Origin of the sequence: Streptomyces sp. H27-C3, assembly GCF_030063415.1 — a bacterium.
Taxonomy (GTDB): domain Bacteria; phylum Actinomycetota; class Actinomycetes; order Streptomycetales; family Streptomycetaceae; genus Streptomyces.
This window is the reverse complement of record NZ_JASITA010000029.1, coordinates 1-98,208: the sequence shown is the minus strand read 5'-3', so window position 1 is coordinate 98,208 and position 98,208 is coordinate 1. Positions and strand designations below refer to the sequence as shown.

Below are 98,208 nucleotides of genomic sequence, written 5' to 3'. Positions count from 1 at the left end.
ATTTCACTTACCAGGTGCCCTCTTGCTCGGGTCTGATGGAAGCGTAAGAACTCCCATCATCCCAGGCCAGCGGGCACCTCTTCTGATTTCTCCATCCACAGCCCGACCACTACGCGGTGGATCGAGGCTGAGAGCGGCGTACGAGAACCTGGGTATCGCGGTCGGACTTGCCTACCCCGGCCGGGGTGAGGAGTCGAATCGGGCGATGCTCGACGGAATCCTCGAAACCGGACTCACCCCAACAGTGACGACGGACTACGCGCGCTGGAAGCCGCTGCACTGGGTGCTGGCCGTGCCGGACGTGATGGAACGAGGCGGCTTCGACGCAATTGTTGGAAACCCGCCCTTTCGCGGTTCGACCTACTTGTCTGGGGATCTGGGCGCGAATTTCCGCGATTGGCTTGTCAACGTCTTGGCTGCGGGGCAAAGCGGCAGTGCAGATATCGTCGCTTACTTCTTCCTGCGGGCTCATTTGCTGTTGACTCAGGAAGGGGGCCTCGGCCTGATCGCAACAAATACAGTTGCTCAGGGGGTTACGCGCAAAGTTGGGCTGGAGCAGATCGCAAAAGGCGGATTTACGATCACCCGATCGATTCAGAGTCGTCCTTGGCCGGCGACAAGTGCGAATCTGGAGTTTGCGGCCTGCTGGGGTAGTCGGGGGGTAATTAGCTCTAAAGTGTCACGAGTGTCAGACGGTATTCCAGTGGAACGAATTTCGACCCTACTAGAGCCGGGTGGTCGTGTTGAAGGTGAGCCCGTTGGTTTGGTCGAGAACGTCAAAGTTGCTTTCCAAGGTTGCAACGTATTGGGTAAGGGTTTTGTTTTGGACCCGGTTGAAGCCGCGGATTGGATCGGAGTCGACTCCTGTAACAAGGAAGTGCTATATCCTTATCCGGATGGCAAGAAGGATATCTATGGAAGTCCGAACCTCGAGGCCAGTCGCTGGGTGATTGATTTCAATGATCGGACGGAGTTTGAATCTAGTAACTATCATCTGCCCTACCAGCGCGTTCTGGAGGCAGTGAAGCCAGAGCGTGCGCGTAATAAGAACCGCCAGCGCAGGGAGCTTTGGTGGCGTTTCACTCGGAATGCACCTGCGATGCGGGAAGCTATTGCGCCACTTGACGAAGTGATCATTATCATTCAGACGAGTGCGACTCAAATTCCAGTGGTGATTCCCGCAAGGCAAGTCTTTAGTCACAAAACGGTGGTAATTGCATCGCAGGATCGAGCATTGCTGGCCGTGCTTTCTTCGTCGATTCATAGAATCTGGGCGACATGCTGGGGTTCCACGCGCACCGGGGATCCTGTGTATACGCCAAAAGATGTATTCTTGACTTTCCCTCGTCCGGATCTGGATCGAACGCTGTCGCGGCTTGGAGATGCTCTCGACTCCGAGCGTCGAGAAATCATGATTCGGCGCTCCCTTGGGGTGACTAAGCTCTATAATCTAGTAAATGACCCTGATGTTGAATCATTCGCTGATCGAGATATCGCTCGACTTCGGCAGATTCACACTGAACTTGACTCTGCAGTCATGGAGGCATATGGCTGGGGTGATGTTCTACTCAACCACGGGTTTCACACGTATCGACAAATGGAGCGGTGGACGGTCGACCCGAATGCTCGCGTGAAAATTTTGGATCGCCTACTGCAGGAAAACCACCGCCGCGCTGCCGTGCAAGGTGTGGCTCCACTGCCATCCGAAATTGATGACGAGGAAGAAGACGACGAGTGACCACGCCGCCGCCCCAGAGGTCTCCACAGGATGCGTCCTACCGTCTCGCCCGTGAGCCGGACGGTCGTTCCTGGACCGCTCGCGAAAACCTCGTCGACGTTCTGGAACGTGAGCTCCTCGGCCCAGCCAACGGCCCCGAGGAGATCCTCGACGGTGTGCCCGACACGGCTTACCTGATTGGTCGGATCGCGCCCGTCCGTCTCACCTCAAACCGTCAGGACCCCAGCGAGGAAGGGTCGGATGACCCCGCGACGGACGTCGGAGACGCAGTCGACGCTGACGCGGGCCGTGGTGTGCCGGTGACTGCCGTGGACGACAGCAGTGCGAGCTCGGACGAGGACAGCGTCGACGACGAGCCGCAGAAGCGTGGGCTGATGATCCCCGCGTCGATGGGGTTGCGGTGTCAGATCCCGGACGATCTCGACGTGTTCACGGTGACCGCGACCTGGGGCACCTACGAGCCGATCAACGAGAAGGACGGCCGCGGCAAGGAGGATGGCGACGGAGCCCCGGCTTCGCGGCAGCGCCGCTTCAAGCGGACTCCGGTCGAGATCGCCAAGACGGTCGCCGTTGCCGACCTCTTCTCATCCCGCACAACGACGATTCAGCTCAAGGACAAGGTTGTTCTGCGGATCGACCGCTACGACGACGCCGAGCGCGGCTGCCGTCTGATCGAGGTGGCGCTCTGCAACGACCGGGAGACCCCGCGCAAGATCCCCGTCGAGGCGTGGCTGTACCAGACGAAGATCTCCGTCGAGGCCGGCGGCGAGGCGGTGTTCCTGCCTGTCACCGACGTGATGGGGGACGCCCGGCCCGAGCGGGACGACGAACTGCGGCGCCTGCGTCTCCAGTACCGGGACCGTCTGGAGTTCGCGATCGGGCGTACCTGCTCGGTCGACTGGTCGGTGGCCGAGGGTTCTCGGCGCGCGAATGCGGTCTGGACGACCTGGCTGCCTACGACCCAGACGCCGCAGACGGCCGCCGAGGAGATCGAGTCGGCGCTCCTCGACATGCGTGCGCTGGAGACCGCGTCCCCCGAGCAACTGCGCTCCGGCCTTATGCCCATTGTCGCGAGCTACACCGCCTGGCTCGACGGCGAGCAGGAACGTGCCGAGGCGCTGCCGGAGCACTTGCGCGCGGAGGGGCATGACGCCGTAGCCGAGGCCCGGCGAGTGCAGCGGCAGCTCGCCGACGGGCTGGAGTTCCTGCTCGGCGACGACGAGGCATTGCGGTGCTTCCGGTTCATGAACCTGGTGATGGGCGACCAGCGTGTCCAGTCACAGGTGGCCCAACGCCGGGCGAATCACCCCGAAGAGAGCCTTGAGGAGGCCCGTACGGCGATCCTCGATGACAAGGGTTCCAAGGCACACGCGTGGCGTACGTTCCAGCTCGCGTTCGTGCTGATGCAGCTGCCGCTGCTGTCCGACCCAGCGGCCGAGAAGCGCTCCGGTGACCTTGCCAAGGCGCAGCTTCTGTTCTTCCCCACCGGTGGTGGCAAGACGGAGGCGTACCTCGGCCTCGCGGCGTACACCTTCGCCATCCGTCGGCGTCAGGGCGTCGTGAACGCCTTCGACGGGCCGCTTGATGGTGGGTCCGGCGTAGCCGTGCTGATGCGGTACACACTGCGGCTGTTGACCGCGCAGCAGTTCCAGCGCGCGACAGCTCTGGTCTGTGCCGCGGAGCTCGCGCGGATGCGGGACCCGGCGACGTGGGGCGACGAGCCGTTCCGGATCGGGTTGTGGGTCGGAACGGATGTGAGCCCGAAACGGTTCGACGAGGCCGCGACCCAACTGGAAAAGGTCAATGCGGGGCGGGGCTACCGGCTGACCGTGCTGCAGATCCAGCGCTGCCCGTGGTGCGGCACCCGGATCGAGGCACGCGATGTGCGCGCCGATCCGAGCGTGCGCCGCGTGTACGTCTACTGCGGGGACGAGCTGGCCGAGTGCCCGTTCTCCGAGGGAGCTGAGGTCGCCGACGGGCTGCCCGTGCTCACCGTCGATGAGGAGATCTACCGGCTCGCGCCCGCGTTCGTCATCGCCACGGTCGACAAGTTCGCCCGCCTGGCACGTGAGGGCGAGGCAGCCTCGCTCTTCGGGTACGTGTCCCGGCGCTGCGAGCGCCACGGGTTCGTCCACCCCGACTACCAGCAGTGCGACATCAAAGACGGCAGCAAGCATCCGAAGCGGGAGAGCCTGCCGGCCGCCGCCGTACACCCGGTCACCCGGCTGAGGCCCCCGGACCTGATCATCCAGGACGAGCTGCACCTGATCACCGGCGCGCTCGGCACGACCGTCGGCCTGTTCGAGGTCGCGATCGACGTGATGACGGCAAGGCGCACGAGCGAAGGCACCCCCGCCCGCCCGCTCCTCGTTGCCTCCACTGCAACCGCCCGCAACGCACCTGACCAGGTACGCGCGCTGTACGGCCGGGACGTCACGGTCTTCCCACCGCAGGTCCTCGACGCGGGTCACACGTTCTTCTCCAAGGAACTCCCGGTCTCCGAGAAAGCGCCGGGGCGCGCTTACATCGGGGTCAATACGACCGGTGTCCGTCTGACCACGGCGGAGATCCGCGTCTCCGAGGTCCTCATGGCCGGCGCGCAACTACTGATGAATCGCTCCGGCGACGCGGCCGACCCGTACATGAGCCTCGTCGGCTACTTCAGCGCCACCCGTGAACTGGCGGGTATGGCAAGGTATATGGGTGACGACATCCAGACCGCGTTGGCCAAGCGACGGCCCTGGTCGAAGCTCCCGAGTCGCACAGGAACCAACTACGGGGCACTTCACGTAGCTGAACTGACCTCTCGGGTGGCCAGCGCGGACATCACCTCCACCCTGGACCAGATGGCGGTGCCGTTCGACCCCCGCTTCGACTCAGCCGTCGGCAAGCGCGAGCTGCGGGAACTGCGCGAGGCGAAGAAGCAGGCACCCGAGCGTGAGGTCAATCCGTACGACGTGGTCCTGGCCACCTCGATGCTCCAGGTCGGCGTGGACGTCACCCGGCTCGGTCTGATGCTCGTCGTGGGCCAGCCCAAGAACACCGCCGAGTACATCCAGGCTTCCTCGCGTGTCGGCCGTGACCCCGGGAAGCCTGGTCTGGTCGTCGCGCTCGGCAACTGGGCACGCCCCCGCGACCTCGCCCACTTCGAACAGTTCCGGCACTACCACGAGACGTTCTACGCCCAGGTAGAGGCGCTGTCCGTCACCCCGTTCTCGGTGACGTCACTGGAGCGCGGCCTGGACGGCGTATTGGTCAGCGCGGCCCGCGTGCTCCAGGCCGTACGCACCGACAGCCTTTCCCCCGAGAGCGGCGCGGCACGCATCGAGGCCGAGCAGCACTTCGCCGACGACCTCATCAACGCGCTCGTCAGCCGCATTCGACGGGCATCCGACGAGGACGCCGCCGACCGGGCGCGACTGCGGCTCAATAATCGGCTCGACCACTGGGGCAAGCGTCGCAAGCACCTCGCGGACCTGCGGAAGTCGCTGGTCTACGAGAGGGTCACAGACGACACCCGGCACGACGCGCTCATGATGAGCGCCGAGAACGCCAAGTCCCGCATCGACACCAGCAACGCACCACCCTTCGTGGTGGCCAACTCGATGCGTGAGGTCCAGCCGGAGATCAACCTTCTGGTCAGTCCGATCAAGGAAAACCTGGTGTACATCGCACCCCCCACCGCCCCACGATGGGTGATGCCCGAGGAGAGCTCCTGATGACGACCGATGCGACGCGTTTCGTCTACGACGCCGCGAGCGCCGTCGACCCACTCGGTGACCTGGAGCAGGAGGCTGAGAAGGCTGCCAAGCACAACCGCGCCAAGGTCGGCTCGGGTCGGCCCTCCTCGCTCCTCTACACCTACGGCCCCGGCTCGATCATGGACCTCCCTCAGTTCACGATCATGTCCACCGGCCTTGACGACTGGGACCGCATCTGGCGGCGCCGCGACGCCGCGCCCCCGCAGATCCACGCGCCTCGACTGCGCGAGGTGGTGCGCATGCTGCTTCGCTCGCCCGACGTCCAGCTCCGCCCTCACCCCTGGCAGCCCAAGCGCCTCAGCCTGTCCACCGAGGGCAACGACCTCGGCGTGCCAGCCCGGGTGTTCCCGCAGTGGCTGCGCTGCACCGGGTGCGACACGCTCGGGTTGATCTCACAGTTCGACTACCGCAACACCCATCCCTTCCGAACTGACCTGGCCTGCTTCGAGCACACCAAGTGCACCGGCCGGGCCGGAAAGCGGACCGGCAAAGCTGCCCGCCGCCCTGCAGTCCCCGCCCGCTACCTCCTCGCCTGCGCTGACGGGCACCTCGATGAGTTCCCCTACGAGCTGTGGGTTCACCGCGGGCAGCCGTGCAGCCAGGCCCAGCATCCGGCGCTGAAGATGGTCGACCGGACAGCCGGCAAGGGTGCCTCGGCGGTCATCCACTGCGGGGCCTGCGACATGAAGCGGCCAATGAACGAGGCCCAGGGCGAAGCCGGTAAGACCAAGCTGCCTCGGTGCCGGGGCCGCCACCCCCACCTGGACGCCTTCGAGCCCAAGGGCTGCGGCAACGAGACGCGACTGATGCTCGTCGGCGCCTCCAACCTGTGGTTCCCTGCCACTCAGTCGATCATCGTGATGCCGGAGTCTCAGCAGGAGAAGGCGAGCGACCTCGCCGACCGCATCCGCACCACCCTGGGCGAGAAGCTGGCCAAGTATCGCAACAACCTGGACATGATCCGAGACCTCCTCGACGGCTCTCTGGAGGTTGCACACCTCTCCGACGAAGAACTGGAAGTAGCCGTCGAAGCGGCAGCTGCCCCGACCGTCACCCCGGAGGAGCAGGAAGAGCAGATCCGGGATTGGGACCCGGTCGATCTCTTGGTCCCCGAGTGGCGCTACCTGCTCAAAGACTTCTTCGGCGCCCGCGACGAGGACGAGAAGAGCGGCCTGACCCTCTCCAAGCGTGACCGAGACCACGCCCTCCAGCCCGAGATCACCCGGGTCCTTGCGGTGGAACGCCTCCGCAAGGTCAACGCCCTGGTCGGATTCACCCGCATCGACGACATGGACCGAGTCGGCGACCTACCGCGTCGGCTCGCCCCCCTGACCCGTACGCCACGGCCCGCTTGGACCGTAGCCACCGAGGACCGAGGCGAGGGCATCTTCCTCCAACTCGACGAAACCGGTGTCGCCGCATGGGAGGAGCGAGTCCTGGCCACCGACCTCTGGGAGGCCCACCGCGCGGCCCACGAACGCAACTTCGCGCGCCGCTTCTCCGAGACCGCCGCGAACGTCAAAGCCGACTCCCGTCTGAAGCCGCCGCGCTACTGGCTCATCCACACCTTCGCCCATGTCCTGATCCGTGAGCTCGCCATCACCTGCGGATACTCCGCGGCCAGCCTCAGCGAACGTCTCTACGCGTGGCCGGCCGCCGAAGGCCGGGAGCCCGCAGCCGGACTCCTGATCTGCACTACCGCCTCCGACTCCGACGGCACCCTCGGCGGCCTGGTTCAGCTCAGCGAGCCTGCCCGGCTCCAGCATGTCGTCGCCAACGCCCTCGAAAAGGCGGCGCGCTGCTCCTCCGACCCGGTCTGCTCGATGCGCACTCCCCAGGACCCGGAGGACTTCCTCCACGGTGCCGCCTGCCACTGCTGCGTCATGGCATCAGAGACTTCGTGCGAGAGGGCCAATCGGTTCCTGGAGCGCCGCTTCCTCATCGACCTCCCGGGCAGCGATCTCGGGTTCTTCACCCTCCATGAGTGAGGCAATAGCGGCTGCGGGACGACTCGGTCAATTACTTACCGGCACCGAGGCCAAGGGCATCGCCGATCGCCTCGCCGACGGTGACACCGTGACCACGGCCCTCAAGGTCGTCTCCGTCGGCCGTAGAGCAGAAGTCCGGGGTCTCCTCGATGCCATCGCCCTTGGCGACGACGCGGTCCGGCACCACGTTCCGGTCCTGCGAGCGGTGCAGGGAGCACGCGCACTGCCGACGGCGTTGTCTCCGCTGTGGACGATGCCTGGCCACCTCGCGCAGAGTGGACCGCTCACCACTTCCGTACCCAAGCTCGTGGAAGGCGCCCGCCAGGCGGTCACTTGTTCGACGTTCAACTTCCAGCGCAGTTCGGCCCTTTGGGAGGGCCTCCGCAAGGCAGCCCAACGCGCCGAGGTCGAAGTCCGGGTCTACATGGACACGAAGGCAGCAGACGGAAGCGATCAGCACTGGTCGCCGACGACGTCGGAAGTCGCCACCCACCTGAAGCCCGCAGAAGTGTGGCGAACCAAGAAGTTCGATGGGAAATACGTCCGCAACCATGCCAAGTTCCTAGCCATTGACCATCGGCTCCTCCTGGTCACCAGCGCCAACTTTTCCTGGAGTGCGGAGAACAACAACGTCGAATTCGGCATTCTCATCGACAACCCGAACCTCACTGAAGCCGTCGAGCACGAGCTTCGAGAAGCCGAGAAGGTGCTGTATGAGCAAGTGCAAGCCAGACGGTAGGCACCATGTCGGTTCTCTGTGCGGATGGGACGAGGGCTGGGCGCGCCGCCGCCGGTCCGTACGTCGAGTGGAGGCTTCTGCTGCCCGTCCGTGACGTGCGGGTTGATCCGTACCGGCTACGCCAGGGGGTTTCTCTGGAGTGCTTTGCTGGGAGCGGACTCCCCAGCAGATCCTGTGGGAATCCGACAACGCCGGTGGTGCAGTCCTTGGTCGCCAGCGGAGCCCGCCTCGGTGGCCAGCCGGTGGCCGGACGCCTTTGGACGACGTAATACGAGGCAACGCAGGCCAAACAGCTTCACATGCTCTGATCAGGTGGAACGTCATCGCACAGCACGACTCGGTACCGCACAACATGGATGCTCACGGTCTTGTAATGCGTAGGTCGTCGGTTCGAATCCGACAGGGGGCTCCAGCAACGCCCCGGGACGATCCGAAACGGACCTTCCCGGGGCGTTTGTCGTACCTGTGCTGTACGTTCAGCGCGCGCTGTGGGGGGATGCCCGGCGCAGGCGCGGCACCACAGTGCCGCCTTTCATCGTGGGGAAATCCGTATGCGCAGATTCTCCGACCGGGAGGGCAGGCGTCTCGGCGTCGTGCTCAGCCCTCTGTGCTCTGTGCTCTGTGCTCAGTGGCGGCCCGCCACCCGGTCCGCGATGCGGGCGACGCGGTCCGTCCGGGTGTCGTGTCCGGCGGCCTCGCGACGGTCGGCGCCGCGGTAGGCGGCGTACATGCCCTGGACGCCCAGCCAACGCAACGGCTCCGGCTCCCACTTGCGCACCTTGTGGTCGACCCAGGGCAGCGTGGTGAGGTCGGTCGGGCCGCTCTGGCCCGAGTCCTGCTGGATCAGGTCGCGGAGCGTACGGGCCGCGAGGTTGGTCGTGGCGACGCCACTGCCGACGTAACCGCCCGCCCAGCCGAGGCCGGTGGCGCGGTCGAGGGTGACCGTGGAGCACCAGTCGCGGGGCACGCCGAGCACGCCCGACCAGGCATGGTCGATGTGGATCCCGGCCGTGGTGGGGAAGAAGCGGACCAGGATCTCGCGCAGCGCCTCGATGGTCGCGGGCTGGGTGCGGCCGTCGTTGTCCGTCTTCGAGCCGAAGCGGTACGGGACGCCCCGCCCGCCCAGGGCGATGCGGTCGTCGGCGGTGCGCTGCGCGTACATGTACGCGTGGGCCATGTCGCCGAGGTTCTCGCGGCCCTCCCAGCCGATGGTGTCCCAGACGGACGGCGGAAGCGGCTCGGTGACGATCATGGAGGAGTTCATCGGGAGCCAGGAGCGCTTCTGGCCCTTGATGTTCGCGGTGAAGCCCTCGGTGCAGCGCAGGATGTACGGGGCGCGGACCGTGCCGTACGCGGTGATGGCGTGCTTGGGCTTGATCTCGGTGACCGGCGTCGACTCGTGGATCGTGACGCCCAACGCCTCGACGGCCGCCGAGAGCCCCTTGAGGAGCTTCACGGGGTGCAGCCGTGCGCCGTGCGGGGTCCAGGCCGAGCCCACCGCGCCGGTGACCCGGACCCGCTCGGCGGTGTCGCGGGCGCCGAGCAGCAGGCGGTCCTTCTCGCCGAAGGCCGTCTCCACCGAGTGGAAGTCCTTGAGGCGGGTCAGCTGGGCCGGGGTGTAGGCGACTTCGAGTACGCCCCCCTGGTGGATGTCGGCCTCGATGCCCTCTTCGGCGGCCACCCGTACGACCTCGTCGACGGTGTCGTTCATGGCCTGCTGGAGGCGTACGGCCGCGTCGTGGCCGTGCAGCTTCGCGTAGCGGTCGCGGCCCGCGATGCCGTTGTACAGCCAGCCGCCGTTGCGCCCGGAGGCGCCGTAGCCGCAGAACTTGGCTTCCAGGAGGGTGATGTTGAGGAAGGGGACAGCCTTCTTGAGGTAGTACGCCGTCCACAGCCCTGTGTATCCGCCGCCGACGATGCAGACGTCGGCCGTCGCGTCTCCGGGCAGCGGCTCGCGTGGGGCGGGTATGCCCTCGTTCGCGTACCAGTAGGAGATGCCGCCGTTGACGGTGCTCATGATGTCCCTGCGTTCGGTTTTTGCTCAGCTGCTGATCAGCGGTGGTGCCGGGACGCTAGCGGGCGGAGGCGGGGTGCGGCAATGGCGGGGTGGTCATCAGGTGGGGTGGGCACGGTGGGTGGGCAGGTGGGGTGGGCGCGGGTGTTCAACCGTGGTGGGTGCGGGCGCGCAGCCAGGTGGCCGGGTTCCAGGTGGCCTCCCGGTCGCCGCCGCGGGTGAGCGGACAGCAGGCGAGACCGATCAGCACGGATGTGAAGTGTCCGAGGTCGGTGAAGGTCCTGCCGGTGATCAGCGGTGTGCCGTACACGACCAGCACGACCACCAGGTAGGCGTACCGCCAGGGCGGCGCGATCCGGTGGGTGAGGACGGCGACGACGCCCGCCAGCGCGTACTCACCCCTACATCAAGCGCGTTGGCCGACGACTGCGGTGCGAGGTCGTGGCGGATCGCCCACAGCGGCACGCTCTGGCTGATGAGGGTCGCCCCGGTGTGCGCGCCGGCGGCGACGGCCAGCCAGCGCAGGGTCCCGAGCCGGCGTTCCGCCTGGGCGTGGAAGACCGTGTACAGCGCGGCGTACGGAAGCCACCTGCCGCCGTCGATCCACAGCGCGCTGGAGAAGAGGACGCGGCGCGGATTCTCCGCCGGCTCGTGCAGATTCGTCGAGCGCTGCCGCTGGAACTCCTCCTCGAAGGCCGGCGACATCCGGTGCGTGGCGAAGGCGGTGACGAAGAGGATCGCGAGCCAGATGTAGGTGCCGGGGGCGCTCCGGACATAGGCCCAGACATGGGCCCGGGCGCGGGTCAGGGCCGTCACGGAAATACGCATGTGCAGATTGACGCACGTCCGTAGGATCTGCCGCGTGATCGACATTACCGATGTTCCGGACGAGCTGGCACAGTCCCAGGCCGACGCGAACGGGGCTGCCGGGCGCGACTGGATCGCGGGACTCCCCGAGCAGGCCAACGCGTACGTGGAGCAGTGGCGGCTGCGGCGCACCGGCCCCTCGATGCACGGCATGACCGCGCTCGTCCTCCCGGTGGAACGGGCCGACGGGACGCCTGCCGCCCTCAAGCTCCAGCTCCTCGACGAGGAGAGCGCGGGCGAACCGGTCGCGCTGAAGCTGTGGGGCGGCGACGGCGCCGTACGGGTTCTGGAGCACGACGAGGCGAGTGGCGCGCTGCTCCTTGAGCGGCTGGACGCGAGCCGGCATCTGTCGGCGCTGCCCGACCCCATGGAGGCCGTGCGGATCATCGCGGAGCTGCTGGCGAGGCTGACCGCCGTACCCGCCCCGGAGGGAATGCGAAGCCTCGGTGACATCGCGGGCGCGATGCTCGACGACGTACCGCACGCACTGCGGGGGCTGGTGGACCAGGCGGAACGACGGCTGCTTGAGCGGTGCGCGGGCGCGGTGCGGGAAGTGGCGGGGGAGCCCGGCGACCGGCTGCTCCACTGGGACCTGCACGAGGACAACGTGCTTGCCCCGTTGCCGGGCTCCGGACGCGAGCCGTGGATCGCCATCGACCCGAAGCCCCTCGCGGGCGACCCGGGCTTCGACCTGTGGCCCGCGCTCGACAACCGGTTCGACGCCGCGCAGGTGCTGCCGCGCTTCGATCTGATGACAGAGGTGCTGGGGCTCGACCGGGAGCGGGCGCGGGCCTGGACGCTCGGGCGGCTGCTGCAGAACGGGTTGTGGGACGTGGAGGACGGCGAGAGCAGGCTTCAGGAGGAGCAGGTGGTGATCGGGAAGAGGCTGCTCGGGGCCACTCCCTGAGTTCCCTTAGGGTGCGGTCATGATCCGTACTGCCACAGCCACCGATGTCCCCGTCATTCACGAGATGGTCCGCGAACTCGCCGACTACGAGAAGGCGCTGCACGAGGTGCGCGCCACCGAGGCCCAGCTGACCGAGGCGCTCTTCGGCGAGCGCCCGGCCGCGTACGCGCACATCGCGGAGACGGAGTCGGGTGAGGTCGCGGGCTTCGCGCTGTGGTTCCTCAACTTCTCGACGTGGCGCGGGGTGCACGGCATCTACCTGGAGGACCTGTACGTACGCCCTGAGGTGCGGGGCGGCGGCCATGGGAAGGCGCTGCTGACCGAGCTGGCGCGGATCTGCGTCGAGCGGGGTTACGAGCGCCTGGAGTGGTCCGTCCTGAACTGGAACCAGCCGTCGATCGACTTCTACCGCGCGCTGGGCGCGCAGCCGCAGGACGAGTGGACGGTCTACCGGCTCACGGACGGGGCCCTGGCCGAGCTCGGGGGCTAGTGCCGCGGCAGGCAACGTTTGCCCGTCAAGGAGCGGCGTCCGGTGCGTGCTCCTGGTGCGCCGGCCGGAAGTCCGCGTACTGGACGTACTCGGGCTTTCGGCCGGTGCGGCGGGAGTGCGTGCTGGGCGTCGCGACGGGGCGAACGTTGCCTGTTGCGGCACTAGTGCCCTGTGTTGTCCCGATCGCGGCGTTCGGTGCTCTCGGCGTGCCGATCGCCGCGTCCAGTAGGACCGTGGCCGCCGCGCGGGCCTGCCGGGACGGCTCCGCGGAGCCGGTGATGCCCGCGGTGGCCATCGCGCCGTTGGCCAGGATGGCCAGCTGGGCGGCGAGCGGGGCGGCCTGTCCCGGCGCGGCGCCGGCCGCCGTGACCAGGTCGGTGAAGTGGTCAAGGAGTGACTGCTTGTTGGCGCGGACGACCTTGGCGACGCCCTCGGACACCCCGCCCATCTCGCCGTACGCGTTGATGAACACGCACCCCCTGAAGGTGGGCTCGGCGAACCACGCGTCGAGGTAGTCGAAGACCGAGAGCACCCGCTCGCGCGGGGTCCCGGCGGCGGCCGTGAGCTGCTCGATCTCGCTGCGTACGGTGTCGTCGCGGCGGCGCAGAACCGCCTCCAGCAGGTCGTCCTTGGACGGGAACAGCTGGTAGAGGCGCTTGAGCGAGACCCCGGACGCGGCACGGATCGCGTCCATGCCGATGGCCTGCACGCCCCGCTCGTTGAAGAGCCTCGCGGCGGCTTCCAGCAGCCTGGCCTCGGCCGTCTCGGCGTCCATTCCCTCAGCACCCCTTGCGTAGAGAACCATCGTTCTCGTACTCTACATCGCAACGAGAGAACGAGCGTTCTCTTCGGTTCTCGTTCTCGTTCCCGTTCCCGTGCTGCCCGGAGGTAGCCATGAGTGTGTTTGATGCCCGATACCGGACCGCCGTCGTCGACGGACTCGAGGTCTTCTACCGCGAGGCGGGCGACCCTACGCGACCCACCCTCGTGCTGCTGCACGGCTTCCCGAGCAGCTCGCACATGTACCGCGTGCTGATCGCCGAGCTCGCCGACGAGTTCCACCTGATCGCGCCCGACCACATCGGCTTCGGCCGCTCCGCCGCCCCGAAGGTGGATGAATTCACCTACAGCTTCGAGAAGTTGACCGAGATCACGCTGGGTCTTCTCGACCGGATCGGGGTCGACCGCTTCGCGATCTACATCCAGGACTACGGCGCACCGATCGGACTGCGGATCGCCAGTTGCCACCCGGAGCGGGTGACCGCGGTGATCAGCCAGAGCGGCAACGCGTACACGGATGGCTTCACGCCGTTCTGGGACCTGCTGTTCGCGCACGCCAAGGATCGCGAGGCGAACGAGCAGGCGGTGCGCGGGCAGTTGACCGTCGAGGCGACGCGGTGGCAGTACGAGCACGGCGTGCCCGCCGACCGGCTGGACCGGATCGGTCCAGAGAGCTGGCTGCTCGACCAAGCCGGGCTCGACCGGCCGGGGAACGCGGAGATCCAGCTCCAGCTGTTCTGGGACTACCAGTTCAACCTCGACGCGTACCCGGCCTTCCAGGAGTACTTCCGCACCCACCGGCCGCCGACCCTCATCGCGTGGGGCAGGAACGACGAGATCTTCGGCGCGGCCGGCGCGAATGCGTTCGCGCGCGACCTGCCCGACGCGGAGATCCATCTGCTCGACGCCGGACACTTCGCCCTGGAGACGCACGGCGAGGAAATCGCCGCTCTTGTACGGGAGTTCCTGCGGCGGGTGGGTGAGGGTGGGGACGTTGCTCTGGCTGTGGATGCGGACGCGGATCGCTGAGAGGTGCGGGCTGAGGCGTGGATGTGGCTGTGGATGTGGGCTCGGGCTCGGGGTCCCTACGGGACCAGGACCACCTTGCCCACCTTGCCCACCGTGCCGCGAGTCTCCAGCGCTCGGTGCGCCGCCGTCTCCTCGGCGAGCGGGTGGCGCTGGGCGGCGGGGACCAGACGGCCCGCGGCGGCCTCGGTCAGGGCGCGGGTCTCCAGGGTGCGCAGCGGGTTGTCGCCGCCGGCCTTGCGCATCATCGCCGAGCCGAGCACGCCCTCGGAGACGATGCCGCGCTCGGCCAGCTCCTCGTCGGTGCAGGCGAGCGGGCTGCCGTCGCGCAGGCCCTCCCCGGCCCAGCCGAACACGAGGTGCCTGCCGCCGGGGCCCAGCAGATCCACGGCCGCGCGGCCGGTGTCGCCGCCCACCGCGTCGAAGACGACGGTCGCCCGCAGGCCGCGCTCGTCCAGGAACGCGGGGGCGAGCGGGATCTGGCTCTGGACGAGCTGCTCACCGGCCGGGGCGAGGGTCGGGTCCTGTGCGGTGAACCGTTCGATCCAGCCGGGGGCGTCCAGGTCGGAAATGACGAACGGGTCGTGGTCTGAACGTCGCTGATCCGAACGTCGGTGGTCTGAACGTTGCTGATCCGAACGTCGGTGATCGCTCTTACCGGTGTGACGGGCGGGGCTCGCGGATGTGACATGGATGAGATGGATGAGGTGGTGGACCCGGCTCGGGACCTGGCTCGGGGCGGCTTGTCAGTGCCATGGTCCACAGTGGGTGGATGGCGATGGCACGGAAGACGAGCACCGACAACGCGCGAGCGAAGAGCGGCACGGCGAAAATGGCCCCGGTGGTGCGGCCGGTGCGGCGCGCCGATGTGCGGCTGCCGTCGCTCGCGCCGTTCGAGGACGGCGCGCTGGAATCGGAGGGGGACTACGACGGCCTTGAGTTCCGGGATCTCGACCTGGTGGGCCAGGAGGGCCGGGGCGCCCGCTTCATGGACTGCGGGATGTACGGCGTCGCGCTGGACGAGACCAGGCTGAGCAGGGCCCGCATCATGGACTCGGTGCTCGACGGGGTGCGGGGCGTGGGCACCGATCTGGCGGAGGCGTCACTGCGGGACGTGGAGCTGATCGACGCCAGGCTGGGCGGGGTCCAGTTGCACGCGTCGATGCTGGAGCGGGTGCTGGTGCGCGGCGGGAAGATCGACTACCTGAACCTGCGTACGGCGCGGCTGAAGGACGTCGTATTCGAGAGCTGTGTGCTGGTCGAGCCGGACTTCGGCGGCGCGCGCCTGGAGCGGGTCGAGTTCCGCGACTGCGTGATCCGGCGCGCGGACTTCTCCGCCGCCACCATGGTGGACGTCGACCTGCGTACGGTCGCCGAGCTGGACATCGCCCGGGGCATCGACCGGCTGACGGGCGCGGTGATCAGCCCGTCCCAACTGCTTGACCTCGCACCGGCGTTCGCGGCGCAGATGGGTGTGAAGGTGGCGGGTCCTGGGGCGTAAGAACTCGGGGCCTCAGGAGGGGATGCGGGGGAAGCGGGCCTGGAGGGCCCAGATCGCCGGGTTGTCGCCGAGGCCGTCGTGCAGGTCGGTCAGGTCGGCGATCAGGTCGTGCAGGAAGTCGCGGGCCTCGCGGCGCAGCAGCCGGTGGCCGAAGGTGATCGGGGCCTCGTCGGTCGTCATCCAGTCGGCCGCGATGTCGACCCACCCGAAGCGCCGCTCGAAGAACATGTGGTCCGAGGACTCGGTGAAGTCCAGCTCGGCGAACTGCGGCTTGGCGGAGCGGCTGCCGCGCGGGTCCTGGTCGAGCTGCTCGACGATGTCGCACAGCGCCCACGCGAAGTCGAGTACCGGCACCCATCCCCAGGCTGTGGACACTTCGCGGTCCGCCCTGGTGTCCGCGAGGTACACGTCACCGCAGAACAGGTCGTGCCGCAGGTCACGGACGTCCGCGCGCCGGTAGTCGGTCTGCGGTGGGTCCGGGAAGCGGCGGGAGAGGGAGTAACCGATGTCGAGCACGGTTCGATGGTGTCACGGTGGCCGGGTGGGTCCTGCCATACGCCCCTGAGCTGGGGAAACGTCCCCGCTCAGGACAGCAGTCGCTGCTCCTTCGCCACCGACACCGCGCCCGCCCGTGTGTCGACGCCCAGCTTGTCGTAGATCCGGCCCAGGTGGGTCTTGACCGTGGCCTCGCTGATGAACAGCGCGCGGGCGATCTCCCGGTTGCCAAGCCCGTGCGCGAGCTGCCCCAGGATGTCCAGCTCCCGTTCCGTCAGGGTCGGCGGCCGGGTGCCGCGCATCCGGGCCATCACCCGGCTGGCGACCGGCGCCGAGAGCGTGCTGCGGCCCTGCGCTGCGGAGCGGATCGCGGCGAACAGTTCCTCGGGGCGCTCCGCCTTCAGCAGATAGCCGGTCGCGCCCGCCCCGATGGCGCGGGTGATGTCGGCGTCCGTGTCGTATGTGGTCAGGACCAGGACGTGCGGCCCGCCGGCGGGCATCGCCGCGATGCGGCGGGTCGCCTCCACGCCGTCGATGCCCTCGCCCAGTTGCAGGTCCATCAGGACGACGTCGGGCTTCAGCTTGGCGGCCATGGCGACCGCCTCCTCGCCGTTGCCCGCCTCGCCGACGACCTCGATGTCGGGTTCGCTGCCGAGGAGGGCGAGCAGCCCGGCGCGTACGACCGCGTGGTCGTCGCAGAGCAGGATGCGTACGGGGTGCGTGGGGTTCGCGGGGGGTTCGGACGTCACGGTGTGTCCTCCAGGGGGATCGCGGCGGACAGGACGGCGCCTTCGCCGGGGGCCGATTCGATGGTCAGGGTGCCGCCCAACTGCTGCACGCGGGCGCGCATCGCGGGCAGGCCGTGCCCCCGGACACCGCTGTCGGGGGCGCCGCGCTCCGGTGCGAAACCGCGGCCGTCGTCGGCGATGTCGAGGACGACCTGGTCGCCGAGGTAGGTGAGGGTGAGCGCGGTGGTCTGCGCGCCCGCGTGTTCCCGTACGTTCGCCAGCGCGCCCTGCGCGATCCGCAGCAGCGCCGACTGCACCCGGTCCGGCAGCGCGACCGCCGTCCCGTCGACCAGGAAGGCCGCCGACTCGCGGCCGGCGAGCCTGCGCAGCGCCTCCTCCAGGCCGCCGCCCGCCGCCAGGTCGGCGGGGGCCAGGTCGTGGACGAAGCGGCGGGCCTCGGCGAGGTTGCGCTCCGCGATGCTCTCGGCCGTGCGGACATGGCGGCGGGCGGTGTCCGGGTCGGTGCTCCAGGTGCGGTCCGCCGCCTGGAGCAGCATCTGCTGGCTGGACAGACCCTGCGCGAGGGTGTCGTGGATCTCCATGGACAGCCGCTGCCGCTCGGCGAGGGTGCCCTCGCGCCGCTCGGTGGCGGCCAGTTCGCGCCGGGTGCGGATCAGGTCGTCGATGAGGGTGCGCTGGCGGGCGTCCTGGCGCTGCATATAGAGGAAGACGGCGGTCGCGACGGCGGCCACGGCGGGCGGGGCGAGCAGCAGGTTCGGGTCGAAGCCGCCGCTCGCCAGCTGGAGCTGCGCGGTGACCACGAAGACGGTGAGCAGCGTGACGAGTGCCAGGGCCGCGCGGGGCGGGAGCGTGCGCAGCCCGGTGTAGAACAGCGGAACCGCGCACCAGGCGAAGCTCGGCGCGAGCACCACCAGCACCATCCACACCGCCACCACCGCGGAGAGCCATACGAGGCGCCGCGGCGTGGGACGGGCGGCGCCGGGCGCGGCGGGCCCCAGGGCCGGGCCGAGCACGGGTCCGAGGACGTACAGCAGGGCCAGCGCGATGCTCAGCGCGATGATCCACGGGGTGCGGGCCTCGCCGGGGTGGCGCAGCAGGAACCGGGCGAGCGATGCGCCGAGCAGCAGGAAGAACGCCATGTGCATCACGGGGGCGAGCCAGCGCGCGTCGGGGTCCCGGTGCTCCTGCCGCGTGTGCTGCACCCTCGCCCGCTCCTCGCTCGTGTCCGCGCGCTCGTGTCCGTGCGTGTGTGTACGTGTGCTCGTGCGGGTGCCGCTCGCGCCTGTGCGCTCACGGACGCTCCGGCGAACCCTTGCCGACCTGCGCGTACGTCCCGTTCACGACGCGCCCACGTCCCCATGGTGACCCGGGGGGACCAGCCCCGCATCAACCGATCGGCTGACGGGGACGTCGGCCGTCCCGCACCCGGGTTGCAGCCGGTACGCCGACGGGGCGGGCCCGGCACCGGCCGGAGGATCGATAGCAGAGCAAGACACACCCGCTCGACCGATCCGAGGAGCCACCATGAAGAAGCTTTCGCCGCGTACCCGAGTCCTCACCGGCGCCGTCGCCGCTGCCGCCCTCGGCGCGGGCACCTTCGGCGCCGTGTCCGCGAGCGCCACCGCCCCGGCCGCCGCCCCCGCCGCCGCGGTCAAGGCCGACACCGCCAACCGGAATCTCACCCAGTCCACCCACCTGACCGTGGCCGCCGCGACCAAGGCCGCGCAGGCCTCCCTCGACGCCGCGAAGAAGGAGAACCAGCGCGTCACCGTCGCCGTCGTCGACCGCAACGGCAACACCGTGGTGACGCTGCGCGGCGACGGCGCCGGCCCGCAGTCCTACGAGTCCGCCGAGAAGAAGGCGTACACCGCCGTCTCCTGGAACGCCCCGACGTCCGAGCTGGCCAAGCGCCTGGCCCAGGCGCCGAACCTGAAGGACATACCCGGCACGCTGTTCCTCGCGGGCGGCGCCCCGGTGCAGGCCAAGGGCGCCCCGATCGCGGGTGTCGGTGTCGCGGGTGCGCCCAGCGGTGACCTGGACGAGAAGTTCGCGCAGGCGGGCGTCGCCGCGCTGGGCAAGTGAGGCGGTAACCCGTCCGGCACCGGCCCCTCGACCGGCTCATTCCGCACATAGGATCACCTGTGTGGACCAATGGACGCTTGTACGCCGCACCGCACCCACCGCCGCTGTCGCCCTGCTCCTGCTCACGTCCTGCACAAGCGGTGGCGTCAGCGGTGAGCCGGGCGCCTCGGGCGTACGCGATCCGTATTTCCCCAAGCTCGGCAACGGGGGTTACGACGTCGAGCACTACGGCCTGACCCTCGACTACGACCCGAAGTCCGGCCGTCTCCGGGGCACCGCGGAGATCACTGCCCGCACCACCCGGGACCTCAGCGCCTTCAACCTCGACTTCCACGGCATGCACGTCGACGCCGCGAAGGTCGAGGGTGAGAAGGCGGCCGTCAGCCGGGCCGGTGACGAGCTGACGCTGCGCCCCGGGGCCGAGCTCACCGACGGCGAGACCTTCCGCACGGTCGTCCGCTACTCCGGGGAGCCGGCCACCATCACCGACGACGACGAGTCCGAGGAGGGCTGGCTGCCCACCGAGGACGGCGCGCTCGCGCTCGGCGAGCCGACCGGCTCCATGGCGTGGTTCCCCGGCAACAACCACCCGCTGGACAAGGCGTCGTACGACATCACGGTCACCGTCCCCAAGGGCCTGAAGGCCATCTCCAACGGTGAGCTGAAGAGCGAGCGGACCCGCGGTGACCGCACCACGTTCCACTGGAACTCGGCCGAGCCGATGGCCAGTTACCTCGCGACCGTCGCCATCGGGAAGTACGAAACGAAGACTTCGCGCACCAAGTCGGGCCTGCCGGTCTTCACCGCAATCGACCCGACCGTGGCCAAGGACAGCGCGAAGGCCCTGGCGAGGATTCCCGAGATCATGGACTGGGGCACCGAGAATTTCGGGCCCTACCCCTTCTCCTCCGCCGGTGCGATCGTCGAGCGCGAGGACGACGCCGGGTACGCCCTGGAGACGCAGACCAAGCCGGTCTTCCCCGGCGCGCCCGATGAGGGAACGCTCGTCCACGAGCTGGCCCACCAGTGGTTCGGCAACTCCGTGACGCCCAAGTCCTGGCGGGACATGTGGCTCAACGAGGGCTTCGCTTCGTATGCGGAGTGGCTCTGGGAGGAGGACATGTACGAGGACCGCAGCGCCGACGAGAGCTTCAAGGAGGCCTTCGACGACAAGGCCAACTGGGCTTTCCCGCCCGCCGATCCGCCCACAGCGGCGGACATCTCGTCGGCTCCCGTCTATGGGCGGGGCGCCATGGTGATCCACAAGATCCGTGAAGCGGTGGGCGACGACGCCTTCTACGACATCGTGCGGGGCTGGGTCGCCACCCACCGTCACGGCAATGCGTCCACGGACGACTTCACGGCGTACGTCGAGAAGAATTCCGGCAAGGATCTGACGGGACTGTGGGAGACCTGGCTCTACGGCCAGGACAAGCCCGACTCTCCCTGAAGCGCTGCCGCACCTGACTACTTCACGTTGACGCCCGTCCAGGCGGCGGCGACGGCCTTGGCCTCCGCCCCGGCGACGTCGATCGAGGTGAGGGGCTTGGTGTTGCCCTCGCCGTCGCCGTACGTCATGCGGAAGCAGGAGTCGTCCCAGAAGGCGTTGACGTACGCGTTGACGTACGCGTTGACGTAGTGGACCCGCGAGTAGGCGGCCTTGCCGTCGCCCGCGATGCCGTTGCGCTTGAAGGCTTCCTTGTAGAGCCCGGACGGTGGACCGGGACATGCGGAAGGGCCGCGGCCGAAGCCGGGGCCCTTCGCGACGAGCCTGTGCAACAAGCCCGTTCAGCAAGTCATGCTCAACAAGCCCTGTTCAAGGCCTGTTCAACACCTGCGTGTTGTGCGTCGGAGTCAGAGGTTGACGCCGAAGTCCTGGGCGATGCCCGTCAGGCCGGACGCGTAACCCTGGCCGACCGCACGGAACTTCCACTCCGCGCCGCTGCGGTACAGCTCGCCGAAGACCATGGCGGTCTCGGTGGCGGCGTCCTCGCTGAGGTCGTAGCGGGCGATCTCGGTGCCGCCGGCCTGGTTCAGCACGCGGATGTACGCGTTGCGCACCTGGCCGAAGTTCTGCGAGCGGGCCTCCGCGTCGTAGACCGAGACCGGGAAGACGATCTTGTCGACGTCGGCCGGCAGACCTGCCAGGTTGACGTTGATCGCCTCGTCGTCGCCCGCGCCCTCGCCACTGCGGTTGTCACCGGTGTGGACGATGGTCTGGTCCGGCGTCGACTTGTTGTTGAAGAAGACGAAGTGACCGTCCGAGACGACCTTGCCCGTCGCGTTGACCGCGATGGCGGACGCGTCGAGGTCGAAGTCGGTACCCGTGGTCGTACGGACGTCCCAGCCGAGGCCCACTGTGACGGCGGTCAGGCCCGGGGCTTCCTTGGTGAGCGAGACATTGCCGCCCTTGCTGAGGCTGACTGCCATGGGGAGGTCCCTTTCCTAGTGCTGGAGGTCGTGCGGGCTTCGGATCCGAAGCTACCGTCACCCGTCCTAACGCCAACAGCCCACCGCTGGGTTCCAGGTCTCTTTGCTTTCTTTACCGAACACCCCACCCGACACCGGTGCGCCCCCGGTAAAACGGGTGACGAAAGGCCCCGGAACGCGGGATCATAGGACGCATGTCCGGTCCCCATGTCATCAGCGGCTCCGTCCTCCTGCCGGAGGCCGAGCTCATGTGGCGTTTCTCCCGGTCGTCCGGACCCGGTGGCCAGCACGTCAACACCACCGACTCCCAGGTGGAGCTGCGCTTCGACCTGGCCAGGACCGACGCGCTGCCCCCGGTCTGGAAGGAGCGGGCGCTGGAGCGCCTCGCGCCCCGGCTGGTGGGAGGCGTCGTATCCGTACGCTCGTCCGAGCACCGCTCGCAGTGGCGCAACCGCGAGACCGCGCTGGTGCGGATGGCGGCCCTGCTCGCCGAGGCGACGGCCCCGCCGCCCAAGGCGCGCAAGGCGAAGAAGATCCCCCGCGGCATCAACGAGCGGCGCCTGCGCAACAAGAAGGCCCGCAGCGAGACGAAGCGCGGCCGTACGGGACAGGGTTGGGGCTGAGCCCAAGCGTTCCTTCGGGACCTAGTGCCGCAACAGGCAACGTTCGCCCCGTCGCGACGCCCAGCACGCACTCCCGCCGCACCGGCCGAAAGCCCGAGTACGTCCAGTACGCGGACTTCCGGCCGGCGCACCAGGAGCACGCACCGGACGCCGCTCCTTGACGGGCAAACGTTGCCTGCCGCGGCACTAGCCCAGCTTGCGGTAGTTGCCCTTGAAGTACGTCAGCGGGGCGCCGTCCTCGCTCGGCAGGCCGACCTTCAGCACCCGGCCGATCACCAGCGTGTGGTCCCCGGCCTCCACCCGCTGCTCGGTCCTGCACTCCAGCGTCGCGAGCGCGCCGCCGACCAAAGGTGACCCGGAGACGGCGCCGCGGGTCCAGGGGATCTCCGCGAACAGCAGCCGGTCACTGAGCCGGGCCTTCATCGAGAACCGGCCCGCGATCTGGCGCTGATCCTCCGACAGCAGGGAGACGGCCCACACCGGTTGCTCGGCCAGCAGGTCGTCCATCCGTGAGCCGTTGCGAACGCTCACCATCACCAGCGGCGGGTCCAGCGACACCGACATGAAGGCCGTGGCGGTCATCCCGACATCCTCGCCGCGCGGGCCGCCGTCGGCGTCGTGCGCGGTCACCAGGGTCACACCCGCGGTGAGACGGGACATGGCCGCGCGGAATTTGTCATTGCTCACCCCCTCAGGATGGGGGATCGGCTCGCCGCTCGGGGCGGTGGCTGGGGCCTGGGGGGTGGAGGTTGTCTGTGGCACAGGTCGAACGCTAGTCCCGTGCACTCCGTGCCACATCGGGCCTGGGGACCAACCGGGGACCTCCTGGGTCCTAGGACCCAGGACCGAGGTCTTCCTGGGCGCGGGCGCGGGCGGGGTCGGGGGCGTGTCCGTGAGCGTGTCCGTATTTGCGTTTTTGCGATCAAAAAATACCTGGAGCGCTCCCACGCCCCTCTTCACTCCCTTTCACATCTGATGTGACTTGACTCACAGAGCCCAATATTTGTTGACCCTGTGTACCGGGTGGACAGCTCGCTGTGATTCAGTGGCCGTGATAGTGCAACAAGTGCGGCGATGAGAATCCTGGAGTTGCTGTCGAGGTCTCGGGGAGAGCGAACAATGGAGGCCGAGTCGGAGCCGTACGTGCGTCTGGCGACGCTGCGGCAGCTGCATCAGGTGGTGGCGGACCTCAATACCGCCCGTAGCCTGGCGGACACCCTGCAGGCCGTGGCCGACGGAATCGTCACGGGCCTCGGCTACGAGCTGGGCTGCGTGAATCTCGTACGCCCCGACGGCGACCTGGTGATCGCCGGGTTCGCGGGCAACCCGGCGGCAGAAGCCCTGATCACCGGCCGGGTCGGCTCCCGTTCCTCCTGGGAGCGCAGGCTCTCGATGGGTGAGGCCTGGGGCGCGCTGCGCTTCATACCGCACACCGAGGGCTGGGTCCTCCTGGACGACGATGTACCCCAGTGGCACACCGAGGGCCCCGAGCCCCGCTTCGCCGACGAATGGCATCCGCAGGACCGCCTCTACGCCCCGATGTACGCCTCGGGCGGCGGGCAGGAGCTCCTCGGCGTCATATCCGTCGACCGCCCGCGCAATGGCAGGCACCCCGGCGCATGGGGTCAGGAAGCGCTCCAGATGTACGCGTCCCAGGCGGCGATTGCCATCAGCAACGCCCGGCTGCGCGCAAATATGCAGCGCGCCCTGGTACGTCTCGAACGGGAGCAGCAGGCTCTGCGGTCGAGTGAGGAAAGCTTTCGCCAGGCGTTCGAGTACGCCCCGAGCGGGATGGCCATCGCCGAGATGGGCGGCGACCAGCACGGCCGCCTGCTGCGCACCAACGACGCGCTCTGTCGCCTCCTGGGCCGCCCCGCCTCCGCGATGCGGCGCTACTCCTTCGCCGACCTGGTGCACCCCGAGGACATCGGCACCCTGCTGCGCACCTCCGCCGAGGGCGGCCGCGCCGAGCTGAGGCTGGTCCGCCGCGACGGTACCTACGTCTGGGTCTCCCTGCGCAACTCCGTGGTGGCCGACACCGCCGACGGGCCGCGTTTCCTGCTCACCCACGTCGAGGACGTCGAGGAGCGCAAGCGCCACGAGCTCCAGCTCGCGCACCGCGCCTCGCACGACTCGCTCACCGGTCTGCCCAACAGTGCGGAGCTGCGCGCGCGGCTCAGCGCCCGGCTCTGTCGCCGCCCGCACTCGGTGCGCGCCACGGCGGTGGAGACGCTGGACGCGGCTTTCGAGCCGGCCGCGCCGGGGACGGTCATCCCCGAGCACGGCTTCGACTTCGACCCGCACGTGGACGCGGGCGCCCACGACCACCACGTGCACATGATCGCGCCGCCGGCCGACAGCGGCGCCGCCGACGACGGCACGAAGGGCCTCGCCGTCCTCTTCTGCGACCTGGACGGCTTCAAGTCGATCAACGACCGGTTCGGGCACAACACCGGTGACGCGGTCCTCGTCGAGGTCGCGCGCCGGCTGACGACCTGTGTCCGCGACGGCGATACGGTCGCCCGCCTGGGCGGCGACGAATTCGTCGTCCTGGCCGACGGCCTCGGCAGCGCGGACGCCGCCGACCTCGCCGTACGGTTGCGGAACGCAATCATTCCGCCGATCCGGGTCGACGGCCGGGCGGTCCGGGTCGGGGCCAGCTTCGGCATCGGCTGGGCGAGCTGCGGGATGACCGTCGACGAGGTGCTGAGCTCCGCCGACCAGCGGATGTACATCGAGAAGCGCTCGCGGGCGAAGGCCCACCGCCGGGCGGGCTAGACCCTTCCGGATTCTCTGCGGAACCCCGTGTACTACCGCGCTGTGGTCTGTGCCAAACCCTCGACTTGCCCGTTCGGGGTAGGCTCGCTCGGTCGGCGACGGCTGGCGAACATGGTGAGGAGTGACCAGGGATGACGGCCGGGAACAACGGCACGAACAAGCCTGAGGACGACGATCCGTTCGGCTACCTCTACGAGGACGGCAAGGCGGCAGGCGCCACCCCGCCCGGCTCGGGCGGCGGCTACGGCTACCCGGGTCCCGCCTCGCAGCCCGGGGTGCCCAGAACTTCGTACAACCAGGTGCGGACGGTCGGCGAGCGCCAGTACGGGAAGCAGCAGCCGCAGCAGTACGGCCAGCCGGCCCAGCAGCAGTACGGGCAGCAGGTGCCCCCGCAGCAGCAGTACGGCCAGCAGAACTACAGCCAGCCGAACGCGCACCACGCGGCCCCCCAGCAGGACCTCTCCGGCGCTCCCACCGGCCGGACGCAGGCGCAGGGCGGCGATGGCGGCCGTGGGCCCAACACCAAGGGCCTGCTGGTCGGCGCGGTGGTGGTGGTCGCGGTCGTGGTCATCGGCATCGGCGCGGCGCTGGCATTCGGCGGCAACGACGACAAGGACAAAGCCGAGGGCAACGAGCCGGGTTCCTCGGGTGGCGGCTCCTCGGAGGCCGGCACGGTCAAGCCGAGCAAGGACCCGGCAGACAAGCCGGACGAGCCCCTTGACCTGCCCAAGCAGGACGCGGCTTCGCTGAAGCTCACCGGTGTGTCCACGGACACAGCGATCCCCGGCGCCAAGTCTTCGAGCGGGGCGTACGTCCCGCTGAACACGCCGGGGGCTGCCGTCACGTGGACGGCGAAGGTGCCCAAGGCCGGTGCCTACTCGCTGTCCATCAACTACGGCGTGCCCGGTAAGGACGCCAAGATGTCGCTCACGGTCAACGGCAAGGACTCCGGCCGCAAGCTCAACCTGGGGAACTTCGCAAACGCGGAGGAAGGCGCCTGGGACAAGGGCTGGACCAACACCTACGCGTACGTGAACCTCCCCCAGGGGGAGACCACCTTCGTGATCTCCTGCGGTGACGGCGACTCGTGCGAGGCCAACCTCGACCAGGTCGAGCTGAAGGCCGGCCACATCAAGTGAGCCCCGCCCGCAAGAATTAGCCCCGCACCAGCCCCAAGAAGTGCGCCACCGTCCCGGCCATCGCCTCGCGAGCCGGGACGATGTACTTCCGGGGGTCGACCGCCGTCGGGTTCGCCTCCAGGTGGGCCCGTACCGCTCCGGTGAACGCCGTGTTGAGCGCCGTGCCCACGTTGATCTTGACCATGCCGGCCGCGACCGCCCGGCGGATCTCCTCGTCCGGTACGCCCGATGAGCCGTGCAGGACCAGCGGCACCGGGACCGCGTCGCGCAGGGCGCCGATCAGTTCGTGGTCCAGGGCCGCTGTGCGGTCCGTCATCGCGTGCGAGGAGCCGACCGCGACAGCCAGCGCGTCCACGCCGGTGTCGGCGACGTAGCCCTCCGCCTCCGCCGGGTCCGTGCGGACGCCCGGCGCGTGCGCGTCGAGCGGGGGCTCGCCGTCCTTGCCGCCGACCTTGCCCAGCTCCGCCTCGATCCAGATGCCGCGCTCGTGACCCCAGCGGACGGCTTCCGCGGTGGCCCGCACGTTCTCGTCGTAGGTCAGTTTCGACGCGTCGAACATCGCCGAGCTGAAGCCCGCCGGGTGCGCCGCGTGCAGCAGCTGGACCGACTCGATGTGGTCGAGGTGGAGCGAGAGGGGGGCGGACGACGCGCGGGCGACGGCTGCCGCGGCGGCGGCGATGGGGGCGAGGTCGCCGCCGTGGAACTTCACCGCGTTCTCCGATATCTGGAGGATGGCCGGCGCCCCGGCCCGCTCGGCTCCGGCGGCGATCGCCTCCGCGTGCTCCAGCGTGATGACGTTGAAGGCGGCGACGCCGTGGCGGGCGGTACGGGCCGCGGTGACGAGTTCGCCGGTGCTGACGAGTGGCATGGGATCCCCTGAGGTCGGAGCTGGTGCGGTTATGTCATGTTCGGGTGCGGGGTCACTTCGACCCGCGGCAGCAGGTCTTCGTACGTCTTCGAGTCGAATTCGCCCGCCGCCGGTGCCAGCACGGTCGCCGCCGACAGGGCCACCGCGCGGGCCAGCCGCCGTGGCCACGGGAGCCGCTCGACGAGCCCGGAGAGCAGCCCGGCCACCGCCGAGTCGCCCGCGCCCGTCGGGTTGCCCTTGCCCCTGGCGGGCGGGGCCGCGCGCCACCAGCCGTCAGGGGTGGCCGCGAGCAGGCCCTCCGGGCCCAGCGAGGCCACCACGGAGTGCGCGCCGCGGCGCCGGGCGTCGGCGGTCGCGCGCAGCGGGTCGTGGTCGCCGGTGAGCTGCGCGAGTTCCTCGGCGTTGGGCTTGATCAGGTCGGGGCGGGCGGCGATGCCCCGGCGCAGGGGTTCGCCGCTGGTGTCCAGGAGCGTGGGGACGCCGGCTGCCCTGGCCCGGCGGATCAGTTCGGCGTACGCGCCGACCTGGACACCGGGCGGCAGGCTGCCGCACAGGGCCACCGCTTCGGCTTCGCGCAGCAGCGCGTCGTACGAGGTCAGGAACGCGGCCCACTCGTCGGGCGTGACGACCGGGCCCGGCTCGTTGAGCTGCGTGGTGTCGCCGGTGGCGGCGTCGACGACGGCGATGGTGCGCCGGGTGTTCCCGGCCACGGGCACCAGCGCGTCGACGGGCGCGAATCCGGCAAGGAGTCTGCGTACGTCCGCGCCCGCCGACCCGCCCGCGAAGCCCGTCACGACGCTCTCGTGGCCGAGCGCCGCCAGCACCCTGGCCACGTTGAGGCCCTTGCCGCCGGGGCGCTCCGCGACGTCGGTCACCCGGTGCGAGGCGTGCGGGGTGAGGGTGGGGACGCGGTAGGTGAGGTCGAGCGCGGTGTTCAGCGTGACGGTCAGGATCACCCGAATCGCCTCCGGAGGGCCGATGGGAAGCGCGCACTCTCGGGTCGGCGCCTGTCGTGGCGATCATGCCAAAGAGATGGCGGTCGGCCCATAGCTCGCGGCCGACCGTCGGGTCTCACCTTGGTCTCGCTGGGCTGTGCGACCCGTGGGATCTGAGTGATCCGTGCGATCTGCGCGACCCGTGGGATCAGCCCGTTTTGGGCTCGATCACCCAGGTGCCCTTGTGCATGACGCCCTTGAGCCGGAAATCCGCGTCCAGCACCACCAGGTCCGCGTCCTTGCCGGGCTCCAGCGAGCCGACCCGGTCGTCCACGCCGAGCAGCCGGGCCGGGTTGGCGGAGATCGACCGTACGACGTCGTCGACCGGCAGCCTGTCGACGGTCACCGCGCGCCGGAACGCCGTGTCGAGCGTGAGCGTGGAACCCGCGATCGACCCGCCGTCGACGAGGCGCGCGACCCCGTCCTTGACCTCGACGGCGAGCGGCCCGAGGTCGTACATGCCGTCGCCGAAACCGGCCGCGTCCATCGCGTCCGTGATGAACGCGACCCGGGAAGCGCCCGCGTAGTGGTACGCCAGCTGGAGCGACGCGGGGTGCAGATGCGTGCCGTCGTTGATCAGCTCGACGGTGATCCGCTCGTCCTCGAGGAGCGCGGCGATGGGGCCCGGCGTGCGGTGGCCCAGCGGCGGCATCGCGTTGAAGAGGTGCGTGGCCACGGTGGCGCCCGCGTCGATGGCCTCGACCGTCTGCTCGTACGTCGCGTCCGTGTGGCCGATCGCGGCGATCACGCCGTGCTCGGCGAGCAGCCGCACGGAGTCGATGCCGCCGGGCAGCTCGGTGGCCAGCGTGAACATCTTCGCCGTGCCGTGCGCGGCGTCGATCAGCTTGCGGACCTCCGCCGGGTCGGGATCGCGCAGCAGGTCTTCGCTGTGCGCGCCCTTGCGGCACGGCGAGATGAACGGGCCCTCGAAGTGGATGCCCGCCAGATCGCCCTGCTCGACGAGCTCGGAGAGCAGCGCGGCCTGCTTGGCGAGGACGTACATCTCGCCGGTCACGGTGGACGCGGTGATGGTGGTGGTGCCGTGCTCGCGGTGCGTCTGTACGCCCTTGAGCACGTCGTCGGCGGTGCCGGAGGTGAACGACATACCGCCGCCGCCGTGCACATGCATGTCGACGAAGCCGGGGACGATCCAGTGCCCCGACAGGTCGAGGGACGGTACGTCGTCCGGGGCGGCGCCGACGATGCGGTCGCCCTCGACGATGACCCGGCCGTTCTCGACGGTCCCGGTCGGAAGCACCACCCTGGCGCCGGAGAGAACCTTGCTTGCAGCGCGTCCGGCCATCAGGCGGATACCTCCGTGGATTCCATGGATTGCGAGTCGAGCAGGTCCCAGGCGAGCAGCCCCGCGCCCAGGCATCCGGCGGTGTCCCCGAGGGCAGCCGGCACGATGTGGGGCAGTTTCTGGAACGTGACGCGTTGCGCGACGGCCGCCCGCAGGGGTGTGAACAAGGTTTCCCCCGCCTCGGCCAGTCCGCCACCGATGATCAGGGTGCCGGGGTCGAGCAGGGTGAGGGCGGTGATCAGCCCGTCGGCGAGCGCGTCGACCGCGTTCTGCCAGACCAGACAGGCCGCCGGATCGCCGGACACGACGGCCTTCGCGCAGTCGGCCGCGTCGGCCTCGGGGTCGCCGGACGCGGCGGCCCAGGCGGCGGAGACGGCGGACGCGGAGGCCAGACGCTCCAGGCAGCCGCGCTGGCCGCAGCCGCACGCGGGGCCGTCGGGGCGTACGACGATGTGCCCGATCTCGCCCGCGTTCCCGTGGGCGCCTGCCTCGATCCTGCCGTCGATGCCGATGGCCCCGGCGATTCCGGTGCCGAGCGGCACGAACAGGAACCGGTCGGTGCCCTGGCCCGCGCCGATCCGGCCCTCGGCCAGGCCGCCGGTGCGGACGTCGTGGCCGAGGGCGACGGGGGTGCCGTGCAGCCTGCGGCTGAGGAGCGCGCGCAGCGGTACGTCGCGCCAGCCGAGGTTGGCCGCGTAGACGGCGATGCCGCTCTCGGCGTCTACGATGCCAGGGACGGCCACGCCCGCCGCTGCGGCGCTCTCGCCGAGATGTTCCTCGCCGTACGCGCGCAGCTCGGCGGCGAAACCGACGATCGACTCGACGACGGCCTCGGGCCCCCGCTCCCTGGCGGTGGCCCGGCGCGCCTCGTGGAGCAGCGCGCCGTCGGCTCCGACCAGCGCGGCCTTCATTCCGGTGCCGCCCACATCGAGGGCGATGACGTGTCTCACGAGGGACAGTGTCGCGCGTCGACCGCAGAAAGGTCTAGTCCACTTACGTGTGATGGTTGCGCGGGGCGACGATTTTTTGGCTGGACGGGCTGGGGGCGCGGCACGGAGGGGCCGGGCGGGCCGAAGTCCGGCCCGCCCGGCCCCCGCCAGTTGGCCTAGGCCTCCGTCAGGATCACGCTGCGCGAGAGGTTCTGGGGGCGGTCCGGGTCGTAGCCCTTCGCCTCCGCCAGGACCACCGCGAGGCGCTGCGCGCGGATCAGGTCGGCCATCGGGTCCGCGGACGCGCGGTTGACCACCGTGCCGCCGACCCGGGCCACGTCACCGGCGAGCCCCTCGGGCAGCGTGCCGAAGACCCACGCCACCCGGCCCGGACCGGTGATCGCGATCGGACCGTGCCGGTACTCCATCGAGGGGTACGACTCCGTCCACGCGCCCGCCGCCTCACGCATCTTCAGCCCGGCCTCCTGGGCGAGCCCGTACGTCCAGCCGCGCCCCAGGAACGTCCACTGCTCCGCCGCGACGGCCGCCTCGGGCAGCGGCTCGGTGATCGCGAGTTCCGCGTCCACCGCGGCCTCGGCCACCGTCTTCACCCCGGCGGGCAGCGGGCCCGACGCCTCCAGGCCCGCCCGCAGGAACGCCAGCGCCGTGGTGGCGAAGCGGGTCTGGACGACCGACTCCTCGTCCGCCCAGTCGAGCACCGCGACGGTGTCCGCCGCGTCCATGACCGGCGTCTTGGGATCGGCGGTCAGCGCGAGCGTGGCGACCTTGCCGCGCAGCGCGCCGAGCAGTTCCAGCACCTCGGTCGTGGTGCCCGAGCGGGTGATGGCCACGACCCGGTCGTAGGGCCGGCCCACCGGGAACTCCGACGAGGCGAAGGCGTCCGTCTCGCCCTGCCCCGAAGCCTCCCGCAGCGCCGCGTACGCCATGGCCATGAACCACGACGTCCCACAGCCCGTGACGGCGACCCGCTCGCCCGGCTGCGGCAGTCCGTCGAACGCGGCTGCGGCCTCGGCCGCGCGTCGCCAGCAGGTGGGCTGGGTGGCTATCTCTGTCGCGGTACGGGACATCTGGTGCGGCTCCTCGTGATCGGGCGGTGCGAGATGACGTAGCTGTGCGGCAAGACGTGGCTCTGGGCCAAACAGTCGACGGGACGTGCATAGCAGCCTGGGTGCCTGTTGCGAAAGGTGTTGCAGAAGCGAGACCGGGGTGGTGTAGACCTCATTACCCGCAGTAGGTGAACATTGCAGCTCATACACTTGTCCGACATGCGTGGGGATTGTCTCGGGCAACGAATTCGAGGGTGGGAAAAGGGCTGTGCATCGGCGCTTCTTGGGTCTGACCGCAACAGCGGCAGCACTGGGCATGACAGTGGCGCTGGCCGGGTGCGGAAGCAGCGGCTCCGGCGGTGACGTCACCCTCAAACTCGTCGCCGCGGACTACGACCTCGACGGCGGTGACACCACCAAGCAGTACTGGGACGGTGTCGCCACCGACTTCGAGGCCGCCCACGAGAACATCAAGGTCGACGTCGAGGTCATCAGCTGGACCGACGTCGACCGCAAGGTCGCCGAGATGGTCGCGGCGGGCAAGGCCCCCGACATCGCGCAGATCGGCGCGTACGCCGACTACGCCGACCAGGACAAGCTCTACTCGGTGGACGACCTGCTCTCCATCCCCACCCAGGCCAACTTCCTGGCGCCGCTCGCCGACGCGGGCGAGGTCAGCAGGGTCGCGTACGGCATGCCGTTCGTCGCCAGCACCCGGCTGCTCTTCTACAACGAGACGCTGTTCTCCCAGGCCGGACTGAAGGCCCCCAAGACCTGGGACGACATCGAGAGCTCCGCCAAAACGCTCAAGGCGCGGGGCGTGAAGTTCCCCTTCGCGCTGCCGCTCGGCAGCGAAGAGGCACAGGCCGAGACCATGAACTGGATGCTCAGCGGCGGCGGTGGCTACACCGACTCGGTCGGTTCGTACACCGTCGACTCCGAGCAGAACATCGCGGCGTTCCGCTGGCTGAAGGACAACCTCGTCGGCGCGGGCCTGACCGGCCCCGTCGCGCCCGGCAAGCTCAACCGCAAGGACGCCTTCACCGCGTTCTCCGGCGGCCAGGTCGGCATGCTCAACGGCCACCCCTCGCTCATGCAGCAGGCCAAGGGCAAGGGCGTGAAGTTCGGCATGGTGCCGCTGCCCGGCCCCGACGGCAAGGCCAAGTCGAGCATGGGCGTCGCCGACTGGGTGATGGGCTTCAAGCAGAACGGTCACCGCAAGGAGATCGGCACCTTCCTCGACTTCGCCTACAGCGACGACAACGTCCTCGAATTCGCCGACAAGAACGACATCCTGCCGGTCACCGTCTCCGCCTCCGAGACGATGCTCAAGGACCCCGCGCACAAGGACCTGTGGCAGTTCCTGGAAGCCCTGCCGGACTCGACCCTTCCTCCGGTCGGCAAGACGTCCTGGGCGAAGGTCAGCGAGAGCGTCAAGAGGCAGATCGGTTCGACGGTGCAGCCGGACGGCGACCCGGCCAGCGTGCTGGGGGCGATCGGGCGCGAGGCGGCGGCGACGGAGAACGCGGAGTAGCGCGGCGCTGGAGGGGGTGGCGGGCGCCGACCTAAACTGGCCGTATGCCTGCCCCTCACCCTGACGACGACGATGCGTACGGCCCCGAGCTCCCGGAGCGCGACCGTGCCGTACTCGCCGTCGAGCGGCAGTCCTGGGCCGGGCCCGGCACCAAGGAACGGGCCATGAGGGAGCAGCTCGGCATTTCGCCGACCCGCTACTACCAGCTCCTCAACGCCCTCATCGACGACGCACGCGCGCTCGCGCACGACCCCGTCACGGTCAACCGGCTGCGGCGGGTGCGCGACGCCCGTCGTGAGCGGCGCTGAGCCCGGGCCCCCTGTCGGGGCGGCCCTGCGCCGGTAGGGTCATCTGCATGGGCAGCCAACCGCATTCCCTGCCGACCGACTTCATCCCGGCCACCGCCGGCGGCCGTGACGGCCTCGCCGCGTTGCTGGCCGAGCCCGAACGGGCCGTTGTCGGGCTCGACTTCGACGGCACACTCGCCGAGATCGTCGCCGACCCCGAGCAGGCCCGCGCGCACCCCGGCGCGGTGCCGGCGCTCGCCGCGCTCGCTCCGCGGGTCGGATCGGTCGCCGTGATCACCGGGCGCCCGGCGGGCGTCGCGGTCCGCTACGGGGGCTTCGCCGGGGTCCCCGGCCTGGAGCACCTCGTGGTGCTCGGCCACTACGGGGCGGAGCGCTGGGACGCGGTCTCCGGCACGGTGCACGCCCCCGCCCCGCACCCCGGTGTGCGGGCCGCCCGGGCGGAGCTGCCCGGCTTCCTCGACGGCATCGGCGCGTGGCGGGGCTCCTGGATAGAGGAGAAGGGCCAGGCCGTCGCGGTCCACACCCGGCGTGCGGCCGACCCGCAGGCGGCGTTCGAAGCGCTGCGCGGGCCCCTCGCGGAGCTGGCCGCCCAACACGGCCTCATCGTCGAACCTGGTCGCCTGGTCCTTGAGTTGCGTCCGCCCGGAGTGGACAAGGGGGTGGCGCTGGGCGAGTACGCGCACGAGATGGACGCGTCCTGCGTGCTGTACGCCGGGGACGACCTGGGAGACCTGGCGGCGTTCGCAGCGGTGGAGAAGCTGCGGTCGGAGGGCATCCCGGGCCTGCTGGTGTGCAGCGGCACGGAGGTCCCGGAGCTGGCGGAACGGGCGGACCTGGTGTTGCCGGGGCCTGCGGCGGTGGTGGAGCTGCTGGCGGAGCTGGCCAGGGTGACGGGCTAACGACCTCGGGGCAATGGAGCGTGGATCGGCGAGCGGCGTCCTGCGGCTTCGCGTCCTAGGCGGAGGAGGGAGGCGACGCGGATCGTCGTCGACCGACGACAACGCCGGAGGCGGAGTCGCAGGACGCCGGGAGCCCGCGCTATCGCCCCCGAGGTCGTAAGGAGCCCGGGTGCGGGTTGGCCGCGCAGCGGCTCGCCCGCACCGCACTCCCGCCGGCCCCGCCTCACACACCTTCCCGCAGCGCCTCCAGCTGTTCCAGGAACCACTGCTGCGGCGGGAGCGCCGTCGCCGCCTCGGCCAGCCGCTTCGTTCGTTCCGCCCGCTCTTCCGCCCCCATGGACAGCCCCGCGTGCAACGCGTCCGCCGTTGCCAGCACGTCGTACGGGTTGACCACGAGCGCGTCCTCGCCCAGCTCCTCGAACGCCCCCGCCTCCCGCGAGAGGACCAGCGCGCAGCCCTCGTCCGAGACGACCGGGACCTCCTTCGCGACCAGGTTCATGCCGTCGCGGATCGGGTTGACCAGGGCCACGTCCGCCAGCCGGTACGCCGCCAGGGAGCGGGCGAAGTCGTCCTTGACGTGGAGGATCACTGGCGTCCAACTCTCCGTACCAAACTCGGAGTTGACCGCGTCTGCCGTCCGCTGGACCTCCGCGGTGTACTCGCGGTAGATCGCCAGGTCCTGCCGCGACGGATACGCGAGGGCGACATGCACCACTCTCTCGCGCCACTCGGGCCGGTCCCGCAGCAACTGCCGGTACGCCAGCAGCCCGCGCACGATGTTCTTCGACAGCTCCGTGCGGTCCACCCGCACCACCGCCTTGCGCCCCGCACCGATCTGCTCGCGCAGCGCCGCCATCCGCTCCGCCACGTCCGGCCGGTGCGAGCGCTCCCGCAGGAAGTCCGCGTCGGCCCCCAGGCCGTGCACCCCCAGCTCGGTCGAGGTGAGCGCGTCGGCGCCCAGCAGCTCCGTACAGCAGGCCGCGAACGCGTCCGCCCAGCGCCGGGTCAGGAACGCCGCCCGGTCCGCGCCGAGGATGCCGCGCAGCAGCTGCGCGGCGATGTCGTCGGGCAGCATCCGGAAGTAGTCGACCGGCGCCCACGGCGTGTGCGAGAAGTGGCCGATCCGCAGATCGGGCCGCAGCTCGCGCAGCAGACCGGGGACCAGTGCCAGGTGATAGTCCTGGACCAGCACGGCCGCACCCTCGGCCGCCGACTCGGCCAGCGCCTCCGCGAACGCCGCGTTGTATTTCTCGTACGACGCCCATCGCGCCCGGAACTCCGCACCGAAGACCGGCTCCAGCGGCGTCTGGTACAGCAGATGGTGGACGAACCACAGCGTCGAGTTGGCGATCTCGTTGTACGCGTCGGCGTACACATCCGGGTCGATGCCGAGCATCCGCACCCGCTGCCCGCCGGTCTCCGCCGGGTCGAGCATGCCGCCGGTGCGCCGCACCGCCTCGCGGTCGCCTTCGCCGAGCGCCGCGCACACCCACACGGCGTCCGTGCCGGGGCCGATCGCCGACAGGCCGGAGACCAGACCACCCCCGCCCCGGCTGGCCGTGAGCGAGCCGTCCTCGCCGAGCGCGTACGAAACGGGGCCGCGGTTGGACGCGACGAGAACCTGAGCACCGGGCTGGGAAACCATGTCGCGAACCTAGCCCGTCCTGGATACGCTCAAACGTACGGGCGGTCCCCGGCGCACTGTGCGATCAGGCCGCGCGCCGCTCCTGGTACTCCTCGATCTCCCGCATCGGCGGCCGTTCCTCGGTGTCCACGGCCGTGGTGCGCGCTACGAATCCCTCCGCGCCGCGCTCGAACTGGGTGAGCGCGGGCCGCACCAGGTGCCCCCGGGAAAGCCGCAGCTGGGCCGTCCGGTAGATCGCCGCGGCCATCCGCCCCAGCGCCTGCCCGTCCTGGTGGCGGTGCTTGCGTACCCCCACGTCGACCTGGGCCAGCGCGTCCAGACCCACCGTGTGCAGCGAGTCGACGAGCAGGCCCAGCTCCACTCCGTAACCGACGGGGAACGGCAGCCGCTCCAGGAGCGAGCGCCGCGCCGCGTACTCGCCGCCCAGCGGCTGGACGAACCCGGCCAGCTGCGGCCAGTGCAGATTGAGCAGCGGCCTGGCCACCAGCTCCGTGACCCGCCCGCCCTGGCCTGCGGCCTCGCCGAGCGGGCGGTCGTACATCGCCTTCACGAACTGCACATCGGGATCGATGAGCAGCGGTCCGACGATGCCCGAGACGAATGATGCGGAGAAGTCCCTGAGGTCCGCGTCGATGAAGCAGACGATGTCACCACTGGTCACCAGCAGTGACCGCCACAGCACCTCGCCCTTGCCCGGGACCGCGGGCACGCGCGGCAGTATCTCGTCGCGGTGCACCACCCGCGCGCCCGCCGCCGCGGCCACCTTCGCCGTGGCGTCCGAGGAGCCGGAGTCGATCACCACCAGCTCGTCGACGAGCGGCACGGCCTCCATCAGCTCACGGCGGATCGTGGCGACGATCGCGCCGACCGTGGCCTCCTCGTCGAGGGCCGGCAGGACGACACTGATGGTGGCGCCGCGCCGCGTCTTGGCCGCCATCAGCTGGTCGAGCGGGCGGTCCGCCGCAGACCAGGACCGCCGGGACAGCCAGCGCTCCACCTCTTCCAGCACGTGCGTTCTCCCTGCTGTGTGACTGCCGTGTGATCCATCTCGCGGTGCGGACGACTACCTCAACCCTCCGGGGGTTCGGTTACAGTCTTGAACAACGCGGATGACCGTCGCATGTCGGGGGCCATCACGCGGACAAATGCCCGGACCCCGGTCCGGTGCCATAGCGCTCATCCAGAGGGACTGAGGGAACGGCCCGTTGAAGTCCCGGCAACCACCCAGCCGACCGAGAGGTCACGGCGGGGAAGGTGCCAATTCCGTCTCGTGGCGAAATTCGTCGCGGGGAAGATGAGGAGAAAGGGCCTCGCCATTATGGCTTCGCAGACCGTCGCCGCTGAAGCAAGCACCATCGCTGAAGCGCACACCGTAAAAGCCGCGGTAGACCTCGGACCCGCCACGGCGCTTTCCTGCCGTGAGTGCGGAGAGCGTTTTGAACTCGGCCCGATCTTCGCCTGTTCTTCCTGTTTCGGTCCCCTTGAGATCGCATACGACCTCCCGCTCGGTGACGCGGAATCCCTGCGCAAGCAGATCGAGGCCGGCCCGGAGAACATCTGGCGTTACGCCCCCCTGCTGCCCGTCCCCGCCGACGTGGCGTCGAAGCCCAGCCTGAACCCCGGCTTCACCAAGCTCGTCAAGGCCGACAACCTCGCCCGCGAGCTGGGCGTCACCGGCGGTCTGTACGTCAAGGACGACTCGGGCAACCCGACGCACTCCTTCAAGGACCGGGTCGTCGCCATCGCCGTCGAGGCCGCCCGTGCCTTCGGTTTCACCACCCTCTCCTGCTCCTCCACCGGCAACCTGGCGGGCGCGGTCGGCGCCGCGGCCGCCAAGGCCGGCTTCCGGTCCTGCGTGTTCATCCCGCACGACCTGGAGCAGGGCAAGGTCATCATGGCCTCGGTGTACGGCGGCGACCTGGTCGGCATCGAGGGCAACTACGACGACGTGAACCGGTTCTGCTCCGAGCTCATCGGCGACCCGCTGGGCGAGGGCTGGGGCTTCGTCAACGTCAACCTGCGCCCGTACTACGGCGAGGGCTCCAAGACCCTGGCGTACGAGATCTGCGAGCAGCTCGGCTGGCAGCTGCCCGACCAGATCGTCATCCCGATCGCCTCGGGATCGCAGCTCACGAAGATCGACAAGGGGCTCAAGGAGCTCATCGCGCTCGGTCTGGTCGAGGACAAGCCGTACAAGATCTTCGGCGCCCAGGCCGAGGGCTGCTCGCCGGTGTCGACGGCCTTCAAGGCCGGGCACGACGTCGTACGGCCGCAGAAGCCGAACACCATCGCCAAGTCGCTGGCCATCGGCAACCCGGCGGACGGGCCCTACGTCCTGGACATCGCCCGCCGCACCGGCGGCGCGGTCGAGGACGTCAATGACGAGCAGGTGGTGGACGCCATCAAGCTGCTCGCCCGCACCGAGGGCATCTTCGCGGAGACCGCGGGCGGTGTGACCGTCGGCGTGACGAAGAAGCTGATCGACGCCGGTCTGCTCGACCCGGCCCTCACCACGGTCGTGCTCAACACGGGCGACGGCCTGAAGACCCTTGAAGCGGTGGCCCCGACCACGGGCCAGTCCGCCGTCATCCGTCCCAACCTGGACTCTTTCCGAGAGGCTGGCCTCGTATGAGCGTCAAAGTTCGCATCCCGACCATTCTTCGTCCGTACACCGGCGGCCAGGCCGAGGTCGCAGCCGAGGGCGCGACCCTCTCCGAGGTCATCGCCGACCTGGAGAAGAACCACACGGGCATCGCCGCCCGTGTGCTGGATGACCAGGGCAAGCTACGCCGCTTCGTGAACGTCTACGTGAACGACGACGACGTGCGCTTCGAGAGCGGTCTGGAGACCGCCACGCCGGACGGCGTCGGCGTCTCGATCATCCCTGCGGTCGCAGGCGGCTGATCCACGGTCGGCCCGCGGGTCGGCCGGCCCACCCAGAGTTAACGCGATTGCCCTCTCCGCGACAGAAGCGGAGGGGGCAATTCCCTATGGTTGAGCGCGGTACAGTTGGGGAAGCCCCCTCCGCTGTTTATGCCCGGCGCATATGAGAATGCGATCCCGCGCGACAAGAAACAGCCAAAGTGTTCGAGCGAATTGCCACCGAAGCGCGCTTTGTCCGGCCCGACTTGCCCTGGAATCCAGTGAATTCCCCGCAATCGGGTGTTCGGTCATGCCTGAGATTCTCGTCTGATTGACCTGTTGCAGAGGGCAGTTGGGCGGATACATTCAGCCGCGGTCGACGCGTTCCGGCGCACACCCTCTCCTGCTTCTTTCGAGGGCTGGCTGGGGGTGAGGTCTGACCCGGGTTCCGCGAAGTGCGGGCCTGTGCAAGGGCCAGTAATAGGGGAGTTAGGCATGGCTCAGGGCACCGTCAAGTGGTTCAACGCGGAGAAGGGGTACGGCTTCATCGCGGTCGACGGTGGTGCGGATGTTTTCGTCCACTACAGCGCGATCCAGATGGACGGTTACCGCACCCTTGAAGAAGGTCAGCGAGTTGAGTTCGAGATCTCGCAGGGCCAGAAGGGTCCGCAGGCGGACATGGTCAAGCTCGCCGTCTGATCTCGGCGCGATCGGCCACCGACACAACTCACGCACGAAGGGCCTGTACCCCATACGGGGTACAGGCCCTTCGTGCGTCCGGCGTTCGGCCGGTATGTCGGGGACGGCCTTGCGCCCCCACCCGTCGCCCGACCGCCACCCCTCACCGTCGTCCCTTCGGGACGGCCTTGCACTCAAGGGGGTCGAGTGCTAATCATTGGCGTTAGCACTCTCCTAGTGAGAGTGACAGAAGGACTGGGTCGGCGAGGCCCGCAGGCCTTGTGGGGCAAGGAACCACGAGGCAGGCAGGCCGTCCGTCGCGGGCGCCATTCAGTCCATCGCTCTCCACCCCAGTCCGGGAGGACCACTTCACATGGCTAAGATCATCGCGTTCGACGAGGAGGCACGGCGCGGTCTCGAGCGCGGGATGAACCAGCTCGCCGACGCCGTCAAGGTAACCCTCGGCCCCAAGGGCCGTAACGTCGTCCTCGAGAAGAAGTGGGGCGCCCCCACGATCACCAACGATGGTGTTTCCATCGCCAAGGAGATCGAGCTCGAGGACCCGTACGAGAAGATCGGCGCCGAGCTGGTCAAGGAAGTCGCGAAGAAGACCGACGACGTCGCCGGTGACGGCACGACGACCGCGACTGTCCTCGCCCAGGCTCTGGTCCGCGAGGGCCTGCGCAATGTGGCCGCAGGCGCCAACCCCATGGCCCTCAAGCGTGGCATCGAGAAGGCCGTCGAGGCCGTCTCCGCCGCGCTCCTTGAGCAGGCCAAGGACGTGGAGACCAAGGAGCAGATCGCTTCTACGGCCTCCATCTCCGCCGCCGACACCCAGATCGGCGAGCTCATCGCCGAGGCGATGGACAAGGTCGGCAAGGAAGGCGTCATCACCGTCGAGGAGTCGCAGACCTTCGGGCTCGAGCTTGAGCTCACCGAGGGCATGCGCTTCGACAAGGGCTACATCTCGGCGTACTTCGCCACCGACATGGAGCGCATGGAGTCGTCGCTCGACGACCCGTACATCCTGATCGTCAACTCCAAGATCAGCAACGTGAAGGACCTCCTTCCGCTGCTTGAGAAGGTCATGCAGTCGGGCAAGCCCCTGCTGATCATCGCGGAGGACGTCGAGGGCGAGGCACTGTCCACGCTCGTCGTCAACAAGATCCGTGGCACCTTCAAGTCCGTCGCCGTCAAGGCTCCGGGCTTCGGTGACCGCCGTAAGGCCATGCTCGGCGACATCGCCATCCTCACCGGTGGCACCGTCATCTCCGAGGAGGTCGGCCTCAAGCTTGAGAACGCCGGTCTCGACCTGCTCGGCCGCGCCCGCAAGGTCGTCATCACCAAGGACGAGACCACGATCGTCGACGGCTCCGGTGAGAGCGACCAGGTCCAGGGTCGCGTCAACCAGATCCGCGCCGAGATCGAGAACTCCGACTCGGACTACGACCGCGAGAAGCTCCAGGAGCGCCTGGCGAAGCTCGCGGGCGGCGTGGCCGTCATCAAGGCCGGCGCCGCGACCGAGGTCGAGCTCAAGGAGCGCAAGCACCGCATCGAGGACGCCGTTCGCAACGCGAAGGCGGCCGTCGAAGAGGGCATCGTCGCCGGTGGCGGCGTGGCGCTTCTCCAGGCCTCCGCGGTCTTCGACAAGCTTGAGCTCACGGGTGACGAGGCGACCGGCGCGAACGCCGTGAAGCTCGCCCTGGAGGCCCCGCTCAAGCAGATCGCCGTCAACGGTGGTCTTGAGGGTGGCGTCATCGTCGAGAAGGTGCGCAACCTGCCCATCGGTCACGGCCTGAACGCCGCGACGGGTGAGTACGTCGACATGATCGCCGAGGGCATCATCGACCCGGCGAAGGTCACGCGCTCCGCCCTGCAGAACGCCGCGTCCATCGCTGCGCTCTTCCTCACCACCGAAGCGGTCATCGCCGACAAGCCGGAGAAGTCTTCCGCGCCTGCCGGTGGCGGCATGCCCGGCGGTGACATGGACTTCTGAGCCACGGCTCAGCGGTACATGGCTGTACGGAACCGAGGGCGGCACCTTCCACGCGGAGGTGCCGCCCTCGGGCGTTTCGGGGGTACGGGTGAGCGGTGGCTCGGGCGTGTGCGGCTCTACGTGATGAGTCAGGCCGGGGAGTGGGCGACGAACACGACTTCCTCGCGGTCGTCGTCCAGGGCGATGTTCAGGGACGCGTCCAATGCCCCGGTAAGGCGCCGGAGCAGGCGCCGCAGCAGGAGCAGGGTCGGTACGGCGTCGGCGCCCTCGATGCGGGAGATCTTCGCCTGGGTGAGCCCGGCGCGTTCGGCCACTTCGGTCTGCGACAGACCGAGCTCTTCGCGGCGGTCGTAGACGGCCTTGGCGACGGCCATGGCCAGCCGGATCTCCGCACGTTCGGCGGCGGCCTCCGGGGACTCGGCGTACCCCTTGGCGAGCTTCTTCTCGCGGGCCAGTTTCCAGCGAGTGTGATTCATCGCGTGTCCCCTCATCCTGCTGGTCCAGAACGAGCGCGACCCGTCCACCCCGCTCGCCGGCGCACGCAAGCTGCGCGCGGCGCTGGGCGACCGGGCCGGCATGGTCACTGTTGACGCGGTCGGCCACGGCTCGTACGTCGCCAACGGCAAACGCGTGCGGGGATCGGGTGGTGACGGACTTCCTCGTCGCGGGCGCCCGCCCGGCGCGCGACCAGTCCTGCGCCGGGTCGTAGGCCGACCGTGGGCCCAGCAGCGTGATGTCCACCAGGGGCCGCTCCGAGCAGCCAGGACGGATGGGCGCGGTGGCGTCAGACCCTGGCCGGTTCGGGCTCCGGCTCGGACGTCGGTGGGGGTGTGGACGACGCCACCGGGGGTGTCGGCTCCGCCATCGGGGTCACGTTGAACTCCTCCAGCATCGGCTTGGTGAAGCCGAAGAAGTACGTCGCGAGGAAGCCCGCCAGATAGCCGACGAGCAGGCCGCCCGCGTAGATCGCGATCGTCGCGCCCAGGCCCTTGTTGCCGTCCATCAGCGGGAACAGGGCCCAGCCGGACGGGCCGATGGCCGTCGAGCCGACCTGGTCGCCGAGCTGGTTGAACAGGCCCACGAACCCGCCGCCGAACGCGCCGCCCACACACGCCGTGACGAACGGGCGGCCCAGGGGGAGCGAGACGCCGTAGATCAGCGGTTCGCCCACGCCGAGGAAGCCCGCCGGGAGCGCGGACCTGATGGTGCGGCGGATCGAGGTGTTGCGGGGGAGGCGGAGGTAGACCGCTGCCGCCGCGCCGACCTGGCCCGCGCCCGCCATCGCGAGGATCGGCAGCAGGACCGTGAAGCCCTGCTGCTCGATGAGGGTCGCGTGGATGGGGATGAGGGCCTGGTGCAGGCCCAGCATGACCAGCGGCAGGAACAGGCCGCCCAGGACGAAGCCCGCGCCCGCGCCGCCGTTGGCCAGCAGCCAGTTGGCGAAGTCGCCGATCGCCGTGGAGATCTCACCGGCCAGGAACATCAGGCCGAAGATCGTCACCAGGCCGGAGACCAGGACCGTCAGGGTGGGGGTGACCAGGACGTCCAGGGACTCCGGGACCCAGCGGCGGCACCACTTCTCGACGTACACCGCGAGGACCGCCGCGCCCAGCGCGCCCAGCACACCGCCCTGGCCGGGCGACAGCTTCTGGCCGAACGCCTCGATGTTCGCGACGCCCGGGAAGACGATGATCGCGGCCACCGCGCCGCCCAGGATCGGCGTACCGCCGAACTCCCTCGCCGTGTTGAAGCCGACGAAGACGGCGATCAGCGCCATGAAGCCGGACGCGATCGAGGCGAGCGCGGGGGTGACGGCCGGCAGCCAACCCAGGTTGATCATCAGGCCGTTGAGGCCCGCGATGATGCCGCAGCCGATGAGGGCCGGGATCAGCGGCACGAAGATGTTCGCGACGCGGCGCAGGAACAGCTTGAACGGTGTGGAGTTCCTGGCCTTGCGCTCGGCTCTCATGTCCGCGCCCTGCGCCGCCAGGTCCTCCGCTGTGACGACGGGAGCGACGGTGACGGCGGACGCGGCGGGCGCGGCGCATGCGGCTTCCCTGTCCCCCGCGACCAGTTGCTCGAACTCCGGGGTGACGCGGGCGACCGTGCCGGGGCCGAGCACGATCTGGTACGTGTCGTCCTCGACCACCCCCAGCACGGCCGGCAGCGCCCTCAGCTGTTCGTCCTGGACGAGCGAGCGGTCGCGCAGGCCCAGCCGGAGCCGGGTCATGCAGTGGACGATCGACGTGATGTTCCCGGCGCCTCCGACCAGCGGAAGGATCGCGGCGGCGGTGGCGCGGTTCTTGTTCTCGGTCATGGTGCGTGGTGCCTTGCTGTGCGGGGGGAGGGGCGGGTCAGGTGGTGCGCGGGGTGGCCGCTGCCGCGAGCGCCGCGCGCAGATGGCCCGCGGAATTCGTCAGCAGGGTGGCCGCCGTGGGGGCGTCCACCGCGCCGAGGATGACGAGGATGGCGCTCTTGACCTCGCCGTCGGTCGCGGCCAGCGCCGCCTCGATCTCGGCGTCCTTCGCCCCCGTCGCCAGCGCCACGATGCGGCGCGAGCGGGCCCGCAGCTTCTCGTTGGACGCGCGTACGTCGACCATCAGGTTTCCGTAGGTCTTGCCGAGCCGGATCATCGTGATGGTGGAGATCATGTTGAGGACGAGCTTCTGCGCGGTCCCCGCCTTCAACCGCGTTGACCCGGTGAGGAGTTCGGGTCCGACGACCACTTCGAGACCGTGCTCGGCGGCGGCCGCCAGGGCGCTGTCGGCGTTGCAGGACAGGCCGATGGTGAGCGCGCCGCGTGTACGGGCGTGCTCGACCGCGCCGATCGCGTACGGGGTGCGGCCGGATGCGGAGATGCCGATGACCGTGTCGTTCTCGGTGAGGCCGAGCCCGTCCAGGTCCTCGGCCGCGAGTGCCTTGGAGTCCTCCGCGCCCTCGACCGCCTTGACCATCGCGGAAGGGCCGCCCGCGATCAGGCCGACGACCTCGGACGGGTCGGTGTTGAAGGTGGGCGGGCACTCGCTGGCGTCCAGCACGCCCAGTCGCCCCGCCGTGCCCGCGCCCGCGTAGATCAGTCGGCCGCCACGGGCCATCCGCACGGCGGTGGCGTCGATCGCGGCGGCGATCTGCGGGAGCCGGGCGGCGACGGCGTCGGGGACGGTGCGGTCCTCGTCGTTCATGATGCGGGCGATCTCGGCCGTCGGGAGCCGGTCGATCTCGGCGAGCTCGGGGCGGAACGCCTCGGTGGTGAGCGTGGCGAGCTCGGCGCGCAGATCGCCGTACGGCGTGGAGTTTGCGTCGGTGGGGGTGCCGGTGCTGGTCATGGGGGGTGCGGCTCTTTCTCGTATCGCCCCGACGGGACTAGCGGCTGCTGCGGGGGCTGTGGCGGTGGGCGAGCGCCTCGTAGGAGGCGGCGAGCGCGGGGGCGGCCGTCTCGTACGTGCGCTGCGCGACGCCTATGAACAGGCAGTCCACGACGAGGAGTTGGCTCGTTCGGCTGGACATCGCGGCGGGCCGCAGCTCACTCTCGCGGGCGGTGGAGGTGGTCAGGATGTGATCCGCGTACTGCGACACGGGCCCGTCGGGGCGGCCCGTGATCGCGACGGTCGTCGCCCCGTGGTCGAAGGCGACGCGCAGCGGTTCGATGACGTCCCCGGTGGAGCCGGAGTGCGTGATCGCGATGGCCACGTCGCCCGAACGCAGCTGCACGGCGTTGGTGACGGCGAGGTGCGGGTCGCTGTGCGCGTGCGCGATCAGGCCGATGCGCAGCAGCTTCTGGGCGAGGTCCATGCCGACGAGGGAGGAGGCGCCCACGCCGTAGATGTCGACGCGCCGCGCCCCGGCGAGGGCGGTGACCGCGGCGCCGAGCTGGACGGTGTCCAGGCCCGCGGCTGTGTCGGCGAGGGTCTGCTGCTCGTCGTACGCCAGCTTGGTCACCACGTCCGCGATCGGGTCGTCGACCGCGATGTCGGCGGTCACCGCAGGGGCCCGGCCCGACTGCTGCTGGGCGGCGAGACCGGCGAGCGCCAGGCGCAGGTCGCGGTAGCCGGGGTAGCCCAGGAGGCGCGCGGTGCGGACCACGGTGGCTTCGCTGGTGCCGGTGAGCTCACCGAGCCCGGTGACCGTGAGCGCCGCGCAGCCGGCCGGGTCGGCGGCCACGGCTTCGGCGACGCGCTGCATGGAGCGGGTCATGGACGGCGCGAGGGTCCGTACCTTCGCGGCGAGGGCGGCCGGGGCGGGCGGAGCAGGCGGCGCCGAACCGCTCGTGAAAATTTCCTTCACTTTATTGGTCACTCCTGAAAGATATTTTCGCGACGGTGGGTCGTCAACCCCCCATTGGTCCAGTTTTTGACGCTGATCGTCGGCGGATTCCGGCCGTCCGCGCCGCGCGCGACAATGGGGGCATGGACCACGCACCCTCCTCTCTCGAACAGGCACTGCACGCCGCCCGCGCCCTGGTCATGGCCGACCTCGCCGCGCGTGACGTGGCCGAGGCCGATGTCGTATCGCTGGTCGAGGACGCGGTGATGCACCGCCGTTGGTGGGTGGAGCAGTGGCCCGACGGGGTCGATTTCGTGGCCGGGCTCGTGGCCCAGGACGTACAGGACGCCCTGCTCGAACAGCACGGCCGCTGGCCGCTGTGCCCGGTGTGCGGCGACGAGGACCCGCACGCCCTGGACATCGAGCCGGAGCTGGGCACCGACCCGCACTGGGTCTGCCCGAAGGCCGCGGTGATCGTCGCGCCGGTCGGCGGCCTGCGATGACGGTGTACATCGACCCGCCGACCTGGCCCGGCCACGGCCGGATGTGGTCGCACCTGGTCAGCGACGCGTCGTACGAGGAGCTGCACACGTTCGCGGCCGGTATCGGCTGCCCGCCCAGGGCCTTCGAGCGGGACCACTACGACGTGCCCGAGGTGCGGTACGTCGACGCGTTGGGCGCGGGCGCGGTGGAGATCGGCTCGAAGGAACTCGTCCGCAGACTCACGGCGGCGGGCCTGCGCCGGCCGAAGGGCCGCCCGGCGTGAGCGGGCTTCGGTGGTCTCGATGTGTTACCCGAGGGAACCTGCGGCATCGGGCGCGCGTCTAGCGGGACATGACAGCCGACACGCATGGATCGTCTGGACCGGCTGGATCAGCTGGACCGACTGGATCAGTTGGATCGTCGACCTGGTTGGCCGTGTCACTGGTGGCAGGGGTGCTGATCGGGCTGCTGGCCGCCGGGTGCGAGCCGAACGCACCGGACATGACACCCGAATCGCACAGCACTCGGCTCGATGCGCCTGGGGCGACGCGCCCGGCTTGAGGCCCGGCTTGAGGCACTCGGCTTGACCCGCCCGGGTCAGGTGCGGCGCGCGGCATCCGAATCCGAATCCGTACGGGTGGCCTTCGCGGAATCCGCCGCCGACCCGACAACGACCCGGGACCCGCCCCCGCGCTGTATCCGCAGCGAGACGACCACGGTCACCAGCGCCAGAGCCGCCATCGCCGCGCCCGCCCACGCCGTCGAGGCGAAGCCGAAGTCCGCGTCGATGACCGTGCCGCCGAGCCAGGGGCCGCCCGTGTTGCCCAGGTTGAACGCGGCGGTGGTGGTCGCGCCCGCCAGGGTGGGGGCCGCGCCCGCGACGTTGAACACGCGGGCGTTGAGCGCGGGCCCCGTGTAGAAGGCCGAGACGCCGAGCAGGAAGGCCAAGGCGACGGCGACCCACGCGGTGGAGGCGAAGAGGGCTAGGGCCACCAGGAAGACGGTGGAGGCCGCGATACCGCTGAGCAGAACGCCGAAGAGGTGCGCGTCGGCGACCCGCCCGCCGATGGCCGTACCGATCAGGGCGCCGACACCGAAGAGCCCGAGAACGGTCGGCACCCAGCCCGCGTCCAGCCCCGCCACGTCAGTGAGCAGCGGCGCGAGATAGCTGAACGCGCAGAAGACGCCGCCCGCCGCGAGCGCCGTCATGACGATGGCCAGCCAGACCTGCCGGTCGCGGTAGATCCCCAGCTCCCGCTTGAGCCGGGGCTTCTCGTCGGGCAGCGCAATACGCGGAATCAGCGTGGCCACCCCCACCAGCGCCAGGGCGGAGGCCGCCGCCACCGCCCAGAACGCCGACCGCCACCCGAAGCTGTCGCCGAGGAACGCCCCGAGCGGCACGCCCAGGACGTTCGCGATGCTCAGCCCGCCGAGCATGACGGCCATGGCACGGGCCCGCGAGTTCACCGGCACCATGGCGATGGCGACCGCGGCCCCCACCGCCCAGAACCCGGCGCAGGCGAGGGCGCTCACGACACGGGAGGCGAAGAGGAGCTCGTACGTGGGAGCCAGCGCGCCGGCGACCTGGCCGAGGCCGAAGACCGTGATCAGGGTGATCAGGGTCGTACGCCGGGGAAGCCGCAGGGTGGCCACGGCCAGCAGGGGCGCGCCGATCACCATGCCGATCGCGAAGGCGGAGATCAGCAGTCCGGCCTGCGGGATGGACACACCCATGTCATCGGCGATGGGCGGCAGCAGCCCGGACAGCATGAACTCGCTGGTCCCGAGGGCGAAGACAGCCAGGCCCAATATGTATACGGCCAGCGGCATGCGCGTGCGGGAGTCGGCGGAGTTCGGCATGACAGTTGCCAACGTCTTGGACGGCCATGACATTCCCGTCCCCTCCGTCCTCTCGACCGAGCGACTGAGGGCGCGGGAGGGGACGGAGGGGACGCGGGTGGTCAGACCGCGGGGCCCCCGGGGACCTCGCCGCCGCGCGTCGTGGCGCGCCGGATCGCCGACAACGCACATGTCACAGCCGGGAAGGGGCGGGTAGGGGAGCAGTGCCGCAGGCAACCCGCACCCGCCCACGCATCCCGCACCTACCCCGCCAGCAACTCCAGTTCCGTGGTCAGATTGTGCCGCGCCCGCGTCTCCCACTCCGCCCGCCCGTGCGGCGTATGGAACAGCTCGGGCAGGGCCAGCAGTTGGCGGAGCACCCCCGCGCGGCCCTCCCTGAACGTCTCGTCCGGTACGAAGCCGTACTCCCCGCGCACCGCCGCCGCGTATTGCGCGTACGGCGTCGGACCCGCCGCCAGAATGGCGAGGTCCGCGTCGCACAGGACCTCGCCGTTCGTGTCGCCGGGCTGCGGCGCGTGCGTGGTGGTGAGCCGGACCAGGCGCGCGACCTCCGCCGTGCGCGCCTCGTCGAAGCCCAGCTCCGCCAGCGCCCGCTCCGCGAGAACCGCGCTGCGCTCCTCGTTCTCGGACCGGTCCGGGCGGTAGACCGCGTCGTGGAACCACGCCCCTAGCCGCACCAGATCCGGGTCTTCCGCGTGCCCGGCGAGTACGTCGATGTGGTCGAGGACCGCGATCAGATGGTCGGTGGTGTGATACCGCCGCTGCGGCTCCGCCCAGCGCGCGAGGAGATTCTCCCCATACGGGCGCGGGTCCGGCGCCCCGGCGGCTCCGGAGGGCGTGGCGGCCAGCCAGCGGCGTAGCAGGTCGTTGTGCGCGGGGTGCTGTGTGGTGTCGGCCATGGTGCTCATTCTGCTCGGTCGGCCGGATGGCCGATCCAGGGCTCCCGCACATCCCGCACATCTCTTACATACCCCAGAGGGGTATGTTAATGTCCATCGTCGTAGGTACCCCCTAGGGGTATGTCGGAGAGAGGGGCAGGGTCGTGACAACTGTCAGTACAACCGTCAATCCCAAGCGCTGGTGGGCACTGGCCGTGCTCGCCACCGCGCAGTTCATGGTGATCATGGACACGTCGATCATCGGGGTCGCGCTCCCCGAGATGCAGAAGGACCTGGGCTTCTCCCAGGGCGAGTTGCAGTGGGTGTTCAACGCCTATGTGATCGCGTTCGGCGGTCTGCTGCTGCTCGGCGGCCGGCTGTCCGACCTGATCGGCGCGCGGAAGATCTTCGTCGCCGGCTGGGTGGTCATGATCGGCGGCTCGGTCGTCGCCGCGGCTGCCACCACCGCCTGGGTCGAGGTCGCCGGCCGCGGCATCCAGGGCATCGGCGGCGCGCTGATCACACCGTCCGCGATGACGCTGCTGATGATGCTCTTCGGGCACAACCCGAAGGAACTCGGCAAGGCCATGGCCTTCTACGGCGCCGCCGCCCCCGCGGGCGGCACCGCCGGAGTCTTCCTCGGTGGCGTGTTCACCGAGTGGCTGAGCTGGCCATGGGTCTTCATCATCTACATCCCGATCGGTCTCGTCACCCTCGCCGCCGTCAAGCTGCTGCCCGCCGTCGAGAGCCGTCGCGGCTCCGTCGACGTACTCGGCGCGGTTGCCGTCACCGCCGGTCTCGCGCTCGCCGTGTTCGCCGTCGTCCGGGCACCCGAGGTCGGCTGGGGCTCGACCGGCACCGTCCTGCAACTGGTCGGCGCCGCCGCCCTGCTTGCGCTCTTCCTGCTGATCCAGAAGTCCATCCGCGAGCCGCTGATGCCGCTCGGCGTGTGGCGCGTGCCGCGCCTCGGCTCCGCCAACCTGTCGATGATGCTGCTCGGCGCCGCGTGGATCCCGATGTGGTACTTCCTCAACCTCTACCTCCAGCAGGTGCTGGGGTACGGGGCGTTCGCGTCCGGCGCCGCTCTGCTTCCGATGACCGTGCTCCTGATGATCTTCATGACGATGATCACCGCACGGCTGATGGCCAAGTTCGGTTCCAAGCCGCTGATCGGCGGCGGACTGCTGGTCCTCGCCCTCGGGCTGCTGTGGCTGTCGGCCGTCGAGCCGACGGGCAGCTTCATGATCGACGTACTGCCCGCGTCGCTGGTCGCCGCGCTCGGTATGTCCCTCGCGTACATCCCGGCGATGATGACCGCGATGTCCGGCGCCCCGCAGGAGCAGGCGGGCCTGGCCTCCGGCATCGTCAACACCACCTACCAGGTGGGCTCGGCGCTCGGTCTGGCCGCGCTGACCGCACTCGCCACCTCGCAGGGCGCGGGTGAGCTGGGCGATCTGCCGGCCCTGACCGACGGGTTCAGCTCGGCGTTCATCGGCGCCGCCGGTGTGGCCGCGCTCGGTGGCGTCATCACGCTGCTGGTGATGCGCAGCGACAAGTCGGCCGCCGCCGCGGCGGCCGACCGGCAGGCCGCGCCGCAGGGCGAGCAGATCGGCGTATAGCCGATGGGCTGCCGCGCAGCCGAAGCGGAAGAACGTCAGCCACGGGGCCGCCCGATGTCTCTCCACCGGACATCGGGCGGCCCCGTTCCTGTGTGTGTGCGTGCGTGCGTGCGCGTGCGGAAGGAGCAAGTTCCATGGATTTCCCGACAGAGGTGTCGATGGATGTGCGGACCCGTGCCGTGCATGTGGTCAACGAACCGCTGGGGGAGGGGAGTCGGCCGCTCAGTGTGCCCCTCGTGCAGTCGTCCGCCTTCGCCTTCGACTCGGCCGACGAACTCGCGCGGGCCATGGCCGACCCCGACGGCGAGGCCGTCTACAGCCGCCGGGGCAATCCGACGGTCCGGGCACTGGAGCGGACCCTGGCCGGCCTGGAGGGCGGGGCGGCGGCGATGTCCACCGCGTCGGGGATGGGTGCGATCAGCGGGGTGCTGTTCGCGCTGCTGAAGCCCGGCGACCATGTGCTGGCGCAGCGCTGCCTGTACGGCGGTACGTACTCGGTGCTGGCCGATCTCGCCGGGCGCTTCGGGGTCGAGGTCCAGTACCTGGGCGGCGACGACGTGGGGGAGTTCGAGCGCGCCGTGCGGGGCACGACGCGCCTCCTCCTCCTGGAGACCATCGCCAATCCGACCGGCGAAGTGGCCGATCTGCCGGGCCTGTTGGCGGCGGCACGCCGGTCGGGGGTGGTGGGCGTGGTGGACAACTCCCTCGCCTCGCCCGTGCTGTGCCGGCCGCTCGAACTCGGCGCCGACATCGTCGTGCACTCGACCACGAAGTACCTGGGTGGCCACTCCGACGTGCTCGGCGGTGCGGCCGTCTTCGCGGACCCCGCGCTGCACCGCCGCGTGTGGACGCGGGCCGTCGAACTGGGCGCCACCGCCGATCCGTTCGCGGCCTGGCTGACCCTGCGCGGCATCCAGACCCTGCCGCTGCGGATGGCGCAGCACTGCCTCAACGCGGAGGCCGTCGCCCGCCGGCTGGCCGCGCATCCGGCGGTGGCGGCGGTGCACTGGCCGTGGCTGGAGAGCCATCCCTCGTACGGTCTCGCCCGCAAGGTCCTCTCGGGCGGCGGCGGGATGGTCTCCTTCGAGCTCGCCGGGGGGCGGGCGGCGGGCCGCGCCTTCGTCGAACGAGTGCGTCTCGCCCGGCTCGCTCTCTCGCTGGGCGGCGTGGAGACCCTGGTCACCCACCCCGCGTCCACCTCGCACCGCGAGCTGGACGGGCCCGCGCTGGCCGCCGCCGGGATCGGCGCGGGGATGGTCCGGATGTCCGTCGGTATCGAGTACATCGAAGACCTCTGGGCCGACATATCGCAGGCGTTGGACGGGAGTTGACGTGCTGCGGGATGGGTCGCGGAAACAGGCTGACGGAGTGCTAGATTTGGGTTGACAAAATAAATGGTTGATTCGTACATTGGTGGAGCTAGGGAAAACAACTCCTGAGCCCAAGGGGGCGCGATGCGCTACTTCGAGGACTTCCGTACCGGTGACGTCCATGAACTGGGCACCGTGACCGTGAGCGAGGAAGAGGTGCTCGACTTCGGCCGGCGCTTCGACCCGCAGCCCTTCCACACCGATCCGCGACTGGCCGCGCAGACGCCCTTCGGCGGACTGATCGCCAGTGGCTGGCACACCGCTTCGATGTTCATGCGGCGCTACGTCGACGGAATGCTCGCCTACAGCGCCTGTACGGGCTCGCCGGGCGTCGACGAGATCCGCTATCACCGGCCCGTACGCCCCGGGGACGTGCTCACCGCGAGGGTCGAAATCCTCGGTGGGTCACCCTCGTTCGGCAACCCCGCCACCGGCATCGTGCGGCCCCGCTGCCAGCTGGTCGCCGCGGACGGGACGGTCGTGTTCAGCATGATCCTGCACAGCATCTTCCGGCGGCGTCCCGCCGACTCCTCCGGCGCCTTCCCCGCGTCGATGTCCGCGGCGGAGGACCCGGTCCCGTGCGTGCGGCGCTGACCGCCCGGACACGGCCGTCCGCACCACCCGCAGTACCCGCGGCGAATCGTCCGCACCGAATCATCCGAAGTGAAGGGGGACCTCCCGTGGAGGCCGTATCCCGCACCGCCCAGTGGACCGCCGCCGCGCGGGCCCTGGAGACCGAGCGTGAGGACCGGCTGTTCGCCGACCCGTACGCGCGCACCGTCGCCGACGGCATCGGCTTCGAGCTCCTGGAGCGCTACGCGGGGGCCGGCACCGTGCCGTTCCTCGCGATCCGGACCACCTACCTGGACCGGGCGATCGTGCGCACGGTCGAGGAGCGATCCATCCGCCAGGTCGTGTTCCTCGCCGCCGGCATGGACACCCGCTTCTACCGGCTGCCGTGGCCGGACGGCGTCACCGTGTACGAGCTCGACCGGCCCGCGCTCCTCGACGCCAAGGCCACGATGCTCGCCGGCGAGCCGCAGCCGGCCGGGCGTGAGCGGCGTACCGTGCCCGTCGACCTCACCCAGGACTGGACCGGCCCGCTGAAGGAAGCCGGCTGGCGCTCCGACGAGCCCGTCCTGTGGGTGGTGGAAGGGCTGCTGTTCTTCCTGCCCGAGGACGCCGTACGCACCCTGATCTCGATCCTCTCGGCGCACAGCGCCCCCGGCTCCGTCCTGGTCGGGGACGTCATCAGCAGGTCGGCGCTGACCAACCCGCTGTCCCGGCCGTTCCTCAACTGCCTCAAGGAGGACGGCAATCCGTGGCTGTTCGGGACGGAGAGCCCCGAGGAGCTGCTGACCGAGTGCGGCTGGGACGTGCGCGAGGTGAAGCAGCCGGGCGAGGAGGGCGCGGACTTCGGGCGCTGGCCCTACCAGGTCGCGGCGCGCGAGGTGCCGAGAGTACCGAGGTCGTTCCTGTTCACCTGTGATGTGCCGGCCGCGGAAGGGGACACCCGATGACCGGGACCACCGACTTTCATCAGCGCGTCATCGGCGACGCCGCCGCCGCCGTGCGGGGCCTGACCGTCGCGCTGGGCGAGCGCCTCGGCCTCTACCGGGCGCTCGCCGAGCACGGCCCGCTCACCCCGGCCGACCTGGCCGCACGTACGGGCATCACCGCCCGGTACGCCGAGGAGTGGCTGCACGCCCAGCTCAGCGCCCAGTACGTCGAGCGGCACCCCAGCGCCGGGACGTACACGCTGCCCGCCGCCCACGCGCCCGTCCTCGCCGACCCGGCCGCCGTGACCTACGCGGCAGGGTTCTTCACGGCGCTCAAGGCGCTGTACGCCACCGAGGACCTGCTGGTCGACGCCTACCGGACCGGCGACGGCGTCGGCTGGGCCGAGCACGACGCGGCGCTCGACACCGGCATGGGCAGCTTTTTCGAGCCCACCTACCAGCACAAACTCATCCCCGACTGGCTGCCCGCCCTGCACGGGGTGACCGACAAGCTGAAGGCCGGCGGCACCGTCGCCGACGTCGGCTGCGGTGTCGGACACACCACCCTCCTCATCGCCCGTGCCTTCCCCGAGGCGACCGTGCACGGCTTCGACTACTCCGAGGAAGCCATCGCCATCGCCCGCCAGCTCGCCGAGGAGGCGGGGCTCAGCGACCGGGTGGTCTTCGACACCGCGTCCGCCGACGACTACCCCGGCTCCGGCTACGACCTCGTCACCTTCTTCAACTGCCTGCACGACATGGGCGATCCGGTCGCCGCCGCCCAGCACGTCCACAAGTCGCTGGACGCCGACGGCACCTGGATGCTCGTCGAGTCGAACGTCTCCCCGCAGGACGTGGAGGCCGGCACCCCGGCCGCGCAGATGTTCATGAGCCTGTCGGCCGTGATGTGCCTGCCGGTCGCCGTCGCCCAGCGCGGACCGCACGCCCTCGGCAACCACTCGGGCGAGAAGGCCTTCGGCGCCATCGCCGAGGAGGCCGGCTTCACCCGCTGGCGGCGGGCCACCGAGACGCCGGTCAACGCCGTGTACGAGGTCAGGCCCTGACCGCACGCACGTTCTGACCGTACGCACGCCCGCGCATCACGCGCCGACCGCGCACCCGCTTCCGCATCCACTCGCCAGGAGACCCCATGGCCACCTCCGCCCTGCCCAGAAGCGACCGCTTCGAGGAAGTCCTCACCCGGCTCAGCGCGAAGTCCGTCGAGGACTACTACAACCCGTACCAGCAGTTCGACTGGCCCGAGAAGCTCGAGGACAACCGGATGTGGATGAGCCCCGAACTGCTCACCCCGTACGGCACGGCCCACTTCGACGAGCTCGGCGAGGAGGCCCTCCAGCGGCTCTCCAAGTGGGAGAGCATCAACTTCTACAGCCTCAATGTGCACGGCATCCGCGAGCTGCTCATCGAGGTCGTCGGCCGGATCCACATGCCCGGCTTCGAAGTCCCCTCGGACTTCTTCCACCACTTCATCGGCGAAGAGAACGAACACATGTGGTTCTTCGCCGAGTTCTGCCGCCGCTACGGCAACAAGATCTACGGATCCACGGCCATGCGGGCCGACTCCGCCTGGGAGTTCGAGGTCGAGAACTTCCTCGTCTTCGCCCGGATCCTCTTCTTCGAGGAGCTCGTCGACTACTACAACATGCGGATGGCGCAGGACGAGACGCTCTGCGACACCATCCGCCAGGTCAACCGCATCCACCACCAGGACGAGTCCCGGCACATCGCCTTCGGCCGCGAACTCGTGTCGCTGCTGCACACCCGGATGGTCGAGACCGTCAGCGAGGACCGGCTGCGCGAGGTCGAGGCGTATCTCAAGCGGTACGTCGTCTTCAGCGTCAACTCCCTCTACAACCCGCACGTCTACCGCGACGCCGGCATCAAGGACCCGCTGGCCCTGCGCAACGCGCTGGTCGCCGACGAGCTGCGCCGTCCGCACGAGCGCAGGGCGATCCGCAAGCCGCTCGCCTTCTTCCTCAAGACCGGCATCTTCTCCGACGACGTGCTCCCGCTCATCTGACCACCGCCCCTTCCGCTCCGACCCGGCCTCCCACTGAGAGGTGGCTCATGTACGTGACACCGACCATCACGACCGGCCCGACATCCGGCTCGGCCGGCTCACCCGGCGAGCAGTCCGGGCTCCCGTCCCTCGGCCCCGAGGGCACCGCCCTGCTCCGGCTGCTCGACGACACCTTCGAGAGCTGGGGCGTGGCGGCGGGCGCGAGCCCGATGACCATGCCACCGCTCCTGCCGGCCGCGGACCTGGCGCGGCTCGACTACTACGAGAACTTCCCGCACCAGGCCGTCGTCGCGGCCCCCCTCGACATGGACCGCCGCGAGGACTCGACCTTCTGCGGCGAGACCGGCTGCTTCCCGTGCGACGCCCTGCAACCCGCCGCGCTCGGCCTGCCGTCCGCGTCCTGTTACGCCGTCTACCTCGACCACGAGGGCCGGCAGGTGCAGGACACCACCCTGGTGACGGTCGTCGGCTGGTGCTTCCGCAAGGAGCGCGTGTATGAGGGCCTGCGCCGCCAACTCGGCTTCCGTATGCGGGAGATCGTGGCCATCGGCAGCCGCGAGCACGCCGAGGAACACCTGTGCGCCTTCACCGATCGCATCACCGCGTTCGCCCGCGCCCTGGACCTGCCGCTGCGCAAGGAGGCGGCCAGCGACCCGTTCTTCGACAAGGGAGGTTCCAAGGCGGTCCTCCAGCGCCTCTCGCCGGTGAAGCACGAGTTCCTCTACGAGGACCTGGCCATCGCGTCGGTCAACACCCACCGGAACTTCTTCGGTGACCGGTGCAACATCTCGCTCGCCTCCACCGGCGGCCCCGCGTTCACCAGCTGCGTCGCCTTCGGCCTGGAGCGCTGGCTCTCGGCCCTCACCCGGCGGCACGGTGGCTGGGACGCCGCGACCCACGCGGTCCTGAAGGCGATCTCCGCCACGGACACCACCACCACGTCCGCACGGGCGTTGCACGGCGGGCCGGCCAGGCCGGTGGTCTGACATGCCGGCCCGTCCTGTGGCGCCCTCAGCGGGCGGCCTGGGCTGGGCGAACCTCGGTATGGACATCGTGTCCGCCCACCGCGTCCGCAAGCTGCTCGCCGAGCACGGCGAGGAGTTCTTCACCCGGATGCTGGGCCCCGGCGAACTCGCCGACTGCCGCACCTCCACCGGGCTCGACGTACTCGGCCTCTGCGGTCGCATCGCCGCCAAGGAAGCGGCGTTCAAGACCCTGCGGGTGCGCAACCGGTTCCTGCCCTGGCTGGACATCGTCATCCGTCGCGCCGACGGCGGCTGGCCGCTGGTCGAACTGCGCCGCTCGGCAGCCGTCATGGCGGGCGATTCCGGCATCACCGGGATCACCGTGAGCATCAGCCACGACGTGGAGTACGCGGTGGCGGTGGCCGCGCCCATCACCGGCGACACCACGGGCCCCGGGTCCCGTCCCGAGCCCACCACCCACTCGCCGCCCCTTCGAGGCGTTCTCGCGCGGAGCGCCGTCCGAAGCCCGCTCCACATTCCCCTCGTACACAGCACTGTTAGGAGACCACCCATGTCCGACGGCCTGCAGCAGATCAAGGACTGGATCCTCAAGCGGCACACCGACCGCGAGGACATCGCCACCGACCTCGACCTCATCGAGAACCGGCTGATCGACTCGCTGTCCTTCGTCGAGTTCGTCTTCCTGCTGGAACAGCTCAGCGGCCGGTCCATCGAGATGGAGACACTCGAAGTCGACGCGATCCGCACCCTCGGCGCCATTGAGAGCAACTTCTTCTGTGCGGAGGTGAAGTGACATGACGCGTCGGCTCTTCACCTCGGAGTCGGTCACCGAGGGACACCCCGACAAGATCGCCGACCGGATCAGCGACACGATCCTCGACGCGCTCCTCACCCAGGACCCGCACGCCAGAGTCGCCGTCGAGACCCTGATCACCACCGGTCTGGTGCAGATCGCCGGCGAGGTCACCACCCGGGCGTACGCGCCGATCGCCTCGCTGGTGCGCGAAGCGATACTCGACATCGGCTACGACTCGTCGACGAAGGGCTTCGACGGCGCGTCCTGCGGCGTCTCCGTCGCGATCGGCGCGCAGTCGCCCGACATCGCACAGGGGGTGGACGCGGCGGGCAAGTCGGGCGACGCGCTCGACCTCCAGGGCGCGGGCGACCAGGGCCTGATGTTCGGCTACGCCTGCGACGACACCCCCGAGCTCATGCCGCTGCCCATCCAGCTGGCGCACCGTCTCGCCCGCCGCCTCACCGACGTCCGCAAGGACGGCACCGTGCCGTACCTGCGGCCGGACGGCAAGACGCAGGTCACCATCGAATACGACGGTGAGCACCCGGCCCGTCTCGACACCGTCGTGGTCTCCACGCAGCACGCCGCCGACATCAGCCTGGAGTCGCTACTGGCCCCGGACATCCGGGAGTTCGTGGTCGAGCCGGTGCTCAAGGCGCTCGCCGAGCAGGGGGTGAACCTGGAGTGCGACGGCTACCGGCTGCTCGTCAACCCGACCGGACGCTTCGAGGTCGGTGGCCCGATGGGCGACGCGGGTCTCACCGGGCGCAAGATCATCATCGACACGTACGGGGGCATGGCCCGGCACGGCGGCGGCGCCTTCTCCGGCAAGGACCCCTCCAAGGTGGACCGCAGCGCCGCGTACGCGATGCGGTGGGTGGCGAAGAACGTCGTCGCCGCCGGTCTCGCCCGCCGGTGCGAGGTGCAGGTGGCGTACGCGATCGGCAAGGCCGAGCCCGTCGGCCTGTTCGTGGAGACGTACGGCACCGAGAGCGTGCCCGTCGAGCGGATCCAGTCCGCCATCACTGAGGTCTTCGACCTGCGTCCGGCCGCCATCATCCGCGACCTGGACCTGCTGCGGCCGGTGTACGCCGCCACCTCCGCGTACGGCCACTTCGGCCGTGAACTGCCCGAATTCACCTGGGAGCGCACCGACCGCGTCGATGCGCTGCGTCACTCCGCAGGGGTATGAGATGCGTATCGCTGTCACGGGCTCCATCGCCACCGACCACCTGATGACCTTCCCCGGGTCCATCACCGACCAGCTGCTGGCCGACCGGCTGGACCGGGTCTCCCTGTCGTTCCTCGCCGACGACCTCGACATACGACGCGGGGGCGTGGCAGCGAACATCTCCTTCGGCCTGGGGCTGCTCGGGCTGCGCCCGGTACTGGTGGGCGCGGTCGGGGCCGACTTCGAGCCGTACCGCGTGCACCTCAAGGAACACGGCGTCGACACCGAATCGGTGCGGGTCAGCGACACCCTGCACACCGCCCGGTACGTCTGCACGACCGACCGCAGACAGAACCAGATCGCCACCTTCTACGCCGGCGCCATGGCCGAGGCGCGCGAGATCGACCTGTGCGACGTGATCACCCGCGGCGGCCGGCTCGACCTGGTGATGGTCTCCCCGGACGACCCGGCGGCCATGCTCCGGCACACCCGCACCTGCCGCGGCCTGGGCATCCCGTTCGCCGCCGACCCCTCGCAGCAACTGGCCCGGCTGGCGCGCGAGGACGTACTGGAACTGGTGGACGGCGCCCGCAGGCTCTTCACCAACGCCTACGAGACGGCCCTGCTCCTGGAGCGGACCGGCCTGACCGAGGACGAGGTGCTGCGCCGCGTCGGGAGCTGGATCACCACCCACGGCGAGGACGGGGTACGGATCAGGCGCGCCGGACGCCCCACGATCGTGGTCCCCGCGGTGCCGGTGACGGGGGTCGTCGACCCGACCGGGGTCGGCGACGGCTTCCGCGCCGGCTTCCTCGCCGGGACGGCGTGGGGCCTGCCGGAGGTGTGCGCGGCGCAGCTGGGCTGCGCGGTGGCCGCGACCGTACTGGACTACGTGGGGACCCAGGAGTACCGCCTGTACCGGGGCTCGCTCCTCGCGAGGATCAGGACGGCGTACGGCCCCAAGTCCGTGGCCCGTGTCGTACCGCATCTGCGGGAACTGTCGTGAGCGCCCGGCGGGTCGAGCTCCTGCGTGCGGCGCTTGCCTCGCGTGTGGTGGTGGCGGACGGTGCGATGGGCACGATGTTGCAGGCGCAGGATCCGACCATGGAGGACTTCGAGCAGCTGGAGGGCTGTAACGAGATCCTGAATGTCACCCGGCCGGACATTGTGCGTTCGGTGCATGAGGAGTATTTCGCGGTCGGTGTGGACTGTGTGGAGACGAACACCTTCGGGACGAATTACGCGGCGTTGGCTGAGTACGACATCGCGGAGCGGGTCTTTGAGCTGTCGGAGGCGGGGGCGCGGATCGCGCGTGAGGTGGCGGACGAGTTCACGGTGTCGACCGGGCAGCAGCGCTGGGTGCTGGGTTCGATGGGTCCGGGGACGAAGCTGCCGACGCTGGGGCATGCCCCGTACGTGACGTTGCGGGACGCGTATCAGCAGAACGCCGAGGGCATGATCGCCGGTGGCGCCGACGCGCTCCTGGTGGAGACGACGCAGGACCTGCTCCAGACGAAGTCCGCGATCGTCGGTGCGCGGCGGGCGATGGAGGTCGCGGGGATCAGTCTTCCGTTGATCTGCTCGGTGACCGTGGAGGCGACGGGCACGATGCTCCTTGGTTCGGAGATCGGCGCCGCCCTCACCGCCCTGGAACCGTTGGGCATCGACATGATCGGGCTGAACTGCGCGACGGGCCCGGCCGAGATGAGCGAGCACCTGCGCCATCTGGCGAGGCACTCACGCGTCCCCCTCTCCTGCATGCCGAACGCGGGGCTGCCCGTGCTGGGGTCGAACGGGGCCCACTATCCGCTCTCGGCAGGGGAGTTGGCCGACGCGCAGGAGGGCTTCGTACGCGACTACGGACTTTCGCTGGTCGGTGGCTGCTGCGGTACGACGCCCGAGCACCTGCGCCAGGTCGTCGAGCGGGTGCGCGGGGTGCCGCTGACCGCGCGCGAGCCGCGTCCCGAGCCGGGAGCCGCTTCGCTCTACCAGGCCGTTCCCTTCCGGCAGGACACTTCGTTCCTGGCGATCGGGGAGCGTACGAACGCCAACGGGTCGAAGAAGTTCCGCGAGGCGATGCTGGAGGCCCGCTGGGACGACTGTGTGGAGATGGTCCGTGACCAGATCCGTGAGGGCGCGCACATGCTCGACCTGTGTGTGGACTACGTCGGCCGTGACGGGGTCGCGGACATGCGGGAGCTGGCCGGCCGGTTCGCCACCGCCTCCACCCTGCCCATCGTGCTCGACTCCACCGAAGTCGACGTACTGCGGGCCGGGTTGGAGAAGCTGGGTGGGCGGGCCGTCATCAACTCGGTCAACTACGAGGACGGCGACGGCCCCGAATCGCGCTTCGCGAAGGTCACCGCACTCGCGACGGAACACGGCGCCGCGCTGATCGCACTGACCATCGACGAGGCCGGGCAGGCCCGTACGGTCGAAACGAAAGTGGGGATCGCCGAACGGCTGATCACGGACCTGACGGACAACTGGGGGGTCCATGAATCGGACATCCTCGTCGACGCCCTCACCTTCACCATCTGCACCGGGCAGGAGGAGTCCCGCAAGGACGGCGTCGCGACGATCGAGGCGATTCGGGAGTTGAAGCGCCGCCGCCCCGATGTGCAGACGACGCTGGGCCTGTCCAACATCTCCTTCGGCCTGAACCCGGCGGCGCGCGTTGTCCTCAACTCGGTGTTCCTGGACGAGTGTGTGAAGGCGGGACTGGATTCGGCGATCGTGCACGCGTCGAAGATCCTGCCGCTCGCCCGGCTGGGCGAGGAGCAGGTCTCCGTCGCCCTGGATCTGATTTACGACCGCCGCAGCGAGGGGTTCGACCCGCTGTCCCGTTTCCTCGAACTCTTCGACGGTGTCGACACGAAGTCGATGAAGGAGGGCAAGGCCGAGGAGCTGCTCGCGCTGCCGTTGGGTGAGCGTCTGCAGCGGCGGATCATCGATGGTGAGAAGAAGGGCCTGGAGGCGGATCTCGACGAGGCGCTGGAGAGCCGTCCGGCGTTGGAGATCGTCAACGAGACGCTGCTGGAGGGCATGAAGACGGTCGGTGAGCTGTTCGGCTCCGGTCAGATGCAGCTGCCGTTCGTGCTCCAGTCCGCCGAGGTGATGAAGACCGCGGTGGCGCATCTGGAGCCGCACATGGAGAAGACCGACGACGACGGCAAGGGCACGATCGTGCTGGCCACCGTGCGCGGTGACGTCCATGACATCGGCAAGAACCTGGTCGACATCATCCTGTCCAACAACGGCTACAACGTCGTCAACCTCGGCATCAAACAGCCCGTCTCCGCGATCCTGGAAGCCGCCGAGGAACACCGCGCCGACGTCATCGGCATGTCGGGTCTGCTGGTCAAGTCCACGGTGATCATGAAGGAGAACCTCCAGGAGCTGAACCAGCGCAAGATGGCGGCCGACTTCCCGGTCATCCTCGGTGGCGCCGCGCTCACCAGGGCGTATGTCGAGCAGGACCTGCACGAAATCTACGAGGGCGAAGTCCGCTACGCACGCGACGCCTTCGAAGGCCTGCGCCTGATGGACGCACTCATCGCGGTCAAACGCGGCGTCCCCGGCGCGACCCTTCCCCCACTCAAGCAGCGCAGAGTCGCCGCCCGCCCCGCCGCCGCGACCCCTGCCCCGGCCGAGGGGCCCGCGCGTTCCGACGTCGCCACCGACACCGCCGTCCCGACACCGCCGTTCTGGGGCACACGGGTCGTCAAGGGCATCCAGCTCGCCGACTACGCGACCTGGCTCGACGAACGGGCCACCTTCATGGGGCAGTGGGGCCTCAAGTCGGCCCGCGGGAGCGGCCCTTCGTACGAAGAGCTGGTCGAGACCGAGGGCCGGCCCCGGCTGCGGCAGTGGATGGACCGCCTCCAGACCGACGGGCTCCTCGAAGCGGCGGTCGTGCACGGCTACTTCCCCTGCGTGTCCAAGGGCGACGACCTGATCATCCTGGACGAGCGGGGCAGCGAGCGCACCCGCTTCACCTTCCCGCGCCAGCAGCGCGACCGGCACCTGTGCCTGGCCGACTTCTTCCGGCCGGAGGAGTCGGGGGAGACGGACGTGGTGGGGCTGCAGATCGTCACCGTGGGAAACAGGATCGGGGAGGCGACCGCCGAACTGTTCGCCGCCGACTCCTACCGCGACTACCTCGAACTGCACGGCCTGTCCGTGCAGCTGGCCGAGGCCCTCGCCGAGTACTGGCACGCGCGCGTACGGGCCGAACTCGGCATCGCGGGCCGCGAGCCCGACTCCCTCGACGGGATGCTGCGCACCGAGTACCAGGGCTGCCGTTACTCCCTCGGCTACCCGGCCTGCCCCGACCTGGAGGACCGCGCCAAGATCGCCGACCTGCTGAAGCCCGAGCGGATCGGCGTACACCTCTCCGAGGAGTTCCAGCTGCACCCCGAGCAGTCCACCGACGCGATCGTCGTGCACCACCCGGAAGCGAGCTACTTCAAGGCCGGCGGGGGGCCCGGATGAGCTTCTCCTTCGAGTTCTTCCCACCGAAGACGCGGGCGGGCGAGCGCGCCCTGTGGGAGGCGATCCGCCGCGTCGAGCCCCTCGCGCCCGACTTCGTCTCCGTGACGTACGGCGCGGGCGGCTCGTCCAGGGACCGCACGGTCGCCGTCACCCGGCGGATCGCCGCCGAGACGACACTGCGGCCCGTCGCCCACCTCACCGCCGTCGGCCACTCGGTGGCCGAGCTGCGCGCGATCATCGGGCAGTACGCGGACGCCGGGATCCGGGACGTCCTCGTCCTGCGCGGGGACCCGCCGGGCGACCCGCGCGGGCCCTGGACCCCGCATCCGCAGGGCTTCACGTACGCCTTCGAGCTCGTCGAACTCGTCCGCAGCCTGGGCGACTTCACCGTCGGCGTCGCCGCCTTCCCGGAAGGGCACACACGCTCGCTCTCCCCGGAGAGCGACCTCGCGCACTTCATCGCCAAGTGCCGGGCCGGTGCGGACTATGCCATCACCCAGATGTTCTTCGACGCGGACGACTACCTCCGCCTCCGGGACCGGCTGGTGGCGGCCGGCTGCGACACCCCCGTCGTCCCGGAGATCATGCCGGCCACCGACGTACGCCAGATCCGCCGCTTCGCGGAGCTCAGCGACGCGGCGTTCCCCGAGGACCTGGCGCACCGGCTGGAGGCGGCCAGGGACGACCCCTCGGCCTCGTACCGCATCGGCGTCGAGCACGCGACCGCGATGGGCCGCCGCCTCCTCGACGAAGGGGCGCCAGGACTGCACTACATCACCCTCAACCGGTCCACGGCCGCCCTCGAAATCCACCGCGACATCCAGCACACCCACCCCTCCAGAGACGCTAGGAGCGCTCATGCCGTCTGAGTTCACGGACTTCAAGGTCGCGGACCTCTCCCTCGCCGCCTTCGGGCGCAAGGAGATCACCCTCGCCGAGCACGAGATGCCCGGCCTGATGTCGATCCGCCGCGAATACGCCGCCGCCAGGCCGCTCGCCGGGGCCCGCATCACCGGCTCGCTGCACATGACGGTGCAGACGGCCGTGCTGATCGAGACGCTCGTGGCGCTCGGCGCGGAGGTCCGCTGGGCCTCCTGCAACATCTTCTCCACCCAGGACCACGCGGCGGCGGCGATCGCGGTCGCGGGCATCCCGGTCTTCGCCTGGAAGGGCGAGACGTACGACGAGTACTGGTGGTGCACGGAACAGGCACTGACCTGGGAGAACCACCCGGGCCCCAACATGATCCTGGACGACGGCGGCGACGCCACCCTGCTCATCCACCGGGGTGTGGAGTACGAGAAGACGGGGGCGGTGCCCGACCCGTCCACGGCCGAGTCCACCGAGTTCCGCGTGGTGCTCGAACTGCTGGGCCGCACGCTGCGGGAGACGCCGCGCCGCTGGACCGAAATGGCCGCCGAGGTGCGGGGCGTGACCGAGGAGACCACGACGGGCGTGCACCGGCTGGTCGCCATGCACCGTGACGGCGCGCTGCTGTTCCCGGCGATCAATGTGAACGACGCGGTGACGAAGTCGAAGTTCGACAACAAGTACGGCTGCCGGCACTCGTTGATCGACGGCATCAACCGGGCCACCGATGTCCTGATCGGCGGCAAGGTCGCGGTCGTCTGTGGTTACGGCGATGTGGGCAAGGGGTGCGCGGAGTCGCTGCGCGGCCAGGGCGCCCGCGTGGTCATCACCGAGATCGACCCGATCTGCGCACTCCAGGCCGCGATGGACGGCTACCAGGTGACCACCCTCGACGAGGTCGTCACCACGGCGGACATCTTCATCACCACCACCGGCAACAAGGACATCATCCTCGCCGCCGACATCGCCAGGATGAAGCACCAGGCGATCGTCGGGAACATCGGTCACTTCGACAACGAGATCGACATGGCCGGTCTCGCGGCCATCCCCGGCGTCGTCAAGGACGAGGTCAAGCCCCAGGTCCACACCTGGACCTTCCCGGACGGCCGGACGGTCATCGTCCTGTCCGAGGGCCGACTGCTGAACCTGGGCAACGCGACCGGCCACCCGTCGTTCGTGATGTCCAACTCCTTCGCGAACCAGACCATCGCGCAGATCGAGCTGTACACGAAGCCGCAGGACTACCCGACGGATGTGTACGTGCTGCCCAAGCACCTCGACGAGAAGGTCGCCCGGCTCCATCTCGGGGCGCTGGGGGTGCGGTTGACGAAGCTGCGGCCCGAGCAGGCCGCGTACATCGGTGTCCCCGAGGAGGGCCCGTACAAGCCCGAGCACTACCGGTACTGAGGGCGAGCCATGTCCGACATCCGTGACCCGGAGCTGCCCGGCCGGCTCCTGCGCACCGAGCGCGACGCCCTGCTGCCCCTGTTGCGGGCACTGCCGCCCGAGTGCTTCGAACTCCGCACGGCCTGTCCCGGCTGGACCGTGCGCCAGGTCCTCGCCCACTGTGGGGCGGCGCTGGTCCGTATCGTCGATGGCCGCCTGGAAGAGGGCGTTTTTCTGCCGGAGGCCAATGCCGCCGATGTCGCGCAACGCGAACACTGGCCGCTGTCGCGGATCCTGGACGAGCTGGAGCGCGGCTTCACCGAGGCGGGCCCGGTGATCGCGGCGGGCGACGGCGAGCTGGACACGGTCGCGCTCGGGGAGTGGGTACACGCGGGCGATGTGCGCGAGGCGTGCGGCCGGCCCGGTGCGTACGCCGGTGACGGCACGGCGTACGCCCTGCCGCTCCTCGCCAGGGCAAGCCGCAGACGCGATACGCCGCTGCTGCACGCCACGCTCACGGGCCGCCCGGAGCCGCTGATCCTGGGCAACGCCGCCGACGGCCGCCCGGCCGCCCGCTTCCACGGCGACGCGGCGACCTTGATCCGCATCCATGCCGGCCGCCCGCTCGTCGCCACCCGCTACCGGTTGAGCGGGGCGACGGAGCAGGAGCTGCTCATCTATCGGTGAGCAGGGGCGAGCCCCCGGACTCCGGGACACCCTTCGGGGGACCGGGGTTCGGGGGCGGATCCCCGGTGTGGGAAGGGGCGGGCAGCGGAACAGCGCCGCAGCAACCCACGCCCATGCGGCCACCACCCGCGCGGCCACCACCCGCGCGGCCACCACTCACGTGACCCGCCGCCCCTACCCGCCGTCCACGATCTGGAACGCCTCCGCCAACCGCCCGGCGGGCAACCCCGCCGCCCTCCCGTGCTCCGCCAGCCACTTCCGCAACAGGCCTGCCAGGTCGTCGAAGTGGGCCGTCTGGGACGTGTGCAGGCGCAGTGCTTCGACCTTGCGGGCGAAGACCGCCGTGACGTCCACGTACTGGTTCGGCGTCGGGCCCGTCATCAGCCACAGCTCCGGCACGATCCACGGCTCCAGGCCCTCCTGCTTGAGGAGTTCGGGGTGCGCGAAGGGGTTGCGGGCCTCCGGGTAGACCGCCCGGAGCGCCGCGTCGCCGACCGCGCGGTGGTCCGGGTGGAGGTCTGCGAGGCGCCCCCAGTTGATCTCCGGGCTGGGGATGATCGCCCGCTGCGGTCGTACCTGCCGGATCACCCGGCACAGGTCGCGCCGCAGCTCCACGCTCGGCTCGACGAAGCTGTCGGGGTGGCCGAGGAAGCGCACGTCCCGCACCCCGCTGAGCTTCGCGGAGTGCGTCTGCTCCGCGCGGCGCAGATCCGCCATGGCCTGCCGGGGCAGTTTCTCGTCGTATCCGCCCGCACCACCGTCCGTGACGATGCAGTACGTCACGGACGTGCCGCGCGCGATCCAGTTCATCACCGTGCCGCTGACGCAGAACTCGATGTCGTCCGGGTGCGCGGCCACCACCAGCAGGCTTTCCGGCGCGCTGCGGTCTGCTCGGCCGGTCGCGGGGGCGGTTGCCGGTGCGGTCGCGAAGTCGGTCATGGGGACAGCCTGTTGGGCTCGGGAGCCCGTCGGCAAGACGGTGGCGGTGGCGTGATCTGGACATGGCGCTTACGCGCCAGCAAAATAATTGGTAGCTTCAAATTATTGGGCACGTCCAGTAATGGTAGGAATCGGAGGCTTCCGGCATGTGTAGAATCTTCGGCTCCTTCGCCACCCGGGTGACCCGCCCCGAACTGGCGGAGGTCTCGGCGCGACAGCGGCACGGCGGGCCCGACGAGCACGGCACGCTGGTCGGCCCCGGCTGGTCGCTGGGGTGCGACCGGCTCGCCGTCACCGACCCGGCGCACGGCCGCCAGCCCTACCGGCTCGCCTCGGTGCCCGGAGTCCTCGTCGTACTCAACGGCGAGATCTACAACCACCACGAGCTGCGCCGCCGCATGGCCGCGCGCGGGCACCGCATACCGGGCGCCTGCGACGGCCAGGTGCTGCCCGCGCTGTACGCCGAGTACGGCGCCGACTTCGCCGCGCAGCTGGACGGCATGTTCGCCATCGCCGTCGTCGATGTGCGCCCCGGAGGCCCGCCCCAACTGGTCCTGGCCGTCGACGACATGGGGATGAAAGGCATCTACTACCACTCCGGAAGCGGCGGAAGCGGCGGAAGTGGAAGCGGCGGCGGAGTGCGGTTCGCCTCCGAGCTGCCCGCGCTGCTCGCCTTCCGTGACGTGCCCGCCGACCCGCGCGAAGAGGCCCTCGACAGCGTCCTGGCGACCAGGACCCCGCTCGGCGAGGCCACCGCCCTGCGCGGCGTGCGGACGCTGCCGCCCGGTGCCACGGCGGTGGCCACCGGGGCGTACGGGCTGAGGGTCCACCGGCGTACGCCCAGGGCGCCCGCCCCGCGCGGTGACGCCCGCACCGTCCTGCGGCGCGAAGTGCGGCGGCTCGCCCGCGCCGACGTGCCGCTGTGCGCCATCACCAGCGGAGGCCTGGACTCCGGGCTGGTCACCGCGCTGGCCGCCGAGCACGCACGGGCCGTCGGCGCGCCCCCGCCGCACAGCTTCCACCTCACCTACCGGGGGCGCTGGCCGGGAGCCGAGCACGGGTACGCCCGCGCCGTGGCCCGGCGGGCCGGCACCGTCCATCACCAGGTCGAGCTGGATCCGGCCGAGTTCGCGGAGCTGCTGCCGCGCGCCGTCCAGCACCTCGGCCAGCCCAACGCCGACCCGATCACCCTCTCCACGTACGCCCTCTTCCGCGCCGTCCGCGAGGCCGGCTTCACGGTGGCGCTGACGGGGGACGGCGCGGACGAGCTGTTCGGCGGATACGACCGGGTGCGCGCCGCGCTGGCCGCACCGCCCGGCGCGGACTGGGTGAGCCCGTACGTCGAGGCACTCGCCGCCGTGCCGCGCCCGCTGCGGGAGTGGCTCTACACCCCGGCGTACCGGGCGCTCATCGCCGACCGCGGCTCCGACAGCGAGCGGATCGCGGCGGACCTCCGGGCCGCGCCGACCGCCCGGATCGCCACGGTCACCGGCTTCGAGACCCGCCACCGGTTGCCCGCGTACCACCTGCGGCGCGTCGACCACCTGAGCATGGCGTGGGCGGTCGAGGCCCGGATGCCGTTCTGCCAGCCCGCGATGGCCGCACTCGCCGGGCGGCTGCCGGCTGCGGCGAGGACCGGCAAGCGCGCGCTGTACGCGGCGGGCCGCGGCCTGGTACCCGAAGCGGTACTGCGCCGTCCCAAGCAGCCGTTCACCCTGCCGCTCGGCGCGATGCTCACTGCGGGCAGCCCGCTGATGGAGCTGGCCCGCGACACCCTGTCCCCGGGCCGCGTCCACCACGACGGCCGGTTGCGGGCGGACCGCGTCCAGGCGCTGCTGGCGCGACAGGCCGCCCGGCCCACGGACACGACTGCGCTCGCCGTGTGGGCGCTGCTGGTCCATGAGCTGTGGAGAGGACAGCCGGCCGCCGGATCCGTGCCGGTGCGCGTCGCCGCGTGATCGCCGATGCGGCGCGGGCGGACGCGGTGCGGGCCGGTGCGGTGCGGGCCCGTGTGGGACGGCAGGGCCCTGTGCGGGCCGGTGTCGCACGGGCGGGTCTCGTGCGGGCCGACGTCGTACGGGCCGAGGGTGCGCCTGGACCGACCCTCGTCATCAACCGCGACCACGTCCCGGCCGGGGCACTCGCCCTGCGCGCCGAGCTGACCGCCGTGCGCCAGTGGCTGGAGAGCAGCGGACGCGGCGCGATCCGGAAGATCGCCCTGTACGGGACTTCCGCCGACCCCGCCCACGACCTCGACTACCGCTTCGTGCAGTGCCTGCCCGACGGCGGCTTCGACTTCCGCAGCGGCTGCGGGCACTCGATGCTCGCCTGCGTCGTCGGCGCGCGGCGCGGCGCCGGGGCGACCCGGGTGCGGGTGGCGAACACGGGCAACGGCGGGGACACCGTCGTGTGCGAACCCGCCGCGGACGGCTCGTACACCGTGCACTTCGACCGGTCGCCCGCGCTGCCGCTCGCCGGCCTGCTGCCGACCGGCACCCCGGTCCAGCGGATCGGCGCGGACCCGGCGTCGGTGTCAGTGGTGAGCCTGGGCAACCCCTATGTCTTCGTCGACGCGACGGAGTTGGGACTGCGGAGCCGCGACGAGCTGTTCGACGCCGGGACCGAGGACTTCGTGCGGCTGCTGCGGCTGCGCGCCGCCGCCGCCCGGCTGCTCGGGCATCCGCCGCGCGGCGCCCTGCCGAAGATCGCGGCCGTCGGGGCGTACCGGGACGGACGGCTGGCGGTGCGCGCGCCGACCGTCCCCGGCTGGCACCCCGCACTGGCCCTCACCGGCGCCGTATGTCTCGCGGCGGCGACCACCGTGCCCGGGACCGTACCCAACAGGCTCGCGCGGACAGCTGGTTGTGCGACCGGAGCGCTGCACATCGAAACGCCCGGCGGCGCCGTCGTCGCCGCAGCCACGCCCACCGCCGACGGCGCCGCGCTGCGCCGCGTCAGTGTGTACGGCAAGCGCGCCCACGTCGTCGAACGGGCCGTCGCGCTGCCGTGGCGTATCCACGTCACGGCGTGAATGCGCACCTCGATTCCGGGGCTCCGCCGTTCTTCCTCTGCCACTCTGGTGGGGAGCCTTCCGCCGGTAATTCCCTTGGGCGCGGCTGGAATTCACTCGCATTCGGATCCTGACCGGGGAGTAGAAGAGGATGAAATTCGAGAACCTACGGGTCGTGATGACCGGGGCGTCCCGTGATTTCGGCCGGGCACTCGCCATCGGATTCGCCCACCTAGGGGCCGAGGTATATGTCTCGGCCCGCACCGTGGAAGCGGCGGAACGGACCCGCACCGAAGTGCTGGGGGCCGCCCGGGACCGTATCCACGCCTTCGGCTGCGACCTGAGCGACCCGGCCGAGATACGGGCCTTCGCCCGGCAGGTCGGCGAGCACACCGACCATGTGGACCTACTGGTCAACAATGGTGCGCGCTGGCTGGACGGGATGGAGCTGGAGGAGGCGTCGGACGCCCAGATCGTCGAGACGATCGAGTCGACGGCCGGCGGGACCGTGCTGATGGTCAAGCATTTCCTGCCTCTGCTGCGGCTCTCCTCGCGGCCCGACATCGTCAATATGGTCGCGGTCCAGGGAATGGGCGGCGGTGGCGCGCCCGCCGTGCACGAGGCCTTCTACGCGGCCAAGAGCGCCCAGGCCGGATTCGCCGACATTCTCTCCCGCCGGCTGCGCCCCTCCGGCGTCCGTGTCTTCTCGCTCTTCCCGCCGGACTTCGCCACGTCCGATCCGCGCTCCGCGGAATGGGAGGGCATAGGCAGGGAGACCGGAGAAATACCGTGCCCCGACGAGAAACTCACGACCCAGGCGCTCTTCGAATGCATCGCCTACGCCGTCGAACAGCCGCGTGACTGCTACATCCGCTCCTTCCACTTCGAGCCCCGCTGATTGAGCCCCGCACAACAGCGTCAAGGAGGTCCGTCCATGAGTACACCTCTCTGGATCACTGCGACCCCGCCCGCCACCCACGGTGAGCTCCACGTCGGTCATCTGGCAGGCCCCTACGTCGCCGCCGACGTGCTCAGCCGTTTTCTGCGCGCCGACGGGCAGCCCGTCCTGTTCACCGCGGGCACCGCCGACCACGCCACCTCGGTCGAACTCCGGGCCCTGCGCGCCGGGCGCAAGCCCGAAGAGGTCGCCGAGGGCTACTACGCGGCGATCGCCGCCGACTGGCTGCGCTCCGGCGTGGAGTTCGACCACATCGTGAGGCCCCGGCGCGACCGCGGGTACAGCCGCTGGATGCAGGACCTCTTCGGCCGCCTGTACGCCGAAGGGGTCATCGCCGCCCGGACCCGTCTGCTGCCCCACTGCGAGCCCTGCGACCGCTGGCTGCACGGCGCGCATGTCACCGGCCGCTGCCCGCACTGCGGCGCCGTCAGCGACGGCGGGATGTGCCGCGAGTGCGCTCGGCCCAACGACTGCGGCGACCTCATCACGCCCACCTGCGCGCTGTGCGGGACCGTGCCGCGGCTGCGCCGCTGCCGGCGGCTCTACCTGCCTCTTGAGCCCTTCAGGGAGCGGCTGGCCGACCACTGGGCGGCGGCCGAACTGCCGCCGAGACTGGCCGCGTTGTGCGAGAGCCTCGTCGAGGACGGGCTGCCCGACGTGGCGGTGGGCCACCCGGGCGACTGGGGCGTCCCGGTGCCCGACGTGTCCGGCAACGGATTCCCCGGCCATCGCATCGACGCCTGCTTCGAGGCCGCCGCCATGCACCTTTTCGGGTACGGCTTCGACAAGAAGCCGCTGCCCGAGCAGACCATGCACTTCTGCGGCTTCGGACACGCCTTCTGTCACGCGGTGCTGCTGCCCGCGATCCTCCTCGCGCGGGGCGTGAAGCTGCCGCAGGACTTCTGCGTCAACGAGTCCTACCGGATCGGCGGTGAGAGCGTCACCAACGGCAAGCGGCACGCCGTGTGGGCGCTGGACCTGCTCACCGAGTACGGCTCCGACACGGTGCGCCGGCACGTCATCGGGGCGCGCCCGCAGGGCCGCAGCACCGACTTCGACCGCGACCGGCTCGCCGTCGCCCGCCATGTCCTGGACGACACCTGGAACAGCTGGCTGTCGGGGCTGTTCGCCGCCGTGCGCGAGGAGTGCGCCGGTCTGGTCCCGGCGGCCCTGCCCGGGGGCGCCGGTTGGGAGGTGCAGCGGCGCAGGCTGGCGCGGGCCGTGCAGGAACTGCGCGAGGCGTACGGGCCCGAGTCCTTCGACCCGCGCCGGGCCGTGGCGGTACTCGACGAAGTCGTGCGCTCAGCGGCCGACTTCGGACACGTCAACAGCCACGAGGGCCGCCGCCCGGGCGGCGGCGGGCGCCATCTGCCGCCGCTGGTCGCGCAGTTAACCGTGGCTTGCGCCCTGGCTGCCTGGGCCGGTCCGGTGATGCCCGAGGGCGCGGACCGGCTGGCGGACGTGCTGGGCGTCGCGCGAGGCCGGGCAGTCGACCTGGACGCGCTCGCGGCGCCCGCACCCGGCACCCGGCTGGCGCCCCCCACCGGCCCGGTCTTCGGCTTCTGACCCACCCGCTCCCTCGCCCGAACCGCACTGTCCATCGACCCGCACCACCCCACCGACCCGCACCACCCGTCCGACCCGCACCACCCGACCGACCCGCACCACCCGTCCGACCCGCACCACCCGTCCGACCCGCACCACCCATCCGTACGAACCCGCCGCGTGGTCGGGCGTCGGTACCCGCGGCAGTGGATACCCGCGCGGCGGGGCACGTGGCCCACCCACCCGGGAGAGCCCACGTGCCTTCGCCTCTGCGCGTCGCCCTGCTCAGCGTCCACACCTCGCCGCTCCATCAGCCCGGTACGGGCGATGCGGGCGGCATGAACGTCTACCTGGTCCAACTCTCCCGCGCCCTGGCCGAACTGGGCGCCGAGGTCGACCTGTTCACCCGCTGCCGGGGCGAGGGACACCCGCCCCAGGTACCGCTCGCCCCCGGAGTCCGGGTACGGCACCTGCGGGCGGGCCCGCGCCGGGCGTTGCCCAAGGAGGAAATGCCGGGCCGGCTGGTGGAGTTCGCCCTCGCCCTGCTGCGCGCCGAGTCCGGCCGCGCGGGTCGCCCGTACGACCTGCTGCACTCGCACTACTGGCTGTCCGGGCAGGTCGGCCTGCTGGCCGCCGCGCACTGGCGGATCCCGCTCGTCCACACCATGCACACCCTCGCGCGGGTGAAGAACGCGGCGCTCGCCGCCGGGGACGTCCCCGAGCCGGAGCTGCGGATACGCGGTGAGGAACAAGTGGTGTGCGGAGCCGACCGGTTGATCGCCAACACCGCCGACGAGGCGAACGCGCTCCGTGGCCTGTACGGCGCGACCCCGGTCCGTACCGACGTGGTGCGTCCCGGCGTGGACACCCTGACCTTCTGCCCCGCCGACGGCAGGCAGGCGGCGCGGGCCCGCCTGGGCCTTCCCCGGGACGCCTTCGTGCCGCTCTTCGTCGGCCGGATCCAGCCGCTGAAGGCCCCCGACGTGCTGGTGCGGGCGGTCGCCGAGCTGCTGCGGATGGCACCCGGGCTGCGCCGCCGGCTGGTGGTGCCGGTGGTCGGTGGTCTCAGCGGGCCCGGGGCCGACCGGCCGGGGAGCCTGCCGGCGCTCTGCTCCGAGCTGGGCGTGCTGGACGCCGTACGCTTCGAACCCGCCAAACCTCAGACGGAGTTGGCGGACTGGTACCGGGCGGCCGATGTGCTGGTGGTGCCCTCCCGCAGTGAGTCGTTCGGCCTGGTCGCCCTGGAGGCGCAGGCCTGCGGCACACCCGTGCTCGCGGCCGCGGTCGGCGGTCTGCCGACGGCGGTGCGGGACGGGGTCACTGGCCTGCTGGTCGACGGCCACGACCCTGCGGCGTACGCGCGTCGGCTGCTGTGGTTCGCCCAGCGGCCCGCTGCCGGTGCGCAGCTGGGCCTGGCGGGTGTACGTCATGCGCGCGGCCTGAGTTGGCAGTCCGCGGCGGCCGAGACGCTCGCCGTCTACGAGCGCGCGGCTCGGGCCCCTCGGGCGGGAAGGAAGGGTGGGGCAGGCACGGCGGCACGTCCCTGCCCCGTCGGCCGCCCCGTCCTGGAGGAGCAGGAGAGCCGAGGCGCCAGCCTAGCACGTCTTTTGGTTTGACCAAAAGAGCGGAGTTCCCCAATATGTAGTGGCGGGAATGTAATTCCGTTTCTCCCGGGCGCCGATGACGCACTTACGTCATGGCAAGTCCACGCCTCGCGTAACGCTGGTGTCCGTCACCCGGGCGGGAGAGTATTCAACTGTCTTCACCGCAGCACCCGGCGGCACGGGTCAGGGGAAGACGGAATATTCATTCTCTTCCTGGAGGAATCATGTCTGCTTTCACACCCACCACCGGCATACGCACCGTCGTTCGTCAGCTGGCGGTCGCGGCGACCCTCTGTGCGGCCGTCGCGGCTCCCGCGGCCTTCGCGGCGGACAGCTCATCGGTAGCCTCCGCGACGGTGTCCTCCGCCGAGGACAACGTCTGGCCGGCCCCGTCGCCGAAGCCGGTCCCGCCGCTCAACTGACCTGATCAGACGGGCAATGGCACGCCGAAGGGCCCCGGCCCCCACCCGGACAGGGTGGGGCCCGGGGCCCTTCGGCGCGGTAGGTGTCAGGCGGTGCGGCACTCGGGGCAGTGGCCCCTGAACACGATGTCCGCACTCGTCATCCGCCAGTCCGTCAGGCCTTTCTTCGGCGGACTCGGGGCCTTGGCCTCGACATTCTCGACCCGCCCGCAGTCGACACACAGGGCGTGCTGATGCGGCTCGCCCATGACTTCGAATACGGCGGGCCATCCGGGTCGCTCGAATTTCATGACCAGGCCCGTTTCCAGGAAATGCCGGAGCATTTCGTAGACGGCCTGGCTGGTGAGTGTGCCCAGCCTTTCGCGGGCCGCGGCGGTAATCGCCTCGACATCCAGGTGTCCGCCTGCAGCGAGCACCTGGAGCACCTCCATGCGGGGGCCCGTGACGCGCAGTCCTACGTCACGGAGTCGCTGGATCACCGCTTCGCGGTCGGTCAGCAATTCGTCGAGTGCCATGACTCCCGCCACCATCTGGTCAGCCCAAAACTTTGCGGGCATCGTACCTCTTGTCGGACCAGAAGGGACTTGGCGCAGCAGAAGGGACTCGGCGGAAGGCTTCGGCCGGGGCGAAGGAGAGGGCCGACGGGCCGGGCGGAACGGGCTCAGTCCAGCCAGCCGAGCCGGGTCGCCCTGACGCCCGCCTCGAAGCGGCTGGAGGCGCCGAGCTCCTGCATGACCTCGGAAAGCAGCCGGCTCACGGTGCGCAGGGAGACGCCGAGACTGCGGGCGATCTTCTCGTCCTTCATCCCGGTGGCGAGCATGCGCAGGGCGGCCTGCTGTTGTTCGGTCAGGCCGTCACCGCCCTGCTCGGTGGACGCGGAATCCCCATAGGGGGTGGCGGTGTGCCAGCAGTATTCATACAGCGCGATATAGGAACGCACGAGAGCGGGACCGCGGGCGACAATGGCACCGACCGAGGGATTCTCCGGATCCAGCGGGATCAGCGCGATGTCCTGGTCCGCGATAATCATGTTCATCGGGACCACGGGGGAGAGGCGCAACTCGACGCCGGACTCCGCCTTCAGGCGAAAGAACTCGGCCATTTCAGGGACTGCCGTGAACCGCTGATTGTGGATGCACCGCACCCGTACGCCCTTGTTCACCTGGCTGCGGTCGCGATCCAGGGCGCGCTCCGGAATCTCCCGCTGCAGCGAGCCCGGGACCATGGAGAGCGAATCGTGGCGCATGGTGTCCGACATGTCTGCCAGCACCTGTTGGATGCGGCGGTAGTCGGTGACCACCTCGACCTCGACCTCGGACTGGGTCAGGGCGCCGCCGTGCAGAAAGCGGTCGGCCAGGGTGTCGAGCACGCCGTAGGTGCGGTCGGCCTCCGCCAAGTGGTCCTTCAGGCGGCGCTGTTCGCGGCGCAGCAGCCGCAGCAGAGCGGTTTCGGGGGCGACGACGGTGACCGTGTCGGATTCCGACTCGGGGCGTTCGCCGCTCTTGAGCGCCAGGCTGCTGTCGTGGTTTGAACCGGTGGCGACCATGAGCCCCAGCGACGTCAGTTCGTCACGACATCGCTCACGCTCGGCCGGGGCCAGATCCAGTTCACCGGCCACCTCGTCGAAGCTGGAGGCGCCACGGAGGCGCAGTTCTTGATAGAGGAAGAGGGTGGGATCGTCCGCGCGTGAACGTGTCCTGGCATCGTTTCTGCCCACAGCGCAGCAACCCCCCTCATCAACAGTCGCACCCCCGCCTGACCCTGCCACAGCTTCGTCCGGCCTTCGCCTGGCTTGATCCGCGTGTGACGCGCATCACGTACGGTGTGTGCGCGGCCCGCCGACGACTCTCGCACGCCGCACCCGCCTCACGCGCGGCAGATCAGCAGCACGCTCTGGGTCCGCTCGTCGATCCGCTGCTGGTGGCGGTCGCTGATGTGCAGGCCCGCCGCGCCCAACTCCGAGGCCAGCACAGCCGGGTCGACGATCCACTTGTCGGTGTGCAGCACCACCCGGTGCGTCGAGGACTTGCCGGTCCTCGACGAGTGGTACGTGATGCGCTCGCTCATGGCGCACAGGTCGAAGCTCTGCTGGGCGATCACCCACTCCTCCACCCCGTCGAACCGGGGCACCTGGAACGCCCAGCTGCGCTGCGGGTGTTCGGCCAGGGCGGCGGGATCGTGCGCGGTGTAGTCGAGGGCCAGCGCGCCGCCCGCGCCCAGATGCGCGGCGATCTCCCGCAGCATCGCGGGGCGGCTGTGCGGCGGTACGGCCGCGACCATGGCCCCGGCCAGCAGCGCGAGTTGATACTCGTCCCGCAGTCGCAGCCGCAGCAGGTCGGCGCGGGTCGTCCGGATCAACCCGTGCACCCGGGGCCCGATGCGCCCTGCCCAGGCGCGCAGCGCGGTCAGCGACGGCTGGTCGCGGTCCACGGCCTCCACCGCGAAGCCGTGCCGGGCGAAGGGCACCGAGAGCCGCCCGGAGCCGGACCCCAGGTCGAGCACCGGGCCGCCGGTGGCCCTGGCCAGGCTCAGATACGGGACGATGTCGGCGCTGTGCGGGCCGAGGAGGCAGTCGTGCAGCCAGCCGGAGCCGGCGTCGTGCGGGGCCACGGACTCCAGTCCGGGCAGGTGGGGCGCGGTGCCCGGGACGGGGAGGCCCCGGGACGGCAGGGTGGACGTGAGCCCGGCGGGCACGGTTGGCGCGGACATGCTGGCCTGTGTGTGCATCGCTCCTCCAGGTGGCTCGGTCTTCCCTGCCGTCCGGGCGGGCACCCGTGCCGCCGGGGCCGCGCTGCTGGACAAAGCGTGTCCTGCCGGACGGCCGCCGGGCCAGCTCCGGGCGCTGCGTGTCCACGCGTTGGCGTGGATCTGCCAGGGGAGGGCGGGCAGCGGGGCGGCGCACGGACGGCGTCGAGGCGGAGCGCGTCGTAGGAGGGCGCGCGGATCGGGGCGTACGGATCGGGGCGGCGGGGGAGGGCGCGCGGATCAGGGCGCGCGGATCAGGGCGCGCGGATCAGGGGGTGCGGATCAGGGTGTGCGGGGCGGTCGCAGCGTGCGGGCCAGCCTGGTCCCGTCGCCGGTGAAGCCGTGCCGCTCGTAGAACGGCAGCGCGGGGTCCTTCGTGGTGGGCAGTGAGATCGACTGCCGCTCGGCCTCGTGGGCACGCATCCGGTCGGTCGCCGCGGCCAGCAGCGTGGAGCCGATGCCCTCGTGGCGACGGGACGGCAGCGTGCACAGTGCGTACAACTCGCCGTGCCCTGCCAGGGGTACGCCGCCCGCCGCCGTGCCGACCACCGTGCCGTCCGCGTCGACGGCGACCAGCCAGCCGAGCCAGCCGGGCGCACCGCCGCGAATTCCGATTTCCGCATTGATGCGGGTGAGCGGGCAATGGCGGCTCACCAGTCGCTCCACGTCCGTACTTCCGAGAAGTCCGGTATAGCTGTCGCGTATCGCGGTGGCGAGCAGCCGGGAAATTGCGGACGCCTCGGCCGAAACCGCGGGCCGCACCTCCACGGAGTGCATAGATTCCGTACCTTCCCGGCGGGCAGGATCGCTCCAACCGCCCCAACACTAGCGGTCAATTCGAGGCGCCGAGGCCCCGAATGCAATCTGCCGCAATCTACGAATTTACTTAGTAATTCAGTAGTGGGGGTGAGTGGTGGGGATTATCCGGGAATGGAGCAGCAGGCCATGACCAGGGGGGCGATCGCGCCCACCGCGCCGGACACGGTGAGCAGTCCGCGCAGCACGGGATGGCCCGCGCGGTTCGGTAACAGGATGCGCCGCATGCGGACCACCGCGGAGGGGCCGCCCGCCGCGAACGCCGCGCGCGGCACCTGTCCGGCCGCCATCGCGTACAGCGCCGTCGCCAGTGCGTCGCGTGAACAGCGGCGCAGCGCGCGGTCGTCGGCGGCCATCTCCAGGAGCAGGGGCAGCTCGCTGCCCACCCGCCGGGCCAGCGGCAGCCCGCGGAACACGGTGGAGAACGCCTCGGCCGCGGCCACCAAGAGGTGGTGCCGGCCCGCGATGTGCGCGCGCTCGTGTGCCAGCGCCGCCGCCAACTGCGCGTCGGTCAGGGTGTGCAGGGCGCCCGAGCTGACCACGACCTGCGAGCAGCGGCCCGGCAGGCAGTAGACGACGGGCGTCTCGTGCGCCAGGACCGTGGCCCGCAGCCGGGGTTCCGGGCTGCCGACCAGCCGCAGCAGCTCGGCGTGGCGCGAGCGCGACCTGCGTGAGCGCATCAACTCCCGGGCGAGCGCGGAGACGGGCAGCAGCGGGACGGCCGCGGCGGCCAGCGCGGCGGCGGTCTCCACCGTACTGAGGTTCAACAGGCCCGCACGGGTGGGGAGATGGAAGGCGACCCCGTTCCAGGGGACGGCCGACTCCACCAGGCCGAGCAGCTGGTGGCTGGACTCCTTGGGCAGGATCAGCTGGGCCACCAGCAGGGCCACCCCGCCGGTGAACGTCACGGCGAGCGCGCCCCACACCCCGACCGCGAGCCGCGGCGCCTGATGCGTCCAGCGGGCGCGCCCCAGCAGGTGGGGCAGCAGGATCCCGGCGAGCAGGACGACGCCGAGCGGCGGGAGGACGTGGTGGTTCATGAGGGGCCGCCGGTGCCCGGACGGGCCACGGAGCGCAGTGCCGCGTCGAGTGCGGCCACGTCCTCGTGGGACATGTGCTCGACGAAGCGCAGCAGGGCGGCCTGCCGGTCCTGGCTGTTGCCCAGGGCGTCCTGCATCATGCCCGCGGTGTACTCCTCGCGGCTGCGCACCGGTTCGTACACCCAGGCCCTGGAGACCTTCTCGCGGTTCAGCCAGCCCTTGCGGTGCAGGATGTCCGCGACCGTCATCACCGTGGTGTAGGCGACGGGCCTGCTGAGATTGATGTCGTCGACGACCTCGCGGACCGTGGCGGGCCGCCGCCATCGCCACAGCCGGTCCATTATTTCGGCTTCGAGTTCGCCCAGCCGTCGCACGGTCTCCCCCTCGTCGGGCCTTGCCGGTTCGGAACGGCCACATCGTACGGCCGGTCAGGCCCGAGTGACAGGTACCCCCGGAGGGTATCTTGGTGTGATGTTCTCTTTCACGAAGGAAATCGCCGCCCACGGAGCCGGGTACGGACAGGGCCGCCCCTGCGCGAAGGTCTGCGGAGTGGGAGCGGCCGAGGTGGTGCTGCTCCGCCAGGTGCTCGGGCTGTGTCTGCGCCTGAGCGTCCGGCTGTCCGGTGACTGTCCTTCGTACAAGGGCGGCTGATCCTGCCCGTCCGCGTCCGCTGTCGTGCGGGCTATGCCCGCAGCAGCCGGGCGATGGCCTTGGAGGCCTCGCCGACCTTGGTCCTCGCCTGGTCCCCGCCCTGCACGATGGCCTCCGACACGCAGCAGTTGAGGTGCTCGTCGAGCAGGACCACGGCGCAGGACTGGAGTGCGGCATTGGTCGCGGACACCTGGGTGAGTACGTCGATGCAGTACGTGTCCTGCTCGACCATCCGCTGTAGCCCCCGCACTTGGCCCTCGATGCGGCGCAGGCGTCTGACGATGTCGTCCTTCTTCGGTTCGTAGCCGGCCACTGTGGGTCTCCGTCTCCTCCGTCTGCTCTGCCGGTCGGTTCAGCTCTTCGCGGCCTTGAAGCCGCGCAGCCGCAGGGAGTTGCCGACGACGAAGACCGAGGAGAACGCCATGGCCGCTCCGGCGATCATCGGGTTGAGCAGGCCGGCCGCCGCGAGCGGCAGGGCGCCCACGTTGTAGGCGAAGGCCCAGAAGAGGTTCGACTTGATCGTGCCGAGGGTCTTGCGGGACAGCCGGATGGCGTCCGCGGCAGCGAGCAGGTCGCCCCGTACGAGCGTGAGGTCGCCCGCCTCGATCGCGGCGTCCGTGCCGGTGCCCATGGCCAGGCCCAGGTCGGCCTGGGCGAGCGCGGCGGCGTCGTTGACGCCGTCGCCCACCATGGCGACGCTGCGGCCCTCGGCCTGGAGCTTCTTGACCACGTCGACCTTGTCCTCCGGCATGACCTCCGCGAAGACCTGGTCGATGCCGACCTCCTTGGCCACCGACTCGGCGACGGCCTTGTTGTCGCCGGTCAGCAGGATCGGGGTCAGGCCCAGCGCGCGCAGCCTGCGGATCGCCTCGGCGCTGGTCTCCTTGACCGCGTCCGCGACCTCCAGGACCGCCCTGGCCTCACCGTCCCAGGCCACCGCGATCGCGGTACGTCCCTGGGCCTCCGCCGCCGCCTTGGCCCGTTCCAGCTCCACGGGCAGGCTCATCGCCCACTCGGTGAGCAGCCGGTCCCGGCCGACCAGGACGGCGTGGCCCTCCACGATGCCCTGCACGCCCAGGCCCGGGATGTTCGCGAAGTCCTCGGGGGTGGGCAGGGTGCCGAGCTTCTCGGCGGCGCCCGCCGCGACGGCCTGGGCGATCGGGTGCTCGGACGCGTGCTCCAACGCCCCAGCCAGGCGCAGCACTTCGGTCTTGTCGGTGGTGTCGGTGGTGTGCACGGCGAGCAGTGTCATCTTGCCGGTGGTGACGGTGCCGGTCTTGTCGAGGACGATCGTGTCGACCTTGCGGGTGGTCTCCAGGACCTCCGGGCCCTTGATGAGGATGCCGAGCTGGGCGCCGCGGCCGGTGCCGACCATGAGCGCGGTCGGAGTGGCCAGGCCCAGCGCGCAGGGGCAGGCGATGATCAGGACGGCCACGGCCGCGGTGAAGGCGGCGGTCAGGCCCGAGCCGTTGCCGAGCCAGAAGCCGAGCGTGCCGAGTGCGAGCGCGATGACCACGGGGACGAAGACGGCGGAGATCTTGTCGGCGAGGCGCTGGGCCGCGGCCTTGCCGTTCTGCGCGTCCTCGACGAGCTTGGCCATCCTGGCGAGCTGGGTGTCCGCGCCGACCCGGGTGGCCTCGACGACCAGTCGGCCGCCGGCGTTCAGGGTGGCGCCGGTGACGGAGTCGCCGGGCCCGACCTCGACCGGGACGGACTCGCCGGTGAGCATGGCGGCGTCGACGGCGGAGGTGCCTTCGACGACCGAGCCGTCCGTGGCGATCTTCTCGCCGGGGCGTACGACGAAGTGGTCGCCGACGGCCAGGTCCGCGGTGGGGATGGTCTCCTCACGGCCGCCGCGCAGGACAGTGACGCTCTTGGCGCCGAGTTCCAGCAGGGCCTTGAGCGCCGCGCCCGCCTTCCTCTTGGAGCGGGCCTCGAAGTAGCGCCCGGCGAGGATGAACGCGGTGACGCCCGCCGCCGCCTCCAGGTAGATGTTCCCGGCGCCGTCGGAGCGTCCGATGGTCAGCTCGAAGGGGTGTGTCATGCCGGGCGTGCCGGCCGTGCCGAAGAACAGCGCCCACAGCGACCACAGGAACGCCGCCGACGTGCCGACCGAGATCAGGGTGTCCATCGTCGCCGCGCCGTGCTTGGCGTTGGTCCAGGCGGCGCGGTGGAAGGGCCAGGCGGCGTACGTGACGACCGGGGCGGTCAGGGTCAGGGACAGCCACTGCCAGTACTCGATCTGGAGGGCCGGGACCATCGCCATCGCGATGACGGGGACGGCGAGGACGGTGGCGGTGATCAGCCGCTGGCGCAGCGGCCGCAGCGCGGCGGCGTCCGCGGCCTCCGCGTCGCCCTCCGCCTCCGGTGAGGCGCTGCCCGCAGTGCGGGGCGGGGCGGGCTCCTTCGCGCTGTAGCCGGTGGCCTCGACGGTGGCGATCAGGTCCGCCACGGAGATGTCCTCGCCCCGGTAGCTGACCTTGGCCTTCTCGGTGGAGTAGTTGACGGTGGCCTCGACGCCGTCGATGCGGTTGAGCTTCTTCTCGATCCGGGCGGCGCAGGAGGCGCAGGTCATGCCGCCGATGGCGAGTTCGACCTCGGCTCCTGCGCCGGTCGTCGTGGTGGTCACGTCTGCTCCTCGGGTTGCAGTCGATTAATACCCCTAGGGGGTATTCTCGATGGGTCCATATATACCCCCCCTCCCTATCCGGCGCAAGTGTCGGAACGGACTTGACGCGATACCCTGGGGGGGTATCTTTCAGAGTGTACGAGAGGCCCATCGCCCAGAGGCTCATCGCCCACCCGAGGAGACCGTCATGAACACCGGAGTGAAGATCGCCGCCTTCGCCACCGCGCTCGCCGCCACGTTCGGCACCGCGTACGGAGTGGGCCAAGGGATCGGCCCCGTGGTCGCGAAGGAGCGGCCTGCGGCGGAGCACGGCGAGCACGAGGGGTCGAAGCCGGGGGAGGGGGCTGCGGAGAAGGCGGACGCGGCCGCCCCCGAGACCCCGGGCGGCCTCCAGGTCGCCGAGGGCGGTTACGCGCTGGCCCTCGAAACCCCGCGCATTGAGGCCGGTGACCGTACCGAACTGCGCTTCTCCATCAAGGACAAGAGCGGCCGCAACGTCACGGCGTACCAGCGCGAGCACGGCAAGGAGCTGCACTTCATCGTCGCCTCGCGCGACCTCACCGTCTACCGCCACCTGCACCCGACGCGCGCCGCAGACGGCACCTGGAGCACGCCCGCCGAACTGCCTGCCGCCGGCGGCTACCGGGTCTTCGCCGACTTCAAGCCCGCGAAGCAGGGCGCCGAGGGGGTGACGCTCGGTGCCGACCTGGCCGTGGGAGGCGACTCCGAGCCCGCCGGGCTGCCTCCGGTGAAGGCCACCGCCGAGGTGGACGGTTACGAGGTCACCCTCGCGGGCGGGCTGCGCCCCGGTGCGGCACGGGAGCTCAAGCTGTCCGTGGCCAAGGACGGCAAGGCCGTCACCGACCTCCAGCCCTACCTGGGTGCGTACGGGCACCTGGTCGCCCTGCGCTCCGGTGACCTCGCGTACCTGCACGTCCACCCGAACGGCGAGCCGGGCGACGGTGTCACCAAGGCGGGCCCCGAGGTGTCCTTCACGGCGACGGCGCCGAGCTCCGGTGCGTACCGGCTCTTCCTCGACTTCCAGCACGAGGGCAAGGTGCGGACTGCGGCCTTCACGGTGAATGCGGGTGGCGCGGCCGAGCCGGGCAAGGCGAATGAGACGGACAAGGCGGAGAAGGGTGAGAGTGGCGACCACGCCCACTGACCCGACGCGCCGTCTGTGCTCTGATGCGCAGGTGGGGGTGCGCCCCGTACGCTGGCTATTGGACTAGACCTGTAGAGGTCTTCTTGGAGAGTCAAGGATGGGGTCACATGATCAACCGTGCAGTCCTGGAAGTGATCGCTCTCGACGCGCGGGACGCGGTCGCGGCCCAGTCCGGAGGGGCTGACCGCCTGGAGCTGATCACCGACATGGCGGCGGACGGCCTGACCCCGTCCCGCGAGACCTTCGGGCGGATCCGGGCGGCCGTGGACATCCGGCTACGGGTGATGCTGCGGCTCGCCGACGGGTTCGCCGCGGGGGACGTGGACGCGCTGGTGGAGGCCGCGCGCGGTATGCGGGCAGAGGGGGCGGACGAGTTCGTCCTCGGGTTCCTGGACCCGGACGGCAGCCCCGACCTGGTCGCCGTCGAGCGGGTCGTCGCGGAGATCGAAGGATGCCCGTGGACGTTCCACCGGGCGATCGACCGCGCAGCCGACCGCGACGCGGCCCGCAAACAGCTCGCGGAGCTGCCCGGCCTCGACACCTACCTGACCGCGGGCTCGGCGGATGGCGTCGACGCGGGACTGCCGACGCTGCGCGCCGAGGCGGCGGCGTCGTCGCGGGGCGCGCCTGGTTACGCGCCGCGGATCCTGGTCGGCGGCGGGCTGCGGCTCGAACATGTGCCGGAGCTACGGGCGGCGGGAATCACGGCGTTCCACATCGGCGGCGCGGCCCGGCCGGGCGGCTGGTCGGAGCCGGTGGGCGCGGCGGCGGTCCGGGAGTGGCGGGAGCGGCTCGACGCGTAACGCGGGGCGCCTCCGGCGGGGGGTGCGGGAGTGGCGGGGCTCGCGGGCGGGAGTGCCGGGTCGTGGGTGCGTGCGGCGGGACCTGGGTGCGGGTGTGCCGGGTCGCGGGTGCGGGGACAGGCCAGGCGCTCCGGGTCGTCCGGTACGGAGACCTGGAGAGGAGAGGGGCGCGTTCCGGTAGCACTCGGGCAGGGTGCCGTCCGGCGTACCCGGCGTACCAATCCCGCCCCGGGGCTACGAGCCCAGCGCCCCCGGCAGTGGCCGCGTGTGCAGGATTGTCAGGCCCGATACCGCTCGGGTCAGGGACACGTACAGCCGGCGCAGGCCCGTTCGTTCGTCGGGCTCCGCCGCGACCACCGCGGCCGGCTCGTCCAGGACCACGTAGTCGTACTCCAGGCCCTTGGCCAGCGACGCCGGGACCAGGGTCAGGCGGGCGTCCGCCGTTGTCTCCTCTCCCGGGGAGAGGTACGCGTGGCCCGCCGCCGTCAGCGCCGCCGCCAGGCCCGGGATGCGGGAGTCGGCCGCGATGAGGCCGATCGAGCCCTCGTGGCGCAGTGAGTCCTCGCAGGCAGCCACGACCGCCAGGGGCAGTTTCTCCGCGTCGTCGACCGGGACGACCGCCAGTGAGCCGGGGCTCTCCCGTACCGACGAGACCGGGGCCAGGCCCGGCGAGATCGCCGGGAGGAGCAGCGACGCGTACGCGATGACGTCGCGCGGTACGCGGAAACCGGCCGTCAGCTCCTCGATCACCGCATCCGCCTTGCCCAGGTGCCGCAGCGCCTCGGGCCAGCTCGCCGTGGCCCACGGCGTCGTGCCCTGCGCCAGGTCGCCGAGGACCGTCGCCGAGCCCGTCGTGCAGCGCCGCCCCACCGCCCGGTACTGCATGGGCGAGAGGTCCTGCGCCTCGTCGAGCACGACATGGCCCAGCGAGGGCGTACGGGAGACCAGGTCCGACGCCTCATCGATGAGCACCGTGTCCGCCGCCGACCACTTAGCCGACTTCACACTCCGCACCGGCTTCGCCCAGCGGATCGTCTCCTGCTCCTGGGGCGAGAGAACGCCTTTCGCCTGTTCCGCCAGGAAATCCGTGTCGGACAGCAGACGCAGGACCAGCTTCGCCGGATCCACCGCCGGCCAGACCGCCTTGACGGCCGCCTTCACCGCCGGGTCGCGGGCCACCGCGTCCTGCACCCGGTCGTCCGGCGCCTCGCCCGACTCTTCCATGCGCACCAGCACCGCGTGCGCGATGCGCTGCGGCAGTGCGTCGTGCGCCGCTCCGTACCGGATGTCCCGGTCCAGCAACTCCCGTACGGTCTCTTCGAGTTCGTGCGCCGGGATCCGCCAGCGCCGCGACCCGCGCACCACCATGACCGGCTCGGTGGGCATCGTGACGTGCGAACGGACCGCCCGCCGCAGCACCTCCGCCATCCGCGCGTCGCCCTTGATGATCGCCGCGTCGGCCTCGTCGGTGCCCCGCACCTCCACCTGCGCGACGCGTGCCACGAGGTCGTCGACGGTCGCCTGTTTCACCTCCAGCTCACCGAGCGCGGGCAGCACCTGCTCGATGTAGTGCAGGAACGACTTGTTCGGCCCGATGACGAGCGTGCCGGTCCGGGCGAGCCGCTCGCGGTGCGCGTAGAGGAGGTACGCGACACGGTGCAGGCCCACCGCCGTCTTCCCGGTGCCGGGGCCGCCCTGCACACAGACCGTGCCGCCGAGCCCGGACCGTACGATCTCGTCCTGCTCGGGCTGGATCGTCGCGACGATGTCCCGCATCGGGCCGACGCGCGGCCGCTCGATCTCCGCCTGGAGCAGCTTGCTGGTGCGCGTGGCCTCGGTGGGATCGGACAGATGCTCGTCCTCGTACGCCGTGAGCTCACCGCCGGTGTAACCGAAGCGGCGGCGCAGCCCGACGTCGAGCGGGTCCTTCTTCGAAGCCCGGTAGAAGGGCTGCGAGACGGGCGCGCGCCAGTCGATGACCATCGGGTCGCCGTCGGCGTCGTGCACATGCCGACGGCCGATGTAGAAGCGCTCGCCCTCCGCGCCCTCGGCTTGGTCCGAGCCGACCACGTGCAGATAGTCGAGGCGGCCGAAGAACAGTGGGGTGTGCGAGAGGTCGGCGAGGGCCCTGATGCGCTCCTCGATCTGCGCGCCGAGAACGGCGGCGTTCACCCAGTTCGCGGTGACGTCACGGATGTCGAGGGACTTGACGTCCTCGCGCATGGCCCGCAGCGCGCTCCGCGATGACGTGAGGTGGGCGCGCTCGCGAGCGAGGGGGTCGACGGCGTCCAGTGGCTCGCGGGCGTCGAGGGCAGAGCTGGGGTCGGATTCGTGCGCGGGCACGGTGTTGCCTCCGGTGGTACGCAGGCCTGCGGGCCGCGGCCCGAGTGGCGCGGGGGCGCGGTGGTCCGGTCGGCGGTGGGTCACGGCATGGCTGCCGCCCGGTTTCCGTCCGGGCGGTGGCGCTCCACGAAGGGAGGCGGCAGACCGAGGATTGTAGTCGCGGGGCTGCGGGCGGGCGAACGATTAATCCAGGAGGAGCGGCCCGGAGACGGGTCTCAGGGTAGGCGTACGACCCCAGGGGGAGCCGGGGTGTGCGTGAGTTCCGACTGCGGAGCGATGTGGTCCGCCGACCCGAAAACCATGATGGAGACATGAGTACAGCGACGTTCACCCCAGGTCCCTCGGTCCGCCGCAGCCGCCCCCTCACGGGCGCGACCGCCCTCGGCGCGACCGGCCGCCACCCTCACCCGATCGGCACCGCCCTGCGCGCCGTCAAGGTCTTCGCGAGCGCCGCGTTCAGCGTGGCCGTGCTCGGGGAGTACGCGGAGGAGGCAGGCGTGAAGCGCCACTGAGGCATACGCCGACACGCACGCCCGACGCGTGCGGTACCGGCCGTCCGACCATCTGGTTTGCCGGGACCCCCTCGCTGATCCACTAGGGTCGCGGCCGTGGAAGACAGCAGCGTGATGTCCCCCCGTTCGACGGCCGTCTCGGGCATTGCGCTCGTCGTGTCGCTGGTCGCGCTGACGGCGCTCTGCCTGGTGCAGCACATCCCCATGGCCGACACGCTCGTGTACCGGGCGGAAGGCGCAGCCGTCGCGAACGGCACCGATCTGTACGGCTTCACGGTCACCGAGTGGCAACTGCCCGCCACCTACCCGCCGTTCGCCGCGATCCTCTTCGTACCGACGACCTGGCTGCCGCTCGGCGCCCTCAAGGTCGTCTTCGCCGTGGGCAACGCCGCGCTCCTCGCGCTGCTGGTTCATCTCTCCTGCCGGTTCGCCCGGCTCCCGGCCCGGCCCGCGCTCGTTCTCGCGGGCACCGCCGTGGGTCTGTGGCTCGAACCCGTCTTCCAGACCATCCTTTTCGGGCAGATCAACCTCGTCCTCGTCTGCCTCGTCCTGTGGGACCTCTCCCGTACGGACGACGCCATCGGCAAGGGTTTCGGCCTCGGCATCGCGGCGGGCGTCAAGCTCACCCCCGCGATCTTCATCGTCTATCTGCTGCTCACCGGGCGGGTACGGGCCGGGCTCACCGCGCTCGCCTCGTTCATCGGCACGGTGCTGCTCGGGGCGCTCGTACTGCCGACGGCCAGCATCGACTTCTGGACCCGGCGGATCTTCGAGACGGGGCGGGTCGGCAAGGCGTGGATCGTCGACAATCAGTCGCTCCAGGGCCTGCTCGCGCGCGTGCTGCACACCGAGGAGCCCGGCGCCGTATGGCTGGCCGCCGCGGTGCTCACCGGCGTCGCCGGGCTCTGGATCGCGCGCCGCGCGGCGGTCGGGGCGGGGTGCGAGACCTGGGGCGTGCTGGCCACCGCGGCGACGGCGCTGCTCGTCTCGCCGATCAGCTGGTCGCACCACTGGGTGTGGTGCGTGCCGCTGATCGCCGTGCTGATCGCGGAGGGCCGGGGCCGGATCGCCGCGGCGGTGGCAGCGGTGTTCCTGGGGCGCAGCCTGTGGCTGGTGCCGCACCAGGGGGAGCTCGATCTGCGGCTGGCGTGGTGGCAGCAGGTGCCGGCCTCGCCGTACGCGCTGGTGGCGTGCGCGCTGCTGGCGTACGCGGCCTGGCGGCTGCGGACCGGTCGGGCAGTGCCGGCCGCGGACCTGCCGTCCCCGCGCACCGCGCCGAAGGCGGCCCCGCTGAGCCGTACGCCGGGCACGGGCAGAAACGACTGACCGGCCCCGCGCCGGGCTCCGGCGGAGGCGGGCCGCGGGGGGTTATTTGCCGCCGTCCGCCATCAGTTCGTCCGCGTCCACGATGCGGTACGCGTAGCCCTGCTCGGCCAGGAAGCGCTGGCGGTGGGCCGCGAAGTCCTGGTCGATGGTGTCGCGCGCGACCACCGAGTAGAAGCGCGCCTCGTGCCCGTCCGCCTTCGGCCGCAGCACCCGGCCGAGGCGCTGCGCCTCCTCCTGCCGGGAGCCGAACGTGCCCGACACCTGGATGGCGACCGTCGCCTCCGGCAGGTCGATCGAGAAGTTCGCGACCTTCGACACCACGAGCACACTGATCTCGCCCTGCCGGAACGCCTCGAAGAGCTTCTCGCGCTGCGCGTTGGACGTCTCGCCCTTGATGACCGGGGCGTCCAGATGCTCACCCAGCTCGTCGAGCTGGTCGATGTACTGGCCGATGACCAGCGTCTGCTCGCCCGCGTGCTTGGCGACCAGCGCCTCCGTCACCTTCCGCTTCGTCGCGGTCGTCGCGCAGAAGCGGTACTTCTCCTCGGGCTCGGCCGTCGCGTACGCGAGCCGCTCGCTCTCCGTCAGATTGACGCGGACCTCGACGCAGTCGGCGGGCGCGATGTAGCCCTGCGCCTCGATCTCCTTCCACGGCGCGTCGAACCGCTTCGGCCCGATGAGCGAGAAGACGTCCGACTCGCGGCCGTCCTCACGCACGAGCGTCGCGGTCAGGCCGAGCCGGCGGCGCGCCTGGAGGTCCGCGGTGAACTTGAAGACGGGCGCGGGCAGCAGGTGCACCTCGTCGTAGATGATCAGGCCCCAGTCGCGCGAGTCGAAGAGCTCCAGGTGCGCGTAGACGCCCTTGCGCTTCGTCGTGAGGACCTGGTACGTCGCGATGGTCACCGGGCGGATCTCCTTGCGCGTACCGCTGTACTCGCCGATCTCCTCCTCGGTCAGCGACGTCCGCTTGACCAGCTCGTGCTTCCACTGGCGGGCCGAGACGGTGTTGGTGACCAGGATCAGGGTGGTGGCCTTGGCGACCGCCATGGCGCCCGCGCCCACCAGCGTCTTGCCCGCGCCGCAGGGCAGCACGACCACACCGGAGCCGCCGTGCCAGAAGCCCTCGACGGCCTGCTGCTGGTACGGGCGCAGGGCCCAGCCGTTCTCCGCCAGCGCGATGTCGTGGGCCTCCCCGTCGACGTAACCCGCGAGGTCCTCGGCGGGCCAGCCCAGCTTGAGCAGCGTCTGCTTGATCTGGCCGCGCTCGGAGGGGTGGACGACGACCGTGTCCCCGTCGATCCGGGTCCCGACCAGCGGCTGGACCTTCTTCGAGCGGAGGATCTCCTCCAGCACGGGGCGGTCGGTGGAGGTCAGGACGAGGCCGTGGACGGGGTGCTTGGAGAGGGTGAGGCGGCCGTAGCGGGACATGGTCTCGGCGATGTCGACGAGGAGCGCGTGCGGGACGGGGTAGCGGGAGTACTCGACGAGCGCGTCGATGACCTGCTCGGCGTCGTGGCCCGCGGCGCGTGCGTTCCACAGGCCGAGCGGGGTAAGCCGGTAGGTGTGGATGTGCTCGGGCGCGCGCTCCAGCTCGGCGAAGGGCGCGATGGCCCGGCGGCAGGCGCCGGACTGCTCGTGCTCGACTTCCAGCAGGAGGGTCTTGTCGCTCTGGACGATGAGGGGTCCTGAATTCACGCGCGCCTCGGCCCTTTCTGCGGTGGTTCGGCCTGAGCGGCCAAACGTCCAGTGTGCCGTACTGCGTGCGATGCGGGTCGCGCGTGCGTTCCGCATACGTCTTGGGGTGCCCACCGAGTGACCATGCCGGGGCGGGGTACGGGGGAGGTCATGACATCCGAAGCCGGTACTCGTGCCACGTGGGGTCAGGCCATGCTGCGGGCGCTCGCCGTGGCATTGGCATTTATTGGTCTGGTTCTTTTCTCGGCGGCCCTGGCGCGGCTGACGCTCGTCCCGTCGCACGCCTCCGAAAGCCTTGTCACCACCAACTTGCGTCCTGGTGCGTCATTGCGGCAGTACGCGGAGGACTACACGTTCCTCGCGGCCTGCAAGCAGATCGGCGGCAACATCGTCCTCGGCATGCCCTTCGGCATGCTGCTCCCGGTCCTGGTGCCGCGCTCACTGCGGCTGATCCGGGTGGTCGCCTTCACCGTCGTGGTGATGATCCTTGTGGAGCTGGCGCAGGGCGCGATCGTGTCGGGCCGCGCCTTCGACGTCGACGACGTGATCCTGAACACGACGGGCGCGTTGATCGGTTATGTGCTGCTCGGGCGGCGGCTGGGGCGGATCGCTCGGGCGCGGCGGGGCGAGACGAAGCCGGGCGAGAAGAAGCCCGGGGAGAAGAGGCCCGGGGAGAAGCCGAGGACGAGTAAGCCTGGTACGAGGAAGCCGTGGGCGAAGAAGCCTGGCACGAAGAAGTCGTGGGCGAGGAAGCCCGGTACGAGGAAGCCGTGGGCGAGGAAGCCCGGGGCGAAGGTGCGGGCGGACAAGGCTTAGCCGCTGCGCGGGGCTTGTTCCCCTACCCACCCCATTCCCGGCTGTGACACTTCGCGGCTGCCGCCGGGTGGGGGGGCAAGCCCCGGACCCCGGACGGCCAGCAGGCGTGTCCTCAAACGCCGGACGGGCTGAAAGATTCCTTTCAGCCCGTCCGGCGTTTGAGGACTTCGGGAAGAGGCGGGGAGGGGAACAGCCCGCTGCGGGCGCCCCCACCCCCGGCCCGATCTACGGCACGTCCACCAGCTCCGCCACACCCGTGATCCGGTGCAGCGGATACGTGCGGACCTCGTCCGCCGTGTGGTCGTACGCCGTCACGAACCCGCCCTCGACCCGCACCGGAGCGATGACCCGCTGACTCGCCGCCCCGTCCGCGTTGACGTACCCGATCCACACCGCGGACCCGGTGAGCGCCGCCGCCTGGACGGTGGCCAGGGTCTCCGCGGATGTGGTGCGGGGCAGGACGCCGCCGCCCGTGGCCGTGCCGATGTCGGGGCTGCCCGTGCCCGCTGCCGCCGCCACCGCCGGGCTGACCTTGCGTACCGCCGTCGACGCCATGTCCCCGGCCCGGATCGCCCGCAGTGCCGCGCTCAGCAGGGTGTCGTCGGGGGTCGGCGGGCCCTCGGGGACGGGCACGGGCGCCGTGCGCGGCGGGGTGCGGTACGCGTCGGCGCGGGTGATCATCACGTCGCCGGACACGGACTCCGCGGCGGGCGCGAAGCCCATCGCGCGCAGACCGTCGAGAAGCGTCACCGGGTCGGTCTGCGCGGCCAGTACGGTGGGAGCGAGGCGGCGCAGCCCCAGCGGCTGCGACCGCTTGTCGGCGAGGATCTCGCCGAGCATCGCGTCGTCGTCGCAGCGCACATACGCACAGGCCGAACCGACCCGCAGATGCCCGTGCTTCCTCGCCACGTCGTCGATGAGGTAGCTGAGCGGCTGCGGCACCGGCGTGCGGCTGTGGTCGGTCAGGAAGGTGTGCAGGTCGGACGCGGTCAGCCCGGCGTCGAGCGCACGGCGTACGGACGCGGGCGTGAACCGGTAGACGGTCGCCCCGCCCTTCGACTCGACGTCCGCGAGCACCCCGAGCGTCTCGGCCAGCGGCCGCTGGAGGGGGCCGGGCGCGACGGCGGTGAGGTCGGCCTGCAGGAGTACGTGGTCCAGCGGCATGGGGATGAGCGGCGCGAGGAGGTCCGCGGCGCGTACGGCCGCCGCGGCGCTCTCGGCCGCGGAGATCTGCGCGGGTGTCCGCGCGGCGGCGCCCGCCTGGCCGAGCGCCTGCCCGGCGGACTGGGCGGGGGGCTGCCCCGGGGGGCGGCCGGTGGACTGGGCGGGGGCGCGACCGGCGGGCCGCACCGCACCCGGCGTCGCGGCACCCCGCGCGCCGTCCGTCGCCGTGGCGTGTCCCAGCAGCGCACGGCCGTGGCCGGACAACGCGCCGCGGCCGGTGAAGCCAATGAGCTCGGCCTCGTTGAGGGTCCACAGGGCCATCCGGGAGCGCAGGTCGCCGCTGGTGTTCGCGGATACGCCCCCCTGGGCCGACTGCGCGTTCGCCGCCCGCAGCGGACGCTCCCAGCGCAGCCGGGCCAGCACCGTTTCCGGGGCGGGCGCGGCTGCCTCCGGGAGCGAGGCGAGCAGGTCGAGGACGCGGCGGCGCACCTCGGGGGCCGCCGAACGGTCCAGCTCGGGGCCGAGCGCGGCGAGCGCGCGGCCCTTCGCGTCCTGGCCGCCGATCAGGCCCGCGGTGCGGGTCGCGTACAGCCAGGCGGAGGCGATGCGGGTCCAGCGGTCCTGCGGGGGGAGGCCGAGCCACTCGTCGTACGCGGGGGTCGCCGCGTACCGCTCGTCGGCCTCGCCGTCGGGGGCCAGCAGGCCCGCCGCGTAGGCGAGTTCGACCCAGAAGGCCGCCATCGGCTCCGGCATGGACAGCGCGGCGGCGGTCCGCTTGAGGTCGCGGACGCTCAGGCCGCCGGAGCGCATGACGGCGGGGCCGCCCTCGTTCCAGTCCTTGAGAAGGTCCTCGATGGTCGACAGCGCGGCGTACGCCTGACCGGCGGCCGTGCCGTCCACCACCTGTGGACGGTATTCGGCGGCGGCCACCACGGCGGGCGGCGCGGGCTCGGCCGAGCGGTGCGCGCGCCCGCCCCGCATGTGCAGCGCGGCCTCACGCGGCAGGACCACCGTGCGGGGGCTGGTGGGCAGCAGCAGACCCCGGTCGCGCAGCCACCGTACGGGCGGCGTCGGGTCGGAGGTGACCTCGCCGTACGGCGGGCCCCAGACCAGCCGCTCCAGCACCATCAGGGCCTCGGGCGGTGCCGTGTCGAGCAGCGCCGACATCCGGTCGCGGTCGGTGAACAGCGAGGTCAGGGCGCTGATGGCGGACACCGGGTCATGGGTGGTGGGCAGCCCGGCGGCGGCCATGATCTCCTGCAGCCGGGTCGGCGACATGCCCGTCCCCGCGGTCGCCTCGGCCACGGTCGGGCCCAGACCGGTGGGGGACGGGTGCGTCGGTGACGGCGCGAGGAGTTCGCGGGCGGTACGCACCAGTCGCAGCCGGTCGTTCGCCCCCCACAGCAGCGCCTGTTCACGCAGCGTGGCCACCGCGACCGGAACCGCGTCGGCGATCCGGGGGTCGCCCTCGTCGCCGGTCATGAGGTCGCGGAGCGTCTCGTACGGGGCGGGGTCCGGGGACACGGCGAGCGCCTCCGCGGTCTGCAGCGTGAACCGGTCGAGCCGCTCCAGCGCACGCACGACGGAGGCGCGGGTGGCGGCCCGGGTGGCGAGCTGGCTCAGGTCGTTCGGTACCGGCGACAGCAGGTCCGGGCGGGCGCGCAGCAGCGCGGTGAGGGACGCGTCGGAGCGGGGGCGCAGGGCTTCCGCGAGAGTGCGGGGTGCCGATACGGGTGCGGAAGTGGGCATGGGCGTGGCAGTACCTTGCGTAGTGCTGGTCGCGCCGGCGCCGGACTTCGGGGCCTCCGCGCGGCTGCGTGGTGGCGTAGTGCCTGTTCCTTCGGACACGTGCGCCTCCCGGTTGCGCTCGCTGGTCCCCATCCGCCCCACGTTAGCCGGTGTGGCGCTACGGTCGGTGCAGGGCAGATGGAGGGTGAGGGGACGGACCGCCGGTGGGGATCGAGAGCGATCAGCTCGTCTACGACTTTCTGAGCCGGGTCGGCGACCTGGCCCAGCGACATCAGCTGCCCTCGGGGACACGGATGCGGTTGGTGGCGACCCTGCGTGACCAGATTGACCACCAGCGCTCGAAGCATGGCACGGACAGCCCCGCCACGGTGCGGCGGATCATCGGCAGAATGGGATCCCCCGGCGAGCTCGTACAGGCGGCGGCGTCCGGGACCCTGCCCGGACCTGCGACGAAGCCGGTCGCGCTGCCGGAGCAGCGGGACAAGGAGTCGGGCCGGGCGGGGCGTGTTGGACGGACCCGCCGAATCCCCCGACCGCGTGGCACGGCGGACACCGACGTGCCCGTGGAGTCGGCCCCGTCGACCGCCGCGTCGCCGCCGCATCTCGCCGGCACCGACGAGCTCGGCCCGCAGGGCAGCGAGCCCGACTGGTGGCGGGTCGAACCGGGCCCGTTCGGAGCGGGCATCTCGGTGCCCGGCTTCGTGGGCGGCGTGGAGATCCCCGAAATACTCAAGCCCCCGCCCGATGAGAACGATGAGAACGACGAGAACGCGGACGGCGACTCCGAGAACGAGTACGGGGACGACGTAACGGGCGCGGACGACGTCCCGCGCCGCAGGCGTCCGAGGTTCCGGCGCCGCGGGGCCGTTGTCGTCACCGAGGCCGAGGTGCTGCGCCCGCGCGCGAACGTCCTGCTCCTGACGGCCGCCGCCCTGCTCGTCGTCGGCGCCGCCATCGGCAACCTGGTCGTGCTCGGCGCCGGCTGGCTGCTCGCGTACGCCTCGCGCGGGGTCAGCCGCGCCGAGGCGAAGTGGATCGTGCTGGGCCTGCCGGGCCTGGTCGCCGCGGGCGGTGTGCTCTGGCTGTGGGGCCGGTTCGACGGGCGGTGGGGCGAGCCGATCGCGAAGGACGCGATGGGCGCGGCGCTTTCGGAGACGTGGCCGGTGATCCTGCGGGCCGCGGCGGTCGCCTCCGCGCTGTACCTCGTGTGGCGGGCGCGGAGGCGGTGACCGGCCAACCGGTGTGGTGGAGGCGGTGACCGGGGGCCGGGCGCGGCGGGTGCGGGGGCGGTAGCCCGGAGGACGGACCTACTTCGTCAGGTCGGCCTGGAGCTCGTCGAGGATCTCGCCGGCCGCGGTGTATCCGATGCCCTGGATCCACAGCTGGTCGTCGACGCCGAAGACCTCGCCGGCCTTCACCGCGGGCATGTTCTTCCAGAGACCGCCGCTCAGCGTCTGCGTCTCCTTGGACTTCTTCGGGTCGCCGTACGTCGAGTGGAAGATGACATCGGCGTCGTCGATAGTCCGCGCCCCGACCGCGAGGCTCAGCAGGACCGAGAGCAGCAGCGCCACCACGGCCACGGTCGTCCAACCGATGCGACGGGTCACCAGAGCGCGTCTGGGGTGGCTGGCGGCTTGCATCTGACCCAATCCGAAGGGTGGTAAGGCTTGGCTAAGTGTACGGGTGGGGCCGGTCAGCCGGGTCGGCACAATGGCTCCCATGGCTCCCATGGTTCCCGCGACAGAGCTTCCACTGACGGTCGGATTCGACCTCGACATGACACTGATCGACTCCCGGCCCGGCATCAGGGCCGCCTACCTGGCACTGTCCGCGGAGACGGGGGTGCACATCGACGCGGATCTCGCCGTCACCCGGCTCGGGCCGCCGCTGGAGCAGGAGATGGCGCACTGGTTCCCCGACGAGCAGATCCAGGCGATGGTCGACCGCTACCGGGAGATCTACCCGGCGTACGCGATCGAGCCGACCCTCGCCATGGCGGGCGCGAAGGAGGCGGTCGCGGCGGTACGGGCCGCGGGCGGCCGGGCGATCGTGGTGACGGCGAAGCACGAGCCGAACGCCAAGCTCCACCTGGAGCACCTGGGTATCGAGCCGGACGCGGTCGTCGGCTGGCTGTGGGCGGAGGCCAAGGCGGAGGCGCTGCGCGAGCACGGCGCGTCGGTGTACGTCGGCGACCACACCGGGGATGTGCGCGGGGCACACGCGGCGGACGCCCTGGCCGTGGCCGTGCCGACCGGGCCCTGCACGGCGGACGAACTGCGTGAGGCGGGCGCGGACGTGGTCCTGGCGGACCTCGTCGCGTTCCCGGACTGGCTGCTCGGCCACCGCACGGCGCGGACCTGACGGCGGTTTACGGCACGGCTTACCGCACGGCGCGAGCCTGCCGGCGCTGCACGGCGATCGATTGCAGCACTCCGGCGGCGGCGATCACAAAGCCGAGGCCCATCAGCATGCACACGGCGTATGCCACGGGCGGGAACGGGCCGGTACCGAGGAACAGTGGGGCCACCGTGACCAGTGTGGCCAGTGCGCCGACGAAGAAAACGATCGCACCGACCCGAACCAGCCGGTCGCCTGAGTCGGCCTTGGCCGCCTGGGTTTCATTACTCACTCCGTCAGGGTAGTTCCCTGCCCGGAGGAACAATCCGGCGACGTCTTGTCACCAGCCTCTGGACCATTAGCCTTGGTGGGAGCGGGTCTTGCGACCCGCTGTACTGCTATCCAGAGCCGTTTTCCCGTTTCCCGGTTCGGCCGGGACCCGACGAGTACGAGGACGAGGACAGACGTGCCCAGCGGCAAGGTCAAGTGGTTCAACTCGGAGAAGGGCTTCGGCTTCCTCTCCCGCGACGACGGCGGCGACGTCTTCGTTCACTCCTCGGTGCTCCCTGCCGGAGTCGACGCCCTGAAGCCCGGCCAGCGCGTCGAATTCGGCGTCGTGGCGGGCCAGCGCGGTGACCAGGCGCTGTCCGTCACCATCCTCGACCCGACCCCGTCGGTCGCCGCGGCGCAGCGGCGCAAGCCGGACGAGCTGGCGTCGATCGTGCAGGACCTGACGACGCTCCTGGAGAACATCACGCCGATGCTGGAGCGCGGCCGCTACCCGGACAAGGCGGCGGGCAAACAGATCGCGGGCCTCCTGCGAGCGGTGGCGGACCAACTGGACGTGTGACGCCTGGGGCTTCCCGCGCCGGCCCGGCCCGGCGCGGGAAGTCAGCGGTAGATGCCGTCCCTCAAGGGGGACACGACCGCCTCCGGCCGGTGCATCCAGGTGTGCTGTCCCCCGGGTGTGACGGTGAGGCCGAAGCTCCCGGCGTCGGGTCTGCCGATGGCGACGTACTCGCGGTGTACGACCTCGATCTCCGTCCACAGGTCGCGCGGACCGTACTGCCAGACGTCTTCGCCCGTCGCGGTGGAGGTCGCAGACCCGTCCTCGCCACGTGCCCACACGTGGACGGTGCCGTCGGTCCGGGTGTGCTGCATCCAGACACCCGGAAGGCGGGCCCCCGCGTACAGGGCGAAGCCCAGAGACAGCAGCTCCTCGGGGTCCAGGCCGGCGCTCCGGGAGCGAGCTGTGGAGGAGTCGACCTCTACGGTTGCCGCCGCCCGCTGAGAGCGCATCGGCATGTACGAGGCCCCGCCCTGAAAGTGCCCCCATGCCCGTCCGTCCGCCTGGACGGTGAGCTGGACCAAGGCGCCGCTCCAGAAGTCGCGGTACAGCGGAGCCACGATGGTGCCGCCGGGCCGGACCTGCTCCACGAACGCGTACGGCACACGCCGGAGCGAGCAGGTGGAGATGAGCCGGTCGAAGGGTGCCTTGTCCGGCCAACCCTCCTCTCCGTCACCGAGCCGGAGGTTCGGCACGCACCCGATCGCGCGCAGGTGCTCGGCCGCCATGGCAGCCATGAGCGGGTCGATCTCGACGCTGTGGACGTTGCGATCCCCGAGGCGCTCGGCCAGCAGAGCTGCCACGTGCCCTGATGCCGTGCCGATCTCCAGAACCCGGTCATCATGCTCGACCTGGAGAAGGCCGAGCATCTTGGCGACCATGGACGGCATCGAGTTGGACGAGGTGGCCACGCCCGGCCCGTCCTCCTTCCCGTCGTCCACCTGAATGACCACTGGCTCGTCGCTACTGACGAGGTCACACCAGTCGTCGTCCGTCTCGACGGGCTCGCACCGTTCCGGGCCCTGCCGCCAGATCTCGCGCGGGACGAAGCGGTGACGCGGCAGCTTCTCCCACACCTGCCGCCAGGGCGGGGGCAGGAGGCCGCGCTCGTCCAGTGACCGAATGAGGGCGGCGTGACCTTCCTGTGCGCGCGGAGGGATCACTTCTTCGGCCCCGACCCGTCAGGACTCGGCTCCGAGGGGCTCGGGGGAGTCCACGGCTTGTCGGAGGGCTGACCGCTGTGCTTTCCGCTGTCGGTCATGGGGAATCTCCTTCTCTGGTGCGGTTAACGACCTCCCCCGCGATAGGGAGTGGATCAGCGAGCGGAGTCGCAGGACGCCGGGAGCCCGCTCCGTATCGCGGGGGAGGTCGTTAGGGCTCGCAGAGATTCAACATGCGTGTTTGATGTTGTCCGGGGGTTCGGTGCCGTAGGCATCGAGGTAGGCGGCCACGTCTGCGGGGGTGGTGAATCGTGCTGTGGAGCGAGGGACGGTGCATT

At 70.5% G+C, this 98,208-nt stretch carries 86 protein-coding genes, 5 pseudogenes and 1 riboswitch; of the genes and pseudogenes, 53 read left to right on the top strand and 38 right to left on the bottom strand.

Annotation, left to right across the window (positions count from 1 at the left end; all coding sequences use genetic code 11):
* Nucleotides 1–205: 205 nt before the first annotated feature.
* The 4 genes from QMK30_RS26215 to drmC are packed head-to-tail and all read left to right on the top strand — an operon-like array spanning nucleotide 206 to nucleotide 8,226.
* Entirely contained in the window at nucleotides 206–1,738 is a 1,533-nt protein-coding gene (locus QMK30_RS26215; RefSeq protein WP_283520779.1) for an Eco57I restriction-modification methylase domain-containing protein, read from the top strand.
* Nucleotides 1,735–5,457, top strand: a complete 3,723-nt coding sequence (drmA, locus tag QMK30_RS26210; protein WP_283520778.1) for a DISARM system helicase DrmA — start codon at nucleotides 1,735–1,737, stop codon at nucleotides 5,455–5,457. Before QMK30_RS26215 ends, drmA begins: the two co-directional genes overlap by 4 nt.
* Nucleotides 5,457–7,487 carry a DrmB family protein gene (drmB, locus tag QMK30_RS26205; protein WP_283520777.1) on the top strand — a complete coding sequence of 677 codons (2,031 nt, stop codon included), beginning with the start codon at nucleotides 5,457–5,459 and terminating at the stop codon, nucleotides 7,485–7,487. Before drmA ends, drmB begins: the two co-directional genes overlap by 1 nt.
* Complete coding sequence (gene drmC / locus QMK30_RS26200; RefSeq protein ID WP_283520776.1) at nucleotides 7,480–8,226, top strand: DISARM system phospholipase D-like protein DrmC; 747 nt, start codon at nucleotides 7,480–7,482, stop codon at nucleotides 8,224–8,226. The genes drmB and drmC overlap by 8 nt, the downstream gene beginning before the upstream one ends.
* Nucleotides 8,227–8,851: 625 nt before the next feature.
* Here drmC and QMK30_RS26195 read toward each other — a convergent pair.
* Nucleotides 8,852–10,243, bottom strand: coding sequence for an NAD(P)/FAD-dependent oxidoreductase (locus QMK30_RS26195; protein ID WP_283520775.1), 1,392 nt, complete (start codon nucleotides 10,241–10,243; stop codon nucleotides 8,852–8,854).
* A gap of 145 nt (nucleotides 10,244–10,388) precedes the next feature.
* Nucleotides 10,389–11,068, bottom strand: a pseudogene (locus QMK30_RS26190) (rhomboid-like protein).
* Between QMK30_RS26190 and QMK30_RS26185 the strand changes: the two are divergent.
* Both QMK30_RS26185 and QMK30_RS26180 read left to right on the top strand, forming a co-directional pair.
* Nucleotides 11,067–12,014 carry an aminoglycoside phosphotransferase family protein gene (locus QMK30_RS26185; protein WP_283520774.1) on the top strand — a complete coding sequence of 316 codons (948 nt, stop codon included), beginning with the start codon at nucleotides 11,067–11,069 and terminating at the stop codon, nucleotides 12,012–12,014. The pseudogene QMK30_RS26190 and the gene QMK30_RS26185 sit on opposite strands and share 2 nt — an antisense overlap.
* A 19-nt stretch (nucleotides 12,015–12,033) precedes the next feature.
* Nucleotides 12,034–12,504, top strand: coding sequence for a GNAT family N-acetyltransferase (locus QMK30_RS26180; protein WP_283520773.1), 471 nt, complete (start codon nucleotides 12,034–12,036; stop codon nucleotides 12,502–12,504).
* A gap of 25 nt (nucleotides 12,505–12,529) precedes the next feature.
* On the opposite strand, the gene QMK30_RS26175 is transcribed toward QMK30_RS26180, so the two are convergent.
* Nucleotides 12,530–13,279 (bottom strand): TetR/AcrR family transcriptional regulator, encoded by a 750-nt coding sequence (locus QMK30_RS26175; RefSeq protein WP_349362115.1) that lies wholly within the window; start codon nucleotides 13,277–13,279, stop codon nucleotides 12,530–12,532.
* Between the two features lie 119 nt (nucleotides 13,280–13,398).
* Here QMK30_RS26175 and QMK30_RS26170 point away from each other — a divergent pair, with 119 nt between their 5' ends.
* The gene (locus QMK30_RS26170; protein ID WP_283520772.1) at nucleotides 13,399–14,313 is read left to right on the top strand and encodes an alpha/beta fold hydrolase; all 915 of its coding nucleotides are present in this window, start codon (nucleotides 13,399–13,401) and stop codon (nucleotides 14,311–14,313) included.
* 56 nt (nucleotides 14,314–14,369) lie between these two features.
* On the opposite strand, the pseudogene QMK30_RS26165 reads toward QMK30_RS26170, so the two are convergent.
* Nucleotides 14,370–14,774 (bottom strand): annotated as a pseudogene (locus QMK30_RS26165) (zinc-binding dehydrogenase); the annotation flags it as partial.
* On the opposite strand from QMK30_RS26165, the gene QMK30_RS26160 reads away from it, so the two are divergent.
* Together QMK30_RS26160 and QMK30_RS26155 are read left to right on the top strand one after the other, a co-directional pair.
* Nucleotides 14,670–14,903: a hypothetical protein gene (locus tag QMK30_RS26160; protein ID WP_283520771.1), complete on the top strand. Its 234-nt coding sequence runs from the start codon at nucleotides 14,670–14,672 to the stop codon at nucleotides 14,901–14,903. The pseudogene QMK30_RS26165 and the gene QMK30_RS26160 overlap by 105 nt on opposite strands.
* A 179-nt stretch (nucleotides 14,904–15,082) precedes the next feature.
* Nucleotides 15,083–15,811, top strand: coding sequence for a pentapeptide repeat-containing protein (locus QMK30_RS26155; protein WP_502963232.1), 729 nt, complete (start codon nucleotides 15,083–15,085; stop codon nucleotides 15,809–15,811).
* A 12-nt stretch (nucleotides 15,812–15,823) separates the two neighbouring features.
* Here QMK30_RS26155 and QMK30_RS26150 read toward each other — a convergent pair whose 3' ends face one another.
* The 3 genes from QMK30_RS26150 to QMK30_RS26140 all read right to left on the bottom strand — a co-directional run bounded on the left by QMK30_RS26150 (nucleotide 15,824) and on the right by QMK30_RS26140 (nucleotide 18,200).
* Entirely contained in the window at nucleotides 15,824–16,327 is a 504-nt protein-coding gene (locus tag QMK30_RS26150) for a hypothetical protein (protein WP_283520770.1), read from the bottom strand.
* A gap of 68 nt (nucleotides 16,328–16,395) precedes the next feature.
* Entirely contained in the window at nucleotides 16,396–17,055 is a 660-nt protein-coding gene (locus tag QMK30_RS26145) for a response regulator (protein WP_283520769.1), read from the bottom strand.
* Nucleotides 17,052–18,200, bottom strand: coding sequence for a sensor histidine kinase (locus QMK30_RS26140; RefSeq protein WP_283520785.1), 1,149 nt, complete (start codon nucleotides 18,198–18,200; stop codon nucleotides 17,052–17,054). The genes QMK30_RS26145 and QMK30_RS26140 overlap by 4 nt, the downstream gene beginning before the upstream one ends.
* 379 nt (nucleotides 18,201–18,579) lie before the next feature.
* Here QMK30_RS26140 and QMK30_RS26135 point away from each other — a divergent pair, with 379 nt between their 5' ends.
* Both QMK30_RS26135 and QMK30_RS26130 read left to right on the top strand, forming a co-directional pair.
* Nucleotides 18,580–19,137, top strand: a complete 558-nt coding sequence (locus QMK30_RS26135; RefSeq protein ID WP_283520768.1) for a GlcG/HbpS family heme-binding protein — start codon at nucleotides 18,580–18,582, stop codon at nucleotides 19,135–19,137.
* Nucleotides 19,138–19,198: 61 nt separating this feature from the next.
* Complete coding sequence (locus tag QMK30_RS26130; RefSeq protein ID WP_283520767.1) at nucleotides 19,199–20,587, top strand: M1 family metallopeptidase; 1,389 nt, start codon at nucleotides 19,199–19,201, stop codon at nucleotides 20,585–20,587.
* Between the two features lie 62 nt (nucleotides 20,588–20,649).
* Here the strand turns inward: QMK30_RS26130 and QMK30_RS26125 are convergent.
* Both QMK30_RS26125 and QMK30_RS26120 read right to left on the bottom strand, forming a co-directional pair.
* A pseudogene (locus tag QMK30_RS26125) lies at nucleotides 20,650–20,841 on the bottom strand (M4 family metallopeptidase); the annotation flags it as partial.
* 150 nt (nucleotides 20,842–20,991) lie between these two features.
* Nucleotides 20,992–21,567, bottom strand: coding sequence for a TerD family protein (locus QMK30_RS26120; protein WP_283520766.1), 576 nt, complete (start codon nucleotides 21,565–21,567; stop codon nucleotides 20,992–20,994).
* Between the two features lie 194 nt (nucleotides 21,568–21,761).
* Here QMK30_RS26120 and arfB point away from each other — a divergent pair, with 194 nt between their 5' ends.
* Entirely contained in the window at nucleotides 21,762–22,190 is a 429-nt protein-coding gene (arfB, locus tag QMK30_RS26115) for an alternative ribosome rescue aminoacyl-tRNA hydrolase ArfB (protein ID WP_283520765.1), read from the top strand.
* A 186-nt stretch (nucleotides 22,191–22,376) separates the two neighbouring features.
* Here arfB and QMK30_RS26110 read toward each other — a convergent pair whose 3' ends face one another.
* The gene (locus QMK30_RS26110; RefSeq protein WP_502963231.1) at nucleotides 22,377–22,988 is read right to left on the bottom strand and encodes a flavin reductase family protein; all 612 of its coding nucleotides are present in this window, start codon (nucleotides 22,986–22,988) and stop codon (nucleotides 22,377–22,379) included.
* A gap of 321 nt (nucleotides 22,989–23,309) precedes the next feature.
* Here QMK30_RS26110 and cdgB point away from each other — a divergent pair, with 321 nt between their 5' ends.
* Together cdgB and QMK30_RS26100 are read left to right on the top strand one after the other, a co-directional pair.
* The gene (cdgB, locus tag QMK30_RS26105) at nucleotides 23,310–24,968 is read left to right on the top strand and encodes a diguanylate cyclase CdgB (protein ID WP_283520763.1); all 1,659 of its coding nucleotides are present in this window, start codon (nucleotides 23,310–23,312) and stop codon (nucleotides 24,966–24,968) included.
* A gap of 131 nt (nucleotides 24,969–25,099) precedes the next feature.
* Nucleotides 25,100–26,107, top strand: a complete 1,008-nt coding sequence (locus tag QMK30_RS26100; RefSeq protein WP_283520762.1) for a carbohydrate-binding protein — start codon at nucleotides 25,100–25,102, stop codon at nucleotides 26,105–26,107.
* 16 nt (nucleotides 26,108–26,123) lie between these two features.
* On the opposite strand, the gene QMK30_RS26095 is transcribed toward QMK30_RS26100, so the two are convergent.
* From QMK30_RS26095 to QMK30_RS26075, 5 genes are all read right to left on the bottom strand, one after another.
* On the bottom strand, nucleotides 26,124–26,975 hold the full coding sequence (locus tag QMK30_RS26095) for a class II fructose-bisphosphate aldolase (protein WP_283520761.1): 852 nt from the start codon (nucleotides 26,973–26,975) through the stop codon (nucleotides 26,124–26,126).
* A gap of 29 nt (nucleotides 26,976–27,004) precedes the next feature.
* Complete coding sequence (locus tag QMK30_RS26090) at nucleotides 27,005–27,931, bottom strand: 1-phosphofructokinase family hexose kinase (RefSeq protein WP_283520760.1); 927 nt, start codon at nucleotides 27,929–27,931, stop codon at nucleotides 27,005–27,007.
* Between the two features lie 187 nt (nucleotides 27,932–28,118).
* On the bottom strand, nucleotides 28,119–29,273 hold the full coding sequence (gene nagA, locus QMK30_RS26085; RefSeq protein WP_283520759.1) for an N-acetylglucosamine-6-phosphate deacetylase: 1,155 nt from the start codon (nucleotides 29,271–29,273) through the stop codon (nucleotides 28,119–28,121).
* On the bottom strand, nucleotides 29,273–30,223 hold the full coding sequence (locus QMK30_RS26080) for an ROK family protein (protein ID WP_283520758.1): 951 nt from the start codon (nucleotides 30,221–30,223) through the stop codon (nucleotides 29,273–29,275). The genes nagA and QMK30_RS26080 overlap by 1 nt, the downstream gene beginning before the upstream one ends.
* Before the next feature lie 155 nt (nucleotides 30,224–30,378).
* A complete protein-coding gene (locus QMK30_RS26075; protein ID WP_283520757.1) occupies nucleotides 30,379–31,290 on the bottom strand; it encodes an SIS domain-containing protein in 912 nt (303 codons plus the stop codon).
* A gap of 295 nt (nucleotides 31,291–31,585) precedes the next feature.
* On the opposite strand from QMK30_RS26075, the gene QMK30_RS26070 reads away from it, so the two are divergent.
* Genes QMK30_RS26070 through otsB form a run of 3 tightly spaced genes read left to right on the top strand, consistent with a single transcriptional unit; the run spans nucleotide 31,586 to nucleotide 34,010 of the window.
* The gene (locus QMK30_RS26070; RefSeq protein ID WP_283520784.1) at nucleotides 31,586–32,803 is read left to right on the top strand and encodes an extracellular solute-binding protein; all 1,218 of its coding nucleotides are present in this window, start codon (nucleotides 31,586–31,588) and stop codon (nucleotides 32,801–32,803) included.
* A gap of 44 nt (nucleotides 32,804–32,847) precedes the next feature.
* Nucleotides 32,848–33,111 (top strand): DUF3263 domain-containing protein, encoded by a 264-nt coding sequence (locus QMK30_RS26065; RefSeq protein WP_283520756.1) that lies wholly within the window; start codon nucleotides 32,848–32,850, stop codon nucleotides 33,109–33,111.
* 47 nt (nucleotides 33,112–33,158) lie between these two features.
* A complete protein-coding gene (gene otsB / locus QMK30_RS26060) occupies nucleotides 33,159–34,010 on the top strand; it encodes a trehalose-phosphatase (RefSeq protein ID WP_283520755.1) in 852 nt (283 codons plus the stop codon).
* Between the two features lie 223 nt (nucleotides 34,011–34,233).
* Here the strand turns inward: otsB and QMK30_RS26055 are convergent, their stop codons facing one another.
* Together QMK30_RS26055 and QMK30_RS26050 are read right to left on the bottom strand one after the other, a co-directional pair.
* Nucleotides 34,234–35,655 carry an alpha,alpha-trehalose-phosphate synthase (UDP-forming) gene (locus QMK30_RS26055; RefSeq protein WP_283520754.1) on the bottom strand — a complete coding sequence of 474 codons (1,422 nt, stop codon included), beginning with the start codon at nucleotides 35,653–35,655 and terminating at the stop codon, nucleotides 34,234–34,236.
* A 64-nt stretch (nucleotides 35,656–35,719) separates the two neighbouring features.
* Complete coding sequence (locus QMK30_RS26050) at nucleotides 35,720–36,664, bottom strand: glucosyl-3-phosphoglycerate synthase (protein ID WP_283520753.1); 945 nt, start codon at nucleotides 36,662–36,664, stop codon at nucleotides 35,720–35,722.
* 164 nt (nucleotides 36,665–36,828) lie between these two features.
* Nucleotides 36,829–36,956, top strand: a riboswitch (SAM riboswitch).
* A gap of 17 nt (nucleotides 36,957–36,973) precedes the next feature.
* Here QMK30_RS26050 and thrC point away from each other — a divergent pair.
* The 4 genes from thrC to groL all read left to right on the top strand — a co-directional run bounded on the left by thrC (nucleotide 36,974) and on the right by groL (nucleotide 41,191).
* Entirely contained in the window at nucleotides 36,974–38,287 is a 1,314-nt protein-coding gene (thrC, locus tag QMK30_RS26045) for a threonine synthase (protein WP_283520752.1), read from the top strand.
* The gene (locus QMK30_RS26040) at nucleotides 38,284–38,559 is read left to right on the top strand and encodes a MoaD/ThiS family protein (protein WP_283520751.1); all 276 of its coding nucleotides are present in this window, start codon (nucleotides 38,284–38,286) and stop codon (nucleotides 38,557–38,559) included. Before thrC ends, QMK30_RS26040 begins: the two co-directional genes overlap by 4 nt.
* Nucleotides 38,560–39,012: 453 nt before the next feature.
* On the top strand, nucleotides 39,013–39,216 hold the full coding sequence (locus QMK30_RS26035) for a cold-shock protein (RefSeq protein WP_005315736.1): 204 nt from the start codon (nucleotides 39,013–39,015) through the stop codon (nucleotides 39,214–39,216).
* Nucleotides 39,217–39,568: 352 nt separating this feature from the next.
* On the top strand, nucleotides 39,569–41,191 hold the full coding sequence (gene groL / locus QMK30_RS26030) for a chaperonin GroEL (RefSeq protein ID WP_283520750.1): 1,623 nt from the start codon (nucleotides 39,569–39,571) through the stop codon (nucleotides 41,189–41,191).
* 128 nt (nucleotides 41,192–41,319) lie between these two features.
* Here the strand turns inward: groL and QMK30_RS26025 are convergent, their stop codons facing one another.
* Entirely contained in the window at nucleotides 41,320–41,667 is a 348-nt protein-coding gene (locus tag QMK30_RS26025; protein WP_283520749.1) for a helix-turn-helix domain-containing protein, read from the bottom strand.
* A 13-nt stretch (nucleotides 41,668–41,680) separates the two neighbouring features.
* Here QMK30_RS26025 and QMK30_RS26020 point away from each other — a divergent pair.
* Nucleotides 41,681–41,900: pseudogene (locus QMK30_RS26020) on the top strand (alpha/beta hydrolase); the annotation flags it as partial.
* Between the two features lie 75 nt (nucleotides 41,901–41,975).
* On the opposite strand, the gene QMK30_RS26015 reads toward QMK30_RS26020, so the two are convergent.
* Genes QMK30_RS26015 through QMK30_RS26005 form a run of 3 tightly spaced genes read right to left on the bottom strand, consistent with a single transcriptional unit; the run spans nucleotide 41,976 to nucleotide 45,487 of the window.
* Nucleotides 41,976–43,508 (bottom strand): PTS transporter subunit EIIC, encoded by a 1,533-nt coding sequence (locus QMK30_RS26015; protein WP_283520748.1) that lies wholly within the window; start codon nucleotides 43,506–43,508, stop codon nucleotides 41,976–41,978.
* 37 nt (nucleotides 43,509–43,545) lie between these two features.
* Nucleotides 43,546–44,517 (bottom strand): N-acetylmuramic acid 6-phosphate etherase, encoded by a 972-nt coding sequence (gene murQ / locus QMK30_RS26010; RefSeq protein WP_283520747.1) that lies wholly within the window; start codon nucleotides 44,515–44,517, stop codon nucleotides 43,546–43,548.
* A gap of 37 nt (nucleotides 44,518–44,554) precedes the next feature.
* The gene (locus tag QMK30_RS26005; RefSeq protein ID WP_283520746.1) at nucleotides 44,555–45,487 is read right to left on the bottom strand and encodes a MurR/RpiR family transcriptional regulator; all 933 of its coding nucleotides are present in this window, start codon (nucleotides 45,485–45,487) and stop codon (nucleotides 44,555–44,557) included.
* A gap of 110 nt (nucleotides 45,488–45,597) precedes the next feature.
* On the opposite strand from QMK30_RS26005, the gene QMK30_RS26000 reads away from it, so the two are divergent.
* Nucleotides 45,598–45,957 carry a DUF8819 family protein gene (locus QMK30_RS26000; protein WP_283520745.1) on the top strand — a complete coding sequence of 120 codons (360 nt, stop codon included), beginning with the start codon at nucleotides 45,598–45,600 and terminating at the stop codon, nucleotides 45,955–45,957.
* Complete coding sequence (locus tag QMK30_RS25995; protein ID WP_283520744.1) at nucleotides 45,954–46,220, top strand: DUF4031 domain-containing protein; 267 nt, start codon at nucleotides 45,954–45,956, stop codon at nucleotides 46,218–46,220. Before QMK30_RS26000 ends, QMK30_RS25995 begins: the two co-directional genes overlap by 4 nt.
* Nucleotides 46,221–46,534: 314 nt before the next feature.
* Here the strand turns inward: QMK30_RS25995 and QMK30_RS25990 are convergent, their stop codons facing one another.
* Both QMK30_RS25990 and QMK30_RS25985 read right to left on the bottom strand, forming a co-directional pair.
* A complete protein-coding gene (locus tag QMK30_RS25990; protein WP_283520783.1) occupies nucleotides 46,535–47,767 on the bottom strand; it encodes a Cmx/CmrA family chloramphenicol efflux MFS transporter in 1,233 nt (410 codons plus the stop codon).
* Between the two features lie 272 nt (nucleotides 47,768–48,039).
* Nucleotides 48,040–48,696: an HD domain-containing protein gene (locus QMK30_RS25985; RefSeq protein ID WP_283520743.1), complete on the bottom strand. Its 657-nt coding sequence runs from the start codon at nucleotides 48,694–48,696 to the stop codon at nucleotides 48,040–48,042.
* A 215-nt stretch (nucleotides 48,697–48,911) separates the two neighbouring features.
* Here QMK30_RS25985 and QMK30_RS25980 point away from each other — a divergent pair, with 215 nt between their 5' ends.
* From QMK30_RS25980 to QMK30_RS25915, 14 genes are all read left to right on the top strand, one after another.
* Nucleotides 48,912–50,294 carry an MFS transporter gene (locus QMK30_RS25980; RefSeq protein ID WP_502963233.1) on the top strand — a complete coding sequence of 461 codons (1,383 nt, stop codon included), beginning with the start codon at nucleotides 48,912–48,914 and terminating at the stop codon, nucleotides 50,292–50,294.
* A gap of 134 nt (nucleotides 50,295–50,428) precedes the next feature.
* Nucleotides 50,429–51,625, top strand: coding sequence for a trans-sulfuration enzyme family protein (locus QMK30_RS25975; RefSeq protein ID WP_502963230.1), 1,197 nt, complete (start codon nucleotides 50,429–50,431; stop codon nucleotides 51,623–51,625).
* A gap of 123 nt (nucleotides 51,626–51,748) precedes the next feature.
* Nucleotides 51,749–52,258, top strand: a complete 510-nt coding sequence (locus QMK30_RS25970) for a MaoC family dehydratase (RefSeq protein ID WP_283520741.1) — start codon at nucleotides 51,749–51,751, stop codon at nucleotides 52,256–52,258.
* 86 nt (nucleotides 52,259–52,344) lie between these two features.
* Nucleotides 52,345–53,184 (top strand): class I SAM-dependent methyltransferase, encoded by an 840-nt coding sequence (locus tag QMK30_RS25965; protein ID WP_283520740.1) that lies wholly within the window; start codon nucleotides 52,345–52,347, stop codon nucleotides 53,182–53,184.
* Nucleotides 53,181–54,227, top strand: a complete 1,047-nt coding sequence (locus QMK30_RS25960) for a class I SAM-dependent methyltransferase (RefSeq protein WP_283520739.1) — start codon at nucleotides 53,181–53,183, stop codon at nucleotides 54,225–54,227. The genes QMK30_RS25965 and QMK30_RS25960 overlap by 4 nt, the downstream gene beginning before the upstream one ends.
* A gap of 86 nt (nucleotides 54,228–54,313) precedes the next feature.
* The gene (locus QMK30_RS25955; RefSeq protein WP_283520738.1) at nucleotides 54,314–55,204 is read left to right on the top strand and encodes a diiron oxygenase; all 891 of its coding nucleotides are present in this window, start codon (nucleotides 54,314–54,316) and stop codon (nucleotides 55,202–55,204) included.
* Nucleotides 55,205–55,257: 53 nt separating this feature from the next.
* Nucleotides 55,258–56,190 carry a class-II aminoacyl-tRNA synthetase family protein gene (locus tag QMK30_RS25950; protein WP_283520737.1) on the top strand — a complete coding sequence of 311 codons (933 nt, stop codon included), beginning with the start codon at nucleotides 55,258–55,260 and terminating at the stop codon, nucleotides 56,188–56,190.
* A gap of 1 nt (nucleotide 56,191) precedes the next feature.
* Nucleotides 56,192–56,983 carry a 4'-phosphopantetheinyl transferase superfamily protein gene (locus QMK30_RS25945; protein ID WP_283520736.1) on the top strand — a complete coding sequence of 264 codons (792 nt, stop codon included), beginning with the start codon at nucleotides 56,192–56,194 and terminating at the stop codon, nucleotides 56,981–56,983.
* Between the two features lies 1 nt (nucleotide 56,984).
* A complete protein-coding gene (gene metK, locus QMK30_RS25940; RefSeq protein WP_283520735.1) occupies nucleotides 56,985–58,178 on the top strand; it encodes a methionine adenosyltransferase in 1,194 nt (397 codons plus the stop codon).
* 1 nt (nucleotide 58,179) lies between these two features.
* Entirely contained in the window at nucleotides 58,180–59,163 is a 984-nt protein-coding gene (locus QMK30_RS25935; RefSeq protein ID WP_283520734.1) for a carbohydrate kinase family protein, read from the top strand.
* Nucleotides 59,160–62,651, top strand: coding sequence for a methionine synthase (metH, locus tag QMK30_RS25930; protein ID WP_283520733.1), 3,492 nt, complete (start codon nucleotides 59,160–59,162; stop codon nucleotides 62,649–62,651). Before QMK30_RS25935 ends, metH begins: the two co-directional genes overlap by 4 nt.
* Nucleotides 62,648–63,520, top strand: a complete 873-nt coding sequence (gene metF / locus QMK30_RS25925; protein WP_283520732.1) for a methylenetetrahydrofolate reductase [NAD(P)H] — start codon at nucleotides 62,648–62,650, stop codon at nucleotides 63,518–63,520. The genes metH and metF overlap by 4 nt, the downstream gene beginning before the upstream one ends.
* Entirely contained in the window at nucleotides 63,510–64,928 is a 1,419-nt protein-coding gene (gene ahcY / locus QMK30_RS25920; RefSeq protein WP_283520731.1) for an adenosylhomocysteinase, read from the top strand. Before metF ends, ahcY begins: the two co-directional genes overlap by 11 nt.
* A gap of 9 nt (nucleotides 64,929–64,937) precedes the next feature.
* Nucleotides 64,938–65,594, top strand: coding sequence for a maleylpyruvate isomerase family mycothiol-dependent enzyme (locus QMK30_RS25915; protein WP_283520730.1), 657 nt, complete (start codon nucleotides 64,938–64,940; stop codon nucleotides 65,592–65,594).
* A gap of 174 nt (nucleotides 65,595–65,768) precedes the next feature.
* Here QMK30_RS25915 and QMK30_RS25910 read toward each other — a convergent pair whose 3' ends face one another.
* Nucleotides 65,769–66,533, bottom strand: coding sequence for a PIG-L deacetylase family protein (locus QMK30_RS25910; RefSeq protein WP_283520729.1), 765 nt, complete (start codon nucleotides 66,531–66,533; stop codon nucleotides 65,769–65,771).
* A gap of 146 nt (nucleotides 66,534–66,679) precedes the next feature.
* On the opposite strand from QMK30_RS25910, the gene asnB reads away from it, so the two are divergent.
* The 6 genes from asnB (at nucleotide 66,680) to QMK30_RS25880 (ending at nucleotide 74,072) form a co-directional block, all read left to right on the top strand.
* Complete coding sequence (gene asnB, locus QMK30_RS25905) at nucleotides 66,680–68,491, top strand: asparagine synthase (glutamine-hydrolyzing) (RefSeq protein WP_283520728.1); 1,812 nt, start codon at nucleotides 66,680–66,682, stop codon at nucleotides 68,489–68,491.
* A complete protein-coding gene (locus tag QMK30_RS25900) occupies nucleotides 68,488–69,564 on the top strand; it encodes a PrpF domain-containing protein (protein ID WP_283520727.1) in 1,077 nt (358 codons plus the stop codon). The genes asnB and QMK30_RS25900 overlap by 4 nt, the downstream gene beginning before the upstream one ends.
* A gap of 130 nt (nucleotides 69,565–69,694) precedes the next feature.
* Complete coding sequence (locus QMK30_RS25895) at nucleotides 69,695–70,441, top strand: SDR family oxidoreductase (protein ID WP_283520726.1); 747 nt, start codon at nucleotides 69,695–69,697, stop codon at nucleotides 70,439–70,441.
* A gap of 36 nt (nucleotides 70,442–70,477) precedes the next feature.
* Nucleotides 70,478–72,067 carry a class I tRNA ligase family protein gene (locus QMK30_RS25890; protein WP_283520725.1) on the top strand — a complete coding sequence of 530 codons (1,590 nt, stop codon included), beginning with the start codon at nucleotides 70,478–70,480 and terminating at the stop codon, nucleotides 72,065–72,067.
* 185 nt (nucleotides 72,068–72,252) lie between these two features.
* Nucleotides 72,253–73,662, top strand: coding sequence for a D-inositol-3-phosphate glycosyltransferase (gene mshA / locus QMK30_RS25885; RefSeq protein WP_502963229.1), 1,410 nt, complete (start codon nucleotides 72,253–72,255; stop codon nucleotides 73,660–73,662).
* Between the two features lie 212 nt (nucleotides 73,663–73,874).
* Nucleotides 73,875–74,072: a hypothetical protein gene (locus QMK30_RS25880; RefSeq protein ID WP_283520723.1), complete on the top strand. Its 198-nt coding sequence runs from the start codon at nucleotides 73,875–73,877 to the stop codon at nucleotides 74,070–74,072.
* Between the two features lie 86 nt (nucleotides 74,073–74,158).
* Here the strand turns inward: QMK30_RS25880 and QMK30_RS25875 are convergent, their stop codons facing one another.
* The 6 genes from QMK30_RS25875 to QMK30_RS25850 all read right to left on the bottom strand — a co-directional run bounded on the left by QMK30_RS25875 (nucleotide 74,159) and on the right by QMK30_RS25850 (nucleotide 79,047).
* The gene (locus QMK30_RS25875) at nucleotides 74,159–74,629 is read right to left on the bottom strand and encodes a Fur family transcriptional regulator (RefSeq protein WP_283520722.1); all 471 of its coding nucleotides are present in this window, start codon (nucleotides 74,627–74,629) and stop codon (nucleotides 74,159–74,161) included.
* 104 nt (nucleotides 74,630–74,733) lie between these two features.
* The gene (locus QMK30_RS25870; RefSeq protein ID WP_283520721.1) at nucleotides 74,734–75,789 is read right to left on the bottom strand and encodes a helix-turn-helix transcriptional regulator; all 1,056 of its coding nucleotides are present in this window, start codon (nucleotides 75,787–75,789) and stop codon (nucleotides 74,734–74,736) included.
* 149 nt (nucleotides 75,790–75,938) lie between these two features.
* A complete protein-coding gene (locus QMK30_RS25865) occupies nucleotides 75,939–76,781 on the bottom strand; it encodes a methyltransferase domain-containing protein (protein ID WP_283520720.1) in 843 nt (280 codons plus the stop codon).
* A gap of 318 nt (nucleotides 76,782–77,099) precedes the next feature.
* Nucleotides 77,100–77,594: a GNAT family N-acetyltransferase gene (locus tag QMK30_RS25860; RefSeq protein WP_283520719.1), complete on the bottom strand. Its 495-nt coding sequence runs from the start codon at nucleotides 77,592–77,594 to the stop codon at nucleotides 77,100–77,102.
* A 143-nt stretch (nucleotides 77,595–77,737) separates the two neighbouring features.
* Nucleotides 77,738–78,673, bottom strand: coding sequence for a M56 family metallopeptidase (locus tag QMK30_RS25855; RefSeq protein WP_283520718.1), 936 nt, complete (start codon nucleotides 78,671–78,673; stop codon nucleotides 77,738–77,740).
* Entirely contained in the window at nucleotides 78,670–79,047 is a 378-nt protein-coding gene (locus tag QMK30_RS25850) for a BlaI/MecI/CopY family transcriptional regulator (protein WP_283520717.1), read from the bottom strand. Before QMK30_RS25850 ends, QMK30_RS25855 begins: the two co-directional genes overlap by 4 nt.
* 97 nt (nucleotides 79,048–79,144) lie before the next feature.
* On the opposite strand from QMK30_RS25850, the gene QMK30_RS25845 reads away from it, so the two are divergent.
* A complete protein-coding gene (locus QMK30_RS25845) occupies nucleotides 79,145–79,324 on the top strand; it encodes a hypothetical protein (RefSeq protein WP_283520716.1) in 180 nt (59 codons plus the stop codon).
* A gap of 31 nt (nucleotides 79,325–79,355) precedes the next feature.
* Here QMK30_RS25845 and QMK30_RS25840 read toward each other — a convergent pair whose 3' ends face one another.
* Complete coding sequence (locus tag QMK30_RS25840) at nucleotides 79,356–79,637, bottom strand: metal-sensitive transcriptional regulator (protein WP_283520715.1); 282 nt, start codon at nucleotides 79,635–79,637, stop codon at nucleotides 79,356–79,358.
* 39 nt (nucleotides 79,638–79,676) lie between these two features.
* Nucleotides 79,677–81,953, bottom strand: coding sequence for a heavy metal translocating P-type ATPase (locus QMK30_RS25835; RefSeq protein ID WP_283520714.1), 2,277 nt, complete (start codon nucleotides 81,951–81,953; stop codon nucleotides 79,677–79,679).
* A 187-nt stretch (nucleotides 81,954–82,140) separates the two neighbouring features.
* Here QMK30_RS25835 and QMK30_RS25830 point away from each other — a divergent pair, with 187 nt between their 5' ends.
* Complete coding sequence (locus QMK30_RS25830) at nucleotides 82,141–83,118, top strand: DUF8832 domain-containing protein (protein WP_283520713.1); 978 nt, start codon at nucleotides 82,141–82,143, stop codon at nucleotides 83,116–83,118.
* 107 nt (nucleotides 83,119–83,225) lie between these two features.
* On the top strand, nucleotides 83,226–83,921 hold the full coding sequence (locus QMK30_RS25825; protein ID WP_283520712.1) for a copper homeostasis protein CutC: 696 nt from the start codon (nucleotides 83,226–83,228) through the stop codon (nucleotides 83,919–83,921).
* Between the two features lie 234 nt (nucleotides 83,922–84,155).
* Here the strand turns inward: QMK30_RS25825 and QMK30_RS25820 are convergent, their stop codons facing one another.
* Entirely contained in the window at nucleotides 84,156–86,264 is a 2,109-nt protein-coding gene (locus QMK30_RS25820; protein WP_502963228.1) for a HelD family protein, read from the bottom strand.
* 311 nt (nucleotides 86,265–86,575) lie between these two features.
* Between QMK30_RS25820 and QMK30_RS25815 the strand changes: the two genes are divergently transcribed.
* Nucleotides 86,576–86,776 (top strand): hypothetical protein, encoded by a 201-nt coding sequence (locus QMK30_RS25815; RefSeq protein ID WP_283520711.1) that lies wholly within the window; start codon nucleotides 86,576–86,578, stop codon nucleotides 86,774–86,776.
* A gap of 114 nt (nucleotides 86,777–86,890) precedes the next feature.
* A complete protein-coding gene (locus QMK30_RS25810; RefSeq protein ID WP_283520780.1) occupies nucleotides 86,891–88,102 on the top strand; it encodes a glycosyltransferase 87 family protein in 1,212 nt (403 codons plus the stop codon).
* A gap of 42 nt (nucleotides 88,103–88,144) precedes the next feature.
* Here QMK30_RS25810 and QMK30_RS25805 read toward each other — a convergent pair whose 3' ends face one another.
* Entirely contained in the window at nucleotides 88,145–89,797 is a 1,653-nt protein-coding gene (locus QMK30_RS25805; protein ID WP_283520710.1) for a DNA repair helicase XPB, read from the bottom strand.
* 150 nt (nucleotides 89,798–89,947) lie between these two features.
* On the opposite strand from QMK30_RS25805, the gene QMK30_RS25800 reads away from it, so the two are divergent.
* A complete protein-coding gene (locus QMK30_RS25800) occupies nucleotides 89,948–90,613 on the top strand; it encodes a VanZ family protein (RefSeq protein ID WP_283520709.1) in 666 nt (221 codons plus the stop codon).
* A 225-nt stretch (nucleotides 90,614–90,838) separates the two neighbouring features.
* On the opposite strand, the gene QMK30_RS25795 is transcribed toward QMK30_RS25800, so the two are convergent.
* Nucleotides 90,839–93,526 (bottom strand): helicase-associated domain-containing protein, encoded by a 2,688-nt coding sequence (locus QMK30_RS25795; RefSeq protein ID WP_283520708.1) that lies wholly within the window; start codon nucleotides 93,524–93,526, stop codon nucleotides 90,839–90,841.
* 203 nt (nucleotides 93,527–93,729) lie between these two features.
* Here QMK30_RS25795 and QMK30_RS25790 point away from each other — a divergent pair, with 203 nt between their 5' ends.
* Nucleotides 93,730–94,755: a hypothetical protein gene (locus QMK30_RS25790; RefSeq protein ID WP_283520707.1), complete on the top strand. Its 1,026-nt coding sequence runs from the start codon at nucleotides 93,730–93,732 to the stop codon at nucleotides 94,753–94,755.
* Nucleotides 94,756–94,833: 78 nt separating this feature from the next.
* Here QMK30_RS25790 and QMK30_RS25785 read toward each other — a convergent pair.
* Nucleotides 94,834–95,040, bottom strand: a pseudogene (locus QMK30_RS25785) (iron-siderophore ABC transporter substrate-binding protein); the annotation flags it as partial.
* A 205-nt stretch (nucleotides 95,041–95,245) separates the two neighbouring features.
* On the opposite strand from QMK30_RS25785, the gene QMK30_RS25780 reads away from it, so the two are divergent.
* A complete protein-coding gene (locus QMK30_RS25780) occupies nucleotides 95,246–95,887 on the top strand; it encodes an HAD family hydrolase (RefSeq protein ID WP_283520706.1) in 642 nt (213 codons plus the stop codon).
* A 19-nt stretch (nucleotides 95,888–95,906) separates the two neighbouring features.
* Here the strand turns inward: QMK30_RS25780 and QMK30_RS25775 are convergent, their stop codons facing one another.
* On the bottom strand, nucleotides 95,907–96,155 hold the full coding sequence (locus QMK30_RS25775) for a hypothetical protein (protein ID WP_283520705.1): 249 nt from the start codon (nucleotides 96,153–96,155) through the stop codon (nucleotides 95,907–95,909).
* Nucleotides 96,156–96,329: 174 nt separating this feature from the next.
* Between QMK30_RS25775 and QMK30_RS25770 the strand changes: the two genes are divergently transcribed.
* Nucleotides 96,330–96,713: a cold-shock protein gene (locus QMK30_RS25770; RefSeq protein ID WP_283520704.1), complete on the top strand. Its 384-nt coding sequence runs from the start codon at nucleotides 96,330–96,332 to the stop codon at nucleotides 96,711–96,713.
* Between the two features lie 41 nt (nucleotides 96,714–96,754).
* On the opposite strand, the gene QMK30_RS25765 is transcribed toward QMK30_RS25770, so the two are convergent.
* Entirely contained in the window at nucleotides 96,755–97,873 is a 1,119-nt protein-coding gene (locus QMK30_RS25765; protein ID WP_283520703.1) for a methyltransferase domain-containing protein, read from the bottom strand.
* Between the last annotated feature and the right edge of the window lie 335 nt (nucleotides 97,874–98,208).

Coding starts and splice junctions, on each gene's coding strand:
- QMK30_RS25935 (WP_283520734.1), top strand. CDS start 58,180: ATGCGTATCGCTGTCACGGGCTCCATCGCCACCGACCACCTGATGACC.
- QMK30_RS26015 (WP_283520748.1), bottom strand. CDS start 43,508: ATGACCGAGAACAAGAACCGCGCCACCGCCGCCGCGATCCTTCCGCTG.
- metK (WP_283520735.1), top strand. CDS start 56,985: ATGACGCGTCGGCTCTTCACCTCGGAGTCGGTCACCGAGGGACACCCC.
- QMK30_RS26135 (WP_283520768.1), top strand. CDS start 18,580: ATGAAGAAGCTTTCGCCGCGTACCCGAGTCCTCACCGGCGCCGTCGCC.
- QMK30_RS25980 (WP_502963233.1), top strand. CDS start 48,912: ATGGTGATCATGGACACGTCGATCATCGGGGTCGCGCTCCCCGAGATG.
- ahcY (WP_283520731.1), top strand. CDS start 63,510: ATGCCGTCTGAGTTCACGGACTTCAAGGTCGCGGACCTCTCCCTCGCC.
- QMK30_RS26035 (WP_005315736.1), top strand. CDS start 39,013: ATGGCTCAGGGCACCGTCAAGTGGTTCAACGCGGAGAAGGGGTACGGC.
- QMK30_RS25985 (WP_283520743.1), bottom strand. CDS start 48,696: ATGGCCGACACCACACAGCACCCCGCGCACAACGACCTGCTACGCCGC.
- QMK30_RS26175 (WP_349362115.1), bottom strand. CDS start 13,279: ATGGACGCCGAGACGGCCGAGGCCAGGCTGCTGGAAGCCGCCGCGAGG.
- QMK30_RS26040 (WP_283520751.1), top strand. CDS start 38,284: ATGAGCGTCAAAGTTCGCATCCCGACCATTCTTCGTCCGTACACCGGC.
- QMK30_RS25875 (WP_283520722.1), bottom strand. CDS start 74,629: ATGCCCGCAAAGTTTTGGGCTGACCAGATGGTGGCGGGAGTCATGGCA.
- QMK30_RS25915 (WP_283520730.1), top strand. CDS start 64,938: ATGTCCGACATCCGTGACCCGGAGCTGCCCGGCCGGCTCCTGCGCACC.
- QMK30_RS25975 (WP_502963230.1), top strand. CDS start 50,429: ATGGATTTCCCGACAGAGGTGTCGATGGATGTGCGGACCCGTGCCGTG.
- murQ (WP_283520747.1), bottom strand. CDS start 44,517: ATGACCAGCACCGGCACCCCCACCGACGCAAACTCCACGCCGTACGGC.
- QMK30_RS26070 (WP_283520784.1), top strand. CDS start 31,586: ATGACAGTGGCGCTGGCCGGGTGCGGAAGCAGCGGCTCCGGCGGTGAC.
- QMK30_RS25780 (WP_283520706.1), top strand. CDS start 95,246: ATGGCTCCCATGGTTCCCGCGACAGAGCTTCCACTGACGGTCGGATTC.
- nagA (WP_283520759.1), bottom strand. CDS start 29,273: ATGGCCGGACGCGCTGCAAGCAAGGTTCTCTCCGGCGCCAGGGTGGTG.
- QMK30_RS25825 (WP_283520712.1), top strand. CDS start 83,226: ATGATCAACCGTGCAGTCCTGGAAGTGATCGCTCTCGACGCGCGGGAC.
- QMK30_RS25995 (WP_283520744.1), top strand. CDS start 45,954: ATGACGGTGTACATCGACCCGCCGACCTGGCCCGGCCACGGCCGGATG.
- QMK30_RS26215 (WP_283520779.1), top strand. CDS start 206: ATGCTCGACGGAATCCTCGAAACCGGACTCACCCCAACAGTGACGACG.
- QMK30_RS26140 (WP_283520785.1), bottom strand. CDS start 18,200: ATGCACATGGCGTTCTTCCTGCTGCTCGGCGCATCGCTCGCCCGGTTC.
- QMK30_RS25830 (WP_283520713.1), top strand. CDS start 82,141: ATGAACACCGGAGTGAAGATCGCCGCCTTCGCCACCGCGCTCGCCGCC.
- QMK30_RS25880 (WP_283520723.1), top strand. CDS start 73,875: ATGTCTGCTTTCACACCCACCACCGGCATACGCACCGTCGTTCGTCAG.
- QMK30_RS26100 (WP_283520762.1), top strand. CDS start 25,100: ATGACGGCCGGGAACAACGGCACGAACAAGCCTGAGGACGACGATCCG.
- QMK30_RS25970 (WP_283520741.1), top strand. CDS start 51,749: ATGCGCTACTTCGAGGACTTCCGTACCGGTGACGTCCATGAACTGGGC.
- QMK30_RS25960 (WP_283520739.1), top strand. CDS start 53,181: ATGACCGGGACCACCGACTTTCATCAGCGCGTCATCGGCGACGCCGCC.
- QMK30_RS26195 (WP_283520775.1), bottom strand. CDS start 10,243: ATGAGCACCGTCAACGGCGGCATCTCCTACTGGTACGCGAACGAGGGC.
- cdgB (WP_283520763.1), top strand. CDS start 23,310: ATGGAGGCCGAGTCGGAGCCGTACGTGCGTCTGGCGACGCTGCGGCAG.
- QMK30_RS25890 (WP_283520725.1), top strand. CDS start 70,478: ATGAGTACACCTCTCTGGATCACTGCGACCCCGCCCGCCACCCACGGT.
- QMK30_RS26180 (WP_283520773.1), top strand. CDS start 12,034: ATGATCCGTACTGCCACAGCCACCGATGTCCCCGTCATTCACGAGATG.
- groL (WP_283520750.1), top strand. CDS start 39,569: ATGGCTAAGATCATCGCGTTCGACGAGGAGGCACGGCGCGGTCTCGAG.
- otsB (WP_283520755.1), top strand. CDS start 33,159: ATGGGCAGCCAACCGCATTCCCTGCCGACCGACTTCATCCCGGCCACC.
- QMK30_RS26095 (WP_283520761.1), bottom strand. CDS start 26,975: ATGCCACTCGTCAGCACCGGCGAACTCGTCACCGCGGCCCGTACCGCC.
- QMK30_RS25860 (WP_283520719.1), bottom strand. CDS start 77,594: ATGCACTCCGTGGAGGTGCGGCCCGCGGTTTCGGCCGAGGCGTCCGCA.
- metF (WP_283520732.1), top strand. CDS start 62,648: ATGAGCTTCTCCTTCGAGTTCTTCCCACCGAAGACGCGGGCGGGCGAG.
- QMK30_RS26000 (WP_283520745.1), top strand. CDS start 45,598: ATGGACCACGCACCCTCCTCTCTCGAACAGGCACTGCACGCCGCCCGC.
- QMK30_RS25815 (WP_283520711.1), top strand. CDS start 86,576: ATGAGTACAGCGACGTTCACCCCAGGTCCCTCGGTCCGCCGCAGCCGC.
- arfB (WP_283520765.1), top strand. CDS start 21,762: ATGTCCGGTCCCCATGTCATCAGCGGCTCCGTCCTCCTGCCGGAGGCC.
- QMK30_RS26110 (WP_502963231.1), bottom strand. CDS start 22,988: ATGTGGCACGGAGTGCACGGGACTAGCGTTCGACCTGTGCCACAGACA.
- QMK30_RS25955 (WP_283520738.1), top strand. CDS start 54,314: ATGGCCACCTCCGCCCTGCCCAGAAGCGACCGCTTCGAGGAAGTCCTC.
- asnB (WP_283520728.1), top strand. CDS start 66,680: ATGTGTAGAATCTTCGGCTCCTTCGCCACCCGGGTGACCCGCCCCGAA.
- QMK30_RS26075 (WP_283520757.1), bottom strand. CDS start 31,290: ATGTCCCGTACCGCGACAGAGATAGCCACCCAGCCCACCTGCTGGCGA.
- thrC (WP_283520752.1), top strand. CDS start 36,974: ATGGCTTCGCAGACCGTCGCCGCTGAAGCAAGCACCATCGCTGAAGCG.
- QMK30_RS26025 (WP_283520749.1), bottom strand. CDS start 41,667: ATGAATCACACTCGCTGGAAACTGGCCCGCGAGAAGAAGCTCGCCAAG.
- QMK30_RS26055 (WP_283520754.1), bottom strand. CDS start 35,655: ATGGTTTCCCAGCCCGGTGCTCAGGTTCTCGTCGCGTCCAACCGCGGC.
- QMK30_RS26065 (WP_283520756.1), top strand. CDS start 32,848: ATGCCTGCCCCTCACCCTGACGACGACGATGCGTACGGCCCCGAGCTC.
- QMK30_RS25810 (WP_283520780.1), top strand. CDS start 86,891: ATGTCCCCCCGTTCGACGGCCGTCTCGGGCATTGCGCTCGTCGTGTCG.
- drmC (WP_283520776.1), top strand. CDS start 7,480: ATGAGTGAGGCAATAGCGGCTGCGGGACGACTCGGTCAATTACTTACC.
- QMK30_RS25990 (WP_283520783.1), bottom strand. CDS start 47,767: ATGCCGCTGGCCGTATACATATTGGGCCTGGCTGTCTTCGCCCTCGGG.
- QMK30_RS25800 (WP_283520709.1), top strand. CDS start 89,948: ATGACATCCGAAGCCGGTACTCGTGCCACGTGGGGTCAGGCCATGCTG.
- QMK30_RS26185 (WP_283520774.1), top strand. CDS start 11,067: ATGTGCAGATTGACGCACGTCCGTAGGATCTGCCGCGTGATCGACATT.
- QMK30_RS25865 (WP_283520720.1), bottom strand. CDS start 76,781: ATGTCCGCGCCAACCGTGCCCGCCGGGCTCACGTCCACCCTGCCGTCC.
- QMK30_RS25845 (WP_283520716.1), top strand. CDS start 79,145: ATGTTCTCTTTCACGAAGGAAATCGCCGCCCACGGAGCCGGGTACGGA.
- QMK30_RS26155 (WP_502963232.1), top strand. CDS start 15,083: ATGGCGATGGCACGGAAGACGAGCACCGACAACGCGCGAGCGAAGAGC.
- drmB (WP_283520777.1), top strand. CDS start 5,457: ATGACGACCGATGCGACGCGTTTCGTCTACGACGCCGCGAGCGCCGTC.
- QMK30_RS25945 (WP_283520736.1), top strand. CDS start 56,192: ATGCCGGCCCGTCCTGTGGCGCCCTCAGCGGGCGGCCTGGGCTGGGCG.
- QMK30_RS26170 (WP_283520772.1), top strand. CDS start 13,399: ATGAGTGTGTTTGATGCCCGATACCGGACCGCCGTCGTCGACGGACTC.
- QMK30_RS26120 (WP_283520766.1), bottom strand. CDS start 21,567: ATGGCAGTCAGCCTCAGCAAGGGCGGCAATGTCTCGCTCACCAAGGAA.
- QMK30_RS25855 (WP_283520718.1), bottom strand. CDS start 78,673: ATGAACCACCACGTCCTCCCGCCGCTCGGCGTCGTCCTGCTCGCCGGG.
- QMK30_RS25895 (WP_283520726.1), top strand. CDS start 69,695: ATGAAATTCGAGAACCTACGGGTCGTGATGACCGGGGCGTCCCGTGAT.
- QMK30_RS25910 (WP_283520729.1), bottom strand. CDS start 66,533: ATGACCGACTTCGCGACCGCACCGGCAACCGCCCCCGCGACCGGCCGA.
- QMK30_RS25795 (WP_283520708.1), bottom strand. CDS start 93,526: ATGCCCACTTCCGCACCCGTATCGGCACCCCGCACTCTCGCGGAAGCC.